The sequence below is a fragment of the Cellulomonas sp. PSBB021 genome, from assembly GCF_002240455.1.
Classification (GTDB): Bacteria; Actinomycetota; Actinomycetes; order Actinomycetales; family Cellulomonadaceae; genus Cellulomonas; species Cellulomonas uda.
In genome coordinates this window covers 3094320-3209662 of sequence record NZ_CP021430.1, presented here as the reverse complement: position 1 = coordinate 3209662, position 115343 = coordinate 3094320, and the positions used below count along the sequence as shown (strand labels likewise).

Here is a 115343-nt window from a genome sequence, read left to right as displayed (position 1 = left end):
TACTTCCTGCCGAAGGACATCGTCCAGCGGTTCGACCTGGTGGGCATCGACCCCCGCGGCACGAACTTCTCGGACAACGTCGCCTGCTTCCGCAACATCGGCGAGCAGACCGACACGCTGCTGCCCACGTGGGAGGCCGCCTACCCGCGGACGACCGCGCAGCGCACCGACTTCGTGAACTCCGCGAAGAAGTACGGCCAGGCCTGCTCCACGCTCGGCAAGCCGATGTCGGCGTCGATGTCCACCGCGAACGTCGCGCGTGACATGGACGTGATCCGCCGCACCCTCGGCGACTCGAAGCTCACCTACCTGGGCTTCTCCTACGGCAGCTACCTCGGCAACGTGTACGCGAACATCTTCCCGGACCGCGTCCGCGCCATCGTGATCGACGGCGTCCTCGACCCCGAGGGCTGGGCCGGTACCGCGGCGAACCAGAGCACCCCGCAGACGCAGCGCATCGCGTCGGGCGACGGTGCGTGGAAGGCCCTGCGGTCGATCCTCACGCGGTGCGGGCAGAAGGGCCCCGACTACTGCTACCTCGCCAAGCGCAGCTCGAACCCGGCGAGGAAGTTCGACAAGTTCGCGAAGGCGATCAAGGCGAATCCGATCGTCATCGACGAGTCGTTCGAGGTGGACTACGGCCTCGTGATGTCGTTCCTGATGTCGGACCTGTACCAGCTCGAGGCGGCCGCGTGGGTCGACATGGACCTCGACATGTTCATGGAGCTGCAGGAGACGCCGACGAGCGCCGCCGAGCGCAAGCAGTGGAACGCGGCGGCGAAGAAGCTCACGTCCCGCATGAAGGAGTACAAGCAGCTCTCCGCAGCGCAGGACGCGGCGAAGCAGGAGCTGGCCGCCAAGGTCCCCGGCTTCGCGTTCCCGTACGACAACGGGCCGGAGGCGTACCAGTCGGTCATGTGCACCGACAGCCTGAACCCGGGCAACGCGGCGAGCTGGGTCGCGGCGGGCACCACGGCCGCCAAGACCGGTAACGCGTTCGGCCAGATGTGGACCTGGGCCTCGGCGCCGTGCGCGTCGCGGACCTGGACCGCCAAGGACGAGGACGCCTACCGCGGCACGTTCGACCACGTGACGTCCGCGCCGGTGCTCGTCGTCGGCAACTGGTGGGACCCGGCGACCAACTACAACGGTGCCAAGGCCGCGGCGGCGCTCCTGCCGAACTCGTCGTTCATCTCGAGCAACAGCTGGGGTCACACCGCGTTCGGCTCGTCGACGTGCGTCGACAACGCGATCACGAACTACCTGCTGACGGGCAAGGCCGTCAAGGGTGCGACGCGCAGATGTGTCGGGGCGCAGCCCTTCGCCCAGAAGCTCGAGTCGTACGAGTCGCTGTCGCTGACGCCGAAGAAGGGCCGCGCGCCCGTCTCGATCCCGGTCCCGGGCACGGCCCCCACGCTGTGACCTGACCGCACGGCACCCCACGGGTGCCCGCACGACCCGACGGGGGTCGCGACCGAGCGTCGCGGCCCCCGTCGCCGCGTCCCGGCGTCGTGTGGTGAGGTGGGGCCATGGGATCGGTGGACGGTGAGCGGCGCGCGACCGCCGCGCTCGAGGCGTCGGGGCTCGACTTCGTCGTGACGCGGCACGGCCGCGTCGGCTCGCTCGAGGAGGCGGCCGCGGCGCGCGGCGTCACACCGGCGGACGTCGTGAAGTCGCTCGTCGTGCGGCGCGGCGACGACGACTACCTGTTCGTGCTCGTCACGGGCGACCGCGCGATCTCGTGGCCGAAGCTGCGCGCCCTGCTCGGCGTGTCCCGGCTGTCGCTGCCGGACGCCGGCACCGCGTTGGACGTGACCGGGTACGAGCGGGGGACGATCACGCCGTTCGGCTCGCTCACGGCGTGGCCCGTGGTCGCCGACGAGCGCGTGCTCGGGCGGCGGGTGTCGATCGGGGCGGGCGCGCACGGGGTCGCCGCGACCGTCGACGGCGACGCCCTGGTCACCGCGCTCGACGCGACGGTCGCGGACGTCACGCAGGACGCGTCCGGACGCTGAGGCCCCGACCTGCGTCCGGAATGAGCGCGCCACCCCGCGGGCGGACCTGGGAGGATGGGACGCCGTGACCACCGACCAGCGCGACGAGCGCCGCCAGCGCCGCCGTCGCCCTGAGCCGAACGGCGAGGCCCGGCGCGCTCGAGCGGCCGCGGCGCGCGAGGAGGCGGTGCTGCCGCCGATCACCTACCCCCCGGAGCTGCCGGTCAGCGCGCGGCGGGCGGACATCGCGGCCGCCATCCGGGACCACCAGGTCGTCGTCGTCGCCGGTGAGACCGGGTCGGGCAAGACGACGCAGCTGCCCAAGATCGCGCTCGAGCTCGGCCGGGGCCGGGCGGGGCAGATCGGCCACACGCAGCCTCGGCGCATCGCGGCACGGTCGGTCGCGGAGCGCATCGCGCAGGAGATCGGCACGCCGCTCGGCGAGCTCGTCGGGTACCAGGTGCGGTTCACTGACACCTCCAGCGAGCACACGCTCGTGAAGGTCATGACGGACGGGATCCTGCTCGCGGCGATCCAGCGCGACCCGCTGCTGCGGCAGTACGACACGCTCATCATCGACGAGGCGCACGAGCGGTCCCTCAACATCGACTTCCTGCTCGGCTACCTCACGCGCCTGCTGCCGCGCCGCCCGGACCTCAAGCTCGTCATCACGTCCGCGACGATCGACTCCCACCGCTTCGCCCGGCACTTCGCGAGCGCCCCCACCCCCGAGCACCCCGACGGTGTCCCCGCGCCGGTGGTCGAGGTCACCGGCCGCACCTACCCCGTCGAGATCCGGTACCGGCCGTTGTCGCCCGACGCGCTGGGCGTGCAGGACGACGAGCTCGACGACGACGCGCCGCCGCGCCGCACACCGCCCCCGGCCCGCCCGCCCGTGCGGGAGCGCGACCTCATGACCGGCATCACGGAGGCGGTCGACGAGCTGTGCGCCGAGGGACCCGGCGACGTGCTCGTGTTCCTGTCCGGGGAGCGTGAGATCCGCGACGCGACGGACGCGCTGCGCGCGTCGTTCGGCACGCGCGTGACCGACCCGCGCCACCCGCAGGCGGTCGAGCTGCTGCCGCTGTACTCGCGCCTGTCGGCCGCCGAGCAGCACCGCGTGTTCTCGTCGCACCCCGGGCGGCGCATCGTGCTCGCGACGAACGTCGCGGAGACGTCGCTGACCGTGCCGGGCATCCGGTACGTCGTCGACCCGGGTACGGCGCGCATCAGCCGGTGGTCGAAGGCGACGAAGGTGCAGCGGCTGCCGATCGAGCCGATCAGCCAGGCGTCCGCCAACCAGCGCTCGGGGCGGTGCGGCCGCGTGGCCGACGGCATCGCGATCCGCCTGTACTCGCAGGACGACTTCGAGCGACGCGACCGGTTCACCGAGCCGGAGATCCTGCGCACGTCGCTCGCGTCGGTGATCCTGCAGATGATCGCCGTGGGCGTCGCGGCCTCGCCGCAGGACGTGGTCGACTTCCCGTTCGTCGACCCGCCCGACGTGCGCGCGGTGCGCGACGGCGTGCAGCTGCTCACCGAGCTCGGCGCGATCGAGACCGGGCCGGACGGGACCCGGCTCACCGAGACGGGGCGTGCGCTCGCGCAGCTCCCGGTCGACCCGCGGCTCGCCCGCATGGTGGTCGAGGCCTCGCGCCACGGGGTGCTGCGCGAGGTCGTCGTCGTCGCGGCCGCGCTGTCCATCCAGGACCCGCGCGAGCGTCCCGCCGAGGAGCGCGAGAAGGCCGACGCGCTGCACGCGCGGTTCGCCGACCCCACCTCCGACCTGCTGTCCTACCTGAACCTGTGGGCCTACCTGCGCGAGCAGCGGCGCGAGCTGTCCGGCAACGCGTTCCGCCGCGCGTGCCGCGCCGAGCACCTGAACTACCTGCGGGTCCGCGAGTGGCAGGACGTCGTCACCCAGCTGCGGGACCTCGCCAAGGGTCTGCCCGCGGGGCGCCGTCGCGGTCCCGACGAGGCGTCCGGCGGCGGTGCGGAGGGCGGGTGGCCCGCGCTCGCGGACGGTCCCGACGAGGGTGCGGGTGCCGGCGGCCCGCGGCGCGGCGAGCTGCGCCGCGACTGGGACGCCGACGCGATCCACCGCTGCGTGCTGTCCGGGCTGCTGTCGCACGTGGGGATGCAGGAGGCCACCGAGGTCGCCGCGCCCGCTCGTCGGGGGGACAAGCGCCCGGCGCGGCCCGACCGGCGCGGGCGCAACGAGTACCTCGGCGCGCGCGGCGCGCGGTTCGCGATCTTCCCCGGCTCGGGGCTCGCCCGGAAGCCGCCCGCGTGGGTCATGGCCGCCGAGCTCGTCGAGACGTCCCGACTGTGGGCGCGCGACACCGCGCGCATCGACCCCGCGTGGGCCGAGGAGCTGGGCGCGCACCTCGTCAAGCGCACGTACTCCGACCCCGCCTGGTCCACGAAGCAGGGCGCGGCCATGTGCACCGAACGCGTCCTGCTCTACGGGCTGCCGGTCGTCGCGGGGCGGCGCGTGCTGTACGCGAAGGTCGACCCCGAGGCCGCGCGCGAGCTGTTCGTCCGGCACGCGCTCGTGCAGGGTGAGTGGACCACGCACCACCAGTTCTTCCACGAGAACCGCCGTCTGCTCGCGGAGGCTTCCGAGCTCGCGGCGCGCGCCCGCCGCGCGGACCTGCTGGCCGACGAGGACGCCCTGTTCGACTTCTACGACGAGCGGGTCCCCGCGGACGTCGTCTCCGCCCGGCACTTCGACCAGTGGTGGAAGACCGCGCGGCGCCGCGACCCCGACCTGCTGACGTACTCGCGCGAGCTGCTCGTCTCGTCCGACGCGGACGCGATCGACGAGTCCTCGTTCCCGTCGCGCTGGCCGCAGGGCGATCTGTCCCTCCCGCTGACCTACCAGTTCGAGCCCGGCACCGAGGCCGACGGCGTCACCGTGCACATCCCGCTCCCCCAGCTGCCGCGCCTGACGCCCGACGGCTTCGGCTGGATGGTGCCGGGGCTGCTCGACGAGCTCGTCGTCGCGACGATCCGCGCGCTGCCCAAGCCAGTGCGCGTGCAGCTCGTCCCCGCACCCGACGTCGGCCGCGCGGTGGCCGCCTGGCTGCGCGAGAACACCGCGACCTGGGCCGACACCGTGCGCGCGGGCGACGCCGCGCCGTCGTTCCACGACGCGTTCCGCTCCGCCGTCCGGGCCGTGCGCGACGTGGACGTCCCCGCCGACGCGTTCGACGACGACCGCCTGCCCGCGCACCTGCGCATGACGTTCCGCGTGGTCGGGGACCGTGGCGGAGTGGTCGACGAGGGCAAGGACCTCGCGGCGCTGCAGCACCGGCTCGCGGACCGCGCGCAGGACGCGGTCGACACCGCCGTGAAGGCCGCGCTGCGGCAGGCCATGCGGGAGGCGGGGCTGGCGGCCGACGAGCCCGCGCGGCCTGGTCCGCGCGCGCGCCCGGACCGCGGCGATGCCCGCTCGTCGGACGCGGGTGCCTCCGAGTCGCGGCACGCGAGGGACGGCTCGTCGGGGCCGGTCGCCGAGTCCGTGTCGCGCGCGGGCCTGACGACGTGGCCCGCCGACCTCACGCTCCCCGAGGTCGTCGAGGTGCGCTCGGGCGCGACCGTCGTGCGCGCCTACCCGACCCTGGTCGACGAGCGCACGAGCGTCTCGGTGCGCACGCTCGCCGACGCGTCCGCGCGCCCCGCAGCCGCGCGCGCAGGCCTGCGCCGGCTGCTGCTGCTCGACGTCGGGCTCGCCCCGGCCCGCGTGACGTCCCGCTGGACGGGTGCCCAGGCGCTCGCGCTGGCCGCCAACCCGTACCCGAGCCGCGAGGCGCTCGTCGAGGACGTGCAGCTCGCCGCGGTCGACGCGCTCGTCGACGAGCACCTGCGCACACGCCCCGCCGAGGCGGGCCGCACCCCCGCGGACATCCGGACGCCCGAGGACTACGCCGCGCTACGCGCGTTCCTGCGCGACCGGCTCGAGGACCGGGTGCACGCGCTCGTCGGCGTGCTCGTCCAGGTGCTCACCGCGTGGCGCGAGCTCGAGGTCGAGCTCAAGGGGACCTCGAGCCTCGCGCTGCTGGCCACCGCGTCCGACGTGCGCGAGCAGGCCGCGCGGCTGGTCCACGCGGGGTTCGTCGTCGAGACCGGCACGGACCGCCTGATGCACCTGGTGCGCTACCTGCGTGCTGCGCGGTACCGGCTGGGCAAGGCGGCCGAGAACCCCGCGCGCGACGCCGACCTGGCGTGGCAGGTGCACGACCTGGAGAACGCGCTCGCGGCTGCGTCCGGGGCGGACCGCGCGCAGGTCGCGATGGTCCGCTGGCAGCTCGAGGAGCTGCGCGTGAGCCTGTTCGCGCAGCAGCTCGGCACCCCGACCCCGATCTCGGCCCAGCGCGTCCGCAAACAGCTCACCACCCTGACCTGACCCCAGCGGATCACGAGAGCCTGCCGATCGGAGCTGGACGCGGTGATCGCGGACAGGGCGTGCATCGGCCGGCGCCTACCGCCGGTCGATGCACGCGCAGGGCATCAAGGTCGTCGTCCCCTAGAAGTCCTGGAACGCCACTTCGCCCCGGACCAAGCAGCAGCGCCGGCTGGTCACCCGTGACGACAAGCCCGCGATCCCCTACCGCACCGCCGTCGTCCCGGCCGCATGCATCACATGGTGACGTAACAACGGAGACAGGGCCTAGCCGTACAAGCGCTTCAGGCCGGTGACGTCGCCCTTACCGAGAGTTCGACGGTCGAACGTGCAGGCCGGGCGCTTGGTGCTCATGACGAGTGCGGAGTCGCCGTTTCCGACATGGGCCAGCCCCATGGTGTGCCCCAGCTCGTGGTTCACCACACCGCGGAGGTCGATCTTGCCCTTGCACCCGCTGCTCGTCGTGGTCCAGCGTCCTGATTGCTTGTTGATCCGGACGTCCGACTCTTGAGCGATGTCGAGCCCCACCCGCCAACTGTCTCTGGTGCATGAGATGCCATTCAGTCCGGACGGGAGCACTCCGAAGTCGACGACGTTCTTTCCATCGCCTGACTTTGCGCACTTGCCCTCGGGTCCATTGACATTGCTGTTCCTTGTGGTTATCCCTTGGTTCTCGGTGTCGTTGACCCAGTAGTTGAAGTCCTTGAACCACTTGTGGCCGAACAGCGCGTTGCGGTTGTCTGTGCACCGGTTCTGCAGGGCCGACGTGCCCTCGTCGCCGAGCTCCACGTCGGGTTCGGCGAGCAGGCCGAGGGACTTCTGCGGCGCCACGGACGAGATCGTGGCGTCACCGTTCGGGTCCACCGCGACAGTGACCGCGTAGTCACCGTCGTCAGTGCTTGCCGCCGCGGTAATCGTGTTTCCTGGCTAGGGGATCTCGACAGCGACTAGCCCGGCACGGACCTCGGCTCCGACAAGACCGCACCGCGCGACGTCGGCAATCGCGATCTCCTGGGTCGAGGCAAGTAGCAGGGGGCCGGACAAGCCCGCGCACGGGGCGGCAGCAGACGAATCAGCAGACATCGCTGGCGCGCCCGTTGCCCCCACGGCGACAACCGTGACGAGGCGGTGTGCCGCAAGCGTCTTCGCCCGGCTCACTCCGCCACGCTCACGGAGACTTCCGCCGTCGTGGCACCGTCGAGGGACACGGAGACCGTGGCGTCGCCTGCAGCGGCGTCGGCGGGCACCACGATCGTCGACGTGAGCTCGCCGTCCTCGTCGATCGACGCTTCGGCAACGGTCGCGCCCGGGGCGGCTTCCTGTGCCCACAGCACGGGTGCGGTTGTCGGGCTGGGCTCGGGTGCGTCCTCGCCGGCGTCGTTGCAGCCGACGGTGAAGTACGACCCCGTCAGCGTGATCTCGTCGCCCGGAGAGACCGTGCTCTGCGACACGGCGAGCACCGGAGCCACGCAATCGCCGTCAGAACTCGAGCCGGAACAGCCCCCTACTATCACAGTGAGCAGACAGACTCCTAGGACGGCTAGTTGTCGATGCATTGCGAGACTCTTTCCCCTGCTTATGCGCCTCGCCCCGGCGAGGCACTCGAATCGCACCATAGCGGAGCTCCATCGCATGCCGTGGCAAAACGTACGTCTGATGTTCAGGTCAAGGCACCTTTCCCTGCGAGACTCTGACGTCAGCCTCCACCGTGAAAGGCCGAGGTGGCCGGTCGCCGCCCCCGCGGATGCTCCGGGAACGGCGCGTCTGAGCCGTAGCAACCACGACGTCGGGGTCTGGGAGCGGGGCCGGGCCGACGGCGGGAACGGGGGGTTCGGCTGACGACCTGTCGTCCACAGGGGGCGCGCGGGGTCTGCCGCGCGTGGGCGGGAGACGGCAGACTCGACCGCATGGACGACACCGTGACGGTCGACACCCCGCTGGCGGCCGCGACCGCTCCGGCGCCCGTGACCGGGCGGTGCTTCGGGGACGGGGACCCGCTGTACGAGCGCTACCACGACGAGGAGTGGGGCGTGCCGGTGCACGGCGAGGAGGCGTTGTTCGAGCGGATCGCGCTCGAGGGGTTCCAGTCGGGGCTGTCGTGGATCACGGTGCTGCGCAAGCGTGAGTCGTTCCGGGCCGCGTTCGCGGGGTTCGACCCGCAGGTCGTCGCCGGGTACGACAAGCACGACGTCGAACGGCTGCTGGCGGACACGGGCATCGTGCGCAACAGGCAGAAGATCGAGGCGACCGTGGCGAACGCGCGCGCACTGCTCGCGCTGCACGCGGCGGGCCGCACGCTCGACGCGCTCTTCTGGTCGTTCGCGCCGGACCGGACGCAGCACGTGCGCCCCGCGTCGTGGGCGGACGTGCCCGCGGTGACGCCCGAGTCCCGCGCGCTCGCGCGCGAGCTCAAGTCGCTCGGCTTCCGGTTCGTCGGACCGACGACGGCGTACGCGGCGATGCAGGCGTGCGGGCTCGTCGACGACCACCTGGCGGCCTGCCCGTCGGTGCGTGGGTGAAGTCCCCCGGCGGGCGCGGAGGCCGTTGCGGTAGGCCGTGGCGTTCGGGTGACCCGTCGCGAGAGCAGATCCGCAGGTCAGCGCACGTCGGCCGGGACGGGTCATGCGATTGCCCGCGGCGTCCGGCCGTCCGGGTGCCGCCCGCTCGGAGGACCCCGGGACGTGCTCCCCTCGGGTGATCCGGCCGTGGGGACTTCGCCTGATCGTGCGCGGCGGTTACAGTCCTGCGCATGACCGACATGCCCGACCACGACGGCGGCCTGGACGCCGTCCGCGGTGCGCGGGAGGCGCTGGGCGGGTCGGTCCCGCCGGACGCGCAGGTCCTGCAGGCGGTCGAGGCCGGTCTGCTGTCGACGGTGACGGGCACCCAGCCGTGGGGCGAGATCCCGCACCAGCGCCCGCGTCCGCTGGCCTGACCCGCGGAGCCTCCTCCCCGCCTGATCTGCGTGTCTCCGGCGACGCGTCCGCTGGGCGGCCCGCCCGTCTCGCAACGTGAGAAGTCGTGGTCAGCATGTGGGCTTCCGGCCTACGATCACGGCAACCATCCAGAGCGGCCGAGAGACCTGGCTCGTCGACGCCGCAGCAACCCCCCTCCGCGACGAGGGTGTGGGTGCTTCCGCCAGGACCGATGGAGTGGACATGTCGCAGACCCAGTGTCTGAACGGCCCGCCGGCGTGAGCGCGGCGACCGTGAACCCGCCCGCGGCGCAGCCGCGGCTCGACGACGCGCGCGCCGACGGTGCGAGCAGCGCGGCGCGCCCCGGCGTCCCGACCGGCGCGCACGTGGCCGCCGACCCGCGACCGCTCGGCACGCTCGACCGCCCGACGCTCTCGTTCGAGTTCTTCCCGCCGCGCAACCCGCAGGCCGCGCCGCGCCTGTGGGAGACCGTGCGCCAGCTCGAGGCCGTGCACCCGGACTTCGTCTCGGTCACGTACGGCGCCTCGGGCAGGACGCGCGAGACGTCGCGCGCGTTCGTCTCGCGGCTGCTGCGCGAGACGTCGCTGTCCCCGATCGCGCACCTCACGTGCGTGGGCACGAGCCGCGACGAGATCACGACGATCGTCGAGGAGTTCCTCGACGAGGGCGTGCGCTCGTTCCTGGCGCTGCGCGGCGACCCCCCCGCGGGCCAGGCCGACTGGCAGGCCCACCCGGACGGCCTGGAGACCGCGAGCGCGCTCGTCGGTCTGCTGCGGGACATCGAGTCCCGCCGCTGCGGTGCGAGCCCGGCGCAGGCCGTGCGTGCGCGGGTGCGGCCGCTGTCGGTCGCGGTCGCCGCGTTCCCGCGCGGCAACGCGGCGACGGGCGGCACGCGCGCGCAGGACGTCGCGTCGCTGCTCGCCAAGCAGGAGGCGGGTGCGGACTTCGCGATCACGCAGGTGTTCTACGACGCCGAGTCGTACCTGGGCCTGGTGGCCGAGGCGCGCGCAGCGGGCGTGGTCATCCCGATCATCCCCGGGATCATCCCGTTGACCGACCCGGCCCGGCTGCTGCGCACGCAGGAGCTCACGGGTGTCCCGGTGCCGCGCGACCTGCTCGATGCGCTCGGCTCCGCGGACGACGCGTCGGCGGCGCACCGCATCGGCACCCGCGCGGGTGTCGACCTCGTCAAGGGCGTCCTCGACGGCGGCGCACCCGGCGTGCACCTCTACACGTACAACAAGCACGAGGCCGCGCTCGACCTGCTCGAGGGCGCGCAGCTGGACGGCTCGACCCGCTGAGGTCGGCGCCCACGTCCCCCGAACCCCGCACCACCACGACACGAAGGCTGGACCCCATGAGCGAGACCCCGCAGTTCCCGACCGGCTCCGTGCTCGGCTACCCGCGCATCGGGCCGCGCCGCGAGCTCAAGAAGGCCGTGGAGGCCTTCTGGGCCGGGAGGTCCACGGCCGACGAGGTCGAGGCGACCGCCGCGGCGCTGCGCCGCCGGACGCGCGAGCGCCTCGTCGAGCTCGGCCTGCCGAAGGACACGGCCGCGATCCCGAGCGCGTTCTCCTTCTACGACCAGGTGCTCGACGCGACCGCGGTCGTCGGCGCGATCCCCGCGCGCTTCGCGGACCTCGTCGGTGAGGACGGCACGCTCGACCTCGCGGCGTACTCGACGGTCGCGCGCGGCCGTGGCGACGACCTGCCGCTCGAGATGACCAAGTGGTTCGACACCAACTACCACTACCTCGTCCCGGAGATCGGCCCGGAGACGACGTTCTCGTACGTCGGCACGCGCCCGGTCGCGGAGTTCGTCGAGGCGCTCGCCGACGGCGTCCTGACCCGCCCGGTGATCGTCGGCCCGGTCACGTACCTGGCGCTCGCGAAGGCGACCGAGGGTGCGCCCGCGGACTTCGCGCCGATCGACCGGCTGCACGACCTGCTGCCGGTGTACGCGGACCTGCTGCGCGACCTCGCGGCGGCGGGGGCCACGTGGGTGCAGCTCGACGAGCCCGCGCTCGTCTCGGAGAGCATCGACGTGCCGGTCGAGCGTCTGCTCGCGGCGACCGCGGACGCGTACCGCGTGCTCGCGACCGAGCTCGCGCGCCCGCAGCGTCCCGCGCTGTTCGTCGCCGCCCCGTACGGGGACCTGGGCGCCGCGCTGCCGGTCCTCGCGGGCACCGACGTCGAGGCGATCGGGCTGGACCTGGTCAAGGGCACGGCGCCCACCGAGGCGGTGCCGGGCCTGGAGTCGAAGACGCTCGTCGCGGGCGTCGTCGACGGTCACAACATCTGGCGCGCGGACCTCGACGCCAAGCTGCAGGTGCTCGAGCAGCTCGAGGTCATCGGTGCGGGCGCGGTCGCGGTCGGCACGTCGACGTCGCTGTTCCACGTGCCGCACGACACGGCGGACGAGCCGAACCTGGACCCGACGCTGCGCTCGTGGCTCGCGTTCGCGGACCAGAAGGTCGCGGAGGTCGTCACCCTCGCGGAGGGCCTGTCCGAGGGCCGCGAGGCGATCCACGAGCAGCTGCTCGAGGCGTCCGACGCGGTCGCGTCGCGCCGCAGCGCGCCGGGGGTGGTGCGTCCCGAGGTGCGCGAGCGCACGGGCGGCCTGTCCGACGACGCGTTCGCGCGCGGCTCGTTCGACGAGCGCAAGGAGGCCCAGGCGCAGCGACTGAACCTCCCGCCGCTGCCGACGACCACCATCGGCTCGTTCCCGCAGACGCCCGAGATCCGCAAGGCCCGCGCGGCGCACGGCAAGGGCGAGCTGACCGACGAGCAGTACGTCGAGGAGATGAAGGCGGAGATCCGCCGCGTCGTGGAGCTGCAGGAGCGCATCGGTCTGGACGTGCTGGTGCACGGCGAGCCGGAGCGCAACGACATGGTGCAGTACTTCGCGGAGAACCTCGACGGCTTCGCGGTCACGGAGAACGGCTGGGTGCAGTCGTACGGCTCGCGCTGCACGCGCCCGTCGATCCTGTGGGGCGACGTGTCGCGGCCGAAGCCGATCACGGTCGACTGGACGACGTACACGCAGTCGCTCACGAGCAAGCCGGTCAAGGGCATGCTCACGGGCCCGGTGACGATCCTCGCGTGGAGCTTCGTGCGCGACGACCAGCCGCTGCGCGAGACCGCGAACCAGGTGGCCCTCGCGCTGCGCGACGAGATCACGGACCTCGAGGCCGCGGGCATCGCGGTGATCCAGGTCGACGAGCCGGCGCTGCGCGAGTTGCTGCCGCTGCGCGCGGCGGACCACGCGGACTACCTCGACTGGTCGGTGCGCTCGTTCCGGCTCGCGACGTCGGGCGTGCGTCCGGACACCCAGATCCACACGCACCTGTGCTACTCGGAGTTCGGCCAGATCATGGGTGCGATCGACGGTCTGGACGCGGACGTCACGTCCATCGAGGCGGCGCGTTCGAAGATGGAGATCGTCGAGGACATCGCGGCGGCGGGCTACCCGCGCGCGGTGGGCCCGGGCGTGTACGACATCCACTCGCCGCGCGTGCCGTCGGTCGAGGAGATCACCGAGCTGCTGACGGGTGCGGTCAAGGCCATCGCGCTCGACCAGCTGTGGGTCAACCCGGACTGCGGGCTCAAGACGCGCCGGTACGAGGAGACCACGCCGAGCCTGGAGCACATGCTCGTGGCGACCCAGGCGGTCCGCGCCACGCTCTGAGACACCCCGCGAACGGGTCGGCCCAGCCCCGGGCCGACCCGTTCGTCGTCCCGACCCGAGCCCGCGCGTGCTGGACGCGGGCCGCGACCAGGGCGATCGCGACCACGTCGGACGGTGGGTAACGTCCGGGGGGTGAGCCTGTTCGACGTGTCGCTCGAGGAGCTGCGGACCCGCACCAGCCAGAAGTGGCGCCGCTACCCGCCCGACGTGCTGCCGCTGTTCGTCGCGGAGATGGACGTGCGCGTGTGCGAGCCGGTGGTGGCGGCGGTGACCCACGCGCTGCGGCGCGGCGACACGGGCTACCCGGCCGGGCGGCCGTACCAGGAGGCGTTCGCGGGCTTCGCGGAGCGCCGCTGGGGCTGGGCGCCGGACCCGGCGACGACGGCCCTGGTGCCGGACGTCATGCAGGGCGTCTCGGAGCTGGTGCGGCTGCTCACGGACGACGACGGCGTGGTCGTCATCAACCCGCCGGTGTACCCGCCGTTCCGGGCGTTCGTGCGGCGCACGGGCCGCGCGGTGGAGCGTGCGGACCTGGGCGCGGACGGTCGCCTCGACCTCGCGGCGCTCGACGAGGCGTTCGGCCGGGCGCGGGCGGGCGGCCGGTCGGCGGCGTACCTGCTGTGCCACCCGCAGAACCCGACGGGCACGGTGCACGCCCCGACGAGCTGCGCGCGGTCGGCGAGCTCGCGGCGCGGCACGGCGTGCGGGTGGTGTCCGACGAGGTGCACGCCCCGCTGGTGCTCGACGCGGACGTGCGGTTCGTGTCGGCGACGACGGTGATCCCCGGCGCGGTCGCGGTGCACTCGGCGTCCAAGGCGTTCCACCTCGCGGGCCTGAAGGCGGCGCTGGCCGTGCCGGGCCCGGACGCCGTGGCGGATCTGGCCCGCCTGCCCGAGCTGGTCTCGTCCGAGGTCGGGCACGTACCGGTCCTGGCGCACACCACGGCGCTCACGCACGGCGACGGCTGGCTGGACGCGCTCCTGGAGTCGTTGCGGGACTCGCGTGCGCACCTGGGCGCGCAGCTCGACTCGCGGCTGCCGCGCACGCGGTGGACCCCGGGCGCGGCGACGTACTTCGCGTGGCTGGACCTGCGCGAGCAGCTCCCGGGCGAGGAGGACCCGGCGGCACGCCTGCTGGCGGACGCGCGCGTCGCGCTGAACGCGGGCCCGACGTTCGGACGCCCGGGCGCGGGCTTCGCGCGGCTCAACTTCGCGACGTCGCGCGCGGTCCTCACCGAGGCGGTCGAGCGCGTGGCGCGGAGCCTGCCCGTCTGAGGTCGCACGCGCGCGACCGGCCCGCGCGGTCGTGCGCGGGCCGGTCACAGGACGGTCGTGGAGGGTGGCCGGTCAGGCCGACGCGGAGGTGATCTCCGGCGTCGGGGCGGTGGTGCCGTGCTGCACCTCGATGCGCCGCGGCTTGGCCTCCTGGGCGACCGGGATGGTCAGCGTGAGGACGCCGTCGGTGTAGGTCGCGCTGATCGCGTCGAGCGCGAGCCCGCGGCCGAGCGTCAGCTGGCGCGCGTAGGTGCCGGACGGGCGCTCCTTGGCGAGCCACTGCACGTCCTCGTCGGTGCGCGGCGAGCGCTGCGCGCGGATGGTCAGCGTGCGGTCCTCGACGTTGACGTCGATGGTGCCCGGGTCGGCGCCCGGCAGGTCGACGTGCAGGACGTAGTGGTCGCCCGAGCGGTACAGGTCGACGGGCATCGCCTGCGAGAGCGCGGCGGTCCGGTCGGCGTTCAGGACGGACGTCAGGAGTCGGTCCATCTCCCGGAACGGGTCGGTACGAGTAGCCATACCCTCACCTCCTTCGCAGCGAGGTGCCGGACCACCCGGCGCCTCGGGTACGTACCGGGCGCGCGGCCCGGTGGGCTACGACACTGTTCTAGCACTCTCGCCGACCGAGTGCTAAGCGAGGTTCGCTCAGGGCAGACGCGCGCCGACGAGGTGCTCGACGATCCGCACGTCGGCGTCGAGCCACGGCACGTCGAGCCAGTGCGCACGCGGCAGCCACCGCAGCTCGTCGTGCTCGACGAGCGGCTCGGGCGTCCCGGCGCTCACCTCCGCGAACCACAGGCGCATCGCGTACGTCTCGGACAGCCGCCACGCACCCTCGTCGGGGCCGACGACCTCGTCGCCGAGCGTGACGCGCACGCCCAGCTCCTCGCGCAGCTCACGGTGCAGCGCCTGCACCGGGCTCTCGCCGACGTCGACCTTGCCGCCGGGGAACTCCCAGCGGCCGGCGAGGCTCGCGGGGGTCGCGCGGCGCGCCGCGAGCAGCGCGTACGGGTTGTCGAGGTCGTCGACGATCGCGGCGGCGACGACGAGCACGGGAGCCATGCGGCGAGTCTGCCAGGAGCGCCCCGGGCGGTCCCGCACACGACGACGGCCCGCCCTCGTCAGGGCGAGCCGGTCGGGTGCCCGCTCAGCGGCGGGGACTGCCGTTCGTCCTCGAGCGGCGCGGTACGGGTGCGGGTCTCAGCGGATGCCGTGCGCCACCGCCCACGAGACCGCCTCGGACCGCGTCGAGACGCCGATCTTGCGGTAGACGCTGCGGACCTGCGACTTGACGGTGTTGCGGGTCACGAAGAGGCGGGTCGCGATCTCCTCGAGAGTGACGTCCTCGGCGAGCTCCGCGAGCACGACGCGCTCACGCCGGGTGAGAGTCTCCGCACCCGTGAGGGGGGCGGTGGTCTCGAGCATGCTCATTCTGTCCTCCGATCGGTGCACGGCCCCGGTCCTGGACCGGGTGCCGCGGGGCGTTCGGAGGATGAGAGCGTGCAGACGCACGACTATGACGCCGTTTCGTCCGACTTCTTCTCACCGTGTTCCGCACCCCACGGTCGTCCTGCTGTGCCCACAATGAACGCGGAACCGTCGGCCTGATACACCCGGTCCCCGTGGGCCGCTCGGCTTTCACCCGTTCGGCCCTCGCGCCGCCGGGGCGCAACCGCTTCGACGGCTGCGCGCCCCGGACGCCCTGTGAACACCCGCCGGAGGGTCCTCCCGACCGGCGGCCCGATCAGCCCGCCGCGTGCGCGGCGTACTCCTCCGCGGTGAGCAGCGGACCGGCCTCGGCGACGTCGACCTTGATCAGCCAGCCCGCGCCGAACGGGTCGGAGTTGACGACGGACGGGTCGTCGACGGCGGCGGTGTTCACCTCGACGACCGTGCCGGTCACGGGCGAGAACAGCTCGGACACGGACTTCGTCGACTCGATCTCGCCGATCACGGTGCCTGCGGCGATCGACTCGCCGACCGCCGGGAGCTCGAGGTAGACGATGTCGCCGAGCGCCTCGGCCGCCACGGACGTGATGCCGACGGTCGCGGGTGCGCCGTCGGTGAGCCACTCGTGCTCGAGGGTGTACTTGAGGTCGCCGGGCAGGTCGGTCATGAGGGTGCTCCGCTCTGGTGTCGCTAGGTGAGGTCTACCGGGGACGACGGTAGAAGGGAAGAGGCACGACGCGCACCGGCTCGTGCCGGCCGCGGACGTCGACCGCGAGCTCCGTGCCCTCGGCGGACACCTCGGGCGTCACGTACGCCATCGCGACGGGGTGGCCGAGCGTGGGCGACGGGGCGCCCGACGTCACGGTCCCGACGACCGCGCCGGTCGCCGTGACCACCGGGTAGCCGTGCCGGGCCGCGCGGCGCGACAGTCCCTGCAGCCCGACGAGCGTGCGGGCCGGGACGGCGTGCGCGCGGGACTCGAGCGCCTCGCGCCCGACGAAGGGCAGCGGCTCGCCCGCGGCGTCGACCTTGTCGAGCTTGACCACGCGGCCCAGGCCCGCGTCGTGCGGCGTGGTCGTGGTGTCGAGCTCGTTGCCGTACAGGGGCATGCCGGCCTCGAGGCGCAGCGAGTCGCGTGCGGACAGGCCCGCGGGCACCAGGCCCAGCGGCGAGCCCGCGTCGAGCAGCGCACGCCACAGCGTCGGCGCGTCGCCGGCGGGGACGAACAGCTCGAAGCCGTCCTCGCCCGTGTACCCGGTCCGTGCGACGAGCGCGTCGAGCCCCGCGACGCGCGCGGGCACCGACGCGTAGTACCGCAGCGCGGCCACCGCGTCCGCCTCGGCGGGGTCCGCGACGAGGCCGACGACGATCTCCTGCGCCCGGGGCCCCTGCACCGCGACGAGCGCGGTCTGCTCGGACCGGTCCGTGAGCGTCACGTCGTCGCGCCCCGCGAACCGCTCGGCGAGCGCGTCGCGCACGACGTCCACGTTCGTCGCGTTCGCGACGACGAGGTAGCGGCGGCCACGCTCGTCGTTCGGGTGCCGGTACACGACGAGGTCGTCGAGGACGCCCCCGTCGGCCTGGCAGATCATCGTGTAGCGCGCGCGGCCCGGCTCGAGCGCCGTGAGGTTGCCGACGAGCGCGCGGTCGAGCGCATCGCCCGCACCCGGACCCTCGACCTCCAGCTCGCCCATGTGCGACAGGTCGAACAGGCCCGCGGCGGTGCGCACCGCGGTGTGCTCGGCGACGTCCGAGCCGTACCGCAGCGGCATCTGCCACCCGGCGAAGTCGGTGAGCGCCGCGCCCAGCGCGACGTGCTCGTCGTGCAGCGGGGACGGCCGCGCCTGGTCGCTCATGCTCGGTCCTCTCGTCGTGCGGGTGAGGTGGTCGGGTGGCTCACTCGGCGAACGCCTCGACGGGCGGGCACGAGCAGACCAGGTTGCGGTCCCCGCGCGCGCCGTCGATGCGGCGCACGGGCGGCCAGTACTTGCCGCGGCGCAGGCTCGCCAGCGGGAACGCGGCGCGCTCGCGGGAGTACGCGTGCGTCCACCCGTCGGCGCTCACGGACTGCGCGGTGTGCGGCGCGTGCCGCAGCGGCGAGTCCTCGAGCGGCCACGTGCCGGCGGCGACCTCGTCGATCTCGGCGCGGATCGCGACCATCGCGTCGACGAACCGGTCGAGCTCGGCCAGGTCCTCGCTCTCGGTCGGCTCGACCATGAGCGTGCCCGGCACGGGGAACGCGAGCGTCGGCGCGTGGAACCCGTAGTCCATGAGCCGCTTCGCGACGTCCTCCGCGGTCACGCCCGTGCGCCTGGTGATCTCGCGCAGGTCGAGGATGCACTCGTGCGCGACCAGCCCGTTCGGGCCCGTGTAGAGCACCGGGAAGTGCTCACGCAGGCGCGTCGCGAGGTAGTTCGCGGCGAGCACCGCGACCTCGGTCGCGCGGCGCAGCCCGTCGGGACCCATGAGCGCGACGTACGCCCACGAGATGGGCAGGATGCCCGCCGAGCCCCACGGCGCCGCGGAGACGGCCGGCACGTGCGACGCGTGCGCCGCCGCGTCGGGCGTGCGCGGGCTCGTCGTCGGGTCGCCCGGCAGGTACGGCGCGAGGTGCGCCGCGACCGCGACGGGACCCACGCCCGGGCCGCCGCCGCCGTGCGGGATGCAGAACGTCTTGTGCAGGTTGAGGTGGCTCACGTCGCCACCCATCTCGCCCGGGCGGGCCAGGCCGACGAGCGCGTTGAGGTTGGCGCCGTCGATGTAGACCTGGCCGCCCGCGTCGTGCACGAGGTCGCACACCTGGCGCACGTGCTCCTCGTACACGCCGTGCGTGGACGGGTACGTGATCATGATCGCGGCGACCCGCGGGCCGTGCTCCTCGAGCTTCGCGCGCAGGTCGTCGAGCAGGATCTCGCCGTCCTCGGCCGTCGCGACGACGACCACGCGCAGGCCCGCGAGCGCCGCCGACGCCGCGTTCGTGCCGTGCGCGGACGCCGGGATGAGGCAGACGTCGCGCTGCGCCTCACCGCGGTCACGGTGGTACGCCTTGATCGCGAGCAGCCCGGCGAACTCGCCCTGCGACCCGCCGTTCGGCTGCACCGACACCGCCGCGTACCCGGTGATCTCCGCGAGCCAGTCCTGCAGCTGCGTCACGAGCTCGGCGTAGCCCTGCGTCTGGTCCGCCGGCGCGTAGGGGTGCACGTCCGCGAACTGCGGCCAGGAGATGGGCTCCATCTCGGCGGTCGCGTTGAGCTTCATGGTGCACGAGCCCAGCGGGATCATCGTGCGGTCCAGCGCGAGGTCCTGGTCCGAGAGGCGACGCAGGTAGCGCAGCATCGCCGTCTCGGAGCGGTACAGGTGGAACACCGGGTGCGTGAGGTACTCGTCGGTGCGCACGGCCCAGTCCGGGAGGGCCGTCGGGGCGGCCATCGGGCCGTACGCGAACGCCTCGCCGCGGACCGTGAACGACCCGCTGGGCGACGTCCACTGCTCGTCGTGACCGCCGGACGGCGCGTCCGTCACCCCGGCCGCGACGAACGCCAGGACCACGGCCAGCACGTCGTCGTCGCCGGTGGTCTCGTCGACGCTCGCCTGCACGTGGTCCCCGTCCGGCGCCCACAGGTTGACGCCCTGGCGCACGCCGGCGGCGACGACGTCCGCCGCACGGCCCGGGACGACCGTGCGCACCGTGTCGAAGACGACCTCGTGCTCGACCTCGACGCCCAGGTCGCGCAGGCGCGCGGCGAGCGTCGCCGCGTGGCCGTGCACGCGGGACGCGATGGCGCGCAGGCCGTCGGGGCCGTGGTGGACCGCGTACATCGACGCGACGATCGCGAGCAGCGCCTGCGCGGTGCAGATGTTGCTCGTCGCCTTCTCACGGCGGATGTGCTGCTCACGCGTCTGCAGCGCGAGGCGGTACGCGGGCGCGCCGTCCGCGTCGACCGACACCCCGACGAGCCGGCCGGGCAGCATCCGCTCGAGGCCCGAGCGCACCGCCATGAACGCGGCGTGCGGGCCGCCGCCGAACAGCGGGACGCCGAACCGCTGCGCCGAGCCGACCGCGACGTCCGCGCCGAGCGTCCCCGGCGAGGTGAGCAGCGTGAGCGCGAGCAGGTCCGCCGCGACCGTCACCAGGCCGCCGCGCTCCTTCGTCGCCGCGATCACGTCCCGCAGGTCCCGGACCTCGCCGGACGCCGCGACCTGCTGCACGACGAGCCCGATGAGGTCACCCTCGACCTGCGGCAGCCCCTGCGACAGGTCGGCCACCACCACGGGCAGGCCGATCGCCTCCGCGCGGCCGACCGTCACCGCGAGCGACTGCCCGAACAGCTGGTCGTCGAGCACGACCGTGCCCGCCTTGCCGCGCTGCGCGCGCCACATCAGCGCGACTGCCTCCGCGACCGCGGTGGCCTCGTCGAGCAGGCTGGCGTTCGCCACGGGCAGCCCGGTGAGGTCCTCGACCATCGTCTGGAAGTTCAGCAGCGCCTCCAGGCGGCCCTGGCTGATCTCGGGCTGGTACGGCGTGTACGCGGTGTACCAGGCCGGCGACTCGAGCACGTTGCGGCGGATCACCGGCGGCGTCGTCGTGCCGTAGTAGCCCTGGCCGATCATCGGGCGCAGCACCTGGTTCCTGCCCGCGATCTCGCGCAGTGCCGCCTGCACCTCGGCCTCGCCCTGCGCCTCGGGCAGCGCGAGCGGACGACCCGTGCGGATCGACGCGGGCACCGCCGCGTCGATCAGGTCCTCGATCCGCTCGTAGCCGACGACCGCGAGCATCGCGTCCGTCTCCGCGCCGCGGCGGGGACCGACGTGACGGTCGGAGAAGTCGAGCGCGGCGGGGGCCGGGCCGGTGGGGGCCGAGTGGGGCGTGGTCTTCGACACGGGCTGCTCCGGGGGTCGCCCGGCGTCGGCCGGGACGGGCGGTGGGCTCCCCGCTCTGTCATCCGCCGCGTACGACGACCTGAGAGTTTTGCCGGTCCGCCATGGCTGGTCCCAGCCCGGGGCGCGCCGGCTTGCACCGTCGGTGGGCCGTCCCGTGGTGGGACGGCCGCTTTCCAGAGTTGCCTCGCCGTGGCGGTACAGGGGCCTGAGAGATTCCCGGGGAGGGTTGCTCCTTCGGCGCCCGCTGCGCGGGACTCTCCCGCCTCGGTTCGAGCAGCATGTTCAGTTGACCTACCGCCCCAGGCTACCGGCTCCCCCACCGTCTCCCCCACCGTCTCCCCCAACGTCTCCCCCACCGTCGGCGGCACCGGGATCACAGGCGGGGGGTTTCCACGGCGAGACGGTGGGCAATTGCGGAGGAGTCGTGGTTAGCCTGGCGCGGTGAGCCAGCACCCGCAGGGGCCGAGCACGACGAGCGCCGATGCGTCCGCCCCCGCTGCGACGGCTCCCGTGCGGGCCGCGGTGGTCGTGGTCTCGGACCGGAGCGCGGCGGGCGCGCGCGAGGACCGGTCGGGCCCCGCGGCCGTCGCCGCGCTGCGCGACGCGGGGTTCGCGGTACCGGACGCGGTCGTCGTGCCGGACGGTGCGGCGTCGGTGCGCGGCGCGGTCGAGGACGCGATGGCGCGCGGCGCACGCCTCGTCGTGACGTCGGGCGGCACGGGCGTCGGGCCGCGTGACGAGACGCCCGAGGGCACGCGCCCGCTCCTCGCCAAGGAGCTGCCCGGCATCCCGGAGCTGCTGCGGCGCTCGTCGGACGTCCCCACCGCGGTGCTCGGCCGGGGGCTCGCGGGCGTGACGGACGCGGGCGTCGTCGTGGTCAACCTGCCCGGCTCCCCGGGCGGTGTGCGCGAGGGGCTCGCGGTGCTCGCACCGCTCCTGCCGCACCTGCTGAGCCAGGTGGGCGGAGGTGATCACGCATGATCACGCGGATCTGCGACGAGCCTCTTGACCTGCTGTTTCACGTGGAACATGTGCAGAGCCCGCGCGTGGGGGCGGTCGCGACGTTCGTCGGGCTGGTCCGCGACCACGACCCGTCGGTGACCGGCGAGGTCGTCGGGCTCGAGTACAGCGCGCACCCGGACGCCGAGGCCGTGCTGCGACGGATCGCCGACGACGTCGCGGCGGACGACGACGTGCTCGGCGTCGCGGTCAGCCACCGGGTCGGGCACCTGCGCGTGGGCGAGGCGGCGATCGTCGTCGCCGTCGCCGCGGCGCACCGGGCCGAGGCGTTCGACGCGTGCCGCCGGCTCGTCGAGACCGTCAAGGCCGAGCTGCCGGTGTGGAAGCGCGAGCTGCTCGCGAACGGCACGCACCATTGGGTCGGGCTGTGACCGGCGGGTCCGGCGCGAGCGGCGCGACGACGACGCGCGGGCAGCTCGTCGACCGGTTCGGCCGCGCGCACCACGACCTGCGCATCTCGCTGACCGACCGCTGCTCGCTGCGCTGCACGTACTGCATGCCCGCCGAGGGCGTCCCGTGGCTCGCACGCTCGACGATGCTCTCGACCGACGAGATCGTGCGCGTCGCGCGCGTGGGCGTCGCACTCGGGATCCGCGAGATCCGGCTGACCGGCGGAGAGCCGCTGCTGCGGGTCGACGTGGTCGACGTCGTGCGCCGGCTCGCCGCGATGACCACGCCCGACGGCGCGCCCGTCGAGGTCTCGCTCACCACCAACGGGCTGCGCCTGCCCGCGCTGGCCGCTCCCCTGCGCGACGCGGGCCTGCGCCGCGTCAACGTCAGCCTCGACACGCTCGACCGCGCGCGGTTCCTCGAGCTCACGCGCCGCGACAAGCTCGTCGAGACGCTCGCGGGCATCGCGGCGGCCGACGCCGCCGGGCTGCACCCCGTCAAGATCAACGCGGTCGCGATGCGCGGCGTCAACGACGACGAGGTGGTCGCGCTCACCCGGTTCGCCGTGGAGCGCGGCTACCAGATGCGGTTCATCGAGCAGATGCCGCTCGACGGCGGGCACACGTGGGACCGGCACGTCATGGTCACGCAGGCCGAGATCCTCGAGCGGCTGCGCGGCGCGTTCCGGCTCGACGAGGTGCCCGGCCGCGGGGCCGCGCCCGCCGAGCTGTGGACCGTCGACGGCGGGCCGGCCACGGTCGGCGTCATCGCGTCCGTCACCGCGCCGTTCTGCGGCGCGTGCGACCGGCTGCGCCTCACCGCGGACGGCCAGCTGCGCGCGTGCCTGTTCTCGCAGGCCGAGGTCGACACGCGCGAGGTGCTGCGGTCCGACGAGCCCGCGGAGGCGGTCGACGAAGGACTCGCCGCCGCGTTCCACGCATGCCTGGCCGGCAAGAAGGCCGGTCACGACATCGACGACCCGACGTTCCTGCAGCCGCGCCGGCCCATGAGCGCGATCGGCGGCTGACCCAGCCGCCCCGCCTATGCCCTCAGCGCGTCCGCGATCGCCGCATCGATCGCGCCAAGGAACCGTCGGAAGGATGGACTGCGCTCGGCAGCCGCATCAATGTCAAGGAGGGCATTGAAAGCTGGCTGATGGCGAACCGATCCGTACGGCTCCACCATCAAGGCTGCCAATTTGTCCTTGGGGCTCCTCGGCAGCTCGGGATCGCCTGCGTAGGCAGCATCGTCCAGCACCGATCGGTGCGACCGAAGCGACTGCACGCCAGCAAGGAACCAGGCTTCGTATTCCTTGACTGCGACCGCGACTGCGACCCGCGCACCGACGGCCGCACCGTCAACCGTCTGCTTGAGGTCGTCGGCCAACTGCGCAGGTTCGTCATCGTCACTGTCCGCGAGCACGAGAAGGACCCCACCGTCGGGCAGCCTGGCCGCCTGCAGTCGAACCGCGGCCTGGAGTTCGGTCGGCCGGTGTGTCATCTTGCCTCTCGGAACTCGATGCGGCTTGCTGACGAGTGCGTTGCAGTCGTGCCGCTCGGCGGCGATCCTCCGCAGGAGTACCGGCAGGCCCTGCACCTCTCCGTGGCCCTCGACCACCGAGGCGATGACCACGCCGCTCACGCGAACAGCCCCGGCTGTGAGAACGCCTCGCCGGGCTGGAGCTGATCGACCCGCAACAACTCACCAGCCGTGAACTCTCGGCTCTCTATCGACCTGGCTGTCACGTCGTCCACACGTCCGATCGTTGTGACACCAGCGTCCGCTCGTACCGCGAGAATGTTGTCGGGACGCAGGTCGGTGGAGTCTAGAAGTTCGGGACTATGACTGGTCGCGATCACCTGCCGATCCGCACTCGCCATTTGCAGTGCCTCGAGTAGCAAGCCCGCCGCCGCGGGATGAAGCGCCGTCTCGGGCTCCTCAATACCAATCGGACTGTATCCGTGGTTGCCTCGGGAGAAGAGCGCCACTAGAACCCCGAGCGCCCTCAAGGTTCCGTCACTCATCGACGTCGCCGGAAAGGTCCAGGCGTCCTTCCGTCCTGCGACCTTTTGCCGGAAGGCGATGCTCTCGTACGCGCCGTAGCTCACGCGGCTGGCGCTAGCCGTGCCTGGCACGACCAGCTGGAGGTACTCCTCGATCTTGAGCTTCGTCGCAGGGTCATTTCTCTGCAGGTGCTCTAGAACTGACGCAATGTTCGCACCGTCCCGCCGTAGCAAGTCGCCCGCATCGGGACGCTGCGGCGCACGCATCACGCCCGGATTCAGGTTGTAGACATTGACGTCGCTCAGCCCGTCGAAAACACCTCTGAAATGTGGGAGTGCCGATGCGTTGACCAGGTACAAGCGGTCGTCTGAGGCAGGCGGCATGACAGCCTCGTACGAGGATTCGACCACCTTGCCGTCACGGACTTCGTACCAGTGGTCGCCATCCGCCATCGCCGAAGCCGGACGGACCCGGCAGATCTCGCGCGATACCCGATACTCTCCACCTTGACTCGCCCCGATCTGGAACATGTAGTTCCCGGAGTACTCCGCAGACCTGAATGTCAGATCGATCATGAAGTGAGTCGGATGGCCGTTTGAGCGCCGGCGAACCTCGGCAGCCCCACCCCTTTCGCGCAAGGCATTATCCAAGTTCTCATCGAGCGCCTGACTGACCAACCGCAGACTGTCTACAAAGTTCGACTTTCCGGAGCCATTCGGTCCAACGAGAATTGTGAGAGGCTCGAGCTTTACGTCACACTCCCCAATGCTTCTATAGTGCTTGAGCTTGACACGCGTGATGTCGAACCTCTGGGTCGAAGGCATGCGCCAAGGCTAAGGGCGGAGCCGCGCGAGCGGAACTCCGGGTTTGCGGCTCCTCGCGCCTGCAAGTCGTCGAGGCACGAAGATCCAGCAGGCGGCCCCTGCGCCGTGCCCTTACCTCAGCCGCCCGCGAACGGGGGCAGGACGTCGAGCGTGGCTCCCCCGGCCACCTCGTCGGACGCCTCCAGGCGGCGACCGTCGGCGAGCAGCGCGCACCGGTCGAGGACCGGCGCGAGCGCCGGGTGGCGGGTCAGCAGGTCTGCGCGCACCGCCGCGCCCGAGCCGGCCGGGACCTGCTCCGAGTCGACACCCGCGGCCTCGGCGGCGGCCGCGAAGTAGCGGACCGTGATCACGGCGCACCCCACGCCGCGGCGGCCGAGTCGACGTCGGCGAGCAGGGCCGCGATCTCGTCGGGCGAACGGCCCGCGGCGGCGAGGCCCGCGACGAACATCGACACCGGGACGGCCGGACGCGCCACCGAGTGCGCGACCCCGCTCGACAGCTCGAGCAGACGGTCCACGTCGACGAGCGCGGGATCCACCCCCAGGCGGGACGTGAGGTGCTCGACCCACTGCGGCAGGTCGGCCCCGGGGGCGCGGCGAGGATCGGTCATGACGGGCTCCGTCCCTGGTCGGCTGGATGATCGCGGGGGTCGTCGGCCGGGTGGTCGGCGACGTGCTCCGCCCCGATCGTCCCACCCCCGGGGCGTGCGGGGGCGTCCCGAGGTGGCTGCGTGCGCGGGGCCCGCGTGAGCGCGGCGGACAGGGCGCGGACGGACGGCCACGTGTCCGCGTCCGCCCCGACACCGCCGGGGTCCGGCACGTCGACGAGCGTGAGACCGCCGACGAGCCGCCGCACGGACGCCCCGCGCACCCCCGCCCCCAGCGCGACGACCGCTGCGTCGAGCGCCGCCCGCCGGTACGCCGCGACGAGGTGCTGGGGGGCTCCCTCGTCGTCCACCAGCCGGGCGCCGTCGACACCGGCCCGTGCGGCGGCCGCGACGAGCGCGGCCACCACCTCGCCGGCGCGCGGGACGTCGCACGCGAGCACGACGACGACCTCGGCCGGGTCCCCGCCCAGCGTCGCGAGCAGCGTCAGCCCCGCGGCCAGACCCGCGACGGGACCACCCAGCGGCGGGTCCTCGAGGGTCGTCGGGACACCCGGGCGCGCGAGCTGCAGGGGCGCGACCAGCACCCGCCGCCGCGCGTCCGCGACCGCCGCGAGCGCGTGGTCCACCAGGGCCAGCCCTCCGACGACGAGCCCCGGCTTCACGTCCCCGGGCCGCTGGCCGCCCAACCGCCGCGCGGCGCCGCCGGCGAGCACGAGGGCGTCGAACGGCAGCCCGCGCTCCTCGGGCGCGCCGGGGACCGCGGCGTCAGACACGCGCGGGCCGGTCACGTGCGGGCTCGTCACGTGCGGTGCCAGTCACCCGACTTGCCGCCCGTCTTCGCCTCGAGCCGCACGTGCTCGATGTGCACGGACTTGTCGAGCCCCTTGACCATGTCGACCACCGCGAGCGCCGCCACGGACACGGCGGTGAGCGCCTCCATCTCGACACCCGTGCGGTCCGCGGTGCGCACGCTCGCCGTGATCCGCACGCCGTCGTCGTCGACCACGAGGTCCACCACGGCCCCGTGCACCCCGATGACGTGCGCGAGCGGCAGCAGCTCGGGTGTGCGCTTGGCCGCGGCGATGCCGGCGATCCGCGCGACCGCGAGCACGTCGCCCTTGGGCACCGAGTCGTCCCGCAGCGCCGCGACCACGGCCGGCGGGCACGCGACCAGGCCCGTCGCGGTGGCGGAGCGGACCGTGGGCTGCTTCGCGGTCACGTCGACCATGCGGGCCTGCCCGCGCGCGTCGAGGTGCGTGAGCGGCTGGGCGGGATGCTGGCTGGGACCGGTCATGTCCAGAAGACCTCCAGGGTGTCGCCGGCGCGGACCTCGTCCACGTCGGCGGGGATGACGGCGAGCCCCTCGGCGACGGCGAGCCGCGCGACGAGGTGCGAGCCGGACCCGCGCGCGGTGGCGCGCCGCACGCGGACAGCAGGGCCGGGCTCCGTGCTGGGCTCGGAGCCGGACGCGGAGCCGGAGCCGGCAGCAGGCACGCGGCGCACGGGCATGAGCTGGGCGCGGCCCGGCGGGGTGCGCCAGCCCTCGTCGGCCACGGCGGCGACGCGCGGCCGCTCGGGGTGCGCGCCGAGCATCCGGCGCACCGCGGGCCGCACGAACATCTCGAACGACGCGAACGCACTCACCGGGTTGCCCGGCAGCGTCCACACGGGCGTCCCGGACGGCAGCCGGCCGAGCCCCTGCGGCTTGCCCGGCTGCACGGCCACGGGCACGAGCTCGACCCCGGGCTCGTCGGCCAGTGCGGCCTTGACCACGTCGAACGCGCCCGCGCTCACCCCGCCCGAGGTCACGATGCCGTCGACCGTGCCGTGGTCGCCCGCGTCGACCTCGTGCAGCAGGCGGCGCAGCGCGGCCGGGTCGTCCCCCACCGGGCCGAGGCGCAGCGCGTCGGCGCCCGCGGCCTGCACCGCGGCGGCGAGCAGCCACGAGTTCGAGTCCGGGATCTGCCCGCGCCGCAGCGCCGTCCCGGGCGCGACGAGCTCGTCGCCGGTGGACACCACCGCGATCCGGGGGCGGCGGTGCACTGCGAGGGTCGCGCGGCCGACCGACGCCGCGGCCGCGACGTGCGCCGGGCCGACGAGGTCGCCCGCCCGCAGCACGACCTCTCCCGCGGCGGCGTCCTCGCCGGTGCCGCGCACGTGCTGCCCCGCGGTCACGGCCGCGCGCACCTCGACGTCGCCGCCGCTCGTCGCCCACGCGTGGTCTCCGGCGTCCTGGCCCCCGGTGCCGGGAGAGGTGAGCTCGACGGGCACGACGGCGTCCGCGCCGGGCGGGACCGGCGCGCCCGTCATGATCCGCACCGCGGTGCCCGGGGCGACCACGGGCGCGTCGTCGGACCCGGCCGCGACGTCACCCACCACCCGCAGCACCACCGGGCCGTCGGGGGTGGCCGCCGCGACGTCCGCCGCGCGCACCGCGTACCCGTCCATCGCGGAGTTGTCCCAGCGCGGCAGGGGGCCGTCGGTCGTCACGTCCTGCGCGAGCACCTGCCCCACGGCCTCCAGCAGCGGGACCAGCACGGGCGGCAGCGGTGCCGCGAGCGCGAGCGCCGCCGCCCGGTGCTCGTCGAGACCTCGCACGCTGCCCCTCCCCTCGTCGTCGCCCGATCCTGCCACCGCGCAGGTCAGGACGGTGTGCGTGCCCGCCAGGCGACGACGCCACCGGTGAGGTTCGCGGCCTGCACGCCCGCCGCGCGCAGCACCTGCGCCGCGGCGTGCGAGCGCGCGCCGGCGTGGCACACGACGACGACGTCGCGGCCGTGCTCCCACGCGCGCAGCGCGGACCCGTCGAGCACGCGTGCGAGCGGCACGTGCACCGCGCCCGGGAACGGCGTGGCCTCGACCTCGTACGCCTCGCGCACGTCGACGACGACGACCGGGTCGGCCGGGTCGTCGAGCCGCTCCGCCAGGGCGTCGACGCTGACCGCCGGCACGTCGTCGGTCGGCACGTCGTCGGTCGGCACGTCGTCGGCCGGTCCGGCGACGAGGGCCTCGGGGGGCGGCGCGGATGCGGCCGCGCGCGGGACGACCGGGACCTGCGACCAGCGCGCGCGCAGCGCGTCGACCACGAGCACGCGCCCCAGCAGCGGCTCCCCCACGCCGCACACGAGCTTGACGACCTCGGTCGCCATGAGCGACCCCACCTGCCCGCACAGCGCACCGAGCACGCCCGCCTCGGCGCACGAGGGCACCTCGTCGGGCCGCGGCTCGCGCGGGAACAGGTCACGCAGCGTGACGCCCGCACCGCTCGGCGGCGCGGACCAGAACACGCTCACCTGCGCGTCGAACCGCAGCACCGAGCCCCACACCACGGGCACACCGAGGGCGGCGGCGGTGTCGGACACCAGGTAGCGGGTCGGGAAGTTGTCGGTGCCGTCGACCAGCACGTCATAGCCCGCGAGCACGTCGGCGGCGTTCTCGCGGGTGAGCCGCACGTCGTGCCGGACGACGACGACGCCCGGGTCGATCGCCGCGACCGCGTCGGCCGCCGAGTCGACCTTGCGCCGCCCGACGTCCGACGAGCCGTGGACCACCTGCCGCTGCAGGTTGCTGAGGTCGACCTCGTCGTCGTCGACGACGCCGATCGTGCCCACGCCCGCGGCCGCGAGGTACTGCAGCACCGGGGCGCCCAGCCCGCCCGCGCCCAGCACGCACACGCGCGCGGACCGCAGCCGGCGCTGGCCGGTCAGGCCGATGCCCGGCAGCAGCAGGTGCCGGGCGCTGCGCACCCGCTGCTCGTCGTCGAGCTCGACGACAGGCTCCACGACCGCGGGAATGCGCACGCGCCCAACCTACGTCGCGGCACCCGCCCGACGCCCAGCCGATCGGGTGGGGAAAATCGCGCGCGGCGCGACGTCCCGCACCCGACGGGCCCGGTCAGTCGAAGTCGAGCAGGTCACCCAGCCAGGAGTCGCGCTTCTTCTTGCGCCGGTAGCGGGGGTCGCCGTAGCGCGGGTCGTACGACGAGCCGTAGCGGGACCGGTCGTCGCGGGACTCGTCGTACCTGGGCTCGTCGTACCTGGGCTCGTCGTACCTGGGCGCCTCGTACCTGGGCGCGCGGGCGTCCTGCGGCGGCGTGCCGTACACCGGTGCGCCGGGCGGGGTGGCCGGTGCCGCCGCGCCCGGCGCGGACAGCGCCGCCGCGCGGTCGAGGATCTTGTCGAGCTCGCCGCGGTCCAGCCAGATCCCGCGGCACGTCGGGCAGTAGTCGATCTCGACGCCCTGCCGCTCGGACATCACGAGCTCGGCCTGGTCGACGGGGCACTTCATGGCACGCTCCTGCGGGTTCGGGGACCTGACCTCACCCCAACGAGCGGACGGCCCCGCTGGTGCCCGGATCGTCCGGACCCGTCGTCGGCCGGGCTCAGAGCGTGCGCTGCCAGGCCACGATGCGGTCGACCGCCTCGCGCACCGCGTCGGGCGACGACGCGAACGACAGCCGCACGTACCGCGAGCCGTCGACGGGGTCGAAGTCCGTGCCGGGCGTGAGCGCGACGCCGGCCTCGTCGAGCAGCTGCGCGCACCACGTCACGGAGTCGAGGCCCGCGGCGGACACGTCGCCGTACAGGTAGAACGCGCCGTCCGCGGGCGCCACGTGCGTCCAGCCGAGCTCGGGCAGCCGCTCGAGCAGGAGCGCGCGCGAGCCCGCGTACCGCTCGACGTTCTCGCGTGCGGCGGCCATGCCCTCGGGCGAGAACGCGGCGACGCCCGCGTGCTGCGCGAGCGCGGGCGGGCACAGCGCGACGTTCCCGGCGAGCGCGTCCACGGGCGAGACCAGGTCGTCGGGCAGGACGAGCCAGCCGAGCCGCCAGCCCGTCATCGCCCAGTACTTGGAGAACGAGTTCACGACGACCGCGCCCGCGTCCAGGTAGCGCGCGGCGGTCGCGACCTCCGCGTCGGTGTACGTGATGCCGTGGTAGATCTCGTCGCTCACGAGCCGCACGCCGTGCGCGCCGCACCATCCGGCCAGGGCCTCGAGCTCGGCGGCGTCGATCATCGTCCCCGTCGGGTTGGCGGGTGACGCGACGACGAGCCCGTCGAGCGGACGCTGCGCGTGCGCCTCCTCGAGCATCGCGACCGTCGGCTGGAACCGGGTGGCCGGGCCGGCGGCGAGCTCGACGACCTCGCACCCGAGCGCCGCGAGGATGTTGGTGTACGCGGGGTAGCCGGGACGCGCGAGCGCGACGCGGTCGCCCACGTCGAACGCGGCGAGGAACGTGAGCATGAACCCGCCCGACGAGCCCGTGGTCACGGCGATCCGGGCGGGGTCGAGGTCCACGCCGTACCAGCGGGCGTAGTGCGCGGCGATCGCGGCGCGCAGCCCGGGGGCACCGAGCGCCTCGGTGTAGCCCAGGTCGCCGGTGGTCAGCAGCTCCACGGCACGCCGCCGCACCACGTCGGACGCGCCGGTGGCCGGTTCGCCCGCGCACAGGTTGAGCACGTGCTCGCCCGCGGCGCGCCGCGCGTTGGCCGCCGCGATGATCTCCATGACCGCGAACGGGGGGACGTGGGCCCGGGCTGCAACCTTCACGCCCTCATCCTGCCCGCCCGCAGGCTCGGCGCGCGGCCCGGGTCAGGGGGCGGAGGTGGAGAGCGCGGCGCGGACGTGCGCGACGACGCCGTCGGCGGCGGCCTCGATCTGGGCGAGGCAGTCCTCGAAGTCCTGCATGCCGCCGTACCAGGGGTCGTCGATGTCGAGCACGTGCTCGGGCTCGCCGGGTCCGACGACGGGCGCGGCGGGGTCGAACCGGCGGAGCATGACGATGCGGTCGGCCACCTCGGCGGGTGCGAGCCGGCGCAGCGCGCGGGCGTGCTGCGCGGTGGCGGGCAGGAGCAGGTCGCGGGACGTCAGCTCGGTCGCGGTGACGCGGTGCGCGCGGTGGCCGTCGCCGGTCGGGTAGCCGTGCGCGGCGAGCACGGAGCGGGCGCGGCGGTCGACGGGGTTGCCGTGCTCCTCGTCGGACACCCCGGAGGAGTCGACGACGACGAGGTCCCCCAGCCCGGCGGCCTCGAACCGGTCCCGCAGGACGATCTCGGCCATCGGAGAGCGGCAGATGTTGCCCGTGCACACGGTCATCACGCGGTAGGTCACGCCTCATCCTCCCCCAGCGGGGTGGCCCGCTGGCCTGCGTGTTCACCTCCGCTTGACTTTGGGTTCACCCACCCGCACCCTGGACATAGCACCGGTGACACGAGTCAACGGACATACCGAAGCCTCGGGCTCCTCGACGTGGAGCCGCCACCCGCCGGTGCCGTACCACGGTGACCCACCCTCACCGCCGCTTCCTTGTGCGGGCAGCTCCCGGGCGACGGCGCCCTGGCTCTGCCCGGTCCGGCGCCCCGTCACGGACGCCGGTGACCCGCGCTGCCCGACGCCCCCCGGCGTGGCAGCCGAGAACGGAGATGACCGGATGCCTCCCCTCGCCCACCCGTCACGGACCGGGGTACCGCGCCCCGCGCCCGACCCGCGACCCCTGCCGGCCCGCCGCACGGTCGTCGCGCTCGTCGCAGCCGCCGCGCTCGTCGTGTCGCTGCTCCAGGCCGTCGCCCTCAGCCCCGACCGCGCGCAGGCCGCGACCGTCGGCTCGGGCAGCTACGCCGACTCCGCCCCCGCCGGTGCCGCCGTGCCCACCGAGTGCAACGACCGCCCGATCACCAACCCGCGCGCGCACGTCACGTCGAGCTTCCCGTCGGGTGCGATCCCGACGAACGACTGGTGGACCTCGCTGCTGTGGCGCAAGTTCGACTGCTCCGCGGTCTCCGCGGCGCTCGCGGCCCACCCGGCCGTCTTCCAGGCGTACACCGACGGCCTGGGCGTGAGCTACCCGACGACCCCGTCCATCTCCGGCACCGCCACGGGCGTCTCCGAGTACCACTACTCCTACGCGGAGGACGTGCGGATCGGCCTCGCGGGCCTGACCGCCGACGGCAAGGTCGACGGCTACTCCGACTGGACCGTGAGCGAGCTGTGGAGCAACGGCTCGAGCAGCCTGCGCACGACGTTCGGGCACGGCCTGCCGTTCGTCTACGCCACCAAGACCGGCGCGGGCGACGCGACCCTGACGACGCAGGGCACGCCCACGGTGTGGAGCAACAGCGGCGGAGCGATCGGGTTCACGGTCAACGGCCACGACTACGCCGCGTACGCCCCCACCGGCGCCACGTGGACGGTCTCGGGCACCACGATCCGCTCGTCCCTCTACAACCGTGACTTCTTCTCCGTGGCGGTGCTGCCGGCCACGGGCAGCGCGTCCGGCCGGGCCGCCGCCCTCGCCGCGTACGCGCCGTACGCGCACAACCACGTCACGGGCACCAAGGTCTCCTGGTCGTACGACGAGGCGTCGGCGAAGATGACCGCGACGTACGCGTTCACCACGCAGGCCAAGCAGGGCTCCGGCACCGGCACCGTCTTCGCGCTCTACCCGCACCAGCGCGACCACCTCACGGGCGTCACGCCGAGCAGCTACTCCTACGTCTCGCCGCGCGGCCCGATGCGCGTCGTGATCGGGGCGTCGCAGTTCCGCACGGTCACCACGTTCAACGGCGTGCTCCCGCAGCTCGCCAACACGGGCTTCTCGTCGGGCGCGGACGCCTCCCAGCTGGCCGGGTACGTCGACGACGTCGCCGCGACCGACCCGTTCGCGGGCTTCGGTGAGGACACGTACTGGACGGGCAAGGCCATCGGCCGCGCCACGCAGGTCATCCAGATCGCCAACCTCACCGGCAACACCGCGGCGCGGGACACGCTGCTGAGCAAGGTCAAGGCGCGCCTCACCGACTGGATGACCGCGTCGCCCGGCGAGACGCAGCGCCTGTTCGCGTACAACCAGGCGTGGGGCACGCTGATCGGCTACCCCGCCTCCTACGGCTCGGACACCGACCTCAACGACCACCACTTCCACTACGGCTACTACGTGGTGGGCGCGGCGACCGTCGCGCAGTTCGACCCCGCGTGGGCCGCGAGCTCGGCGTACGGGTCGATGGTCAACACCGTCATCAAGGACGCGGCGAACTGGGACCGCACCGACACGCGCTTCCCGTTCCTGCGCGACTTCGACATCTACGCCGGGCACGACTGGGCGTCCGGGCACGGCGCGTTCGGCGCCGGCAACAACCAGGAGTCGTCGTCGGAGGGCATGAACTTCGCGTCCGGGCTCATCCAGTGGGGCCAGGCCACGGGCAACACCACCGTGCGTGACCTGGGCATCTACCTCTACACGACCCAGGCGTCCGCGATCCAGAACTACTGGTTCGACGACGACGACGAGGCGTTCCCCGCCGCGTTCGGCCACTCGACGGTCGGCATGGTCTGGGGCGACGGCGGCGCCTACGCCACGTGGTTCTCCGCCGAGCCCGAGATGATCCAGGGCATCAACCTGCTGCCCTCCACCGCGGGCCACCTGTACCTGGGCTACAACCCGGCCTACATCACGCGGAACATCGCCGAGCTCGAACGCAACAACGGCGGACCCGCGACGGTCTGGCAGGACATCATCTGGGAGTTCCAGGCGCTCGCCGACGCCCCGAAGGCCCTGGCCCAGTTCCGGTCGCAGGCCTCGTCGTACGCCGTCGAGGAGGGCGAGTCCCGGGCGCACACGTTCTACTGGCTGAAGAACCTCGCGGGCGTCGGCACGGTCGACCGGTCCGTCACGGCGAGCACGCCGCTGCACGCGGTGTTCCTCAAGAACGGGGTGCGCACCTACCAGGCCGCGAACATGAGCGGCTCGGCGACCACCGTCCGGTTCTCCGACGGCACGACGCTCACCGTCCCGGCCCGCTCGGTGGCCGCGACGACGAGCGACGGGGCGACGACGAACCCCACCCCCACGCCCACACCCACACCGACGCCGACGCCGACGCCGACGGTCACGCCGACACCCACGCCCACGTCGAGCCCCACGCCGACGACGAGCCCGACGCCGACCCCGAGCCCCACGCCGACCACCGGCACGGGCGTCCCGGCCACGTCGCGCATCCAGGCCGAGGCGTACAGCGCGGCCTCGGGCGTGGACACGCAGGCCACGTCCGACGTGGACGGCGGGCAGAACGTCGGCTGGATCGCCGACGGCGACTGGCTGCGGTTCGACGGCGTGGACTTCGGCAGCACGCCGCGCACGCAGTTCGTCGCGCGCGTCGCGTCCGGCGCGGACGGCGGGGTCAGCGGCCTCGTCCAGGTGCGGCTCGGCTCGCCGACCGCACCGCCGATCGGGAGCTTCGCGATCGGCAGCACCGGCGGGTGGCAGGAGTGGCGCACGGTCCCGGGCAACATCGTCGGGACCACCGGCACGCACACCGTCTACATCACGTTCGACTCCGGCCAGCCGGCGAACTTCGTGAACGTCAACTGGTTCACCTTCCAGTGAGCGTCCCACCGAGCGGCCCACCGCCGGGGCTGACCGGCGGCGGGTGACACAGCGGGGCCCGGCCGATCGCACCCGGCCGGGCCCCGCGGCGTCGTCGTCCGGACGCGCGTGCCGTCAGGTCGACGCGCGCGTCACCACGTGGAACACGTCGTCCGGCCGGGTCGGCCGCGGCCGCGCCGGGTCGAGCGCCGCGAGCACCGCCTGGGCCAGGTACTCGGCCTGCGCGTCGATGGCCTGCCACACGGTCGTCAGCGGCGGGGTCGCCAGACGGGCGACCGGGATGTCGTCCACCCCGATCACCGCGAGGTCCTGCGGCACGAGCAACCCCTGGTCGTGCGCCGCCGCCAGGACCGCGAGCGCCACCTCGTCGTTGTACGCGGCGACCCCCGTCGCAGGCTCGTCGGCCCGCCACGCCGCGAGCGCCGCGGACGCCGAGCCGACCGTCAGCTCGACCTCCGTCACCCGCGGCTCCGGGAGGCCGAGGCGCGCGCACGCGGCACGGACACCCGAGATGCGGCGCTCCGCGAACGCGGACAGCCGCGCGTCGGCCGGCGCCGCGTACGCGAGCACCCGGTGCCCGCGCTGCGCGAGGTGCTCGATCTGGAGCTGGCCGATCGCGGCCTGCGGCACGGAGAACGTCTGGGGGTGCGGGTCCTCGTCGAGCGCCGCGTCGACGACGACGATGCCCGCACGCGTCATGGCACGCGCGTCCTGCTCGGCGAACGGCAGCAGCCCCATCACCGCGCACGGCGTCACCGCGCGCCACAGGTCGGTCAGCGGCCGCGACCCGCGGCTGATGTGCACCAGCACCGACAGGCCGTGCTCGTGCAGCGACGTGGTGACGTGGTCGATCAGCGAGTCCAGCAGCGGCCCGACCGTCCAGTCCGGCAGGACGCACAGCACCAGGTCGCTGCGCCCCGAGCGCAGCGCCCGCGCCGCGGCCGACGGCGTGTAGCCGAGCCGCGCGGCCGTGTCGAGGACACGCTTACGCGTCGCGTCGGTGATGACGACTCCCTGCTTCGCGTTGAGCACGTAGCTCACGGTGGTGCGCGAGACCCCGCTCTCGCGGGCGACGTCAGCACTGGTGACCCGCACGGCTGACCTCCTCGTCCCATCCTCGCGACACCGGCACGGCTGCTCGATCGTAGACCTGATCAGGCACGACGCGGCCGCGCACGCACGTCCCGGCGCACCGGGGCGCCGGGACGTGCGTGGTGCGAGGTCAGCGCACGGTGAGGGTGCGGCTCGCGCTCGCGGGGAGGTGGTCGGCGGATCCGGCGTACCGGACCGTCACCGTGGCGGTGCGCGAGACGCGCGGCAGCGCGAGCACCAGACGGCCGTCCCGCAGCGCGCGCGTCGCGACGGTCCGGCCACCCACGGCCACGCTCACCTTGCCGGTGGGCGTCCGGCCGGCGCCCGTCACGTCGACCACGATCGTCGGGCGCGAGCCGCGCGCGGCGTGCCAGGACGCGGCCCCGAGACGCACGCGCGCCTCGGCACGCGTGACGCGCAGCGACGCGGAGGTCTGCGAGGCGGCGACGTCCGCCGTCCCCGCGTACGCGACCGTGAGCCGGTGCGTGCCCGCGCGCAGCGTCGCGGGCAGGGTGAGCCGCGCACGGCCCGACGCGTCGAGCGTCGCGGACGCGAGCACCCTCGAGCCCTCACGTACCTGGACCGTGCCGGTCGGCGGGGTGGCGCCGCCGGTCACGGTGACCGCCACGCGCGCCGCCGTGCCGTACGTCGAGGTCGCGGCGAGCTGCGCGGTCGTCGTCGACGCCGTGCGGCCGAACACCGACGTGCGCGAGCCGAGGTCGAGCAGCACCGTCTCGCCGGTGGCGTCGGCCAGCCCGTCGTTGTCCGTCACCGCCCACACCGTGCCGTCGCCCGCGATCGTCAGGCCCTCGAGCTTCTCCTGCGTCCAGCCGGCCGTCGCCCGCAGGTCGGGCAGCACGTCGTGCGCGAGCGTCTTGGTCAGCGGCGCGACCGCGCCGGGTGCCGGGTCCGCCGGGACGTCGACGGTGTACACGCGCTTGACCGCGGCGCTCGGACCGTTGAGCTTGTCCCGCTCGACGACGGCGAGCGTGTCGGCGTCGACCGCGACGACCTCGGAGAGACCGACCCAGTCCCCCGCGACGTCGGTCGACGACAGCGGGTAGCCGAACCACGACCACGAGCCGTCGGCCACGTCGTACCGCCCGAGGCGCGCGGTGCCGCCCAGCCCGCCCGGGTCGCTCGTCAGGCCGCGCTGCAACGCGACCCACACGTGCTCGCCCGACGCGTCGTCGACCGTCGTGACGCCCTCGACCCCCCACTTGGTAAGGCCCGCGGCCACGTCCGCCGGCAGCGTGACGCGCTCGACGACCGCGCCGTACGCGTTGGTCCGCACGAGCTGGTTGCCGGCACCGGTCGCCCCCTCGACCCCGAGCCAGAACCCGCCGGCGCGCCGCGTCGCGACGCCCTCGACGTCGAGCGAGACGCCCTCGCCGTGCTCGGTCACGCGCAGCTGCCGGTCGATCACCGCAGGCGTGCCCGAGACGTCGAGCGAGAGCAGTCGCGTGTCGGCGTACGCCGCGTCGGTCGCGGTCCACAGCCGCTGCGCGTCGCGCCGGTCCGCCGCGAGCGCACCCAGCGCACCCCACCCGATCGGGGCGCCCGACGCGTCCGCGGACACGACGGACGGGAACGCGGGCGTCCCCGCCGCGGGCGCGTGCTGCGCGCCGCGGCCGAGCACCGTGACCGCGGAGCGCACGCCCGCGGCGGGGGTGTCGGTCTCGGACGAGACGATCAGCAGGTCCCGCGACGGCACCGGCAGGATGCCCTCGGGTCCGTTGGTCGTCGCGAGCACCTGCGAGAAGACCGGTCGCGTCGGGTCGGACACGTCGTACACCGCGACGAAGTTCGAGCGCTCGGAGCCGACGAACGCGTACGGCGTGCCGCCGAACGTCGCGACCGCGAGCCCTTCGATCTCGACGCCCTTCTTCCCGGCCCGGTCCTCGGTGTGCAGACCGACCCGCACCGCGAGCCGCTCGAGCGACGCACCCGCGTCCCACACGACCTCACCTGTGGTCACGTCGAAGACGGACCAGCCGCGCGTGCCGCCCTTCCAGTCGCCCTCGTTCGCGGTCGCGACGTGCGTCGCGTCGAGCCACGCGACGGCGTCGGGCTCGCGCGGCCGCGCGGGCAGCGTGCCGCTCTGGTCGACCACGCCGTCCTTCGCGGTGTCGACGCCCGTGAGCGCCTGCGTCCCCGCGGAGAACACGCGCGTGACCTCGCCGCTCGCGACGTCCACCAGCACGACGCCGTTGTTCTCCTGGAGCGTCACCGCGACGGTCGCACCCGACGGGTCGACCGCGACGTACTCCGGCTCGGGGTCCTGCGGCGTGTCCAGCCCGGCCGCGACGAACGCGGGCAGCGGCTGCGTGCCGTCCGTGAACGGCACGGCCCGCAGCGCCCACGTCGCCGGGTCGTCCCGGTCCGGCAGGTCGAGCAGCTGCAGGAAGCCGCCGGGCACCTGCGGCAGGTCGCCCTTGGCGCCGCCCGCGGGGCGCGCGTCCTCGTCACGCTGGTTCTCGATCGCGATCGCGGCGTGCGCGCGGTCGGGGGTCAGCGCGATCGAGTCCGGCTGCCCACCGAGCTCGAGCGTGCGCACGACGTCGTGCGTCGCGAGGTCCACGACCACGAGCGCACCCGACGGCGCGGTGAACGACGGCGACGTGTCGACGACGACCAGCACGTACCCGCCGACCACCGCGACGCTCGTCGGCTCCGCGTGCGCGCCCACCCCCAGGTCCGCCGCGAGGTCGAGCGTGCCCGCGCCCACCGGCCGGGCGGGGTCGGTGACGTCGACGAACCCGATGCGCCGCGCCAGCGCGTCGGTGTGCACGAACGTGCGGCCGTCGTCGGACACCGCCGAGATCTCCGCGACGGTCACGTCGCTCGCGGGCGCACCCGCGGGGCGGTTCAGGTACACGGGGTACGTCGCCAGGCGGTGGAACGTCGCGTCGGGCGAGGGCGGCGTCCACCCGTCGTCCGACCAGCCGGGCGCGGGCGCGAGCGCGGTCGCGAGCGGGGTCGCGGGTGCGGTCGTCGCCGTCGCGGGTGCGACGACGAGGGCCGTCGCGGCGAGCGTGCCGACGAGCACGCACGCGACGGTCGTGCGCACCGGGCGCGCACGGTGGGGGTGGGCAGGCAGCATGGAGGTCCTCCTCAGGACGGGGGGCGCACGCACTGTCGCGGCGGCCCGTGTCCCGCTGCGGAACCGCAGGTGAACGCTCTGCGGCGAGGGCGCGACGGTTCGTCGCGCAGGTGCCGTGAATCGCTCCCTGTGCACGTCACGCGCCGTCGTGTAGGCTTCCAGGGCGTTCATGTCGCGGGCATCCGTCCGCTGCGCTCTTCGGTTCAGCATCGAAGCAGGACCGCGAGCCAGGACGGCACCCTCCGTCACCGATTCACGAGATTCACCCATCCCGCCCCGGCGGGGTGCGAGAGTAGTCAGCATCTTCACCAGTCTTCATCCCCTGTCCCCGACAGGTCCCCGGCCCGCCGCGCCACGCTGGCGCCAGGCCGACGAGGACCTCTGGGTCGCCACGATCGCCGACGAGTACGCGGGCCTCGCCCAGCGGACTCCCGCCGGTCTGCGCGTCAGCGACCGCTTCACGCGGCCCCTCGGCGTCGTCGCGACCTGGGCCGCAGCCGACGTGCTGCTCGTGCCCGCCCGTGCGACCCGCCCCCACCCGCGTGCTCGCCGAGCACGCGCCCACACACGTCCGTGCCCGTCGGGGCGCGGCGAGCGAGGTCGCGCCCGCGGCCGCGCCCCTCGAACGAGAAGAGACATCATGGCCACCGGAACGGTGAAGTGGTTCAACGCGGAGAAGGGCTACGGCTTCATCGCCCCGTCCGACGGTTCCGCTGACGTGTTCGCGCACTACAGCGCGATCGCGACGCAGGGCTTCCGTACCCTCGAGGAGAACCAGCAGGTCGAGTTCGACGTCACGCAGGGCCCCAAGGGCCCGCAGGCGGAGAACATCCGCCCGCTCTGACTCGAGCACGCGAAGGGGGCCGCACCCGGCTGGGCACGGCCCCCTTCGTCGTGCCCGGGGTTCGTCAGACGCGACGGAAGCGTGCGACCACGTGGCACTCGAACGGGTCGCGTGCCGCGAGGCCCACCTCGTTGAGGTAGCGCACGACGATCGCGTACGACCGGAACAGCGACGTCTCGGTGTACGGCACGTCGAGCGCGCGGCACTGCTCGCGCACCAGCAGGCGCGCCTTCGCCAGGTGCGGGCGCGGCATCGACGGGAACAGGTGGTGCTCCACCTGGTAGTTCAGGCCGCCCATGAGCGACGTCGCCCACCAGCCGCCGCGCACGTTGCGGGACGTGCGGACCTGCTTGGAGAAGAAGTCGAGCTTCGAGTCCCGCGCGATGACCGGCATGCCCTTGTGGTTGGGCGCGAACGACGCACCCATGTACACGCCGAACACCGCGACCTGCACGCCGACGAACGCGAACGCCATGCCGATCGGCAGGAACCAGAACACCGGCACCCAGAACGCGGCGAACCGCAGCACGATCAGGCCCAGCTCGGTCCACCGCTGCTCGACCTTCTCGCGCCCCAGCAGGTGCTGGAAGCCCAGGCGGTGCAGGTTCAGGCCCTCGAGCGTGAGCAGCGGGAAGAACAGCCAGCCCTGGCGGCGCGTGATGAGCGCCTGCAGGCCGCGCGCCTTGACCGCGTCCTCCTCGAGGAAGGAGATCGTGTCGACGTCGATGTCCGGGTCCTTGCCGACCTTGTTCGGGTTGGCGTGGTGGCGGTTGTGCTTGGTGTTCCACCAGGACAGGCTCACGCCGACGACGCCGCACGCGAGGACGCGCGCGAGCCGGTCGTTGGCCTTGCCGCCCGCGAGCACCTGCTTGTGCGCGGCCTCGTGCGTGAGGAACGCGGTCTGCGTGAGCAGGACGCCCAGGCCGCCGGCGATCAGGAGCTGGAACCACGAGTGGCCGAGCAGGAAGAACCCGGCGAGCGCGCCGGCGAACCCGGCGGCGAGGACGGCACCGACGCCGCCGTAGAACCCGTACGCACGGCGCAGCAGCCCGCGGTCGCGCACCTTTGCGGCGACCTCGGTGTACGCGTGCGTGAGATGGGGGAAAGAGGTGTCCCGCCGGACCGTCGCGCGGAAGCCGGCGGGCAGCTCGGTCGCAGTGGTCGGGGACGCGGTCACAGGGGGAGAAGCGATGAAGCACCTGCTCGTTCCGGGGCCCGCAGCGGCGGGCGACGTTGCCAAAGGCGGATGCCTGTCGCCAGCCCACCGTACCCCGGCGGCCTGTGACGGGCAGGGGAATCGTGGGCGGGCCGTGTGTGGGTCCCGGGCCGTAGCGTGCGCGTCATGCACGCCGCCGAGGTCGTCCGCCGCCGCCTGCAGGCCCAGCACCTGCGCGGTCGTCGGCTCGAGCACCCTGCCGAGGTGGTCTCCGCACTGCTCGCCGTGCAGGGTCAGGAGCTGCCCGTCGCGCGGTGGTCGCTCGGTCGTCGTCTGGCGGACGCGACCGACGCGGACGTGCGCCGCGCGCTCGACGACGGTGAGGTCCTGCGCACGCACGCGCTGCGGCCCACCTGGCACCTGCTCGCGCGGGAGGACCTGCGCTGGGTGCTCGCGCTGACCTCGCCGCGCGTGCTGCGGGCGTGCGCGCCGGCGTTCCGGCGCACCGGCCTGGACGACGAGACGCTGGCCCGCACCGACGTGCTCGTCGCGCGCGTCGTCGAGCGTCTGTCCGCGAAGGCGCACCCCACGCGCACGGAGGTCGGTGCGGCGCTCGCCGCGGAGGGGTTCGAGGCCGGGCCGGAGACCGTGGGCTTTGCGATGATGCACGCCGAGCTCGGGGGCCTCGTCGTCAGCGGGCGGGCCCGCGGCGCGCTGCACACCTACGCGCCGGCCGACGAACGCGCACCCGCGGGCCTCGACCTCGCGGGCGACGAGGCGCTCGTCGAGCTCGTGCGCCGCTTCCTCGCAGGGCACGGGCCCGCCGCGGTCCGGGACGTCGCGTGGTGGGCGACGCTCACGCTCACGCAGGTGCGCCGCGCGCTGGCCGCGCTGGGCGACGCGGTCGAGCGGGTGGAGGTCGACGGGCACGAGCTGTGGTGGGTGCCGTCCGAAGACGAGCTCGCCGCACCCGCGTCGGACGGGCCGCGCGTCGACGTCCTGCAGGTCTACGACGAGGTGTTCGGCTCGTTCCCGACGACGAGGTCCCTGGCCGACCCCGCAGGCCTGGGCGCCGCGCGGCCCACCGACTACGCGTCGCTGCACGTGGTGCTCGTCGACGAGCAGCTCACGGCCTGGTGGCAGCGGCGGGTGGAGCGCGGCGTGGTCGAGGCGCGTGTCCACCCGCTGCGCGCGCTCTCGTCTGCCGAGCGCGCCGCGGTGCTCGCGGAGTTCGAGGCCTACGGCCGCTTCGCGGACCAGGAGGTCGCGGTCACGCTGGCCTGACGCTTCCCTGACGCCCGCTCCTGGGCGACAGTCCGTCATCCGGTTCCGGGCAGGGAACAGCCCGTGGGCCGGGCCCCTGTCGGGGCCCTGCCGCGAGGGACGAGGTCGCGGCTCCCACGGGCTGCGGTGACTGCCGTGGATTCGCTCGCCGCCCTGCCGTGGTCCTGGACCCCGGCCGAGCTCTGCGAACGGATCGAGCAATCCGTCCGAGTACTCGGGCGACTAGCGGACAGTCACCTCACGCGTCCGAAGAAACTTCATGTCTCCGACCACCTCCTTCCCGTGTGCGTCCGACGCTAACCCCGCCCCCCGCACCCCCGCACCCCTAATTCCCACCCCACCACCCCCGCGCCCCCGGCCTCGCCCCCCCTCCCGCCCACCCCGCGCTTGCTCCGGGTTCCGGGTCGCATACCGCGAGCAACCACGGTCTCGGCGAGTCCACTCCCGCCCACCCCGCGCTTGCTCCGGGTCCGGGCGCGCAAACCGCGAGCAACCACGGTCTCGGCGAGTCCACTCCCGCCCACCCCGCGCTTGCTCCGGGTCCGGGGTCGGACACCGCGAGCAACCACGGTCTCGACCCACCTCCCGCCCACCCCGCGCTTGCTCCGGGTCCGCGCGCGCAGAGCGCGAGCAACCACGGTCTCGACGCACCCGCTCCCGCCCAGCCTGCGGTTACTCCGGGTTCGGGGTCGGATACCGCGAGGAAGGGCGGGGTCGTGGCGGGGTGGCGCGGTGGTGGAGGGGCGGTGGCGTGGGGGTGGGAGGTGGGAAGGTGGGGGCGTGATGCTGAAGACCGCCGCCGAGCTGACCGCCATGCGACCCGCCGGGAGGTTCGTCGCCGGGGTGCTGTCCTCGCTGCGCGACGTCGCGAGGGTCGGCACGACGCTCCAGGAGCTCGACGACCACGCGCACCGGATGATCGACGCCGCGGGCGCGCACTCCGTGTACCTGGGGTATCACCCGAGCTTCGGCGCGATCCCCTACCCGGGCGTGCTGTGCACGTCGGTCAACGACGCCGCGCTGCACGGCCTGCCCTCGCCGTACGTGCTCGCCGACGGCGACGTGCTGTCGATCGACTTCGCCGCGCAGGTGCAGGGCTGGGTCGCGGACTCCGCGATCACGTTCCAGGTCGGGACGACGACGCCCGAGGCGACAGCGCTCATCGAGACGACCGAGCGCGCGCTCGAGGCGGGCATCGCGGCGGCGAAGGTCGGCAGGCGGATGGGCGACATCTCCGCGGCGATCGGCGACGTCGGGCACCGCGCGGGCTACGGGATCAACACCGACTTCGGCGGCCACGGCGTGGGCCGCACCATGCACGAGGACCCGCGCGTCCCGAACGACGGCCGCCGTCGCAGCGGCATGAAGCTCCAGGCCGGCCTCGTCATCGCGATCGAGCCGTGGTTCATGGCCGGAAGCGACGGGTACGTGATCGACGACGACGGCTGGACGATCCGTTCCGCCGACGGCTCGCTCGCGGCACACTTCGAGCACACGGTGGCGCTCACCAAGGACGGCCCGCTCGTCCTGACGTCACGCGACTGAGGAGGAGCCGTGTCGGGGAGCGACGGTGTCGACCGCTACGTCGACGGGTACGCGCGCCGGTACGACGAGCCCGCGACCTCGCCGTACGGCAGCCCGGTCGCGGGCGGCTCCGCCACGCCCCCGCGTACGGCACGCCGCCGACCGCACAGCTCCCCACCGTCTCGTCGTACCCGGTCTCGTCGTACCCGGTCTCGTCGTACCCGGTCTCGTCGTACCCGGTCTCGTCGTACCCGGGTTCGTCGTTCTACGCAGTTCCGTACGACGCCGTGCCCTACGACGCCGTGCCGGCCACCCCGCTGCCCGGAGCCGCACCCTACGCGCCCGGCACGTGGCCGGCGACCGCGCGCACCGACCAGGTCACGCCGTCGACCGCGGGGATCGTCGTGGCGTGGTTGCTCACCGTGCTCACCGGGTTCTACCTGCTGCCGTTCGCGATCGCGATGACGCGCGGCAAGGCCGCCCGGTGGGGGATCTTCTGGGTCACCCTGCTGCTGGGATGGACGTTCGCGGGATGGGTCGCGGCGCTGGTGTGGTCCTGCCTGCCGCACCGGGTGCTGACATTCGCGCCGGGCCCGGCCGCGTATGCGGTGCCGCCCGGCTGGTACCCGACGCCGGACGGTCGTCGTGCGTACTGGGACGGCGCGCGCTGGACGGGGCACGTCGCCTGACGACGCCCCCGCTGGTCAGCGCAGGTCGCGGAGGGCCTCCTCGAAGGTCCGACGGCCCGTCCCGTGATCGGGTGTGAGCTGCGCTCCCGCGCGGAACGCGGCGAACGAGCGTCCCGGCAGGCGCACGCTGACGCTCCGGGGCCGACGACCCCGCGCCTGCGCGACCAGCCGGTAGGCGGTGCGCGCGTCGACGACCCCCGGCCCGCCCAGGTCCGCGACCCGCCCCGACGGCCCCGCCTCGACCAGCTCGACGAGCCGCTCGGCGACCTCGTCGACGTCGACCGGCTGCAGGCTCGTCCCCGCGGGCAGCACGGTCACACCAGCGACCGTGAACCGGTCGAGCAGCCGCGGCACGAACTGGTGGAACTGCGTCGCGCGCAGGATCGACCACGGCACGCCGCCGACCTCGACCAGGTGCTCGACCTCAAGCTTGGCGCGGTAGTAGGAGTACGGGATCGCGTCGAGGCCGACGATCGAGACGAACACCAGGTGCGGCGTCCCGGCCCGGCGAGCGGCGAGCAGCAGGTGCGCGGCGGCGGCGACGTCGTGCTGCGGCCGGCGTGGCTCACTCGCGCAGTGCACGACGGCGGACACTCCCGCGAGCGCCTCGTCGACCCCCGCACCCGTCGTGAGGTCGCCGACGACGCGCTCCACCCCGGCCGGGCTCTCGCCCGGTCGGCGGCTCAGCACCCGCACCCCGCGGCCTCGTCGGACAAGCTCGGCGACCACCGCCCGCCCGAGCATCCCCGTCCCGCCGGTGACCAGAACCGGACCGTCGACGTGCGCGCGCTCCCCTGCCATGGCGGCCATCCTGGCAGTGCCGGGGTCCGCCGACCATGGTCCTGGACGCCCCGCGGATCGTGCTAGCCTTCTGCAGCGCGCGCGAGTGGCGGAACGGCAGACGCGCTGGCTTCAGGTGCCAGTGTCCGAAAGGGCGTGGGGGTTCAAATCCCCCCTCGCGCACCCTGGGGTCTCGGGACAACCGAGGCCTGGTAGTCCGGACAACTCCCGGCAGGACGTGGTCCTGCCGGGAGTTTCTGGTTTTCGGAGTGGAGTGCGCGCTTGCCTAGCACGCTGGCGTGCTATTGCCGTAGCTTTACCTGGCCGGCGCCCGTGATGGCTCTGCCGGGCGCACGCCGATCAGCCCGGTCACCGTGGTGGTGCCGGGCTGGGTCGTGCCGTGTTTGGAGTTCGGTGGCGCCGCGCGTCTCAGGCTGCGGCGGGAGGTCTCTGTCTCGCGGCGTAGTAGGCCTCGTGGAAGGCCCGTGACGAGGACCCCGTTGGCTCGTTGACACTTCCCTGAGCCGTCGGGCTTGGGGAGGATGGTCGCTCGATCGCCCGAGGAGGGCTGATGAGCGAGAAGCGCAAGTACCGGCAGTTCACGCCGGAGCAGAAGACCGAAGTCGTCCTGGCCGGGCTGCGCGGGGACCGTTCCGTGCGGGACGTGTGCCGCGAGTACGAGATCTCCGAGACGCCCTACTACTCCTGGCGGGACAAGCTGCTCGAGGGCGGCAAGGCCGCCCTCGCGTCATCGAACGCCCGGACGCCGGAGCACGTCGAGGTCGTCGAGCTCAAGAAGAAGGTCGCCGCCCTGGAACGCAGTCTGGGGCGCAAGACCTACGAGCTGGAGATCGCGGGGGAACTCTCGCGGGACTGGACGTGAGCACCCGGGTGTCCAGGGCCCGCGCCGTGATCGCCACCGGGCGCCAACCCGCCGTCGTCGCACGCGTCGCTCGCGTGAGCCGCCAGGCGCTCTACCGACCGATCTTGCGCCGCCCACCAGGCGCCGGCCCGGGCCGCGGTCGACCAGGCGACGACGCGATCGTCGAGGTCGCCCGCGCGAACCCGGTCGACGGCACCCGGATGGTCGCCGCCCTGGCCTCACGAGCGCTGGGCGAGCCGGTCAACCGCAAGCGGGTCCAGCGCGTCATGCGCGCCCACGGGCTGCTGCAACGCTCGCGGAACACCGACCGACGCCGCCGACCCGGCTACTTCCGGGTCCGGCGCCCCGACGAGCTGTGGCACCTGGACATGACCAAGGTCTCGACCGCGGCGCACGGATGGGTCTACCTGCACGTCGCCGTGGACTGCTGCACCCGGGAAGTCGCCGGCTGGACCCTGGACGTGCGCACCCGCACCGACGAAGCCATCGCCTGCGTCGAGGGCGCTGTCCTCGCGCGATCGGTCACGCCGGGGCGTCTGACGCTCGGGACCGACAACGGGTCGCAGTTCACCTCGCGGGGCTTCCGCAAGCACCTGTCCGCACGCGGGATCACGTCCTGGAACGGGTGCGTTCAAGAAGCGCTGCGCCTGGCGCCCCGAGTGGGAGACCATCGACCAGGCACGTCACGAGATCGCCTCGTACATCGACACCTACCACCACCGGCCCCACTCCGGGCTGGCCTACCGCACCCCCACCGAGGTCGCCCGCACCTGGGCCGACCCCGAATCCCTACACACCACAGCGACCTGACCCGTCAACAACGACGGGGTCCACGTCAGTGGGCGGTTCTGGACCGTCCGCGACCTGCCCGGCGACGCCATCGCGAACCAGCGCGTCCTCGCGGGGCTGGTCAAGCGCGGATAGCTGCTCCGCGTCCGGCGGGGCCTGTACTGGCGCGGTCGTGCCACGCCGCTCGGCATGGCACCGCCGACGACCTGCGAGGTCATCCACGCAGTTCTCGCTGGCGGGACCGCCCGCAGAACGCTCGTGGGCGTCGGGCCGTGGCCTGTCGGCGGCTCTCGAGCTGAGGATCTCCACCCAGGTGCCCAGGCGAGCCCGCGTGGCTGTCCCGGGACGAGCCCCTGCCTCGACGGCAACGATCCAGTTCTTCTCACGCGCCGCCCGCACGGGCCGCATCATGGAGGAGCTGACGACCACCGAAGTCGCGCTACTCCAGGTCCTCTCCGGCTGGGAAGACGTCGTGGAACTTTCCGAAGGGGGGCCTGGAGTCAGCTGAGACGACTCGTCACGGAACACCGCGCGCGTCCCGATCGACTGATGGCGGCCGCACGGACCGAGCCAGCTCGCATACAAACCGCGCTCGACCGGCTGCTGCACCAGACAGCCAGCAGGGACGCCGGCGCCAGGCAGGTCGCCGCTGAGGCTGTTCGGGGGCAGGGGCGCCGGCTCGAGCCTTGAGTAGTGCGGCGGCCGCGCCTCCTGGGCCGCGCCACACCTCTGCTCCAGACTTGCTCCGGCCGCAGACGCCGTCGGGCGAGCCGCTGGCATCATGAACATCGCCGCAGATGGAAAGGAGCAGCGTGGACGCCAAGACCTACCCGTTGCAGGAGATCCTGAAGCCTGAGCGCCGATACATCATCCCGACGTTCCAGCGCGACTATGAGTGGACGCTCGATGGTCAATGGAGGCTCCTGTTCGAGGACCTGGAAAGCACGGCGGACAGACTGGTCGATGCGCGTGCGAGTCAGAACGAGGCTTCCGTCGTCCTGAAGAACAAGGAGCAGAACGTCACCCCCCATTTCCTCGGGGCGATCGTCTGCGCCAGTCTCCCGTTCGCCACGGGCGGTGTCGCGCTGCGCTCGGTGATCGACGGTCAGCAAAGGCTCACGACCATCCAGCTCCTAGTGCGTGGGCTGCTGGACGTCCTGCAAGAAGCCGGATCGGACAGGCGCAAGTCCGTCCGTCGCATGCTCTTTAACCCCGACGACGTCGTGGACTCGCCCGAGGAGGTGCACAAGCTGTGGCCGCGGCGACGCGACCGCGAGGTGTGGCCCACGGCGATGGGGGATGCGATCCCGGCCTACGCCGGGAGCAGCGACCACCTGTACCTGCGAGCACGTCGCTTCTTCGCGGAGGCCGTGCGCGAGAGCGTGCGCAATGACGCGGGCGAGCCCGACCCCGACCGGCTCCAGGCACTTGCGGACGCCTTGTCGAGCCTGTTCAAGCTCGTTGTGATCGACCTCGAGGACAACGACGACGCTCAGGTGATCTTCGAGGTGCTCAACGGACGGCAAACCCCGCTCGCGCCGATCGACCTCGTGAAGAACCTGCTGTTCCTCCGGGGCGAGCTCGCCGACGAAGACGTCGACCGGCTCTACGACACCTACTGGGCCGGCTTCGACGACGACTGGTGGAAGGACGTCGTTGGCCGAGGCCACGCCGCTCGCGGGCGGCGCGACGTCCTGCTGTCGGTGTGGCTCACCGCCGTCACGGGCGAGGAGGCGAATGTCAGCCATCTGTACCGCGAGGCACGCGAGTACCTCAACAGACCCGATGCACCTGACACGGAGCACGTCCTGCGCGAACTGAGCGACTACGCGAAGGCGTACCGCGCCATATACGGCGCGGAGACCGTCGATCCGCGCTTGCGCCCGTCGTACGACAGGCTCAACGAGTTCGAGATCACGACGGCAGTGCCTCTCCTCGCCTGGCTGCGGATCGCGTCACCGGATGTGGTCAGCCTCGACGATGAGGTGCGCGCCGTCCGCGCCGTGGAGTCCTGGGCGATGCGCCGCTCGTACGTGGGTTGGCAGACGCGTGGATACGGCACCCACCTGGCTCGCGTCCTGCGCGCAGCGAAGAACGCGTCCGGCGAGGGCAGGAACGTCGCCGACGCGGTGGTCGACGCGCTTCAGGACGGCGCGCTCGCCTGGCCCTCAGACGACGTGATGCAGGAGGCTTTTCGAACTCGGCCGTTCTACAACGCCGTCGCGCAGTACCGCATCCGCGCGCTGTTCCGTGCGATCGACGACCAGCTCCGCAGCGAGGATCCGCACGAACCGCCCGCGGCTATCGGGTTCGACGGCCTCCAGATCGAACACGTGATGCCGCGTAGCTGGATGACGCACTGGCCGCTGCTCGGCGTCGACGGGACTCCGGTTGATCCTGATGCCACGGACGCCGCGTCCGTGCAACGGGTCTTGGAGCGCCGGCAGGCTCTCGACCGCTTGGGCAACCTGACGCTCGTCACGCAGGCGTTCAACCTCGACGTGTCGAACCTCGGGTGGCCAGCGAAGCGGCCGGAATTCGCTAAACAGGGCGCTCTCGTGATCAACAAGAGCATTGCCGCCGTCGAAGACTGGACGGAGGCGGAGATAGACGCGCGAGCTGCTTTCCTGGCAGCCGTGGCAACCCGCGTCTGGCCGGGCCCCCTTGCCCTCGGTGGGACGGTGCGCGCGAACTCCGCGCAGGCGCCTAGTCAGCCGATGGCAGTCCGGGCGGAGCCTGGCGCTCCCGAGTCTGACGCACCGGTCCCCGGACAGCCTGTCGGCTCCGTCGCGCCCTTGGTCACCGCGCTCGAGACGGTCGGGATGCGGGTGGCCGACGCCGACGCGCCATGGCCCGGTTGGGGGGTCGTCGTGAAGTGCGTCGGCGGCAGCGCCTATCTCAATCGCACCAACGTCGATGTGCGGAGCGACGAGCCTGGGCGGGTAGCGACATGGGCGGCAGCAGGGCTGGGGGAGGAACGGGGCAGCTACCTTCGGATAGCGCTCCGGTGAGAATCCGGATCCATCTCGCCGGCCGTGTTATCAGGCTCTCCGCCGTTTTGTGGATCAACCGGATCCGTCCGCCGGGGGTCAGGAGCAGCGAAGGCGGCAGTCGTCGTGGGTTTCGTTGCCGCGGCGAGGCGCCTGCGCAGCTCGGCTGGACCTTGCTCAACGGGCGACCTGCCCGACCTGTCGCATGCAGTTGCCGGCCTCCGGGCGCTGAGACAACTGCGACTCGTGAACCGTGTGGCGGTCCGCTCGGTCCTCTCGATGAGCGCCGGATCGGCCAGAGACCGACGCCCGGCGGGTCAGCACTTCCGCAGGAGCGCTCCGACCTCCACAATCGCGGCGTGACGACGTACACCGCACTCGACTCCGTGTTCCACTACACCGACATGGCTGGCCTCCTGGGCATCGTGTCTGCTGGTGAACTCCGCGCTACCGAGGCTTCGGGCATGAACGACCCCTTGGAGGTCGGCGGCGGATTGGCGCGAGTCCGGGATGGGCTTGAAGGGCACCGGAGTGACCCCACCGCGCAAGACATCCTCGATCATGTGCTTCCACCAGCCACAGACCGGTTTCCGGCGATGTCCTTCGTTCTGTCCGCATCGCTCGACCACGACGATGCCACGCAGTGGCGGCTATACGGCGACGGAGGGGACGGCGGTGTCAATCCGTGGAAGCAACGAGGAGTCGTTGGGTCTGCCCCGAGTTTGGTTGACACCTGACCTGTGAGGATCTGGTCCTCGCTGGAAGGATGTCCCCGTGGCGAAGCCGTATCCCAAGGAGTTCCGTGATGACGTCGTGGCCGTGGCCCGCAAGGGGCAGGTGCCGCTGACGCAGATCGCGAAGGACTTCGGTATCTCCGAAGGGTCGTTGTCGAACTGGATGAAGCAGGCCGATGTCGAGGACGGTCGCCGGTCCGGGCCGACGCAGGCCGAGCGCGCCGAGTTGCGTGAGGCGCGCAGGCGGATCCGGGTGTTGGAGCAGGAGAACGAGGTCCTGCGTCGCGCGGCCGCCTACCTGGCGCAGGCGGGTCTGCCGGGAAAATAGTCTTCCCGCTCGTCCGTGAGATGGCCGCGGCCGGCGCCCGAGTGCGGGTGCCGGTCGCGGTGGCGTGCCGGGTCCTGGGCCTGTCGACCCAGGGGTACTACAAGTGGCTCAAGGACCCCGTGTCTCGGCGGGATTGGGACGACGCGCACGTCCTGGACGCGATCTACGAGATCCATGGCGACGACGCGACGCTCGGCTACCGGTTCATCACCGACGAACTGGCCGACGAGCACGCGATCAGCGTCGGGGAGAACCGGGTGCACCGGCTGTGCCGGCTCGCCGGCATCACCGCGAGCCACCACAAGAGACGGTCCAAGGCCGGATCGAGCGGTCCCGCGCCGCACGACGACCTGCTCGCCGTGGTCGACGAGCATGGCGTGGTCCGTCACGAGTTCGTCGCGGACGCCCCGGACAAGGTGTGGCTGTGGGACATCTCGGAACACCCCACCGCCGAGGGCAAGCTCTACATCTGCGCGATCAAGGACGTCTACTCGAACAAGATCGTCGGGTACTCCATCGACTCGCGCATGAAGTCGTCCCTGGCGCGGGCGGCGATGCGCAACGCGATCGCGCTGCGCTCACCGGCCGGCACGGTGTGTCATTCGGACCGAGGCGGCCAGTTCCGTGCGAAGGCGACCCAGCGGCTGCTGGCGAACAACGGCCTGGTCGGGTCGATGGGCCGCTCCTACGGCGCGGGCGACAACGCGAGCATGGAGAGCTTCTTCTCCCTGCTGCAGAAGAACGTCCTGAACACCCGCCGCTGGCACACCCGCGACGACCTGCGCCTGGCGATCGTGACCTGGATCGAGACCAAGTACAACCGCCGACGACGCCAACGCGCCCTCGGCAAGCTCACGCCCGTCGAGTTTGAGATGATCTACACGGCCGCAGACGCGGCCTGACTACCGCAAACCCCGAGTGTCAACCAGACCGGGGGCAGACCCTACGGATCGCGATCATCATCTGGATCGAGCGCACCTACCACCGGCGCCGACGCAGCACCGCCTCGGACGATTGACACCCGTCGAGTTCGAGACCGTCATGACCACTCAGGTCGCACTCGCCGCCTGAGACCACCTGTCACCTACTCGTGCATCAGGCCCCGTCTCGGGCGGGTGAAGTCTTCTCTTGGATGGCGTCACCGCCACGCAGGGTGTGCTTCACGTTCGAAGCCGACTGCGTGCACGGTGTGCGAGACGACAGGAGCCTGACCCGCGGTCAAGCCCCTGGGAGTGGTGTAGCGCTTGGTGTGATCTTCGTGCTGGTCAGGCTGTATGGGCTAGCGGCTGGTCGGTCGCCTCCGTGGTGTCGGGGGCAAGGTTGAGGCGGGACTTGGCCCGGACGTCCAGGGGTTGGTCCACACTGATCGCGAGCACACCCGCCCGATGTCTGGGGGCGCGGCTACGTTTCGCGCATCGCCGTCAGCCGGAGGTCGAGAAGGATGCCGAAGCGCAACCGTCACCGCGAGTCCACGCGGGCCCTCCCGGCCGGCGCGCCCGCCGCACAGGGAACCATCACGGCGGAGGTTCCCGTGCCCGTGCGGCCGCCGTCGAGCGTGCAGCGGGTCCGCACACCGGCCGATGCGGAGCAGCTAGCAACGCGTTTGCTCTGCGGTGCGCCGTGGCCGATCGCCGTCGTCTCGATCCCCTCCGGCGCCCAGGAGCCGTTCATCGACGCCGACGAGCTCAAGCGTGAGGTCGGTGACTTGGGCGAGGTCGTGCTGATGCCGACCGATGAGACGTCGCGGGCGTTCTCCCGCGCGATGCCCGACATGACGCAGGTCTACGGCGGTGCCGGCCGCGTGTACCGCGTGGACCGGACCTGGATGTCGGACCCGTACCGCAGTCCGCTGCGGTTCGCCTACTCGCGCGGTGACTCGACCCGCGTCGTCGACGCCCTCGCTCGCGATCTCGCGGCCTTTGCCCTCGAGGCGGGCCTGACCAACGCCTCGTCGCCGGTCGCGTCGCAGGCTGACGCGTCGGGCACCGTGAAGGTGACCGTCGCGGGCTCGCGGGCGATGCTGCTGATGGACGACGACTCGTACGCGACCATCTGGGCCGAGCTCACCGTCCCCGATGTGCCGATCGAACACGTCGTCACACCAGGCCAACGCGTACAAGGCGTACTGGACGTCGAGACACGTCGGCTCGATGTCCGCGACTTGCTGCGACCCGCAGCCCAAGCCCTTGCTGAATACACACCGGGCATGACCGTCATGGCCCGAGTCGAGGCCGTCGCCAACAACACGGCGACCCTCGCCGTCTACCCCGGGGTCACGACAGTCCTCGAACACCGACGGATCACAGACAACCCGCTAGATGACATCCGCGACCTCCTGTCACCGGGCGAGGTCGTCATTGCGCGCATCGAATCGCTCGACCTCAGCCGAGCGCCGAGTTGCGGGCTCCGCCTCGACACGGTTGACGATGACGACGAGCCGGCGGCGGCACCCGCGCTGCTTGCCGGCGGCCCGCCGTGGCTGGTCCTGACGATGCCCGAGGCCGAGCCCGAGATGGCCTCGATCCCCGTCGTCCCTCGCGTCCTCGAACCCGTCGCTGCCCTCGAACCTGCCACGACAACACCCGTGGCTCGCGCAACGCCGCTGGACGCGGGGCGCCGGACACCGGCGGTAGCGAACCCAGCACACGTGGACGAGATCCGCGAGCTTCAACGCACGCACCAGTGGCTCGAGTCGGAGAACGCCCGACTTCGGCGGGACCGGGACAACCTACGAACGCGGCTGCGCACGTCCGGTAGCCAACGCCGCAAGGCCGAGCGTGCGGCGCGAAGCCCCGGTGACGACCTCGACCTTGCCGACCTGTTCAGCGACCCCATCGAGCAGTTCCGCTTCGAGGTCCACCTGGAATGGGCGCGCCGGATTCCTGCGGGACAGAAGGCAGAACTGCCGCTGCGCGACTACGACATCGGATCCTCGTTCCTGCCGTCTCTCGAGCAGGTGCAGGGCCTGGAGCGCGCCAAGGTCGTCTCGGTCGTCGTCGAAGTGGTGACTGGCCTTGCCGCCGGCCTCGACTCCCGCGAACTGCACCCCCTGCGTACCGACCGGTCCGGCGGTTCGCCGACGGTGCGTCGGCCAGGCGGCGCCACCTGCATGCGTGTTGCCCTCCAGCGCAACTCCCCGGCCGCCCGTCGCATGCACTTCTGGCAGCTCGGCGACCACATCGAACTGTCGAGAGTCACGCAGCACGACGACATGACCCCGTAGGCACCACTCACGACCCACCGGTCGCGAGCCGATATCAGACGGAGAGAAGTCACGGGCCAGCGCCGGCCCTGATGGGAGAAGCCAAGTGCCGTCCCTTCGAGATCTGCTCGACGCCGAGAGCTACGGCCAGCTCCGTGCGCGCGCAACGGCGGAACTCGCTCCGAAGCCGACCCCACCCAAGACGACGCGACGCACACGCTCCGAGCGTGCACGTCAGCGTCGCGGCGATCGACCAGCCGCGCCCGTGAGCGAGGCGCCACGCCAGCCCACGGTTCCTGTTCGAACCGCCCCCCGACCGCCAGCGCGACCGACCGACCCCGAATCCTGAAGGCGATCCGCAAGCTAGACGACCTGCAGTCCCGGATCAAGCGGGCCGAGCGTCAAGCCGCAGGCCCGCATCCTGTCGATGACGAGTACCTGCGGCGAATCAAGGTCGTCCTGCTCGGTGACATCGCCAAGGTCGGCGCATCGCTCAAGGGACTGGCGAACGCGGTCTCGACCGAATCGGCCGCCCGTCGTGAACTGGCCCGGATCGAGAAGTTCACCGCAGCTGTCCGAGCCCTGAAATGCACTGCTTCCAGAGGCGAGGCCCCGACACAGACGATCCCGCGGAGGTCTCAGGCGCCTACCGCACCAACGCCCCGCCCTGCTGGCGGACCCGCCGCGGGTGCGGCTTTCATGCCACCGCGCCCCCTTCGGAGAACCACCTTCGGCCCTGACCACTCCGACTACTACGACGATCCGACGATCAGCAAGTAGCGATTCAGCCGGTGCGCCGCCGTCGGGCGCCAGCGACGACCGAGACCACTCGCGAACGGAGTGACACTGATGACCACTTGCCCGGCCTGCCGAAGTCCGCGGACTGTCCCCGTGCAGGAATCGTCCAACCGGAACAGGCTCAGGGTCTACGGATGGGTGAAGAGCCGACGTAGGTCATGATCTCGGCCGCCTCCTCCTCGTCCACCTCAAGCACGCCCGATCCGAAGCAGCGCTCGCACTGCACCCACTCGGCGTCCCCGTAGTCTCGGTCGCCCACCTCGATTTGTCCGTCGCCGTCGCATTCGTGGCAGTCGAAGACGTACTCGCCGGGAACGAGTTCCATACCGTCGCTCCATTCCTCGTTTGAGTCACTTGACTTCATGCCACTTGCCCAAGCGTCCGACAGTCCGTTGGCGTACGCCTTCGCGTTGTGGAGGACGGCTGACTTGTGAGATGCCGCCAGGGTGATGACCACGATTCCTACTACGGTGGCCACGCCCCCGGCCACGATCAGCGCCACGGTCCTCCACCGAGGTCGCTGCTTCGTGTCACACGCGACGCCCGAGGCGCAGGCGGGTTCGTCGGGCGGCACCTGGCCTTCCTCCAGGCCGTGCTGAGTTGCGTCGAGTGTCATCTGACTGGCCTGCGCTTCTGGGTGAGGATCAGGACCGGCTGCCGCCGCACGTGACCGTCCCGGTGCCGTCGACAGCGGTGTCGACCGCGCAGCTGCGGCTTGCTCGGGTGAGTCGTCGAACCTGCTCACGGCTGTTCCGTCCTCTCACGTGGTGCATCCGGGCTAGGTCGCTCGACCTCATCGGTTGCGAGCGACCGCCGGTGGTCCCAGTGGACGAGTGCGTCCCAGTCGAACATCTCGCGGGCGACGCGCTCGGCCAGGTTGAGGGTCGCGGCCGTCGAAATGGGGCGGAGGGTCGTGCCGGGGAATGCCGCGAGGACCTCACTGACTGCATTCGCGTCGACCCTGAGCCGGCCGAACGTCCGCTCATGCGCCGGCGGCCGAGGTTGCCACGATGCAGTGCGCGTCCATGTCGCGAACGACGTCGCGTACGCGACAACGGCCGGCCACAACCTCTCGTCCACACCACTGACGCCAGCGCGCTCGGCGACGCCCTGCAAGGTGATGCCTCGCTCGTCCACGTTTCCCAGGAGCGCGCCCAGGCACGCGCCCGTGTCCAAGTCCGGCAGGACGTCGGGCCGGTTGGCAACCGGCGGCAACCAGATCCACAGGTCGCCAGGGGTGCGCCAGAACTCTGCGGACGCATCGTCCAGCAGCTCCGGGAACAGCTTGTTCATCGTCGTGCCGGTGCTGGCGGCGGCGACGTTCAGGAACGCGATCAGCCCGGCCCATGTGCCGTCGATGCTGAGGTCGGCTCGCATCCGCCGGTCGAGCTCGACAGCCACGTTGGCGACGTCTCGACCAGGGCGCTCACCGGTTCCGCTCAGCCAGCACGACGGGCATACCGCTGGTCCCGCCTCCTGGATTGGCAGCAGGTTCTTGGGCCGATACAGGTCACCGCAGCCGGGGCAGCGGTGGTCGGCGGCGGCCCGTTCGCTGTGCCGGCGGTCCATCGCGTTGCGGATGATGTCCCACGCGCGAGGCAACTCTGGTCGTGGGTCGTCCGGTGTGAACAGCGCCCCCGGGAAGGGCCGGAAGTCGTCGTCGTCGTTGAGCGGCTCGAGCATGACCGACCCCTGGGGATCCACCCCTTCGGCGAACACCCACACGGTCCCTGCGACAGTAAACATGAACGACTGTTCGCTGATCTGGGTGATATTCGCCGGTGCACTGGTCAGGTTGGCCTCGTACGCGGCCCGGGCGATGTCCCGAGCCCGCAGATACGCGGGGGTGGTGGTGAGGCGAGCGGCGTCGGTGTACTTACGTCCGGTGGCGGCCTGGGTCATGCGGACGGCGTTCTTGCGTGCCCGGTTTTGGGTCACGGATGGTCCTGTTCCTCGGCGGCGGTCCCATGCCCTCCGCCGGTACTAGGGCACCAGTGGTCAGGGGTGTTGCCGTACGCGAGTCGTGGACCCTTGTCCTCGACGCCGGGTGCTCATGGGAACGGTCCAGCTCGGGTCGGGCAGTCGTACCTGCCACTGGCAGGCAGCGTACCCCGTGGAGGGACCGCGCGGAAGTGTCAGGTTGTACGCGTGTCTGGTCCCTGCCTTGCCCGGTTGCACGGCCCCTACATCGTCTGGGAGACACGCCGCCGCACCGGCGCCGCGAAGAAGGGCTCCTGTAGCCGTCACGCCGGGACCGTGCGCATCGCGGTGACGACTCGGACGTCTTACCGCCCGGCTCCAGGTTCGGTTAGGCCGCGTCGTCCCATCTGAGATCGGGCAGCAGCAGACGGGACTCTTCGAGCGCGACGATGACCTCGCCAAGAACGGCCGGCTCCCGATGAGAGAGAGCCGGCCGTTCGACTCGCCGACTACTTCGCGAAGGCGGCGCGGAAGATCGCGACGAGCGCCTCCGGCATGCGCATGCCGATCGTCCGCTGAAATCCCGGCACCGCGGGGTCGTAGAGCGTGATCCACGGCTGCGTGGGCTCGTCCTCGATCACGCCGTCCTCGATGAGGTTGTGAATGTGCTTCGTGATAGGGCCAGTGATGCCCTTCAGTGAGCCACTCTCGTTGGCCAGCTCCTCGCGGAGCGTGTCGTCATCAACGACGCCACCATCCATCGCCAGGCAACGAAGCAGCGCACGCTGCCGGGGAGCCAGTCGCTCGACGAGCGCTCGAGCCGCCTCCACGTTCCAGCCGCCCTCGTCGTACGGCTCAACCGTCACCCCGATGCCATCCGGGTATCGCTCCTGAAGCTCGGCCGCGATCTGCGCCAGGACGTCCAGCTCACCCTCGATCTGCAAGAACCCGATCATCTCAACTCCCCATGTCTACGAACCGTGTAGACCCAGAGTACAACATGGTAGACATCGGCGGAAGACCCCATATGAAACTGCGCAGCTGAAGATCGAGCGCTCGCGGATGACCGACGACGGAGGCACTGACCTGCGGCGACAGGTTTCTGGAGGCGCCAGCCCCCCGGCACGTTCTAGATCCGAGCGACTGCTCGTCTACCTGCGCCTCGCGTCGACTCGCGAGCAGGTGCGGGCGCACCGCGCCGTGCGAGCTGCGCAGCGACGACCCGGCGGTGGGCAGCGCGTCGCTCGGCGACTACGTGCGCGCGGGCCTCGGCAGCGGGGTCCAGGTCAGCCAGCAGGTGCTGTTCGGCGGCATGAACGAGGTCGGGATCGACCGCAGCAACCCCGCGCAGCCGCTGGTGCCGTTCGAGATGCGCAGCATGTTCAAGCACCGCGTGACGTGGGACCAGCTCGAGACCGACGCGATCAAGGTGCTGCGGTGGTCGCGCGACCCGGAGCACGTCGTCCTCCCGAAGAACTGACCGGCTCAGCACCGCCGCACCGCTGACAGGTGCGCTCGACCGGTGGGGGTCGGGTCAGTAGCGCCAGTGGCGCATGTCCTGCTGGTAGGTGCGGTAGACCACCGGCGCGAGCAGGGTCGACGCGGGCATCTCGACCGGGCTCAGGTCGCCGGGCAGGCGCGCGGTCCCGGCGAGCGAGCGGTGGTCGTGGAAGCGCAGGCCGTCGGGCAGCGGGGTCGCGGTCAGGAAGGTGTCACCCGCGCCGGGCAGGGACAGCGCGAAGCCCCACTCGCCGAACGACGGCACGTTCACGCTCAGCGGCACGACGGTGCGCCCCGGCCCGCCCGCGCGCAGCGTCGCGACCACCTGCCAGTACGCGTGCGGCGTGAAGTACGACGACGTCGCCTGCGTCGCGAGCACGCCGCCGGGCCGCAGGTGCGCGACGACCGAGGAGTAGAACTCCGTCGAGTACAGCTTGGCGACCCGCTCGTCGGACGGGTCGACCAGGTCGACGAGCACCGCGTCGAACGTCGCGCCCGTGTCCCGCACCCACCCGAACGCGTCGGCGTTCACGACGCGCACGCGCTCGTCGTCGAGCGAGCCCTCGTTCAGGTCCCGCAGGAGCCGGTTGCTGCGCGCCAGGTCGGTGACGGCGGGGTCGAGGTCGACGACGACGACCTCGCGGACCGTCGGGTAGCGCAGCACCTCGCGCGCGAGCAGGCCGTCACCCCCGCCGAGGATCGCGACCGACGCGGGAGCCCGCACCGATGTCAACGCGGAGTGCGCGAGCGTCTCGTGGTAGCGCGCCTCGTCGACGGACGAGAACTGCAGCTGGTCGTTGAGGTAGAGCCGCACGTCACCCTGGTAGTCCGTGACGACGAGCTTCTGGTAGCGCGACGTCGCGGCCGCGACCACCGGGTCCTGGTAGAGCCGCGTCGACAGTGCGGCCTCGAGGCCCGACGACGCGGCGAACACCGCGAGGAGGGCAGCGAGCGCGCCGCCCGTGGTCCAGGTCCAGCGCGGCTGGTGGCCCATGCGCGCGAGCATGAACAGCGCGACCGCGACGTTGAGGATCGCCACCGCGAGCGCGGTGCGCACCAGTCCCAGCACCGGCAGCAGCAGGAACGGGAACAGCAGCGACGCGAGCAGCGCGCCCAGGTAGTCGAGCGCGAGGACCTTCGAGAGCAGGCCCACGGACTCGTCGCGGCCGTGCTCCTTGAGCAGCGCGACCAGCAGCGGGATCTCGATGCCGATCCCGATGCCGATGCCGACCGCGAGCAGCACGAACACCGGCCAGTACAGCTCGGTCTGCCCGTACGCCCAGAACAGCACGAGCACCGACGAGCCGCCGAGCAGGCCGAGCACCAGCTCGTTGCGCACGAACGCGATGCCGGACGGCCCGGGCAGGCGCGGTGCGAGCAGCGAGCCGATCCCCATCCCGAACAGCGACAGGCCGGTCGCCACGGAGAACGAGACGACCGAGTCGCCGACGAGGTAGGACGCGGCCGTCCCGAGGATGAGCTCGTAGACGATGCCGCCGACGGCGACGAGCAGCGCGGCCGCGAAGACCGTCGGGCGGTCCATGCGGCGCGCGCGCGACCGGCCCGTCGCGGCGGGGTGCTCGACCTCGGTGGCGGTCATGCGGCGCTCAGGAGCTGATGGTGCCCGCGATGATCAGGCCGATCGCGACCGCCATGCCCGCGATGAGGATGCCGAACGCGACGTTGTGCTCCTCGACGAGCTCGTGGCGCAGGTTGAGCCGGAACAGCCGGTCGGCGACGACGACCGCCAGCAGCAGCATGACGATGCCGACGACCGAGTACAGCAGGGTCGACAGGAACTCGATGATCACGGGTGCTTCTCCTTGGTCGGGACGTTCACTTGCCGAGCCCTCCGCCGCCGCCGAACACGGAGCGTCGGACGCACACCTGCTCGGTGGTGGTGGTGACACCGCCCGGCTCGGCCAGCACGGTGCGGGGGGTGCACTGCTCGACGGTCTGCGAGCACGCGACGCCGAGCCCGCCGATGCCGAGCGCGATCACCAGGCCCAGGACGAGCCCGCGCAGGTTGCGCGGTGCGACGCGCCTGCCGAAGTGCGCCTTCTGGCCCGCGGTGTCGAGCTCGACGCCGTGGTAGACGTCGAGCACGCGCTCGTCGAACTTCTCGACGGACAGCACGAACCCGTGGCCGCGCAGCTCGGCGTATGCGACGTCCTGGCCGAGCTGCAGGTCGTACGTGAAGCCGCCCTCGAGGTACGCGATGCGGCCCACGCCCACCTCGTCCACGCGCACCTGGTGGGTCTGCCCGCGCCACGTGACGCCGAGCCACTGACCTTCCTGCAGGTGCGTGGGGTCGAGTCGCTCGACGACCTCGAGCGGCCGGTAGAGCGTGACCTTGCGCGTGTAGTGGTCGTACTCCACCCAGAAATCGAGGTTCTCGTAGCCGAGGACCTCCCACTCCTCCCACGTGTACGTGGTGCGGTCGGCCGGGTCGTACTCCTCGTACACGACGACGCCGTGCGGGATCGAGCGCCACGGCGGGGCGCCGACGAGGTGCTTGCCCAGCGCCATGCGGGCGCGGGGCCGCCGTCCGACGCTCATGCGGGCGGCACCTCGCGCACGACGACGGTGCCCGCGAGCGCGGTGGCGAGCGCGGCGCGCGTCCGCTCGACGAACCCGTCGTCGGGGCGGCGGCAGCTCGTGAGCGTCACGTACGCGGCGCCGTGCTCGGGCCACGTGTGGACCGCGACGTGCGACTCGGCGAGCAGGATCGCCAGGCTCAGGCCCTGCGGTGCGAACCGGTGCACGGCCTCCGCGCCCACGGCGTGCAGCCCGGCGTCGGCGACCAGCCCGGTGAGCGCGCCGCGCACCACGTCGAGGTCGTCGAGCCGCGCGGCGTCCGCGCGCAGCACGTCGAACACGTACACGTGGTTGCGGTGCACGTCGCGCGGCCTCCCGTCGTCCTGCGCCGGACGGCGCGGTGGTCGCTGGGCACCGTAGCGAACCGGGCAGCCCCGCGTGGGCGGTATCCACACGAGAGGGCGCTTTCGGGTGACGCCCGGGTCGCCCCGGGCGTCACCCGGCGGCGCTCAGGGCAGGAGGGCGGGCGTGCGGGTGGCGGCGGCGACGCGGTCGAGGATCTTGTCGAGGACGACGCCGCGCTCGAACTGCAGCGCGTGCTCGCGCGCTCGCGCGGACCACGCCGCGCGCTCGTCGTCGTCCATCGCGAGGACCTCGTCGATCGCGGCGGCGATCGCGCCGGGGTCGGACGCCGGCACGACGAGCGCGGTGCTGCCGACGGCCTCCCCGATGCCTCCGGTGTCGGTCGTGATCACCGGGCCGCCGCCGGACAGCATGTTCTCGACGAGCGCGATGCCGAACGTCTCGACGAACTCGGGCCGCGGCTTGGACGGCAGCACGAACGCGGTGCAGCCCGCCATGAGGTGCGGCTTCTCGTCGTCGGGCACGTCGTGCAGGAACGTGACCAGGTCGCCGAGACCGGTCGCGGCGGCACGGTCGTGCAGCTCGGCGGCCTGCGGGCCGTTGCCGGCGACCACGAGGCGCTGCCCGGCCGCGGGTGCCCCCGAGGCGACGTACCCGTCGATGAGGTCGTCGACGCCCTTGGCGTGCGCGAGCCGCGACAGGTAGAGCACGTACCCGCCGCGGGTCAGGCCGCGCGCGGCGAGCACGCGGCCCGTCTCGTCGTCGTCGCGCCGCACGTACGCCGCCACGTCGACCGCCGGGTAGGAGATCGCGACGCGTGCGCGCAGCTCGGCCGCGAACCGGGTGCCGTGCGCCGCGTCGAGCGCGGCCGCCTCGGTCACGACGAGGTCGCGCGTGTACTGCGAGACCGCGAGGCACACGTCGTGCTCGAGGTACCCGGACAGCACGTGCGCGGCCGCGCCGAACCGGCCCTCCTCCACGCACGCGCGCACCACGTTGGTGACGTCGGAACCCACGGCCTCCGCGACGGTCACGACGTCCACGGGCAGGCCCGTGCGCCGCGCGACGTGCACGGCGTCGGCGATCGCGGTCGCGTGCGGCGACAGGTACAGCGACATCGCGACGGTCGGGACGCCGTCGGTGAACAGCTCCACGAGCCGCCCGGTGAGCCCCGCGAGCCAGCGACCGTCGGGCACCTTGTAGTCACCCACGGGTGCGGGCCGCTCCACGACGATCCCCGGCGAGTACGGGAGCACGCCGTCGAGCGGCTTGAGGGGCAGCCCCGCAGCCTGCAGCCGGTCGACGGGCCAGGTGACGATGCGCACCTCGTCGAACCCGCGATCCAGGGCGGCCTCCGCGAGGTTGCGGGCCTCGCCGGAGTGGCCGCAGATGACCGGGTCGGCGCGCACGACGATCACGAGGCGGCGGTTCGGGCGGGCGACGTGCTGGGTCATGGCGTCGTCCTCTCGGGGTTCTGGGGATGCTGCGGTGCGGGCGCGGACGGCGGCCGGTGCCGCGTCGCCCACCCCGAGGGTTCGGGGCCGAGCCCGACGAGCAGGCGCCCGCCGCGGTGCAGCTCACCGCCCGTGAGGTACGGCCGGTCCAGCGGCACGCCGTCCAGGTGCACGGACTGCACGTGCTGCGCGGGGCCGCCCGGCTCGGGTTCGACGAAGCCCGTGGTCTCGATCGCGAGCGTCCCGCCCGCCACGTCGACGCGCGCCTCACGCCACGCGGGCGCGTTGAGCAGGAACAGGTTCTGCCCCGCCACGGGGAACACCCCCAGCGACGCCCACACGTACCAGGAGGACAGCCCGCCGGAGTCGTCGTTGCCCGGCAGGCCGCCGCGGCCGGTGCCGAACTGCTGCTGCACCACGTCGTGCACCACCTGCGCGGTGCGGTCCGGGCGCCCGGCGTACATGTACGCCCACGGCGCCTCCATGTCCGGCTCGTTGTTCAGGCCCTCGAACCGGTCGAGCGCGTAGCCCGCCGCGAGCTCCTGCACGTCCGGCCGCACGCCCGGCTGCTTCACGGGGTCCGCACCGAAGCCGAAGAACCGGTCGAGCATCCCGACGAACGCCTCGTCGCCGCCCGCGAGCGCGATTCGGGACGCCATGTCGTGCAGCAGACGGAACGAGTAGTTCCACCGGCCGCCCTCGTACCACGTGGAGTCGACGAGCAGCCCGTCCGGGCCGAACGCGCGGGTCCACCCGCCCGCGAGCGTGCCGAACTGGTCGACGAGCGTCAGGTCACCGACGCGCGCCGCGACGATCGCCGTGCACCAGTAGCCGAACGCCAGGTCGAGGGTGTGGCTGACGGGGTGCGTGATGCCGCGCTGCAGGTACTCCTCGCCGTACGTGCGGCGCAGGTCGTCGTGCATGTGCACGAGCGCCCAGTCCCAGTCGACGCCGGGCAGGCCGAGCGAGCACAGGTCCGCGAGGAACGTGTGCGCGAGCGCCGAGCCCTGCCGCGAGAACCGGTCCGCGCCGCGCGCCATGCGGTACCCGATCGGGAGGTTGCCCTCCTCCTCCGCGATCTGCAGCAACGCGTTCGCGAGCTCGACGGACCGCTCCGGGACCAGCGCCGTCATCAGCGGCAGGTGCGTGCGGTAGATGTCCCACATCGTCGACAGGTCGAACGCGAACGGGCCGGGCGTCGGCCAGAACGGCGACTCGTCGGGCGCGAGGCACGGCTTGACGAGCGAGTGGTACAGCGCGGTCGCCAGCACGGTCTGCTTGTCCGACGAGGGCGTGTCCACCGCGACCTTGCCCAGGTGCTCGCGCCACACCGTGCGCGTCGCGCCGCGGCGCTCGTCGAACGCCGGCCCGCCGCCGCCCAGCTCGGCCTCCAACGTCTCGCGCGCCTGGTCGACGCCACGCAGCGAGAACCCGAACCGCAGCTCGACCACCTGCCCGGCCTCGGCGGGGCCCGCCCACATCAGGCCGAACGGCCGCAGCGTCGTCGGCCGGATGCGGTCGAAGTCCAGGCGCGTGCCGCCCGGCATGAGCCGGCGGTCGTACCAGAGCATCTGCCGCCAGCCGGGGGCGTCGCACTCGACACGCACCGCGAGCGGTGCCCCCTCGACGACGATCTCCCCCTCCGCCTGCCCGGGCCCGACCATGCCGAGGTGCGCGCGCAGCGGGATCGTCCGACCGAACGGGATGTCGAGCCCGCCGAGCGAGAAGTCGATGACCACACGCGCGTCGTGGTGCGCGGGGAACGTGTACCGGTGCACCGCGGACTTGGGCCCCACGGTGATCTCCGCGCGCACACCCGACTCGAGCGTCGCCGCGTAGTACCCCGGCTCGGCCTGCTCCTCGACGATCCGCCACGCGGTGCCCAGGTCGTCGAGCGGGCGCAGCATCGGCGTCACCCGGAAGTAGTTGTAGTACTTGCGGATCGCGCCCGTGCCGGACTGCTGGAAGTGCGTGAACCCGCTCGCGACGAGCTCGTCGTGCAGCACCGGCGGCAGACCCTCGGTCGACAGGTCGTAGCGGCCGTAGCCCGTGGGGTACGCGCCCGAGTACGCGCACGCCGAGACCATGCCGAACGGGTACGTCGCCCCCGGGTGCGTGTTGCCGACCTGCGGCTTCGGCCACCACCACGTCGAGGCGAGGCCCGTCGGCACGGGCAGGTCGGTCGCGTCCGTGCCGATGAACGGGTCCACGTGGTCGAACATCCGCGCGCCCTCCCCTGCTCACCTGCGTGGGGACGGCGGACGCGGCCGTGCTGACCGCGCTGTCGTCGCCCCGTTCGTGCGCGACGGTACGAGTGGAGTGTGACAGCAGTGTTGCGCGCACGTCACGACGAACGCGGGCGCCCCTCGTCCCCGACCCGGCACCCGGCCTCCCGGCGCGCTCCTATGCTTGCGCGGTGACCTCCACCGGCGACCGACCGACCGCCCGCATCGCGATCCTCGCCTCCGGGACGGGGACGACGGCCGCCGCGATCATGGACGCCGCGGGACGCACCATCGCCGCCGAGGTCGCCGTCGTGATCAGCAACAACAGCGGCTCCGGTGCGCTGGCCCACGCGCGTGAGCGCGGTGTGCCTACCCGCCACCTGTCCGGCCTCACGCACCCCGACCCCGCGGTCCTCGACGCCGCAATGCTCACCGCGCTCGTCGAGTCCGGCGCGCAGCTCGTCGTGCTCGCGGGCTACATGAAGAAGCTCGGCCCGCGCACGCTCGCCGCGTTCCCGGGCCTCGTCGTCAACACCCACCCCGCGCTCCTGCCCGCGTACGGCGGGCAGGGCATGTACGGCGACCGGGTGCACGCCGCGGTGCTCGCCGACGGCGTGCGGCAGACCGGCGCGTCCGTGCACGTCGTCACGCCCGAGTACGACGAGGGTCCCGTCCTGGCCCAGGCGACCGTGCCGGTCGAGCCCGACGACGACGTCGCCTCGCTGCGCGCCCGCGTGCAGGCGGCGGAGAAGACGCTCCTGCTCGACTGGCTCGCCGCCCACTTCGCCTGACCCCGGCGCGTCACTGCTGGTTGCGGCCGAAGAACCAGACCGCCAGGACCACCAGCAGGATCCCGACGAGGACCGCGGCGACGATCTTCGGCACGGACCACGGGCGCTCGCCGACGACCTGCCCCGTGTTCGCGTTGACCATCACCTGCCACTGCTTGCCCGCGTACATGAACGTCGCGAGCCACACGGGCAGCAGGACGAGCTTGAACATCACGTCCGCGTAGGTCGTGCTGATCGAGTGCACGCGCTGCTCGTCGCCGCCGATGTCGTGCTCGACGTCCTGGCGGATCCGCGCGTCCATGCGCTGCTTCGCCTGCGCGTGGGCGTCCTGCGGGTCCACGTCGTACCGCGGCGCGGAGTGCCCGACGAGGTACTCGTGCCGGTACGGCTGCGCGGCGCCGAGCGTCCACGGCCCGAGCTGGTCGAGCCGGTTGCGCGGCAGCGCGCGGGAGGCGGGGACGAGCAGGTCGTCGAAGTCGCGGCGCACCCGGCCGGCGGCGTGGCGCCAGCGCGTGCGACGGACCTCCTGGTCGCCCTGCTTCTCCGTGTAGTGGTCGCCGCGCTGGCCCACGTAGTCGCTCGTCGTGCGGGCGTCGAACGTCCAGTGCGGCACGTACGTCCCGCGGATGGACTCGGTGTCACCGACCTTCTTGAGCGCGGACGGCGCGAACCACCGCGAGCGGACCCACTTCGTGACGTTCTCGCGCGCGGCGCGCGAGTCGACGCCGAACGGCAGGACCGCCTCGGGGACGATCACGCCCTCGGGGAGCGTGGTCGCCACGAGGTTGCCGCCGCAGAACCGGCACGCGCCCGCGATGTCCGTGGTCTGCGTGGTCGCGCCGCAGCCCTCGCACGCGAGCGGCTGCCCCGGGACGGAGGCCACGGCGTACTGCGGGTGGCGTGCGCGCCAGCGCTCGTAGTCGTGCTCGTCGACGCGCTCGTCGGCGCCGTGCGTGACGTCGAGCGTCGCGCGGCAGGACCCGCAGCGCAGCGCGCCGACCGCGGCGTCGAACGCGAGCGACCCGCCGCACGCGGGGCACCGCCCGCGCTCGACGGCGGCGCTCGCGTCCGACCACCCGACGGGGGTGGCGGTCGGCTCCTGCGGCAGGGGCGGCGGCACGGTCGTCCCCGTCACGTCAGGCCCCCGGCGCCGGGGCGGCCGCGGTCGGCGGCAGCGGCGGCGGGGCGGTGAACAGCCCGGCGAGCTGCGGCACCTGGCCCGCCGCGGTCCAGGCGGCCATGCCCTGCTTCCAGACGAGCGTGTCGCGGCCCACCTGCCCGGCGGCGACCTGCTGCGCGAGCGCCTCGGGCGTCACCGGGCCGGCCTGCGCGCTGCCCGCGGCGTAGTACCAGAGCTCGTCGGTGACGGGCAGCGGCGGCGGGCCACCGGCGGCGGCCTGAGGCGCTGCCTGGTGCGTCGCCTGGTTCGCCGCCTGGATGGACTGCGCCATCTGCGTGCCCATCGCCATGCCCATGCCGAGGCCCATGCCCTCGCCCGCACCGCCCGGGTTCTTCGCGGCGTCGCCGATCGCCGTGGCGGTCTGGAACTTGGTGAACTGGTCGAGGTCGCCCAGGACCCCCATCTGCGTGCGCTTGTCGAGCGCGGCCTCGACCTCGGGCGGCAGCGAGATGTTCTCGATGACGAACCTCGGGATCGTCACGCCGTACTCGGCGAGCTCGGCGGACAGCGCGGGCGCGAGCTTCGCGGACAGGCCCTGCTGGTTGGCGGCCAGGTCGAGCATCGGGACACCCGACTGCGCGATCGCGGGTGCGAGGTGGCTGATGACGTTCTGGCGGAAGAACTCGCCGATCTCGTCGGTGCGGAAGTTCGAGTCCGTTCCGACGAGCTGGCGCAGCAGCGCCGACGGGTCGCTCACCTGCAGCGCGTAGGTGCCGAAGGCCCGCAGGCGGACCATCCCGAACTCGGAGTCCCGCAGCGTGATCGGGTGCTGCGTGCCCCACGCGAAGTCGGTGAACTGCCGCGTCGCGACGAAGTACACCTCGGCCTTGAACGGGGAGTTGAAGCCGTACTTCCAACCCTTGAGCGTCGAGAGGATCGGCAGGTTCTGGGTCTCCAGCGTGTAGCGGCCGGGGCCGAACACGTCGGCGATCTGGCCCTCGCTCTCGAAGACCGCGACCTGCCCCTCACGGACGATCAGCTGGGCCTGGTTCTTGATCTCGTTGCCCTGGCGGGGGAAGCGCCAGACGATCGTGTCCCGCGAGTCGTCGAGGAACTCGACGATGTCGATGAACTGGCCGCGCAGCTTGTCCGCGAATCCCATGCGGTGCTCCTTCGTCTCAGCCGGGCCGTGCCCACCCCGGTCGTGGTGCCCGCCGCGCCCGGGCGGGGTGGCCGGGGTGCGGTGAACGGAGCAGCATCGCAGGTCAGGCCGCGCCCGTCCACCACGTCTTGACCGCCACATGAACTGCTGCATACCCGCAGGTGGGCGCGGGGACAAACTTCACCCGGACGGCGCACACCCGGAGACCGGGCTCGGTCCTCGGTGCCGTGACCGAGGCGCGTCGCCGCGCGGGCCGGACTGTAGAGTCGCGGCCATGCCGGCGGGGGGCAGCACGCGCAGCGGACAGGACGCCGCGACCCCAGGCGAGCCCGGCCTCGGCCCGCTGACCGCGTACACCTGGCTCAGCCTGCTCGCGGTCGGCCTGATCTCCGTCTCGTTCCCCCTCGGCGAGCTCGTCACCGTGGCGTTGCCGCCCGGCTGGACGGTGTTCGCGATCGCGACGACCCTGCTCGCGGGCTACCTCCAGGTCGACCTCCTGCGCCGCGCTCCCGGACTGCGCGCGACACCTCTCCCGGACCACCCGCACCGTCTGCTGTGCGCGCTCGCGGTGGTGCTCGGGCTCGTCGCCTCGCTCGTGCTGTGGGCGGTCGCGGGCACCGGGCACCGTGTCGGTTGGCTCTACGCGATGCCGTTCGGCGCGCTCGTCGCCGCCGTGCTCGTGCACCGCACCCCGTCGCTGCTCGAACCCGACGCGTCGCACCGGCCGGCCGCGCTCGTCGCCGGCGCGTCCGTCGTCGGGACCGCGGCTGCGGCGCTCGTCGGCTACCGCGCCGACGTCCCGCACGCGGACGTGACCGTGCGCGCCCTGTACGGGGCGGCGGTCGTCGTCGCGGCCGCGACCCTCCAGCTCGGGCAGGTGTGGGTCTGGCAGGTCATGCAGGCCCTGCACGTCGCTCGCGTGCGCGCCGCGGATCTCGCGCTCACGAACGAACGCATGCGCTTCGCAGCCGAGCTGCACGACGTGCAGGGCCACCACCTGCAGGTCATCGTCGTGACCGCCGAGCTCGCCGAGCAGCTGGTGCCCCGGGACCCGCAGGCTGCCGTGCGGCACCTGCAGCGGATCCGGTCGCTCGCGGTGACCGCGCTCGAGGACACGCGCGCCGTCGCCTACGCGTACCGCCGCACATCCTTCACGGCCGAGCTCGACAACGGCGTCGCCGTGCTGCGGGCCGCAGGGGTCGACGTGCACGTGCACGGCGAGCCGGACCTGCTCCCGCCCGAGCACGGCTCCGCCATGGGTCACCTGGTGCGCGAGGCGACGACGAACCACCTGCGGCACTCGGACGCCCGTGAGTGCACCATCGAGATCGGGCACGTCGGCACCGACGTCGTCGTCACGGTGCGCGACCCGGGGCCTGCGCGCGCGTCCTCCGTCGTGCGCGACACGCGCCGCGGCCAAGGGCTCGCGGGGCTCGCGGACCGGTTCGCCGCGGCAGGTGGCACGATCGAGGCGCGTGACACCGAGCACGGCTTCGTCCTGACGGGACGGCTCCCGCGCGACGCGACGGCGAGGAGGGGGACATGACGGCCACACCCGCAGCCGGGCGGCACACCCGCGTGGTGCTCGCCGACGACGAGGACCTGCTGCGCACCGCGCTCGGCGAGCTCCTGTCGCTGCAGGAAGGGATCACCGTCGTCGACCAGGTCGCGGACGGACCAGCGGCCGTCGCGTCGGTGCTGGAGCACCAGCCCGACGTGGTGCTGCTCGACCTCGAGATGCCTCACCTCGACGGGATCAGCACCGCCGAGCAGATCCTCGCGCAGTCGACCACCAAGGTCGTGCTCGTCACGCGGCACGCGCGGCCCGGCGTGCTGCGCCGTGCGCTCGCGGTGGGTGTGAGCGCGTTCGCGTCGAAGTCGACCTCCGCGAGCCTGCTCGCGGCGATCGTGCACGACGTCGCGGCCGGCGGCCGGTACATCGACTCCACGGTCGCCGCTGCCGCGCTCTCCGCCGACGCGTGCCCGCTGACGAGCCGCGAGCTCGACGTGCTGCGCGAGGTGCGGCGTGGGCTGCGGGCCCGCGAGATCGGCGAGGCGCTGCACCTGTCGAGCGGCACGGTGCGCAACTACCTGTCGTCCGCGATGGCGAAGATCGGCGCGGCCGACCGCCGGGAAGCGGCCGACCGCGCCTGGTCCGAGGGCTGGATCTGACTCAGCGCGTCAGGTCCCGCCGCTGGGTCAGCACCAGGGCACCCGCGACCAGCACCGCGAGCGTGACGCCGACGACGGTGGCGGACTGCGCGTACGGCGCGGTACCGGTCAGGTTGCGCAGCTCGGCGAGCGCCGTGTGCGGCAGGAACGGCACGACAGCCTCCGGGAGGAAGCTGCGCACGACACCCTCGAGCACGACGATCCACACGAGCGCGCCCGTGATCGCGCCCGCGACGTTGCGCGTCGCGAGACCCAGGGCGGCCCCCGCCACCGCGAGCGCGGTCGGCGAGATCACCGAGCCCGCGACCGCCTGCCACAGCACGCCCTGCGACCACTGGACCGGACCGGCACCCGCCGGCTGCAGCGCCGCGAGCGTGCCCAGCTTGACGAGCTCGGCGACGACGCCCACCACAGCACCGAGCAGCGCAGCGACGACGACCTTCGCGGCCGCCCACCGCCACCGCTCAGGGGTGGCCAGGTACGTCCACACCACCGCTCCCGTGCGGAAGTCACCGGCCGCGAGCACGACCCCCAGAGCCAGGACGACAAGGCCCGACAGCGGGTCGATCAGCACCTCCGCCTGACCCGCGGCAGTCGACACGTCGACGGCCTGCTGCTCGGACCCGTACGTGGACAGCAGCCCGCCCGTCACCACCGCCGCGAACAACCAGGCGGTCACGACCGACCAGCGCACCGCGCGGGAGCGGGTCAGCAGCACGAGCTCGGCCCGGATCGACGCCTTCATCGCACTCCTCCGTTCGTCATGGGTGTGGCCGGACGCGGCGTGCCGTCGACGCCTCGGCCGGGCGGCGCGGCGCCGCGCTCGACGAGCGCGAAGAACACCGACTCGAGCGAAGCGGCACCCATCGGCCCGCTCTCGACGAGCGTCGGCAGGGGTGCCTGCGCGAGCACCTGGCCACCGTGCAGGATCACGACGTCGTCGACCGTGAGCTGCGCCTCGGTGAGCAGGTGCGTGGACAGCAGCACCGAGCCTCCGGCTTCGGCGTGGCGTCGCACCAGCCCACGCAGCCACTGGATGCCCATCGGGTCGAGGCCGTTGAGCGGCTCGTCGAGCACGAGGTGGTGCGGCTGCGCGAGGAGCGCCGCCGCGACGCGCAGTCGCTGCACCATGCCGAGCGAGAACTGCCCGATGCGGCGCCGTCCGACGTCGGCCAGCTCGACCTCACCGAGCACCTCCTCCACGCGCTCGGCGGGGACGCGCGAGCGCACCGCGAGCGAGCGCAGCACCGTCGTCGCGGTGTGCTGCGGCGGGAAGCCCGCGACGTCGAGGCATGCGCCGACCGCCCGGGTGGGGGAGGTCAGCTGCGAGTACGGGGTGCCGTCGATCGTCGCGGTCCCCTCGTCGTGCCCCGCGAGCCCCAGCACGACCTTCAGGCACGTGGTCTTGCCGCTGCCGTTGGGACCGAGCAGGCCCGTCACGCGGCCCGGTGCCGCCGTGAACGACACCCCGCGCACACCCCCTCCGCCCGCGTACGTCTTCGTCAGGCCGTGGCAGCGGATGCCACCGTCGGACCGGCTCATGGTCAACTCCTCTCTCGAGACCCGGCGCTCACGCCGTCTCAGTGGTCAGCGCGCCCACCGGCACGCGCGCCGGCGTCGGCTCCGGCCGCGCCGTCCCCGGGTCGCGAGCGGCGCTGCGGCGCAGGTGCGCGACCTGCACGCGGACCCGCTCCCGCAGCCCCAGCAGCTCGCGGTCGGTGAACACCAGCAGGTCGGACGCGATCATGAAGGCCGAGAACACCGGCAGGCCCATGAGGAACCCGATGCTCACGTGCATCCCGACGAGCACGACGAACGCGACATGCCGACCGACCGGGCGCAGCAGGAGGAACGGGAACGCGATCTGCACGACGACCGCGGCATACGTCGCGAGCGTCACGAGCAGCGGGACCGTGTACACCGCCTGGCTCAGCTCGGGCCACGGGCTGTAGTCGGCGACCCGCAGGATGTAGTAGACAGCCGTGCCCTCCTGCCACACCTCGCCCTGGGCCTTGAACAACCCCGACGCGCCGTAGAGGACGCACAGCTGCGCGACGCACGCGACGAGCGCCGCGTTGTGCAGGATCGTCGCGAGCTGGCGGCGAGTGGCACGGTGCGCGGCGAGCGCGTCGTACCGGTCCGTGCGGGCCTCGCGGCGAGCTCGACGCGCGTCGAGCGACAGGTACGCGGACACGTGCGCGACGCACATGTACAGCAGCAGGATCCGCATGATGTTGTCGCCGCCGTTCGTGACGAACGGGTTGCGCTCGTGCCACGACCACAGCAGGACGAACAGCACGGGCGTCACGACGCGCGTGCGCCACCCGAGCGCGAACAGCGCGGCCGCGACCGCGAGCGCGAGGTAGATCAGGTCGGTCTGCCACGCGGTCCGGGCGAACAGGTACAGCGAGAGGATCGACCCGTCACCTCCGTCGGCCCGCAGCCGCTCGAGGCTGTACGCCGCGTCGGGACCCCAGATGCGGTGCCGCACGGGCAGGTTCACGACCAGGTCGACGAGGAGGATCACGCCGTAGGCGATCCGGACCAGGGAGAACGCGACGAGCCCGTGCCGCCGGTCCGCGACCAGCGCGACCGCACGGTCGGCCAGGTCGCGCAGCCGTGTGCGCACGTCGACGAGCGTGAGCGGTGCGGGAGCGGTGCTGGTGGGGGTCATCGCCGGTCTCCTGTCGGGTCGGTGACGCCGTGCGCGGCCGCCGACGACGTCGTCGGGGTCGGCAGGTCGCGCCACGGGAGGGTCACGTGGCTGATCTCGCCGAGGCCGTCGTCGTGTCGCTGCGACCAGCGGGGGAACTCGTGCGTGACGAGGCGGACCTGGATCCGCGTCACGTCCCCCAGGTGCGGCGCGCGGCGTCGGCCGCGGCGTCGTGCAGGTTGCGCAGCGTGTCCTCGTAGGCCTCCCGCGTGTGCGCGGGGACGTCGGCGAGCTCGTCGTCGGGCAGGAGGATCGGCAGATCCGCGGGTGGGTCGGCCGGGTACGCGGCCTCGACCGCGGCGTCGCGTGACATGAGGAACGCGTGCATGACGCCGCTCACGGTGTAGTAGGAGCGGTCGGGCAGCGGGTTGTGGTGCCGCGCCTCGAGGTACGGCGCGTTGATCGTCAGGAAGTCGGTGTCCTCGCCGTCGCGCGTCGTGGCACGGACCAGGACACCCGAGTCGGTCCGGACGGGGTCGGGGGCGAACAGCTGCCAGTTCTGCTCGAAGAACGGCTGGATCCACGCGTTCACGGGGCGCTGCAATGCGTACTTGAGCGGGTTGGGTGGCGCGACGTACAACGCGGTCACCGCGAGGTGCGTCCCGAGCACGGCCGCCACGAGGCCGAGCGCGAGGAGCACCGTCCGGGGCCGGCGGGTGCGGGTGGACATGGGAGCCTCCGGGACGAGGGACGGGTGAGGTGGTGCGGGTGGGTGACGCGCAGCCACCCACCCGCACCGGTGCGTCAGTCGAAGACGGCCTCGGACGGCACGAGCTGGTTGGTGTCCCAGATGCCGATGACCTTCTTCGCGGCCCAGCCGGCGACGACCTTGCCGGCGCCCGCGGCGGCACCCGCGACGAACGCCGTCGCGACGACCGCCGGGACCGCGGCCGGCGACGCGTCGGCCGACTGGACGTCCTGACGCGCCGCGGCGTCGAACGCGGCGACGGCGTTGATCGACGACGTCGGCCCGGCGGCCGGGGTCGCGGCGTGCGCGGCGACCGGGGCTGCGCCGACGGACAGCGCGGCGATCGACGCGATCGCGGCGAGACGGGTCTTCATGGACATACCTGGTGCTCCTTGTCTGTCGTGACTGCTGTCGGGACGGTTCCTGCGAGTCGTCAGCCGCGGGCCGGCAGGGAGCACGCGGAGCCGCTCAGCCGGTGGCGGTTGCGCGCGACCCACGCGTAGACGAGGGACGCGACCCACGCGCTCGGCTGCTCGAGGACCAGACGGCCCAGGAGCCGGTCGTCACGCGACGGCGCACGCAGGAGCGCGTGCCCGAACGCCTCGTGACCCACCCGCCTGGTCCCGTCCTCCTCGACGAGCACCGCCGCGGCCTCCAGCTGCTCCGGCGTGAGCCCGTACGCGTGCAGGTCCACGCCCTGCCACGCCTGCGCGCGCACCGTGCTGCCCGTCCGCTCGAGCAACCACCTGGTCGCCCGCTCGCACAGACCGCAGTCGCCGTCGTAGAGGAAGGTCGCCGTGGTGCCCATGTCTCTGCCCTCCGTGCTGGTCCTGCTGACATCGACCATGCTGGTCAGCGGGCTGCGTGGCGGGCAGTGCCGGGACGTCACAAGCTCGTGGGACACAACGCGGCCCCGCGGCATGACACCTGTCACGGGTCGACGGTGACCCGTGCGCACGACGGCGGGCTGCACCCGACCGCTCCTCGGTGCCGTGGCCGTCAGGAGCACGCGCATCCACGAGAATGCGCGCATGACACGCGCTGATCATCTGACTGCGATCATCGACCTCGACCTTCCCGGCCCCCGCATCTCGCGTCACGTGTACGGGCACTTCGCCGAGCACCTGGGCCGGTGCATCTACGGCGGGTTCTGGGTCGGTGAGGACTCGGACGTGCCGAACGTGCGGGGTATCCGCTCCGACGTGGTGGACGCGCTGCGTGCGCTGCAGATCCCGAACCTGCGCTGGCCGGGCGGGTGCTTCGCCGACGACTACCACTGGCGTGACGGGATCGGCCCGCGCGACCAGCGGCCCCGCATGGTCAACTCGCACTGGGGCGACGTGGTCGAGGACAACTCCTTCGGCACGCACGAGTTCATGGACCTGTGCGAGCTGCTCGGTGCCGAGCCGTACGTCTCGGGGAACGTCGGGTCCGGCACGGTCCGCGAGATGAGCGAGTGGGTCGAGTACCTCACGCGCGCCGACGACTCCCCCATGGCCGCACTGCGCCGCGGGAACGGGCGCGACGAGCCGTGGCGTGTCCCGTTCTGGGGCATCGGCAACGAGGCGTGGGGCTGCGGCGGCAACCTGCGGGCCGAGCAGTTCGCGTCGCTCGCGCGCCAGTACGCGACGTACGTGCGCGACCACGGCGACAACACGGTCTACCGGATCGCCGCCGGCGCGGACTCGGACGACCTGCACTGGACCGAGGCGCTCATGCGCTCGTTCGACCAGGCCGGGCTCGGGCAGTCGCCCGCCGCACCGTTCCAGGCGCTGTCGCTGCACTACTACACGATGACCGGCTCGTGGTCCGCGAAGGGCTCCGCGACGCAGTTCACCACCGACGAGTGGTACCTCGCGCTCGCCCGCGCCGCGCACATGGAGACGCTCCTGCAGCGCCACAGCACCGTCATGGACCGCTACGACCCCCAGCGGAACGTCGGGCTCGTCGTCGACGAGTGGGGCACGTGGTGGGACGTCGAGCCCGGCACCAACCCCGGGTTCCTGTACCAGCAGAACACGCTGCGCGACGCGCTCGTCGCCTCGACCCACCTCGACGCGTTCCACCGGCACGCCGACCGCGTGGTCATGACGAACATCGCCCAGACCGTCAACGTGCTGCAGGCCATGCTCCTGACCGACCCGGACTCCGGGGCGCTGGTCCTCACCCCGACCTACCACGTGTACGAGATGAGCACGGGGCACCACGACGCCGACGCGCTCGCGGTGCACCTCAAGGACGTGCCCGCCGTCGAGACCGCCAGCAAGGAGCTGCCGCTGGTGTCCGCGTCCGCGTCCACGCGCGGCGACACCGCGCTCGTGTCGATCTCGCACCTCGACGCGGCCGAGTCCCGCACGCTCGTCGTCGACCTGCGCGGACGCGAGGTCACGGCGCACACCGCGCGCGTCCTGACCGCCGACCGCGTCGACGCGCACAACACGCCCGACGCGCTCGACCGGGTCGCCCCGCGCCCGCACGACGACGCGGTGCGACCCCACCCGCGCGGCCTCGAGGTCACCCTCCCCCCGGCGAGCTTCGTGACGCTGTCCCTCACGCTCGCCTGACCCGCACCCGACCCCGCCGTTGCTCCGGGTATCCGCCACCGGAGCCGGAGCAACCGCGGGGTCGCGGGGTGGTCGCGGGGTCGACGGTGTCCGGACCTGACGTCGGGCCGCTCAGGCGTCGCCGCGCTGGTCCTCGTCGAGGCTCGTGACGGTCGTCAGCAGGAACACGCTGTCCTCCAGCGCGAGCACCGCGTGCCGCTGGTGCGTCAGCACGACGAGCTCGCCGCGCGCGAGGTCGCTCTGCTCGACCCCGGTGACGCGCACCCGCCCCTCGAGCACCTGCAGGCTCGCGGCGGGCGGTGAGTTGTGCTCCGCGAGCTCGACGCCCGCGACGAGCGCGATCACGGTCTGCCGCAGCACGCCGTCGTGCACGACGAGCTGCGCGTCGCGTCCGTGCGCCGAGGCGCGCGCGGCGTCCAGGTGGGTGCGTGCGGCGGTCACGAGGTCCGTCATGTGCTGCCCTCTCTCGTCGGCTGTGCCCAGCCTGCCCTACGAGCCGCGGGCGCGCTGCGGCTCACGGGTCCAGGATGGGCGGGTGACGGAGCACGAGCCGGCCGACGAGCTGAGCCCCGACCCTGACCCGCGCACCGGCCGCCGGCACGGTGCGCACGCCGACTGGAACCCGCGCGGCCCGCGCGTGCGCCGCGACCCAGTCGCCGCGTACGACGCGCTGCGCGCGCAGTGCCCGGTCGCGCGCGGGCCGGACGGCGCGTGGACGGTGTTCACGCACGCGGACGTGATGCGCGTGGCGCTCGACCACGAGACCTTCTCCAACGCGGTCTCGCGCCACCTGCAGGTGCCCAACGGGGTCGACGGACCCGCGCACACCGCGTACCGCGCGGCCGTGGAGCAGTTCTTCACGCCCGAGCGGATGCGGGAGCTGGAGCCGGTGGTCGGGCGGGTCGCCCAGGCGCTCGTCGGCGGCCTCGTCGTCCCCGGTGCCGTCGACGCCGTGGCGCTCGGCGCGCGGTTCGCGGTGCGAGCCCAGAGCGCCTGGCTCGGGTGGCCCGCCGACCTCGAGGAGGAGCTGCTCGCGTGGGTGCGCGACAACCGCGACGCGACCCGGTCCCGGGACCCGGAGCGCACGGCACGCGTCGCCGCGCGGTTCGACGCGATCATCCGCTCGCTCACCGACGTCCGGCGGGCCGCGGACGCGCCGCAGGACGTGACGACCGAGCTGCTGCGCACCCGCGTCGACGGCCGGGCGCTGAGCGACGACGAGGTCGTCTCGATCCTGCGGAACTGGACGGGCGGCGACCTCGGGTCGATGGCGCTGTGCACCGGCGTCGTGGTCACCTACCTCGCCGACCACCCCGAGCTGCAGGACCACCTGCGCGGCGGTGTGAGCGACCGCGAGCTCGACGCGGTGCTCGACGAGATCCTGCGCATCGACGACCCGTTCGTCAGCAACCGGCGGGTCACCACGCGCCCGGTGGAGCTCGGCGGGCGACGCGTCGGCGCGGGTGAGCGGGTCGTCCTGAGCTGGACGTCCGCGAACCGCGACGAGCGCGTGTTCGGGGACCCGGACGCGTTCGACCCGGTCGGCAACGCGCCGTACAACCTCGTCTACGGGATCGGGAAGCACGTGTGCCCGGGCCGGCCCCTCGCGACGCTGGAGCTGCGCGTGCTGGTCCGCGCGCTGCTGGCGGCCACGGGCGCGGTCCGTCCCGACCCCGACGCGGCCCGGGTCCGTGAGCAGCCGCCGGCCGGTGGCCTCGCGTCCGCGCCGGTGCTCCTGGTCCCGCGCCCCGCCTGACGACACGCGCACCACCCGTCCGGGTGAGCGGACCGCGGGTCCCCGGGCAGATACCGGGCCCGATGACGACCGGTGTGCCGCCGTCCGTGGTCGACGGCGGGGAGGGGGCGGTCGGAGCGCCGACGACGGCGTGGCCCCGTGTGCCCGAGTGCGCGGTCGTGCGCGCACGACTGCTCGACCGCCTCGACCGGATCGACCCGGTGGGCGTGATCCGTGCGGCACCGGGGCTCGGCCGTACGCTCCTGGCCGCGCAGTGGGCCGGGCGCCAGCACGAGCGTGGGCGACCGGTCGTCTGGGTCGCCGGCGCGGGCCGCCGCGGCCGGCCGCCCCTCACGTGGGCCGCGGTGCGCGCCGCGCTCGTCGCCGCGTTGCGCGCGGCCGGCACCGCCGTCCCCGACGACGTCACCGCCGTCACCCGGCTCGTCACGGCAGCCCACGGCCTGCGCACCCTCCTCGTCACAGGCACGCGCCACCCGCACAGCCCACCCGCCGCGCGGCACCCCGTCGTCACCGCGCTCGACGACCGGCTCGACGTCACGACGTTCACCACGCGCGACCTCATGCTCACCGCCGACGAGCTCCGCGCGGCCGCCGCGTCGTGGGGGGCACCCGGTGGACGACCGCATGCTCGCGTGCGTCGTGGAGCTCGTCGGCGGCTGGCCCGCCCTCGCCCGGACGGTCCTGGACGACACCGGGCCCGACGACGAGGAGCCCGCGACCGCCGCGGTCCGGGCGTTCGTCCGCGACGTCGTGCTCCCCGGCATCACCGACACCCCCCTGCTCGACGCCGCGATGGTCGTCGCGCTGCCCGTGGACCTCACCGAGCGGACCGCGCGCGTGGTGCTCGACCTCGCCCGCCGGCACGGCCTGGACCCGGTGCCGGACCCGCTCCTGCTGCTCGAGGCCGCGGGCGTCGTCGCGCGGCTGCCCGCCGTCGGCGGCACGCCGCAACGCTGGGTCATGCCCGCGGTGCTGCGCGACGAGCTGCGCGCGCACCTCGCCGAGCACGACCGCGCGTTCGTCGTCGAGGCGCACCGCACGCTCGCGCAGGACTGGACCCTCCTCGAGCTCGTGAGCCTCGAGTTCGGGACGTACCTCGCGGTCATCGGCGGTGCGACCGTCGACGACTGCTACGCCCGGGTCCCCGACCAGGTCGCCGCGACGTCTTGGTGAGCCCGACGACCACACGACCCCGTCGTCCCTCCGGGTAAGCCGGCCCGAAGCCGGAGCAACCACGGGGTCGGCGGGTTCGGGCAGGGGTCGGCGGTGTGCGGGGCGGGGCGGGTGGTTCCGTCAGGTGAGGGGGCGTTGCATGAGGACGACGAGGAAGCCCGGGCGGTCGGTCTGCGCGACCTGCTCGAACCCCCACGAGCGGTAGACGTCGTCGAGGTGCGGGTTCGACGCGCGGTGGTCGAGCCGCAGCCACCGCGCCCCCGCCGCGCGCGCCCGGGAGTCCGCCCACTCCACGAGCGCCCGCCCCAGCCCGGTGCCGGACGCGCGGCGGGCCACCATCAACCCGTGCACGTACAGCGCGGGCGTGTCGTCGTCACCCCAGTAGTCGACGTCCGGGCTGACGAGCCGCAGGCAGCCGCGCAGCCCCTCGTCGTCGTCCTGCACCCACCACTGCCCCTGCTCGACCTGCGCCGCGACGCGCTCGGCGGGCAGCGACCCGACGGGCCACTGGTCCAGCCCGCGTGCGGCCATCCAGTCCTCGAGCGAGCGCCGCAGCGCGTGGATCGCGGCGACGTCCTCGGGGCGGGCCGGGCGCGGGTCGACGGCGGGCAGGGGCGGGGTCGACGGTCCGGTCACGCCTCCCGACGATAGGCGCGGGCCGGCCGGGGCGCGACGGGGCCCCGACGACCCCCGCGCGGTCAGCACCGCGTCAGGCGGACCCCGGGGCGGCGGCGGCCCGGCGGCGCGCACCCGCGCGGACCACCCACCAGATCACGCCCCCGATCGTCAGGCCCAGCCCCACGACGCCGAGCGCGATCGCGACGAACACACCGCCGACGGTCCCGAAGATCCCCGACACGAACTGCGTGAGGTCCGGCCCCCGCACGAGCACGACCTGCGCGTCCTGCGTCGTCGCCTCGGGGACCGAGAGCGTGTACTCCCCCGGCTCGACGACGCGGAAGCCCGCGACGAGGACCGCCCGGCTGCCACCCGTCGACGCGGTGCCGTCGAGGGGCGACGGCTCGGCCGGGAGCGTCTCGCCGTCGGGACCCGTGAGCTCGACCGTCCCCGGGAGGCCGGCGTCGTGCTCGTCGGACGGGACGACCAGGTACAGGTGGTGGTAGCCGGGCTCGAGCACGGCGGTCGTCGTCCCCGGCGCGGAGGTCGAGGCGACCGCGGCCGAGCCCGGCCCGCCGCTCGCGTCGAGCACGCCGAGCGGCACGATCGACAGGAACGTCCGCACGACGAGCACGGCGACGACCGCCGTCGCGACCAGCAGGAGGGCGCCCACCGAGGTGAGGACCACCGGCCCGACGAGCGAGGTCCGCGGGGCGGGGCGCGGCGCGGGCGGGTAGGGGCCGTACGGGCCCGGACGCTGCGACTGACCCGGGTACGGCTGACCCGGGTACGGCGGTGGTTCCTGCGGCGCGGCCATGACCCGCGACCCTACGGCCCCCGCACCGTGCCGCACAGCCCTCGGACGGGATCCGCGCACCCGGGCGACGGGCGACACCCGATCGGTCGAACCTGCGGCGGACGTCCCGGCAAAGCGGACATCCTGCCCTGTAGGTTGTCGGCGCCGGGCAGATGTCGGGCAGACGCCGGGCAGACGACGAGCAGGGACGACAGGGGGCTTCGTGGGACCGACTCCGAGCGGGGCGCGCGACGCGACGGCGTCCGCGCCGACCGGCCCGGCGCGCATCGTCGCGGAGCCCGGCGAGGTGGTCCGCGGGCAGGACCCGGACGGGCTGGTCACGGTCGGCCGTGACCTGGCCGGCGCGGTCGTCGAGATCCGGCTCACCGACGGCTGGCGCACCCGGGCGACGGCCGCGACGCTCGGCGCGCACGTCCTGCGGGCGCACGAGGCGTCGGCGCTGGAGTACCTGCGGCGGCGGCTCGCGGCGTCACGGGGTGAGGGCCCGTCGGTCCCCGTCCCCCGCGAGGACGCACCCCCGGTCGAGCCCGCCGAGTTCTCGTCCGAGGAGCTGCTGGAGGCGCTGGCCGCGCAGGAGGCCGAGCAGCCCGGGCTCCGGGCGGCCCGCGCGCAGCGGCCCGCCGAGCGCACGGTGCGTGACGTCGAGGGCTGGGTCACCGCGACCGCGGTCGGCGAGAGCGTCCGGTCGCTCGAGCTCGACGCCGCGCGGCTGCGCGTGGTGCCGGACGCGAGCGTCGAGCAGGCACTGCTGCGCGTGCTCGCGCAGGTCACGGCGAGCGCCGCCGAGGTGCAGCGGGCGTTCGAGCGGGACTTTCCGGCGACCGCGCGGCTCGCCGCGATGAGCGCCGCCATCCGTCAGGCGAGGTCAGGAGGTCGGTCATGACCGACGGCACGGGGTTCCGCGTCGACACCGCGCTGCTGCGCACCGAGGCGGCCAGGTGGGACGAGATCGCCGCGACGTTCTCGGCGGGCGTCCGGACGCTGAGCGACGAGTGCGGGGTCGTCCTGTGGTACCTCGACAGCATCACGGCGGAGACGGCCTGGCAGCACGAGTGGGTGACGACCACCACCCAGATCGTGAACTTCGCCTACCGGGGCCGTGACCGCATCGCGGGCGCCCCGGGCCTGGGCATCCCCGGCGTGGCGGCCGTCCTGCGGGCGATGGCGGACGCGTACGACGCGGTCGACGACGACGCGCGTGTCACGTTCCAGCAGGGCTTCGACGCCGCGCTCGACGCCCGCTGAGCCGACACCCGCTGAGCCGACACCCGCTGAGCCGACACCCGCCGACCGACGAGACGAACGGACGACGACCATGACCGCACCCGCACCCCTGCCGCCCCGGGCCACGTACGACGCGCAGGTCGCCGCGCACGAGAGCGACCTGGTGACGCTGGGCGAGCAGCCGACCGAGGCCACCGCGGGGGCGAACGCGAGCCTGCAGGAGCTCAGCTGGTGGGACCGGCTGTGGGAGTGGGTCACGGACGTGGTGGACGAGGTCCAGCGCAAGCTCGAGGAGCTCGTCGCGAAGGTGGACGAGTTCTTCGGGACGGTCACGGGTCTCGACCAGGGCGACCCGTACGCGCTGTACGCCGCGGGCGAGGGGTACCTCGCCGCGCAGCGGACGTTCAGCGGGCTCGCCACGTCCTTCTCCCCCTGGAACCTCCCGGCGCTGGACGGGTGGGAGGGTCAGGCGGGCTCCGCGTACGCGGCCGCGGTCCCGGTGCAGGCCGCGGCGGTGGACCGGCTCGCGTCCTGGTGCGGCTCGGCGGGCGGGATCCTCATGGACCACTCGCGCAACGTGGTGAACGAGTACCTCGCGATGCGCGCGACGGTCCGCTCCAAGGTCGTGGCGATCACCCAGGCGGTGGCGTCCCTCGCGTTCGTGGACCCGGTGAAGCTCACGGACACGATCGAGAAGGTCATCGGGCTGACGGCGGAGATCATCCAGGCGGTCGACGACCTGCGGACCGCGTTCCAGCAGTGGGCCAACGAGTCGCTGCGCTCGACCGACGCGCTCAAGGTCGCGATGGCCGACCAGACCGGGACGCAGGGCGGAGGGTGGCCCGAGCTTGTCCGCGCGTAGGTCCGGCACGCGCGCCACGCCGGACCGGCAGCGGCGTCGCCGACGCCCGCTCGTCACCGTGGCGGCGCTCGCGACGCTCGCGGTGCTGGCCACGGGCGTCGGCCTGGCCGTCGCGCACGCACGGCGCGACGACGCACCGGACCTGGTGGCGCTCGACGAGGTGTTCTCCGACGAGGGTCTGCGCGGCTGCGTGGCGCGCGCGCTCGACGCGGACGGCACCGCCCGGGTCCCGCGCGACCGGCTCGAGCGACTGGACCGGGTGAGCTGCGCGAACCCGGAGCCCGACGTCGCCTCGCTCGAGGACCTGCGGCACCTGCCCGGCCTGACGTCCCTCGACCTCGTCGGGACCGGTGTGCGGACGCTCCCCGCGGGCGCGCTGCCCCACCTGACGGACCTGTCCCTCACCGCGACCGGCGTGACGGACCTGAGCGCGCTCGCGGCGCTGCCGTCGCTCACGTCGCTGCACCTGGGCGGCCGGTGCTGGGCCCCGCAGGCCCCTGCGGACCTGGGCGCCCTCGCGCGGGTCCGCGGGCTCACGCGGCTCACGCTGGACTGCGTCGACGCGGACCTCACGCAGGTCGGCCGGCTCACGGGGCTGACGGACCTGTACCTGAGCGTGCCCGCCACCGACCTGGGCCCGCTGCGCCCGCTCGCGTCGCTGCGCGCGCTCGCGGTCGTCGAGATGGACGTCGACCTCACGCCCGTGGCGGACCTGCGGGGGCTGCGGTCCGTGGACCTGGCGCGCAGCCGGGTGCCGGACCTGAGCCCGCTCGCCGCGCTGCCCGAGCTGGCCCGGCTCGACCTGACGGGCGCGACGGTCGGGTCCCTCGCGCCGCTGGCGGACGTGCCCGCGCTCGAGGACCTGGTGCTGCGGGGCACGGTCGCGCCCGACGCCGCCTCGCTCGCGCTGGACGGCGTCGAGATCCGCCGGTAGGGCGTCAGCAGCAGCTCTCGTGCGCGGTGTGCTCGCGCGCGTCGTCGCGGGCGCGCCACCACTGCGCACGGGTGAGCGGCTGGTGGTCCGCACCGGCGTGCGCGGCGACGTACCGGTCGTACGCCGCCTCGCCCGTGAGCTCGCGGACGTACCAGCGCACGCCCGCGAGCGCCCGGCGCACGCGCGCGCCCATCAGTGGTGCCCGCCGCGCAGCAGGGCCGGGTCGCCGACCACCGCGTGCTCCGTCTCGACCTTGCGCTCGAGCGGGGTGGGGACCAGGAGCCCGGACGGTGCGTAGAAGTGCGAGGGCTGCGGCGGGTCCTCGCTGCTGCCGACGTCGTACCCGCGGCCGGCACCGGCGCGCACCGCCTGCACCACGGTCACCAGGGCGGCGGCCATGAGCGCGGCGACGAGCACGACGAACGCGATGGACAGCGTCCCCTGGATCGCGGTGTTGCGGACCGTGGCCTGCGCGTCCGCGAGCGCCTGCCCGCTGAGGGTCCCGGAGTCGATCGCGTCCTGCGCCTTGCGGTGCAGCGCCCAGTACCCGAGCGCGACGTCGTCGGAGAAGATCTTCTGGAACGACGCGGTGAACGTGGTGGCGGTGTCGATCGCGAGCGGGACGAGCGGGATCCACGCCCATCTGACGTAGCCCTTCTTGACGACCATGACGGTGACGATGGTCAGCGCGCACGCGGCGATGAGCTGGTTCGCGATGCCGAACAGCGGGAACAGGGTGCGGATGCCGCCGTTGGGGTCGGTGACGCCCATGAGCAGGAGCGACCCCCAGGCGGCGACGACGACGCCCGTGGTCAGCCACGAGCCGACCCGCCAGCCGGGGTCGCGGAACTTCGGCACGAGGTTGCCGATCGCGTCGCCGAGCTGGAACCGCGCCACGCGGGTGACCGCGTCCACGGCGGACAGGATGAACAGCGCCTCGAACATGATCGCGAAGTGGTACCAGAACGCCATCATGGCCTTGCCGCCGACGACGTTGTGCATGATGTTCGCCATCCCGACCGCGAGCGTCGGCGCGCCGCCGGTGCGCGACACGACGGACGGCTCGCCCACGTCGTCGGCCACGGCCTCGAGTGCGGGGGCTCCGGTGAGCGTGACCTCGTCGCCGTCGACCACCGTCTCCCAGATGATCTCGGGCTGGTTGCCGGCGGGGTCGGAGACGCCGAGGTTGGCGATCGCCGCGGCGGCGTTCTCCTCGGGGGTCGCCTGCGCGGAGTACGACGAGCCCGCGGTCGCCTGGATGGACGCCGCCGACATGTTCATCGAGAAGTAGATGCCCTGGTTGAGGGACACGGCCGCGGCGAGCGCCATGATCGCCACGAACGACTCCATGAGCATGCCGCCGTACCCGATCATCCGGGCCTGCGACTCCTTCTGGATCATCTTGGGGGTCGTGCCCGACGAGACCATCGCGTGCATCCCGGACAGCGCGCCGCACGCGATCGTGATGAAGAGGAACGGGAACAGCGCTCCCGCGAACACGGGCCCCTCGGTGTTGAACGCGAACTCCGTGAAGTCGGGCATCTGCGCGACGGGCCGCACCACGACGATCCCGATCGCGAGCACGACGATCGTGCCGACCTTCATGAACGTCGACAGGTAGTCGCGCGGCGTGAGCAGCAGCCACACGGGCAGCACGGCGGCGAGGAAGCCGTAGACCACCATGCACACGACGAGCGTGGTGGGTGTCAGGTGGAAGAAGTCGCCCCACGACGACTCGGCGACGTACCGGCCGCCGATGATCGCGGCGAGCAGCAGCAGGAACCCGATGACCGAGACCTCGCTGACCCGTCCGGGCCGCAGGAACCGCAGGTACAGGCCCATGAGCAGCGCGATGGGGATGGTGCAGCCGACCGAGAACACCCCCCACGGGCTGTCCGCGAGCGCGTTGACGCACACGAGCGCGAGGACGGCCAGGACGATCATCAGCATGACGAACACGACGACGATCGCGACCGTCCCGCCGAACCGCCCGATCTCGTCGCGCGCCATCTGACCGAGCGACCGCCCGCCGCGGCGCATCGAGTAGAACAGCACGAGCATGTCCTGCACGCCGCCCGCGACGATGACGCCGAAGATGATCCACAGCGTCCCGGGCAGGTAGCCCATCTGCGCCGCGAGGACGGGCCCGACGAGCGGACCCGCGCCGGCGATGGCCGCGAAGTGGTGGCCGTACAGGACGCGCCGGTCCGTCGGGTCGAAGTCGCGGCCGTTGTTGATGCGCTCCGCGGGGGTCGCGCGCGTGTCGTCGGGCCGCATCACCTTGCGCTGCACGTACAGCGCGTAGAACCGGTAGGCGATCGCGTAGGACGCGACGGCGGTCACGACGAACCAGATCGTGTTGACCTCTTCGCCCCGGACCACCGCGAGCATGGTCCAGCCCAGGGCGCCGACGAGCGCCACCGCGACCCACACCGCGATGCGCGCGGGCGTCCACCGCGGCCGCTCGACGATCCCGACCGGGACCCCCGAGCCGTCGCGCAGGACGTGCTCCGCCTCCTCGTCCGTGTACTGCGGCAGCGCGTTCGTCGTGCTCGTCATGGCGGCAGCTCCATCGGTGCGGGGTTCGACGACGAGCCCATCGTGTCCCTGCCCTCCGCGGGCGGCGACTGGACCGGCGTCCGACTCCCGGGCGCGGTGCACACCCGGGGCCGGGTGCGACGATCCCGGCGGAACGGGCAAACGGTGCCGGGGGTGCGGTGTACGGTGACGGCAGCGCTGGTCCGACGAGCGACGTCGTGGGGGCGGACGTCGGGCAGGCAGACCACGGGCGCGGCACGGCCGGGTCGCGATGAGGCGCACGGCCGTGGGAGGGGCGCGGGCCGCCCCACGCCGGCAGGCACCTGCCGCACCGGATCCCCCTGACGATCGGACGGCACATGCCACCGACCTCCGCGCCCGGGCACCCAGCCCCCGCCCGCTGCCCCTCGGCCACCCCTCGGCACCGCTCGAGCTCCTGGGCGTGATCTCGGCGACCGTGCCGCTCGAGCACCGGTCCGGGTCCCGGTCGGCGCGCTACACGGTGGCCGCCCGGTTCTCCCGCAGCGCGTCCGCGTGGGAGCGCTCGTTGATCGAGCACCCGCACGTGCACACGATCCTCGCCGAGCAGGGCTACGGGTCGGTGCGCCTCAAGGTGCTCGACCGCCGCCTGCTCATCGAGAACACGAACATGCAGATGCTCGAGCGGGGGCTGGCCGCCGCGATCGCCGCGATCCTGTCCGCCGTGGACCGGGAGGTCGCGGCCGGGCGCGCGCGCAGCCTGCGCGAGGCGCAGCAGCGCCGCGCGGCCCAGGCGCAGCGCTCCGTCGTCGGCGAGTGAGTCCGGCCGAGCCGGTGGCGGACCTCGCGGTGCTCGCCGCACGGGTGCGCGCGCTGCGGGACGCGCGCGGTGGCGAGCGCGTGATCGTCGGGATCACCGGGAGCCCGGGCGCGGGCAAGACGACGCTCGCGTCCCGGCTCGTCGCCGAGCTCGGGCCGGGTGCGGTGCACCTGCCGATGGACGGCTTCCACCTCGCCAACGCGACGCTCGACGCGCTGGGCCGTCACGACCGCAAGGGCGCGCTGGACACGTTCGACGGGTGGGGCTTCCTCGCGCTGCTGCGCCGCGTGCGCGCCGAGCGGGACCACGCGGTGTACGCACCGTCGTTCCGGCGCGAGGTCGACGAGCCCGTGGCCGGCGAGGTCGCGGTCGAGCCGCACCATACGGTCGTCGTGGTCGAGGGCAACTACCTGCTGGTCGACGCGGGCCCGTGGGCGCACGTGCGCAATGTGCTCGACGAGGCCTGGTTCACCGTGACACCGGCCGACGAGCGGACGCGGCGGCTGGTCGCCCGCCACACGCGTCACGGTCGCACCCCCGAGGCGGCCGCCGCATGGGCGGAGCAGGTCGACGGGCGCAACGCCGCGCTCGTCGAGGCGACCGCGGTGCGCGCGGACCTGCTCGTCGCGGGCGGGTGTCGGACCGCGGTGGGAGCCTCGGACGATGGAGATCCAGCGACTGCGACCTGACGGGCTCGTGCGCAGCCCGGCCTTCAGCCACGTCGCCGTCGTCCCCCCGGGCGCGACGCTCGCGGACGTCGTGCAGTGGACCGTGCTCGTCCACACCGACGCGGACCTGGGCGCGGCGTACGGGGCGATCGGGCCGATGCTCGCCACCGGCGGCGCTCCCCCGCTCGTCACCGCGGCCCGCGTCGCGGGGCTCGGGGTCCCGGGTGCGCTGCTCGAGGTCAGCGCGGTCGCGGCGGTCGTGCGCGACTGACGGCCGCCGCGACTCGCGGTGTGGGTCGCGACCGTGGGCCTCCGGCTCGCCCGCACAGGGCGTCCCTCGGGTCGTGGCGGACGGCTCTCGCTGCCCGGCACGGTCGTGACTGATGCGTGCCTGAACAGTAAGGTCCCCGCCCCCGGAGCGCATCCGGAACGCAAAGCGCAGGGCAGGAGTCGGCGTGCGCGAGGCGCGCTCGGCAACGCGTGGGGCACGTCCACGCCCCGGTCCGGGCATGGAAGCACCCCGGTGGGCGCGGTTTCCGGGCGCGCGCCCACCGGGGTGCGTCTGTGGCTCGACTCAGCCGACGCGGTGCGTCAGGAGGCCGAGCAGCTGATCGACGGCCACGTCCAGTTGCCGCCGTGGTTCACGGTGAAGCCGAAGGTGGTGGACTGACCGTTGGCGAGGCTGCCGCCCTGCACCACCATGGTGCGCTGCGCGGGCCAGCTGGCCTGACCGCCCCAGACCGCGGAGATGAGCTGCGGGTACTGGAGCTGCACCGTCGTCGTCCACGAGCTGATGTTGCCGTTGGCGCGGACGGTGACGTTGCCGTTGAACCGGTCGCTCCACTTCTGGCCCTCGGAGTACGTGACCGAGCAGCTGCCGCCACCCGTGGGGGCGGGGTCGTCGGGTTCGTCGTCGGGTTCTGGGTGGGGTTCTGGGTGGGGTTCTGCGTCGGGTTCTGGGTCGGGTTGGTCGTGCCGCCACCCTCGACCGGGGTGCCGCCCGCGTTCAGCTGGTTCAGGACGCTCGTGTACGCCTGCTTCTTGTTGCCCGAGCCGTCGAAGAGCAGCGGGGTGCCCGAGGAGCGCCACGAGTCGGAGTCCTTGACGCCCCAGACCGTGATGCCGGTGCAGCGCGCGACCGAGAGGCACGCCTGGACGACGCCCTTGAACTGGTCGGCCTGCGAGGAGCCGGAGCCCTCGATGTCGAGCTCGGTGATCTGCACGTCCACGCCGAGCGCGGCGAAGTTGCCGAGCGTGGTGTGGTAGTTCGACGGCACCGGGTTGCCCGAGTTGAAGTGCGCCTGGAAGCCGACGCAGTCGATCGGGACGCCGCGCGACTTGAAGTCCTTGACCATGTTGTACACGGCCTGCGTCTTCGCGTGCGACCAGTTGTCGGTGTTGTAGTCGTTGTAGCAGAGCTTGGCGCCCGGGTCGGCGGAGCGGGCGGCCCGGAACGCCGCCTCGATCCAGTCGTTGCCGGTGCGCTGCAGGTTGGAGTCGCGGCGCGCGCCGGACGACCCGTCCGCGAACGCCTCGTTCACGACGTCCCAGGCGTAGATCTTGCCCTTGTAGTGCTGGGCGACCTTGGTGACGTGGTTGAGCATCGAGTTGCGCAGCGTGGTGCCGGACTGGTTCTGCATCCAGCCGGGCTGCTGGGAGTGCCAGGCGAGCGCGTGGCCACGCACGCGCTTGCCGTTCTGGAGCGCCCAGTTCACGATCTGGTCGCCGCTCGAGTAGTTGAAGTTGTTCTGCGACGGCTCCGTCGCGTCCATCTTCATCTCGTTCTCGGCCGTGATCATGTTGAACTCACGGTTGGTGATGTTCAGGGTGCCCGAGTTGTTGAAGTAGTGGCCGGCCATGGCCGTGCCGAAGTACCGGCCGGTCTCGGCGGCAGCGGCCTGGAGCGTGCTGCCTGCGGCCTGCGCCGGGACGGCGAGCGAGACCGCGATGGCGGCGGCTGCGAGGCCGCCGACTGCGGCGACCAGCCGGCGGCTCGCCTGCCGGTTGCGGTGACGTGGGGTCGTCATCGATCCCTCCTGGGGTTCGGGGTAGCGGGGGCTCTACATCGGTGAAGATTGCCCGCCACGCCACTTTTCGCCCGGGACGCCCGACCCGTCAAGGGCTTCGGGCCCGATTGATAGTTTCGGAACCGGGACCGAAGCGATTTGCCACCCCTACGGGCGACTTACGCCCGTGTAGGGTGCACTCGAACGGTAGATTCCGGGTGACGTGGACATTCACCCGGGCGGCGCATCCGGAGGCGCTCCGCAACTATCGGACGACCGGCCTCGACGTCAGGCCGAGACCCCCACACGGTGGACCTCGATATGCACCCGCCGCTCCTCGAGCCGCGGCACCAGGAGCCCCACGTGCACGCCCGTCCGCAGCGACTCCGGCCCGCCCTCCGGGACCTCGAACACCGGGGTCGTGAGGATCGGTACCTGCGGCCGCGGCGGGTGCAGCGCGGTGTTCGTCACCGACACCACCACGCCGTCGGCGAGCCGCACCTCGTAGCGCGCCCACAGCTCCACCGAGCCGTCCGGGCGCTCGAGGTTCCAGTCCGCACCGCCCGGCAGCACCACGCCCTCGAGCCCGCCGCCCCCCGGACCGCCGCTCCCCGGACCGCCGGTCACCGTCCCGCCGACCACCGGGATGACCCGGCGGAACCCGGTGGGCACGTGCCCCACCTCAACGACCTCCCCCAGCAGCGCGTCGATCGTCAGCACGTGCACGCTCGTCAGCGCGGCACCGCTCACCTCGGCTCCTGCGTCAGCACCCGCTGCGCGAACCGCGCGATGCGCGCCCAGCCCGCCCGGGCCTGCTCGTCGGGACCGAAGTGCGTGAACGCGTGCCCGCAGCCCGGCTGCACCACGTGCTCGACCGGCACGCCGGCGGCCGCCAGGCGCGCCGCGAGCGCGTCGCCCTCGGCACGCAGCAGGTCGAGCTCCGCCGTGAGCACGAGGGTCGGCGGCAGGCCGCTCAGGTCGTCGGCCAGGAGCGGGGACGCGAGCTCGTCGGACGGGTCCGCACCGCCCAGGTACCAGGCGTTGAACCGCGCCCCGGCCTCCGCGAGGCCGACCGCCCCCGGGTCGGCGTCCGCGGTGAGCTTCGCGGCGGGCGGCGTCGCCAGGTCGAGCGGCGCGTAGTCGACGACGACCCCGCGCAGTGCCGGGCCGCCGGTGCGCCGGGCCAGCAGCGCACCCGCGATCGCGAGGTTGCCCCCCGCGCTGTGCCCGCCGACAGCCAGCCGGCCGCCGTCGAGCCCGTGCTCGTGCCCGTGCTCCGCGAGCCACCCCAGCAGACCGTGCACCTGGTGCACCGCCGCCGGGAACGGGTGCTCGGGGGCCAGCACGTAGTCGACGTTGACCACCGCGCAGCCCGTCGTGTCGGCGAGCAGCCGGCAGTACGGGTCGTCGTCGCGCCCGTCCCCCAGCACGAACCCGCCCCCGTGCAGGTTCACCAGCACGGGCAGCCCGCGATCGACCGCGCCCTCGACCGCGCTCTCGACCGCCGTCGCGTCGGCCCGCGCGGGCCGGTAGACCATCAGCTCGCGCACCGGTCCGTCCGTGGCGAGCACCTCGTACGTCCCCTCGGGGAGCTCCGGCAGGGCACGCGGGAGGGTGGCGGCGTGCCGTGCGGCCTCCGCCCGGAACGCCGTCACGTCGTCGAGTGTCACGTCGAGCTCCTCATCCCTTCACCGGTCAGCCCGCCGACGATACGCCGCTCGAACAGGCTGAAGAACAGCAACGCGGGCAGCATCGCCAGCGAGGTGAACGCGAGCACCTTGACGCCGCACCCTACGAGGCCCGCGCCGGCGTGCTCTCGCGCTCGACCAGGCGCAGGTCCGCGACGTGCAGCACCGGGGGTCGGCGCGTCGCCCCCGGCACCTCGTCGAGCCGTGCGCGCAGCAGGTCGACCGCCGCGTCGGCGATCTCCCGACGGCCCGGGTCGACGGTCGTGAGCGCCGGCACGGAGTACCGCGCGTCCTCGATGTCGTCGAACCCGACGACCGCCACGTCGCCCGGGATCGACCGCCCCCGCACCTGCAGCTCGAACATCGCACCCAGCGCGAGCGCGTCGTTGAACGCCACCACCCCGTCGACCTCGACGCCCGAGTCGAGGACCGCCGCCATCGCCCGCGCGCCGTTCGCGCGGTGCCAGCCGTCGTCGGCCCAGCCGAGCAGCCGCTCGTCGACCGCGATGCCACGCGCCCCCAGGGCCTCCCGGTAGCCCAGGTACCGCAGGGCCGCCGAGCCCGCCGTGGTCGCGTGCAGCATCCCGATCGCCGCGATGCTGCGGCGCCCGACGTCGAGCAGCAGGTCCGTGGCGGCCCGCGCGCCCTCGACGTTGTGCATCGTCACGTGGTCCACGTGCCGCGAGAACATCTGCTCGCCCAGCAGCACCAGCGGGTAGTCGAGGTCCTCGAGCAGGTGCGCGTCGGACTGGTCGAGCGCGGCCGGGCTGAACACCAGGCCGTCGACGAGCCGGCGCCGCGGCTCACGCAGCGCGCCGAGCTCCCCCTCGCGTGTGAACCCCGTCGGCTGGATCAGGACGTGCAGGCCGTGCCGGCGCGCGGCCGCGAGGATCTCGTCGGCCAGCTCGCCGAAGTACGGCTGCCCGAGCTCCGGGACCGCGAGGCCGATCAACCCGCTGCGACCCGAGCGCAGGATCCGCGCCGTCACGTTGATCTCGTAGCCCAGGTCGTCCACCGCGGCCAGCACGCGCGCCCGCGTGGACTCGCGGATGTACGGGTAGCCGCTCAGGACGTTGGAGACCGTCTTCGCCGAGACGCCGGCGCGCCGCGCGACGTCCGCCATCGTCGCCACAGCCCACTCCTTCGCGTCGCCGCCGGGGTCCCGCGCGCGGGCGCGCAGGCAGCGGCAATCTACCCGAGCACGCCCGGGCACGGCGGTGCGACCGCCCTGCTCCCGCGGGACCTCATCGGTACAGTTCTCGCGTGCCCGACAAGCTCCTCTCCGCCGGACAGGTCCGACTCGCCCGCACGGCGGCCGCGCTCGTCATGGGGCTGCTGGTGCTGGGCGTGACGGTCGCCCTGCTCACCTACCCCAGCTGGCAGCTCGCGCTGGCCCTCGCGCTCGTCGTGGCCGCGGCGGTCGGGGCCGTGCTGCTGCCGGGACGCATGCTCGCGCCGCTGCAGCAGGGCGTGCCCGCGTCCGCCTACCTGCCCTCGGCAGGGCTCGCGCTGCTCGTCGTCGCGCTCGTCGTCGTCGCCGGCGTGCTGTTCTCGCAGGCGCCGATCTCCTGACCGGCGGACGGGAGGTCAGGTCCGGTCGGTCCGGTCAGGTCCCGTCGCCGTACCGCTCCCGGTAGACCTCCTCGCGCGCGCGGGCGACCTGCTCACGCCCCTGCGCGACGAGCGTCTCGCGCTCCTGCGGCGTGAGGGCCGCCCACTGCTCGGTCGCGACGCGTGCCGCGGGGGCCACCACCTCGTCGAACTCCGGCGTGCGCGCCACGTCCCGCAACGTCCGGCGGCCCGCGAGCACGTCGTCGAGCATGTCCCCGAGCGGGGTGCCCACGGCCTGGTCCCGCAGCGCGGCGACCTGCCGGCGCAGCACGCGGTCCGCTCCCGCGTCACCCGCCGTGACGCTCAGGAGAGGCGGCCGCTCGTCCTGCTCGCTCATCACACCCCCGGGTTGTCGTAGGCGCCCGCGGGCAGCGGGTGCGTGCTGAAGCCGTGGATCGATCCCAGGTAGCCCGCGGTCACGCCGACCACCCCGTCGACCGCCGTGATCGCGTACCCGTGCACCTCGATCACCTTGAGCCACGTGCGCACGGCCTGCGTGATCGAGAACGCGGTCGCCCCACCACCGAGGATCCCGCCGACCACGGTCCACGACGACGCCGCGGCCGCCGCCGCGCTGATCGCCGCCGCGATCGCGTAGTCCAGCAGCGCCTGCAGCAGTCCGACGAGCATCGTCTGCGTCGACTTCATGCCCTGCGCGACCACGTCCACCTCGTGCGCGATCGACGTCAGCGGCGTCCCCTGCTCCCGCACGGCCGACTCGAGCTCCGTGAAGTAGCGCGACGCCGCCGCGGCCGCGTTGCCGTCCCAGCCCTCGCGGAACGTCGCGCGCGCCTCCGCCAGCTCGCTCGCGTACTGCTGGTGGAACGTCGCGAGGTGCTCGAGCGCGGACGCCGCGCGGGACATCGCCTCCCAGTCGCCCGAGAAGTGCTCGGTCACCCACTCCAGGGGGTTCGTGCCGCTCACCTGCTCGATCACCCACATCAGCCAGTAGCTGGGGCTGATGAGGTCCGGGAAGTGCAGCGCCAGGTCGACGAAGTCGGGGATGGGCGCCGACGCGACGGGCGTGACGAGGGCGTCCGCGGCCGAGGTCATCGCACCCCGCCCGGCGTCTGGGCCTGCAGCGCGTCCATGCGTGCGTCCGTCGCGTCGTCGGTCCGGCGGTAGGACTCGGCCGTGAGCCGCAGCTCGCGCGCGGACGCCTCCGTGAGCTCCTTCAGGCGCGAGATCTCGGCCTCGACGGCGGCGCGCACGTCGTCGAGCACGCCGATCGCGGTCACGAACATCCCGGAGTCCCCGAGCCCGCCGGAGAGCTCGACGTGCGAGCGCACGTACGTGCGCGCGGTGCTCGTGTCCCCGGCGAGGCTCGTCAGCGCCTGCGCCGCTGCGTCGAGCTTCGCCTCGTCGACCCGGAACGTCATCGCCCCACCCTCTCGTCGCTCGTCGTAGGCCCCCGGCGCCACGTGGACGCACCCTAACAACCCGGACATCGGCGCGCGCACCGGCCGTCCGGCGGGCGGGCACGGCCGCCGGTCAGCCGGCCGGGACGGGGGCCCGGCGCGCCCGGTCGATCACCGTGAGCACGCCGACGACGACGAGCGCGAACCCGGCGAGCTCGAGCGCGGGCGGCATGCGGCCCTCCCACACGAACACGTACGTCAGCCCCGCGCACACCTGGACGACCGCGAGCTGACCGGCCACCGAGATCGGCGTCAGCGCGGACGACCGGCTCCACAGCACCGTCCCGAGCCACGACACGACGACGCCCAGCACGAGGCTCGCCGCGACGACGGGCCCGACCTCACCGGGACCGTCCAGGCGCAGGCCGCCCGTGACCGCCACGACCGGCAGCGCCACGAGCGACAGCACGAACGTGCCCACACCCATGAGCGTCGACCACGTGGTCGAGGCGATCTGCGGGTTCGCGCGCACGAACTGCGCGTTGCGCACCGCGTACGACGTCCACAGCACCAGCGCACCGAGCGACGCCGCGATGCCGAGCGCCCACTCACCGCGCGACCGCCCCGCCACCGCACTCTGCCAGTCCAGCTCCACCGCGTACACGAGCGCGAGCCCGCACACGATGAGCGCGAGCGGCGCGACCAGCCGGGAGAACGGGTACTCGCGGCGCAGCCAGTTGCCCGTGACCGCCACCGACACCGGCAGCAGCCCGATGATCACGGTCGCGATCGGCGCACCCGCCCACCGGATCCCCTGGACCAGCAGCGCGTAGTAGCCCAGGTGCCCGGTGACCGCGAACACCATCGCGGTGCGCCACGCCTGCGGGCCCACGCCCACGAGCGCCCGACGCCACGTCGCCGCGAGCAGGACCGCCGAGAGCGCGCCGAACGCCAGGTACCGGCCGAGCGCGAGCGCGGTCGTCGGCGCGTCGGGCAGCACGACGGGCACCAGGAACGCCAGGCCCCAGACGAGGTTCGCGCCGACGCCGCACGCGACGCCGACCCTGACGCCCGCCGCGCTCGTCGTCGCCCTACCCGGCACGACCCCGGACGGCCGTCGCCACCGACGCGCGCAGGATGTCGAGCCCCTCGGTGAGCTCGTCGTCCGTCGTCGTCAGCGCGGGCAGGAGCTTGACCACCTCGTCGCGCGACCCGGCGGTCTCCACCAGCAGCCCGCGGGCGAACGCCTCGTCGGCGGTGCGGCGCGCGAGGCGCGGGTCGCGGAACGCCAGACCCCACACCAGGCCGCGCCCGCGCGCCTGCGTCACGTGCTCCTCGTGCTCGTGCGCGAGCTCGCCGAGGTGCTCGCGCAGCAGCAGCTCGCGGACCATCGTCTGCTTCTCCAGCGAGTCGTCGGACCAGAACTCGCGCAGCGCGGCCGTCGCGGTCACGAACGCGGGGTTGTTCCCGCGGAACGTGCCGTTGTGCTCGCCCGGGCTCCACACGTCGAGCTCCGAGCGGAACAGCGTGAGGGCCATCGGCAGACCGTAGCCGCTGATCGACTTCGACAGGCAGACGATGTCCGGCACGATCCCCGCGGCCTCGAAGCTGAAGAACGGTCCGGTCCGGCCGCAGCCCATCTGGATGTCGTCGAGGACGAGCAGGATGCCGCGCCGCGCGCACACGTCGGCGAGGTCCGCGAGCCACGTCAGCCGCGCCGGGTTGACGCCGCCCTCGCCCTGCACGGTCTCGACGATCACGGCCGCCGGCAGGTCCATGCCGCTGCTGCTGTCGTCGAGCATCGACTCCAGCAGCGTCAGCCCGCAGACCTTGCCGCCGCCGAACCCGTCGTACGGCAGGCGCCACGTCAGCCCGAGCGGCACACCCGCGCCCGCACGCTTGCTCGCGTTCCCGGTCACCGCGAGCGAGCCGAGCGACATCCCATGGAACGCCCCGGTGAACGCGACCACCGTCTGGCGGCCCGTGACCTTGCGCGCGAGCTTGAGCGCGGCCTCGACGCTGTTGGTGCCGGTCGGTCCCGGGAACTGGACCTTGTAGTCCAGGCCGCGGGGCTGCAGCACGCGCGCGTCGAGCTCGTGGAGGAACGCGGTGCGCGCGCCCGTGAACATGTCGAGGCTGTGGGTCACGCCGTCGCGCTCGACGTAGCGCAGCAGCTCCTGCTTGAGCGCCGGGTGGTTGTGCCCGTAGTTGAGCGCGCTCGCTCCGGCGAAGAAGTCCAGGTAGGCGCGGTCGTCCTCGTCGTACAGCCGGCTGCCGCGTCCGTGCGTGAAGACGACGGGCCAGCTCCGGCTGTAGCTGCGGACCTCGGACTCGATGGTGGTGGGTACGGCCACGACGGTCTCCCTCGTGTGTGGGTCAGGCGGTCGGGTCAGGGCGGTCTCGGGATCGGGTGCTCTCGGGATCGGTGGGTCTCGGGTGGGTCTCGGGTCGGTCAGGGGTGGGGTCAGGGGTGCGGGCGCGGGCGCGCGTGCCGGACGGCCGCGACCGCGGCGAGCGCGTACGTGACGACGACCGCGGCCGCGGGTCCCAGCAGCAGGAGCGGCACCGCGCCGGGGCGGTCGACCGCGACGACGAGCGCGCACGCGAGCGCCGCGACGGCGACGACGAGCCCGCGCGGGGCGGGCCGGGCATGCGGGTCGGCGGGTCCGTCGCGCGATGCGGCGGGTCCGTCGTGCGGGCCGCGCAGCCGGGCGGCGATCCCGGCCGCGGCACGCAGGTTCGTCACCACGTACGAGGCGAGCACGACGCCCACCGCGACGCCGAGGGCCCGGCGTACGAGCGGCGCGTCCGCTGCGGCAGCGGACGCCGGTGCCCACCGCGTCAGGACCGCGAGGCCGAGGTACACGGCCGCGACCACGGCCGCCGCGCGCAGCACCGCGCTCGTCGCGCGGCGCCCGGCCGCGTCGTCGGGGCGGGCCTCGGTCACGGACTCCCAGCCGACGCCCGCGAACAGCGTCGCGGCGAACGCGAGCCACACCGCCGCGGTCGTCGTGATCCCCGCGGGCACGAACGCCGCCGCGTCGCCCGGCCATCCGCACACGCCGCACGCGACCGCGAGCCCGCCGGCGACGAGGCGCCGCGCCCGCAGGACCGCGTCGGGCACGCGCAGCGCGGAGACCGCGACGGCACCGGCCACGACGAGCACGCCGACCGCGAGCCATCGACCGTCGGGACCGGCGCCAGGGCCGGCAGCGCCCGGCAGGGCCGTCACGACGAACCACGCGATCGCTGCCTGGCCGCCGGCGAACGCCACCGCGAAGCACCCGTCGACCACGAGCCGGGCCCGTCGGCCGAGCGCGGCACCCAGCACGAGCGACACCGGTGCGGGCGCCCACCGGCCGCGGGCGACGAGGCGGGCGAGCAGCAGGCAGGCCGTCGCGCCGAGCACCAGGTGCGCCGCCCAGACGAGCAGGCCGGCACCGGTTGCGAGCGCCAGGACCACGGGTGGCACGACGAGCATGCCCGCCCCGAGCACGCCGCGCACGACCGTCGTCGTGACGTCGTGCCCCGCGCCCGGCGCACGCCCCGCACCCGCGACCCGCCCCGTGTCGCCGCCCGGCCCGGGGCGCGGCTCCTGCGCCCGCCGCCCCGGCACGGGGGCGGGCGCGGCGGACGGGAGGTCGGCGGCGGTCCGGGTCACTACGCGAGCCGCTTCCAGAGGCTCTCGGCGATCACCTTCGCGCGCAGCGACAACAGGCTGAACGAGCCGGCGTCACCGATCCCGTGCGTCGACTCGCACAGCCCGTTGAGGAACAGCGCGGGCGTACGCGCGTCGAGCGGGCGGACCTCGTAGTGCGGCTCGACCTCGAGGTACCCGTGGTCGTCGAAGCGGAAGTCGTCCGCGACGGACCGGATGAGCGCGGGGACGCGCTCCTGGTGCGGCCCGGGGCCCAGGTCGCGGAAGCCCGTGGCGAGGACGACCGCGTCGGTCTCGAGCCCCTCCACCTCGCCCGTGTTGAGCTCCTCGACCGTCAGGCGCACCCCGCGCTCGTCGGCGTCCACGGTCCGCACCTGACGGCTGCCGCGCACGAACACCCGCTGGTCACCGTCGATGCGCTGCTCGTAGACCAGGCGGTACAGCTCGCGCAGCACGTCGCCGTCGGCCGACGAGTAGTTGGTGAGCCGCATGAACGAGTCGATCGCGTCCTTCCGGTCGCGCGGCGCCCGGTAGTAGTACTCCGTGAACTCCGGGAAGTAGCCCTCCTCGCTGAACGGGCTCGTGTCCTTCTGCCGCAGCGTGAGCGAGCGCACGAGAGTGTGCACCTGCGCGCGCGGGTAGCGCCGCGCGAGGTCCAGCGTGAGCTCGACCGCGCTCTGGCTGCCGCCGACGACGGTCACCGAGCGCGGGCCGCCGTCGTCGGCCGCGAGCGCGTCGAGCCGCTCGAGCGCGGGCAGGTAGTCGGTGAGGTGGAAGACGCGCGGCGAGTCGACCGTGTCGAACGGCTCCGGGACGAACGGGCTGCGCCCGGTCCCGACGACGAGCGCGCGGCCCAGGAGGGTCTCGCCGTCCGACGTCGTGACCCGGTAGCAGGGCTCCCCCGCGTCGTCGGTGGTGCGCTCGACACCCACGACCCTGACGCCGTAGTCGACGTGCGCGGGCACGAGGCCCGCGACCCAGCTCACGTACTGCGCGTACTCCTTGCGCAGCGGGAACTCCATCGGCACGTTGAGGTGGTCGAGGAGCCGCCCGTTCTCGAACAGGAAGTTGATGAAGCTGTACCGGCTGCGCGGGTTGCGCAGCGAGACGAGGTCCCGCACCGGGTGGTTCTGGATGTCCGAGCCGTCGAGCATCATCGCGGCCTGCCACGACGGCTCGGGGCGGGACTCGACGAACTGCACGTCGAGGTCGTAGCCCTCCTCCTCGAGCGCGACGGCGAGGGCGATGTTGGCCGGGCCGAATCCGATGCCGATCACGTCATGTCGGTGAGCCACGGGTCTCCCTTTCGGTGGGTGGTGGGGACAGGTGCGGCGGCCGGCGCGCGGTGGCGCTCGGCGACGGCCGCGACGACGGTCTCCGCGATGCGGCGGCCCGCCTCGGGTGCGACCTTCACGCCGCCGCCGTCCCAGCCGCGGACGGTCCGCACGTGCGGCACGGCGGTCGGGGCGAGCAGCGACGCCCCGGCCGGGCCGTCCGCGTCGGGCAGCGCGTACGCGTCCGCCGAGCGGACCGTGCGGCGGACCGACACGTCGGGCAGCCACGGCAGGTGGCCGGCGAGCGCGGCGAGCGTCGCGTGCACGTGCTGCTCGTCGGGCTCGGCGTCGAGGTCGACGTCCCACACGAGGTGCGGCATCCCGACGAGGCTCGCGCCGGTGCCGTACGGGCGCGCGTACACGCCGGTGCGCAGGTCGACCACGGTGGCGTGGTCCGTGCCCGGCGGGCGGCCCTCGACGATGCTGACCTGGATCGAGCGGGTGCGGACCCGCGGCGGCGGGCCGAGCCCGTCGAGCGCGTGCGCACCCCACGGTCCGACGGCCACGACGACCTCGTCGGCGAGCACCGGTCCGGCGTCCGTGAGCACGCGCGCGTGCCCGTCGGCGTCCTCGACCCCCGTGACGCGCACGCCGTAGCGCACCTCGGCGCCCGCCTCGGCGGCGCGGCGCAGCCAGGTGCGGGTCACCGCGACCGGGTCCACGAAGCCCGCCTCGGGCTCGACGAGCGCGACACCGCCCGAGAGCTCGACGCCCACGGCGGTCCGACGCTGCGTCACCACGTGCGCGGACGTGCCGAGCACGTCGTTGATCCGGGCGGCCGCGGCGCGCAGCGCGTCCTCCTGCGCGGGGTCCGCGATGGTCAGCGCACCCACGGCGTGCAGCGGCGCGCCCTGCGGCCACCGTGCGTCGTCGCGGTACGTCGCGAGGCTGCGCAGCGCGAGGTCGGCGACGACCGGGTCGGGGTCGTACGCCCGGACCATGCCGCCCGAGTCGCCCGTGGCGCCCGTCGCGGGCTCGTCGGACCGCTCGAGCACGACGACGTCCAGCCCCCGCCCGGCGAGGGCGTCCGCCACCGCGGCCCCGATGATGCCCGCGCCGACGACCACGACGTCCGCGCGGGACGGCGGCCTCGGCGCTCCGGTCGTGGTCGGCGCTTCGGTGCGGCCCGGCGCTCCGGTCGGGCTGGTCACGCGCGCCCGCTCGCGACGAGCTCGCGCTCCTCGTCGGGTGCGGTCTCGCCGCCGGCGGCGTCCACAGGAGCCTCGTCGGACGCAGCCTCGTCGGACGCGGCCTCGTCGACCCGCGGCGCCGGGCCGTCGCACCGCGTGCCGCCGGGCAGGAACGTCCACCCGGACTCGCGCACCGGCTCGCCCTCGAGGCCGATCCACCGCCACACCGCCAGCGCGGTGCGCGGCGCGAGCGGCCACACGAGCGCGGCGAACACCTTGGCCGCGAGGAACTCCAGCGCGAGGCTCGTGCGCGCCTCCTCCGCGAGCGAGCCCACGGTACGAGCCACCGTCTCCGTCGCCCGGAACTCCGCGCACCGCTCGACGAACGCGTCGAGCAGCCGCACGTACCCGCGCGCGCTGAACGACTCGGGCAGCAGCAGCCCGTCGAGCTGCTGCGTGACCAGGCCGAGGTAGCGGTAGAACTCGCGGTGGGCGTCCGTCCACGCGCCCGTCCCGGGCACCACGCCGTCCGCGCCGATGCCCGCGAACCCGGCCAGCCACGCGCGCGCGGCGCGGTGCAGCGGGTCCTGCGTGAGGCTGACCGCGCGCTCCTCGTCGAGGTGGGTGACCCGGCCCTCGGGCGCGTCGCGCAGCAGCGCGACGCGCAGGGCGTCGGGACCGGAGGCGCGCAGGGCGTCGTCCGCCCACACGGCGTGCCCGCGGCTCGTCGAGAACTTCTCAGCGCCCAGGTGCAGGAACTGGTTGGTGACGAACGTGGCGGGCAGGTGCTCGGTCAGCCCGGCCGCGATCGCGAGGACGGGGAGCAGCACCGCGTAGTAGTAGCTGTTGTCGTACCCGAGGAACAGCACGGTCCGGGCGGGGCCGTGCTCGTCGGCCTCGGCCTGCACCGCCGCGAGGAACGTGAGCGCGAGGTCCACCCACGCGTCGATCGCCTGACCGTCGTCGAGCGTGATCCCCCAGTCGCTCGTGCGCGTCAGGCGGTACGGCGCGAGGCCCTCGTCGAGCAGACGCTCGACCAGCACCATGAGGTCCGGCGACGCGTGGACCGAGCGCAGGTAGGCCCGCAGCTCGTCGGCGTGCGCGGCGAGGTCGAGCCACAGCGCGCGCTCCGTGCGCAGCTCCGCCGGCCCGTCGCACGCACGGCAGCGCAGGTCGACGAGCTCGCGCGCCTCGTTCGGCCGGCCGCACGCCTCGCAGATCTCCCCGTCGCTCGCCGCGTCGCAGTGCGCGCACGTCCCGCGCGCGAACGCCTGGTGCAGCGACAGGTCGCACGCCGGGCAGTACGGCGTCTCGCGCTCGCGCTCCTCGACGGTCGGCGCCGCCGCGACCCGCGCGAACAGCTCACGGATCCGCTCCGCGTGTCCCGCGTCCCGCAGCGGCCGCGTCACGCGGTCCACCCGGACGTCCGCCGCCGCCAGCGTCGCGACGATCCCGTCGCCCGCCGCGAGCGCGACGTCCGTGCTCGTCGCGCCGGTGACCCGCGCGTGCGCGGCCACGTACGACTGCTGGTCGTCGGTCCCCGTCAGGTGCCGCGCCTCGCGGCCCTGGCTGCGCAGCGCGCGCACCAGCATGTCGGCGCGCACGTACGGCCCCGACAGATGCCCCAGGTGCAGGCCGCCGTTCGGCGTGACGGGCGGGCACGCGACGAGCGTGCGGTCCGCGACCTTGTCCGCGGCCGGCTGCCGGCCCAGCACCTCGACCGCGCTCGGGATGTGCTCCCAGTAGATCGAGACGATGTCGAACGGCTCGTCGCGCCCGTTGCGGATCTCGTGCGCGCTGAACGGCGGGATGAACACCGTCTCGCCCGCGCCGAGCTCGCGCTGCTCGTCGCCGACCACGACGACGGCCCGCCCCGCGAGCACGACGAAGACCTCGCCGTCCTGGTGCGCGTGGCGCTTGGACACGGTGTGCCCGGGCACGCTGCCGAACACCGAGCCGAAAGGCAGGCCCTCGATGTCGGTGGCCGAGAGCATGGGCTGCAGGTGCATCTCGTAGGACCAGGTCATGGCCGATCGGTCGAAGGCGCGGGTGAACATCCGGCTCACTCCTCAGGACGTCGGGACGGGGTCGGGCGGGGTCGAGCGGGGTCGAGCGGCGGCGGTGCGGGGTGCGCCGCGCTCAGGCGTCGGCGGGCTGCGCGGCGACGAGACCGCGCACCCGGACGGGCGAGCCGTCGGCGTCGAACGCCTGGCGCAGCGTGAAGGCGTACGGGCTCGGCCCGGTGTCGTGCAGGTGCTCGAGGCGGCGGCACGCGTCCGCCCACGTCGGGATCACGTCGTCGTCGACCCACCACACCGCGTACGTGGGCCACTCCGGCTTGAGGAACCAGTCGTGCCGCTGCGCGAGCGCGGTGCGGTGGATGCCCGAGTAGACGAAGGAGAACACCGACTCCAGGTCCGTCCACAGCGACAGGGTCGACGCGCGGCTGTCCGTCTCGTCGGTCCGGCCGCCCGTGTAGAACCGCGGGACCTCGAACCGTCCCCAGGCGCCCCAGTCGCGGTTGAAGTTCGTGATGTGCGACTGGTCGGGGCTCTCCTTGGCCCGCGCGACGAAGCCCGGGCTGTTCTCGGCCTGCGCGAACGTCGGCGGCGTGAGGTCGTCGAACCCCTGCACCACCGGGTCCCCGTACGGCCGCTTGAGGATCGCGAAGGTCGTGAAGGCGACGCGTGACATCGAGCTCTCTTTCGTCCGGAGGGTGACGGGCGGGCTACGCGGACGCGAGCGAGGCCGCGCGTGAGCGGCCCGCCATGAGATGCGTCAGGAGCGCCCGCTGGAACCGGGCGGGCTGCGCGAGCCGCCCCGTGACGTCGAGGTACAGGCGCGCGAGGTCGTCGTCCGCGCAGACCGCCTCGAACATGCGGCGCTCGGACTCCTGGTTGCGACCGACGAGCGAGTCCGCGCAGATCCCGTCCACGTGCGGTCGGATCTCCGCCGCGTGGCCGGCCGCGTAGTCTGCGAGCGCGGCCGCCACGTCGTCGGGCCCGAGCGACCGGCCCTCGAACGCGCGGCGCAGCAGGTCCGCGGACAGCAGCGCGAACCCGCACCCCGTCCCGCTCATCGGGTCGAGCGACAGCGCCGCGTCTCCCACGAACGGCACGCCACCGGCCACGGTGCTGCGCACCTGGTTCGGGTAGTCCGTGAACCCGAGGACCGGCGAGTCCAGGACCGCACCGGACATGTCCGGGACCGCGTCGAGCCGCGCGAAGTACCGCACGAGCTCGCGCGCCCGTTCCTCGCCCCGCCAGTCCTGCACGCGCTCGTGCTCCGCGAACAGGACGAGCGCGGTGCGTCCGTCGACCAGCGGGTACAGGCACGCGAGGTCGCCCTCGGTCCGGACGAACACCGAACGGTCGCCCGCCGGCGCGTCGATCCCGCGGAAGTAGGCGAACACCGCGGCGCGCTGGTTCGGCCGCACCTCGGCCTCGTTGCCCAGCAGCCCTGCGACGCGCGAGCGCCGGCCGTCCGCCGCGACCACGAGCCGCGCCCGGACCTGCCGGCGGGCGCCGCCCTGGCGCAGCGTCACGTCCCACCCGTCGCCGCCCTGCCGGACCTCGTCGACGCCCGTCTCGTCCAGGAGCTCGGCACCCACCTCACGCGCGCGGGCACGGACCTGCGGGTCCACCACGCGCCGCTCGAGGTTGAGCGCGTACGAGTCCGGGCGATCCGGGTCGTAGCCCGTGCCCGGCGGGTCGATCACGCCGCCCGACGTCACGAACACCGCCTTCGTCGCGATGCCGTGCTCGCGGCCCCGCAGGTGATCCAGGCCGAGCGCGTCGAGCAGCGGGACCGCGTGCGGCTGCACGAAATGCGAGCAGAGCTGCTTGTAGTGGTCGTCGGTGAGCGACCGCTTGTCCACCACCGTGACCCGGTGCCCGAGGCCCCGCAGGTGGATCGCGGTGGCGCAGCCCGCGAGGCTCGCACCGACGACGAGGACGTCGGTCTCGAGCGCGGGCTGCACCACGCGGTCGTCGTGCGACGTCATCCGGCGCAGCCGCAGGCCGAGTGCGCACCGTCCACCGCGCACGCCTGCTCCGCGGCGCCCTCCACGGGGTGCCCGTCGCGCTTCCACCAGTCGAGCCCGCCGATGAGCTCCTTGACGCGGAACCCCTCGCGGCCGAGCTTCAGGGCCGTCTTCGTCGAGGCGTTGCAGCCGATCCCGTCGCAGTACGCCACGTACAGCGGCTCGCGCGAGAGCTCCGCGACCGACTCCGGCGTGATCGTGCGGTGCGGGATGCTCACCGCGCCGGGGATGTGCCCGGACGCGTACGCGTCCGCGCTGCGCCCGTCGACGACGACGATGTCCTCGCCCTCGGCCAGCGCGACCGACAGGTCCCAGGAGTCGATCTCGTACGCGAGCTTCGCCTCGTAGAAAGCCAGCTGCTCGGTCTGCTCGTCGATCGGTGTCGTCTGGACCACGGTGTCATCTCCTCCTAGGAATCGTGCTGCCATGTCGTGCAGGTCGGCGATGGTGCTGGGGGTCTCGAGCGCGTCGGGGTTGTCGACGAGGTCGACGCCCGCGTCGTCGAGAAGCGCGACGATCACGCTGATGGTCAGGAGCGAGTCCAGACCCAGGTCGCTGAGCGCGGTGTCGTCGGGGACCGAGTCGTCGACCGGTCGACCGAGCGCGCCCTCGAGGTACTGCGCGACCTTCGCCCGCACGGCCTGGCTCACTGCGGTCCGGCTGACCGCGGTGCTGCTGACTGCGGTGCTGCTGACTGCGGTGCCGCTCGCTGTCGTCGTCATGTCGTCCTTCCGTGGGTGGTCCCGCCCGCTCCCGCGGGTGTGCGCAGCGCTCCGGTGATGTCCCGGGCGAACGTCTCGACGGCGTGCCGCGCGGAGCGCAGGCTCGGCGCGTACAGGCAGAAGTCGTGCGGCAGGTCGTCGAGCACGAGATGGCGGACGTCCGCGCCGCGCGCGCTCACCTGCTCGACCCACGCGAACGCCTCGTCGCGCAGCACGTCGCACCCCGCGGTCACGACGAGCGTCGGTGCGAGCCGCGCCACGTCGGCGTCGGGCAGGTGCATCGGGTCCAGGCCGAGCGCGTCGAACGCCGGCCGCAGCAGCGCCGTGAACTGCCGCATGGCGTCCCGGTCGAGGAACAGCCCGGCGCCGAACTGCTCGTACGAGGGGCGCTCGGTGTGCAGGTCGAGCACCGGGTACAGCAGCACGACCTGCGAGAACATGTCCGGAAGCGTGCGCAGCGCGAGCAGCAGCGAGAGCAGACCGCCGACGCTGTCGCCGACGAGCACCAGGCGACGCCCCTCGACCGCGCGGGCGCGCGCCGTCACCCGCAGCGCGAGGTCCCCGACCGAGCCGAGCACCGGGTTCTCCGGCGCCTTGTCGTAGTCGAACGCCTCGACGGGGGCGCGCAGCTCGTCGGACAGCACCCGCAGGAACGGCGCGAAGACGTCGGTCGAGTAGTAGACCAGCCCGCCGCCGTGCACGTAGAGCACCCACAGCTCGCCCTCGTCGTGCACCGGACGCACGACGAGCGAGCGGCTGCCGGTGCGCTCGGAGGCCGGACGCCCCTCGTCCTGCGCGGCGGACCCCGCGCCGAACCGGGCGACCCAGCGCTCGGCGTCACGGCGGTCGTCGGCGAGCGAGCGGGTCGTGCCCGTGCGCGGCGAGACCAGCGCGCGTGCCGTCGCGAGCCGCGCGAACTCCCGGTCGACGCCCTCAGCCACGCCCCGCCCCGATCGTCGGGGCGGCACCGTCGGGCAGCAGCGCGAAACGCGTGTCCCGCGTGCCCTTCGCGGCGTCCGCGAGACGGCGCAGCAGGTCACGCTCGTCGGTCTTGCCCGTCGACGCCACCGCGAGCGACGGCGACCAGCCGACGAGCGTGGGGAGCATGTACCCCGGCAGCAGGGCCGCGAGGCGCGCCTCGACGTCCGCGAGCACCGCCTGGTCGGGCGCGACGACGATCATCGCGATGACCTGCTGCGCGTCGCGCGGCAGCAGCGCGACCGCCGCACGCTCGACGCCCGGGCAGCTCAGCGCGGTCTCGCGGATCTCGCCCAGGTGGATCCGCCGGCCGGCGAGCTTCACCTCGTCGTCGTCCCGGCCCCGGAACACGAGCCGGCCCGCGTCGTCGTAGCTGCACAGGTCGCCCGTGCGGTAGTACCGGACGCCGTCGACGACGACCACGCGCCGCGCGGTCTCCTCCGGCTGGTCGAAGTACCCGCGCATGACCTGGTCCCCGCCGACCCACAGCTCGCCCACCGCACCCGGCGCCGTGACCTCGCCCGTCTCGTCGACGAGCCGCACCCGCACCCCGGTCAGCGGTGTGCCGATCGGGTAGGAGCCGACGCGGTCCCGGTCGACCTCACGGATCTCGTACGCGAGGCACACGATCGTCGCCTCCGTCGGGCCGTACACGTTGAGCACCCGGACGGCCGGCAGCGCGTCCTTCCACGTGTTGATGACCGTCGGGTCGCACACCTCCGCGCCCGTCATGACCATCTCGAGCCGCGGGAACGTCTCGCGGTCCACCTGCCGGCCGTCCTGCGTGATGATCGTCAGCAGCGTCGAGACCGCGATGAGGTGCGTGATCTGCTCCCGCTTGAGCGCACCCCGCATGACCGGGCCCGCGTGGATGCCGCGGAACTGGAACACGTACGCGCCCAGCGACAGCGGCAGCAGCGTGTCCTCGATCGACACGTCGAAGTGGAACGGCGACAGGCTGAACACGCGCGAGGCCGGCGTGAACCGCAGCACCTCGTTGTGCGCCGCGAAGTACGCCACGAGGTTCGCGACCGTGATCTCGACGCCCTTCGGCTCACCCGTCGAGCCCGACGTGAAGATGATGTACGCGGTGTCCTGCGGCGCGTGCACCACCGTCTCCCACGGCTCGGACGGCCCCGCGAGCACCGCGTCGAGCTCGCCGCGGCCGACCCAGCGCACGTCGTCCACCACGGGTTCGCGGTCGTCGAGCGCGAGCACGACGCGCGCCTGCAGGCGTCCGACGAGCGCGCTCAGCCGAGCCGGCGGCGCCGCGCCGTCCAGCGGCACGTACACCGCACCGCACTTCCACAGCGCGACCGCGAGCAGCGGCACCAACGCGCTCTTCTCGGCCATCACCGCGACCCGGTCACCCGGCCGCACGCCGAGCCCCGCGAGGTGCGCCGCGAGCGTCTGCGCACCGCGCTCGAGCTCGGCGAACGTCAGCGCGACCTTGCCGTCGCTCACCGCGGGCCGGTCCGGCCAGCGCAGCGCCGGCACGCGCACCAGGTCACCCAGCGCGGGCGCGACCGCGTCGCGGTCGGACTCGTCCACCGACCACGGCGCCAGCGCCGGCTCCGTCACCTCGCTCGTCAGCACTCCGCCTCACGCCCCTCGACCTCGTAGGAGAACCGCGCCTTGACCTTCGACGTGGCACCCATGCGCTCGTAGAACCCGATGCCCAGCTCGTTGTCCACCGGGGTCTGCCACTCCACCCACCCGCACCCCTGGGTGCGGGCGAACTCCTCCAGCCGCTCGAAGAACCGGCGGCCGATGCCCTTGCCGCGGTACGGCTCCCGCAGGAAGAGGCAGTCCATGTACGCGAACCGCCGCGCGCTCCACGTCGCGAAGTCCGTCGTGACCGTCATGAAGCCCGCGGGCTCGTCGCCGTCGGTCGCGAGCCACGCGTGCAACGCCGGCCGCGGGCCGAACAGCGCGTCGCGCCAGCGCTCGACCTGCCCGTCCTCGACGAACACCGCGCGCTCGTACGCCGCGTGCTCGCGGCACAGCTCGACGAGCACGTCCAGGTCGTCCGCCGTGATCGGCACGACCCGCACCCCCGCGCTCACACCCACCCCGAGAACGTCGTGCCGACGTACGCCGCCGCGGTCTCGTCGTCCAGCCGTCCCGCGGCCAGGACGTTGGTGACCCACGCGTCCCGCTCGAACGCGACGACCTCGAGCTCCCACACGCACGCGACGAGGTCCTGCTCGTCCAGCGGCGCGAGCGTCGTGCGCCCCTCGTCGTCGACGTGCACGCCCCGCACCCGGTGCTTGAGCATGTCCGCGTCGAACCACTGGCTCACGAGCAGGTAGTCGCGCTGCAGGCCCGCGTGCCAGATGAGGAACCCCCACGGGTGGTCGCCCTCCCCCGGCGGGTCCCCGAACGCCGCCGAGGCCTGCTCCCGCAGCCACTGCGCGCTCGGCGTGCGGTCGCGGTCCTGCTCGCGCGCGACCATCGCGTAGGCCTTGAGCGTGCGCCCCTGGGCCTGCACGGGCGGCAGCGCCCGGACGTGGCGCGGCGCGTAGGTGATGGGGTTGCTCATCCGGCCACCGCCTCGACCACGACCGACTCCATCTCGCGCAGCAGCTCCTCCACGCGGTGCCGCGGCACGAGCTCGGTGTCCGCCATGAGGTACAGGCCGCACGTGCCGTCCGCGTCGTCCACGCTCACGAACCACGTCGCGTCCTGGCGGTCCCACGAGCCGACGAACGAGGTGGTCGTCTGCGCCGTGAGCGCGCGGACCGCGTCGAGGGAGCCGTACGCGTCGACGTCGACCGCCCAGTCGCGGCCGATCCGCATGTCGTTGAAGAAAGACCCGAGGCCCGTGCCGCCGCCGTGGCGCTCGCGGGCCTGCGCGACCAGCCGGTCTCGCGCCTGCGGGTCGTACTGCGCGTGGCGGTACGCGCTGAGCCCGGCGGCGAACGTCCGGCGCGCGGCGGTGCGGAAGTCGTCCGCTCCCGCCAGGTCGACGACGAACAGCGCGTTCTCGGCCAGCGGCGCGACCAGTCCCCGGCTGCGCTCGTCGAGCCGGTTGCTCGCGATGAGCTCGAGGGCCACGCGGTCCTGCCCGATGAGGCGCCCGAGGACGACCACGGACGCCGTGAGCAGGACCGTGCCCGTGCTCACGCCGCACCGGCCCGCCACGACGGTCGCCGCGACCGCGAGCGCGCGCGACGAGATCCCGAGCTTCACGAACCGGTCGGGCTTGCCGTCGGCCTCGGCCGGAGGGAACGGCGCGTGCGGGATCGCCTCCAGGGTCCGGGACCAGTACGCGAGCGCGGCGTCGCCCCGGGCCGCACCCGGGCCCGCGAGCTCGTGGCGTGCCTGGTCGACGGGCTGCCACTGCGGCGGCGCCTCGGCCGAGCCGTCGAGGAGCCGCTCGACGTCGCGCTTCAGCAGGTCGGCCGCCCAGCCGTCCGCCGCGAGGTGCGACACCGCGACGACGACGTGCGTGACCTGCGTGCCCGCGTGCTCGTCGTCCCCCTGACCGGACCGCGGCCCGGCGACGACGAGGCCGAACCGGACGGGCAGCTCGTCGTCGTGCCGGAACGTGTGCTGCGCCAGCCGCGCGGCCAGCGCGTGCGCCACCTCGGGCGCGTCGGACGGGTCGGCCGACGTGACGTGGACGGTGGTCGCCCCTTCGGCTCGGACGCGTTGGACCCAGTCGTCGTCGGTCTCGTGGAACGACGAGCGCAGACCCTCGTGCCGGGCGAGGAGTGCCGCGAGCGCGGCGCACGCCTGGTCCTCGCGCGTCCCGGGCGGCGCCTCGACGACGCGCGTCAGGTTGAAGTACCAGGCGTCGTCGCCGAGCCAGCGGATGGACGCGTAGATCGACCTCTGGCCCCACGTCATGGGCGCCGTGCGTGCGGCGCGTCCCGTGAACGTGATCGTCACGGGCTTCGGGTCGAGGTCCATCGATCTCCTGCCGTCGTCCGGGCGGTGGGAATGACACGTCGACCGGTTCGAGGGTGCGCGAGACCCACCCCCGACGACCGGTCCGAGAAATACGCCGCGCAGGGGCGCGACGACATATCCCTCTGGTCACGAAAACTGCGGCGCGAACGCAGTCCCTGCCCGGACCGTGCGCCGCTCCTCCCCTGATCACCGCCGTCCCCTCCGCGGCCGAGGAATGACCTCGGGGCGGGAGGGCCGGCGGTGCACTGTCGTACGAAAAATCGTTGTGTCCTGCATCTTCGCGATGCGTCGGCATGAAACGTATCGGTTCCGCAGGCCACGACGCGGACCATTCTGGACCATAAATCGATTAGGACGCAGCGTGATCGCTAATGTTCGCCCGCCACATTCTCGAACACGCGGAGGGGCGCATTTACCATCGCCCGCGCCGGGCCGTCAACGACCTGCCGGAGAATCTCATTCGGCATATCCTCGCGGAAACGTCCGAGAAACATTCACGCCCTGCTTGGACCGGATGATGAGATGGCTGGACCGGCGTCTCCCGGGGACACCGGACGGCGCCCGGGCCGGCCCAGGGCCGGGTCAGCGCGCGTACGCGCGCGCCTGCAGCTCCCAGAGCTGCGCGTACCGGCCACCCGAGGCGAGCAGCTCCGCGTGCGACCCGTGCTCGACCACCCGACCCTCGTCGAGGACCACGATGCGGTCGGCGAGCTGGACCGTCGACAGGCGGTGGGTGACGAACACCGTGACACCGCCGACCGTGGCCGCGACCTCCTTCGCCGTCTCCTGGTAGGCGTCCACCAGGCGCTGCTCGGCGAGCGCGTCGAGCGCCGAGCCCGGCTCGTCGAGCACCAGCAGGAGCGGGTCGGGCCGCATGAGCGTGCGCGCGAGACCGATCGTCTGCCACTGGCCGCCGGACAGGTCCCGCCCGTCGGCGTACCCGTTCCCGAGGACGCCGTCGAGCCCGATCTGCGACGCCAGGCCACCGGCACGCGCGCGCTCCAGCGCCGAGCCGACGGCACCGTCGTCGAAGCCCGTCGGCAGGTGACCGAGCCCGACGCTCTCCCGCAGCGCGAGCTCGACCCGCGCGAAGTCCTGGTAGAGCGCCGCGGTCCGCTCGCGCCACGCGGTCGGCGCGACCGTCGCGAGGTCCGTGCCACCGACGACGACCCGGCCGTGAGTCGGGGCATAGAGGCCGGTCAGCACCTTGAGCAGCGTGCTCTTGCCGGCGCCGTTCTCCCCGACGACCGCGACGGACGTGCCGCCCGGCAGGTCGAGGTCGATCCCGTGCAGCGTGTCGGCCGCGGCGCCCGGGTAGCGGAACGTCAGTCCCTCGAGGCGCAGGCCGCCGCCCGCCGAGCCGGCCGAGCCCGCCGACGACAGGCCACCCACCGGGACGAGGTCCGCGAGCTGCTCGGCCGCGAACGCCGAGAACCGTCGCAGGCCCGCCGCGGCGCGGTGCACGGTGCCGAGCAGCTCGACGCCCGTGGCCATCTGCGTCGCGAGCTGGGTGGCGAGCACGACCGTGAGGACCACGTCACCCGCGCTCGCCCGGCCCTGCCGCACGAGCTCGAACGCCCAGAGGACGGCGCCGACGTACGCGAGGCCGAACGTGAACTGACCGACGCCGCGCTGGAGCGCGTACCTGCGGTCCGCGCGCGCCATCGCCGACTGGTAGACCCCGAGCAGGTCCTGCTGACGCCCGAGCAGGTAGTCGCCGCCGCCCGAGAGCCGGATCTCCTTCTGCGACGCGGGGCTCGTCGCGAGCCGCCGCAGGTGGCGGACCGCGCGCGTGGTCGTCGACTGCGCCTCGCGCGTCACCTGGAACGTCGCCTCGGCTCGCTTGCCCGCGACCACGGGCACCACCGCCGCGACGATGAGGAGCAGGAACCAGGGCGAGAGCGTGACGAGCACGGCCGCGGTGAGGACCACGCCCACGGCCGTCGCCCCGAGCTGGAGGCCGGACTGGATGGTCTCGCGCATCTGCAGCACGTCCTGCCGCAGCAGGTCGACGCGGTCGGCGTGCGCCGGGTCGTCGCTGCGGTCCAGGTACGTCGAGCCGTTCACGAGCCGCACGAGGTCGCGGTTGAGCTGCTCCTCGGTGAGCTCCGCGAGCTCGAAGTAGTAGAGGTGCGCGAAGTGCGCGAGCATCAGCTCGCCCGCGAGCGCGACCGCGAGCGCCACGCCCCACACGGCCGCCGTGCTCGGGTCGCCGTCGTTGACGCCGTCCACCACGCGCCCCGCGCCGAGACCCACGACCGGGGTCGCGATCGCGCCGAGGAGCAGGAGCGTCGCGCCGATGACGAACCGGCGTCGGTCGATCGTCCACGCGATCGCGAACAGGCGGCGCAGGCAGAACAGGACGTCCCTCACAGTGCAGCCCCCTTGAGCTCCGCGGCCGGCGCCTGCGCGTCCGCGGCGTCCTTGTGGTCGAAGCGGCGCGCCTGGACGTCGAACATCTGCGCGTACACGCCACCGGCGGCGACGAGCTCGTCGTGCGTGCCGACCTCGGTGATCCGCCCACCGTCGAGCACCACGATGCGGTCGGCGTTGCGGACCGTGGAGAACCGGTGCGAGATCACCAGGCTCGTCACGCCGCGCGTGAGCTCCAGGAACGTGTCGTAGAACTCCGCCTCGCCCCGCGCGTCGAGCTGCGAGGTCGGCTCGTCGAGCACCAGGACCGACGCCCCGTGCCGGACCGCGAACAGCGCCCGGGCCAGCGCGATGCGCTGCCACTGCCCGCCCGAGAGCTCGCGACCACCCTCGACCGACCGCGTCAGCGGCGACTCCAGTCCCAGCGGCAGGCCGGCGAGCAGGTCGCCGAGGCCGACGCGCGTGAGCGCCGAGACGATGCCGTCGTCGTCGTCGCGGTGCGCGATCGCCCCCATGGCGACGTTGTCGCGCAGCGTGAGCTCGTAGCGCAGGAAGTCCTGGAACGTCACCGCGAAGTTCCGCTGCCACGCCGTCTGGTCGTAGGTGCGCAGGTCGACGCCGTCGACCGTCACGACGCCCGAGTCCGGCGGGTAGATGCCCGCGAGCACCTTGACCAGCGTCGACTTGCCCGCGCCGTTCACGCCGATCAGGGCGGTCGAGGTCCCGACGGGCAGCTCGAGGTCGAGCCCGTCGAGGACCGGCAGGTCCGGGCGGTACCCGAAGCCCACGCCGGAGAACGTGATGGTGCGCGTGGGGGCCGGGGCGTCCGTGCGGGCGGCGACCGGGCCGGCCTGCTCCCGGATCGAGGCCTCGAGCTGCTGCATCGCGGTGTACGCGGCGCGCCCGTAGACGAGCTTGATGTCCGACTCGGGGAACATGACGCCGAACCGGGCGCACAGCACGACCGCCTGGACCGCCACGCTGACCGCGACGAGCCGCGCACCGTCGTCGCCCGCGACGTCGGACACGAGCAGGAGCGCGACCGCCGAGCCGACGAGGGCCGCGACCGCGTGCCCCACGAACGGGCGCCCGTAGACCCGGCGCCGCCAGGTCCACAGCGGCCCGAGCCAGCCTCGGGTCTCGGCCGAGAAGCGGTCCTCCAGCCAGCCGAGCAGGCCGAGCGTGCGGATCTCCTTGGCGGCCCGCGTGCTCGTCGCGAGCTCGCGCACGTACTGCACCCGGCGGCGGGCCGGCTGGAACGAGCCCCACAGCTCGCCCCACCGGTGGAACGCCTCGGCCTGACCCTGCCGTGCGACGACCGCCGCGACCGCCCCCGCGAGCGCGGCCCACGGGCCGGCCGCCCACCCGAGCAGCACGACCGCGCCGGTGAGCTGCACGTAGCGCGCCGTCAGCGCGAGCCCGCCCTCGAGCGCCGAGCCGGGCGTCCACACCCACTGCTCGAACGCCTCGTCGACCTGCGTGAGCCGGTCCGCGACGTCGGGCCGCTCGAGCCCGGCGAGCGTCGCCTCGTCGAGCGTGAAGCGCGTGAGCCGGGCGATGCACGCCGCGTCGACGCGGCGCGCGATCTCCCGGGACAGGACGAGCTGGACGGGGGCGAGCAGCTGCTGCAGCAGGAACGCCCCGATGGCGACCCACAGCGCGGGCGGCAGGCCGCCCGAGACGACGTCGGGCAGCGCGAGGGCCGTCGACACCAGGAAGACGACCGGCGCGACGCCCGCGAGGACGTGGACGCCGATCGTGAGCGCGAGGAGCGGCGCTCCGGCGTACGGCGCGAGCTCGCGCATCTGCCGCGCGGCCGCCTGCCGCCGGTGGACGCGCTCCCACACCGGATGCGCCGATTGCACCTCTTTGCCCCCTGTCACGCCGCGCATCCTGGCACCCGGGACCTTGGTCCCGTCAAGCGCGACCGGCGCGTCGTCTCGCCTGACGGGCACGGGCGTGTGCGTCCACGCAGGCCAGACCGCCACAGCGGACCGCCCAGCGGCTCGCGCAGCGGCTTGTCCAGGGGCTCGCGCAGCGGACCGGACGGCGACCCGCTCGTAGACTCGCCGCGTGCCACCCCGCTCCCCGCTCCCGGCACGCCACGGCCTCGACGCCGCCCGCCTGCGCACGCCCGACCGGGTCGGCACCACGCCCGCGCCGTGGCCGACCATGGGCGCGTGGCTGCGTCACCGGCTGCCCGAGCACGTGGACGTCGCGGGGATGCTGACCGAGGGCCGGTTCGTCGACGAGACCGGCCGCGCGCTGCACGACGACGACGCCTTCGTCCCCGCGCGGTACGTGTGGTTCCACCGCGACCTGCGCGACGAGCCGCCCGTGCCGGGCGTGGTGCACGTCGTGCACCGGGACGACCGGCTCGTCGTCGTCGACAAGCCGCCGTTCCTGTCCACGATCCCGCGCGGCCGGCACGTGACGCAGAGCGTCGTCGTGCGGATGCGCGCGGCCCTGGGCCTGCCCGAGCTGTCCCCGCTGCACCGGCTCGACCGCGTGACCTCGGGCCTGCTCCTGCTGGCGACCGAGCAGCGCTGGCGCGGGCCGTACCAGAGCGCGTTCGAGCGCCGCCGGGTGGACAAGACGTACCTCGCGCTCGCGCCGCTGCGCCCGGACCTCGAGCTCCCGCTCGTCGTGCGCGACCACATCCGCAAGGAGCGCGGGACCACGCAGGCGCAGGTGGTGCCCGGTGCGCCCGTCAACGCCGAGACGCGGATCGAGCTGGACCACGAGGTCGACGGGCCCGACGGCACGAGGCTGGGCGTGTACCGGCTGACGCCGCGGACGGGCCGCACGCACCAGCTGCGGCTGCACCTGTCCGGGCTCGGCATCCCGATCGTCGGCGACCCGCTGTACCCGGTCGAGCGTG

106 protein-coding genes, 1 tRNA gene, 3 pseudogenes and 2 riboswitches (2 of these 112 cut by a window edge) are annotated in these 115343 nt (G+C 73.4%); of the genes and pseudogenes, 41 read left to right on the top strand and 69 right to left on the bottom strand.

What is annotated here, in order from left to right; translation table 11 throughout:
* From CBP52_RS14735 to hrpA, 3 genes are all read left to right on the top strand, one after another.
* A protein-coding gene (locus CBP52_RS14735; RefSeq protein WP_232514516.1) for an alpha/beta hydrolase crosses the window boundary here: on the top strand, positions 1-1422 show its 3' portion. Its footprint begins 372 nt before the window's first position; 1422 of the gene's 1794 nt are visible here — the last part of the coding sequence; its start codon lies beyond the left edge, outside the window; its stop codon occupies positions 1420-1422.
* 107 nt (positions 1423-1529) lie between these two features.
* Positions 1530-2015 (top strand): aminoacyl-tRNA deacylase, encoded by a 486-nt coding sequence (locus tag CBP52_RS14730; RefSeq protein ID WP_094181587.1) that lies wholly within the window; start codon positions 1530-1532, stop codon positions 2013-2015.
* 64 nt (positions 2016-2079) lie between these two features.
* Positions 2080-6402: an ATP-dependent RNA helicase HrpA gene (hrpA, locus tag CBP52_RS14725; RefSeq protein WP_369826233.1), complete on the top strand. Its 4323-nt coding sequence runs from the start codon at positions 2080-2082 to the stop codon at positions 6400-6402.
* A gap of 264 nt (positions 6403-6666) precedes the next feature.
* Here the strand turns inward: hrpA and CBP52_RS14720 are convergent, their stop codons facing one another.
* Positions 6667-7230, bottom strand: coding sequence for a matrixin family metalloprotease (locus tag CBP52_RS14720; RefSeq protein WP_157732658.1), 564 nt, complete (start codon positions 7228-7230; stop codon positions 6667-6669).
* 323 nt (positions 7231-7553) lie between these two features.
* Positions 7554-8015: a hypothetical protein gene (locus tag CBP52_RS14710; protein WP_157732657.1), complete on the bottom strand. Its 462-nt coding sequence runs from the start codon at positions 8013-8015 to the stop codon at positions 7554-7556.
* A gap of 291 nt (positions 8016-8306) precedes the next feature.
* On the opposite strand from CBP52_RS14710, the gene CBP52_RS14705 reads away from it, so the two are divergent.
* The 5 genes and pseudogenes from CBP52_RS14705 (at position 8307) to CBP52_RS14685 (ending at position 14297) form a co-directional block, all read left to right on the top strand.
* Positions 8307-8918, top strand: a complete 612-nt coding sequence (locus tag CBP52_RS14705) for a DNA-3-methyladenine glycosylase I (protein WP_232514515.1) — start codon at positions 8307-8309, stop codon at positions 8916-8918.
* Between the two features lie 230 nt (positions 8919-9148).
* Positions 9149-9334 carry a hypothetical protein gene (locus CBP52_RS14700; protein WP_094181582.1) on the top strand — a complete coding sequence of 62 codons (186 nt, stop codon included), beginning with the start codon at positions 9149-9151 and terminating at the stop codon, positions 9332-9334.
* Positions 9335-9456: 122 nt separating this feature from the next.
* A riboswitch (SAM riboswitch) is annotated at positions 9457-9553 on the top strand.
* Positions 9554-9592: 39 nt separating this feature from the next.
* Positions 9593-10636 carry a methylenetetrahydrofolate reductase gene (locus tag CBP52_RS14695; RefSeq protein ID WP_369826232.1) on the top strand — a complete coding sequence of 348 codons (1044 nt, stop codon included), beginning with the start codon at positions 9593-9595 and terminating at the stop codon, positions 10634-10636.
* Between the two features lie 56 nt (positions 10637-10692).
* Entirely contained in the window at positions 10693-13023 is a 2331-nt protein-coding gene (gene metE / locus CBP52_RS14690) for a 5-methyltetrahydropteroyltriglutamate--homocysteine S-methyltransferase (RefSeq protein WP_094181581.1), read from the top strand.
* A gap of 231 nt (positions 13024-13254) precedes the next feature.
* A pseudogene (locus CBP52_RS14685) lies at positions 13255-14297 on the top strand (MalY/PatB family protein).
* 72 nt (positions 14298-14369) lie between these two features.
* Here the strand turns inward: CBP52_RS14685 and CBP52_RS14680 are convergent.
* From CBP52_RS14680 to gcvP, 6 genes are all read right to left on the bottom strand, one after another.
* Positions 14370-14816, bottom strand: coding sequence for an Hsp20/alpha crystallin family protein (locus tag CBP52_RS14680; RefSeq protein WP_094181580.1), 447 nt, complete (start codon positions 14814-14816; stop codon positions 14370-14372).
* A 126-nt stretch (positions 14817-14942) separates the two neighbouring features.
* Positions 14943-15359 carry a (deoxy)nucleoside triphosphate pyrophosphohydrolase gene (locus CBP52_RS14675; RefSeq protein WP_094181579.1) on the bottom strand — a complete coding sequence of 139 codons (417 nt, stop codon included), beginning with the start codon at positions 15357-15359 and terminating at the stop codon, positions 14943-14945.
* A 138-nt stretch (positions 15360-15497) separates the two neighbouring features.
* Complete coding sequence (locus tag CBP52_RS14670) at positions 15498-15728, bottom strand: helix-turn-helix transcriptional regulator (RefSeq protein ID WP_094181578.1); 231 nt, start codon at positions 15726-15728, stop codon at positions 15498-15500.
* 313 nt (positions 15729-16041) lie between these two features.
* Positions 16042-16413, bottom strand: coding sequence for a glycine cleavage system protein GcvH (gene gcvH / locus CBP52_RS14665; protein WP_094181577.1), 372 nt, complete (start codon positions 16411-16413; stop codon positions 16042-16044).
* Between the two features lie 34 nt (positions 16414-16447).
* A complete protein-coding gene (gene gcvT / locus CBP52_RS14660) occupies positions 16448-17602 on the bottom strand; it encodes a glycine cleavage system aminomethyltransferase GcvT (protein WP_094181576.1) in 1155 nt (384 codons plus the stop codon).
* Between the two features lie 40 nt (positions 17603-17642).
* Positions 17643-20627 (bottom strand): aminomethyl-transferring glycine dehydrogenase, encoded by a 2985-nt coding sequence (gene gcvP, locus CBP52_RS14655; protein WP_094181575.1) that lies wholly within the window; start codon positions 20625-20627, stop codon positions 17643-17645.
* Between the two features lie 183 nt (positions 20628-20810).
* Positions 20811-20899, bottom strand: a riboswitch (glycine riboswitch).
* 238 nt (positions 20900-21137) lie between these two features.
* Between gcvP and CBP52_RS14650 the strand changes: the two genes are divergently transcribed.
* From CBP52_RS14650 to moaA, 3 genes are read left to right on the top strand one after another with little or no spacing between them, the layout of a single operon-like run.
* A complete protein-coding gene (locus CBP52_RS14650) occupies positions 21138-21608 on the top strand; it encodes a molybdenum cofactor biosynthesis protein B (RefSeq protein ID WP_094181574.1) in 471 nt (156 codons plus the stop codon).
* Positions 21605-22018, top strand: a complete 414-nt coding sequence (locus CBP52_RS14645) for a molybdenum cofactor biosynthesis protein MoaE (RefSeq protein ID WP_094181573.1) — start codon at positions 21605-21607, stop codon at positions 22016-22018. Before CBP52_RS14650 ends, CBP52_RS14645 begins: the two co-directional genes overlap by 4 nt.
* Complete coding sequence (moaA, locus tag CBP52_RS14640) at positions 22015-23064, top strand: GTP 3',8-cyclase MoaA (RefSeq protein WP_094181572.1); 1050 nt, start codon at positions 22015-22017, stop codon at positions 23062-23064. The genes CBP52_RS14645 and moaA overlap by 4 nt, the downstream gene beginning before the upstream one ends.
* A gap of 14 nt (positions 23065-23078) precedes the next feature.
* Here moaA and CBP52_RS14635 read toward each other — a convergent pair whose 3' ends face one another.
* From CBP52_RS14635 to CBP52_RS14585, 11 genes are all read right to left on the bottom strand, one after another.
* Positions 23079-23678 (bottom strand): DUF4276 family protein, encoded by a 600-nt coding sequence (locus CBP52_RS14635; RefSeq protein WP_094181571.1) that lies wholly within the window; start codon positions 23676-23678, stop codon positions 23079-23081.
* Positions 23675-24865 (bottom strand): AAA family ATPase, encoded by a 1191-nt coding sequence (locus CBP52_RS14630; protein WP_094181570.1) that lies wholly within the window; start codon positions 24863-24865, stop codon positions 23675-23677. Before CBP52_RS14630 ends, CBP52_RS14635 begins: the two co-directional genes overlap by 4 nt.
* A 116-nt stretch (positions 24866-24981) precedes the next feature.
* The gene (locus CBP52_RS14625; protein ID WP_094182417.1) at positions 24982-25215 is read right to left on the bottom strand and encodes a MoaD/ThiS family protein; all 234 of its coding nucleotides are present in this window, start codon (positions 25213-25215) and stop codon (positions 24982-24984) included.
* Complete coding sequence (locus tag CBP52_RS14620) at positions 25212-25475, bottom strand: DUF6457 domain-containing protein (RefSeq protein WP_094181569.1); 264 nt, start codon at positions 25473-25475, stop codon at positions 25212-25214. Before CBP52_RS14620 ends, CBP52_RS14625 begins: the two co-directional genes overlap by 4 nt.
* Entirely contained in the window at positions 25472-26260 is a 789-nt protein-coding gene (locus CBP52_RS14615) for a molybdenum cofactor guanylyltransferase (protein ID WP_232514514.1), read from the bottom strand. Before CBP52_RS14615 ends, CBP52_RS14620 begins: the two co-directional genes overlap by 4 nt.
* 11 nt (positions 26261-26271) lie before the next feature.
* On the bottom strand, positions 26272-26766 hold the full coding sequence (moaC, locus tag CBP52_RS14610; RefSeq protein ID WP_094181568.1) for a cyclic pyranopterin monophosphate synthase MoaC: 495 nt from the start codon (positions 26764-26766) through the stop codon (positions 26272-26274).
* Positions 26763-28070, bottom strand: coding sequence for a gephyrin-like molybdotransferase Glp (gene glp / locus CBP52_RS14605; protein ID WP_094181567.1), 1308 nt, complete (start codon positions 28068-28070; stop codon positions 26763-26765). The genes moaC and glp overlap by 4 nt, the downstream gene beginning before the upstream one ends.
* A 44-nt stretch (positions 28071-28114) precedes the next feature.
* The gene (locus CBP52_RS14600; protein WP_094181566.1) at positions 28115-29272 is read right to left on the bottom strand and encodes a ThiF family adenylyltransferase; all 1158 of its coding nucleotides are present in this window, start codon (positions 29270-29272) and stop codon (positions 28115-28117) included.
* A gap of 94 nt (positions 29273-29366) precedes the next feature.
* Positions 29367-29759, bottom strand: coding sequence for a zf-TFIIB domain-containing protein (locus CBP52_RS14595; protein ID WP_094181565.1), 393 nt, complete (start codon positions 29757-29759; stop codon positions 29367-29369).
* A 94-nt stretch (positions 29760-29853) separates the two neighbouring features.
* Positions 29854-31020 carry a pyridoxal phosphate-dependent aminotransferase gene (locus CBP52_RS14590; protein WP_094181564.1) on the bottom strand — a complete coding sequence of 389 codons (1167 nt, stop codon included), beginning with the start codon at positions 31018-31020 and terminating at the stop codon, positions 29854-29856.
* Between the two features lie 42 nt (positions 31021-31062).
* Positions 31063-31581 carry a low molecular weight protein-tyrosine-phosphatase gene (locus CBP52_RS14585; protein WP_304441723.1) on the bottom strand — a complete coding sequence of 173 codons (519 nt, stop codon included), beginning with the start codon at positions 31579-31581 and terminating at the stop codon, positions 31063-31065.
* 319 nt (positions 31582-31900) lie between these two features.
* Between CBP52_RS14585 and CBP52_RS14580 the strand changes: the two genes are divergently transcribed.
* Positions 31901-34852: a glycosyl hydrolase gene (locus CBP52_RS14580; RefSeq protein WP_094181563.1), complete on the top strand. Its 2952-nt coding sequence runs from the start codon at positions 31901-31903 to the stop codon at positions 34850-34852.
* A gap of 114 nt (positions 34853-34966) precedes the next feature.
* On the opposite strand, the gene CBP52_RS14575 is transcribed toward CBP52_RS14580, so the two are convergent.
* Together CBP52_RS14575 and CBP52_RS14570 are read right to left on the bottom strand one after the other, a co-directional pair.
* Entirely contained in the window at positions 34967-35947 is a 981-nt protein-coding gene (locus tag CBP52_RS14575; protein WP_094181562.1) for a LacI family DNA-binding transcriptional regulator, read from the bottom strand.
* Between the two features lie 127 nt (positions 35948-36074).
* Entirely contained in the window at positions 36075-39047 is a 2973-nt protein-coding gene (locus CBP52_RS14570) for an esterase-like activity of phytase family protein (RefSeq protein ID WP_094181561.1), read from the bottom strand.
* A 640-nt stretch (positions 39048-39687) separates the two neighbouring features.
* Here CBP52_RS14570 and CBP52_RS14565 point away from each other — a divergent pair.
* The gene (locus CBP52_RS14565; protein ID WP_094181560.1) at positions 39688-39891 is read left to right on the top strand and encodes a cold-shock protein; all 204 of its coding nucleotides are present in this window, start codon (positions 39688-39690) and stop codon (positions 39889-39891) included.
* Positions 39892-39955: 64 nt separating this feature from the next.
* Here CBP52_RS14565 and CBP52_RS14560 read toward each other — a convergent pair whose 3' ends face one another.
* Positions 39956-41068, bottom strand: coding sequence for an acyl-CoA desaturase (locus CBP52_RS14560; protein ID WP_198303479.1), 1113 nt, complete (start codon positions 41066-41068; stop codon positions 39956-39958).
* A 165-nt stretch (positions 41069-41233) separates the two neighbouring features.
* On the opposite strand from CBP52_RS14560, the gene CBP52_RS14555 reads away from it, so the two are divergent.
* From CBP52_RS14555 to CBP52_RS14545, 3 genes are all read left to right on the top strand, one after another.
* On the top strand, positions 41234-42331 hold the full coding sequence (locus CBP52_RS14555) for a winged helix DNA-binding domain-containing protein (protein ID WP_157732656.1): 1098 nt from the start codon (positions 41234-41236) through the stop codon (positions 42329-42331).
* 783 nt (positions 42332-43114) lie between these two features.
* Positions 43115-43876, top strand: a complete 762-nt coding sequence (map, locus tag CBP52_RS14550; RefSeq protein WP_094182414.1) for a type I methionyl aminopeptidase — start codon at positions 43115-43117, stop codon at positions 43874-43876.
* Positions 43877-44142: 266 nt separating this feature from the next.
* Positions 44143-44544, top strand: coding sequence for a superinfection immunity protein (locus CBP52_RS14545; RefSeq protein ID WP_198303478.1), 402 nt, complete (start codon positions 44143-44145; stop codon positions 44542-44544).
* 15 nt (positions 44545-44559) lie between these two features.
* Here CBP52_RS14545 and CBP52_RS14540 read toward each other — a convergent pair whose 3' ends face one another.
* Positions 44560-45345 (bottom strand): SDR family oxidoreductase, encoded by a 786-nt coding sequence (locus CBP52_RS14540; protein ID WP_094181557.1) that lies wholly within the window; start codon positions 45343-45345, stop codon positions 44560-44562.
* A gap of 79 nt (positions 45346-45424) precedes the next feature.
* Here CBP52_RS14540 and CBP52_RS14535 point away from each other — a divergent pair.
* The 8 genes and pseudogenes from CBP52_RS14535 (at position 45425) to CBP52_RS14505 (ending at position 54271) form a co-directional block, all read left to right on the top strand.
* Positions 45425-45507: transfer RNA gene (locus CBP52_RS14535), tRNA-Leu, on the top strand.
* A 388-nt stretch (positions 45508-45895) separates the two neighbouring features.
* Entirely contained in the window at positions 45896-46207 is a 312-nt protein-coding gene (locus tag CBP52_RS14530; protein ID WP_094181556.1) for a transposase, read from the top strand.
* Positions 46204-46809: pseudogene (locus CBP52_RS18780) on the top strand (transposase); the annotation flags it as partial. The gene CBP52_RS14530 and the pseudogene CBP52_RS18780, both read left to right, overlap by 4 nt.
* A 34-nt stretch (positions 46810-46843) precedes the next feature.
* Positions 46844-47017: pseudogene (locus CBP52_RS18775) on the top strand (integrase core domain-containing protein); the annotation flags it as partial.
* Between the two features lie 791 nt (positions 47018-47808).
* Complete coding sequence (locus CBP52_RS14520; RefSeq protein ID WP_094181554.1) at positions 47809-50007, top strand: DUF262 domain-containing protein; 2199 nt, start codon at positions 47809-47811, stop codon at positions 50005-50007.
* A gap of 338 nt (positions 50008-50345) precedes the next feature.
* The gene (locus CBP52_RS14515; RefSeq protein ID WP_094181553.1) at positions 50346-50723 is read left to right on the top strand and encodes a hypothetical protein; all 378 of its coding nucleotides are present in this window, start codon (positions 50346-50348) and stop codon (positions 50721-50723) included.
* A gap of 37 nt (positions 50724-50760) precedes the next feature.
* Positions 50761-51950, top strand: a protein-coding gene (locus tag CBP52_RS14510; RefSeq protein ID WP_094180236.1) for an IS3 family transposase whose coding sequence is annotated in 2 segments (ribosomal slippage) — positions 50761-51039 and positions 51042-51950 — 1188 coding nt in all. Because the reading frame shifts where the segments join, the coding sequence is not laid out codon by codon here.
* A gap of 539 nt (positions 51951-52489) precedes the next feature.
* Complete coding sequence (locus tag CBP52_RS14505; RefSeq protein ID WP_094181552.1) at positions 52490-54271, top strand: hypothetical protein; 1782 nt, start codon at positions 52490-52492, stop codon at positions 54269-54271.
* A gap of 898 nt (positions 54272-55169) precedes the next feature.
* Here the strand turns inward: CBP52_RS14505 and CBP52_RS14500 are convergent.
* The 3 genes from CBP52_RS14500 to CBP52_RS14490 all read right to left on the bottom strand — a co-directional run bounded on the left by CBP52_RS14500 (position 55170) and on the right by CBP52_RS14490 (position 57924).
* A complete protein-coding gene (locus CBP52_RS14500; protein ID WP_094181551.1) occupies positions 55170-55550 on the bottom strand; it encodes a hypothetical protein in 381 nt (126 codons plus the stop codon).
* Positions 55551-55789: 239 nt separating this feature from the next.
* Positions 55790-56986: a hypothetical protein gene (locus tag CBP52_RS14495; RefSeq protein WP_157732654.1), complete on the bottom strand. Its 1197-nt coding sequence runs from the start codon at positions 56984-56986 to the stop codon at positions 55790-55792.
* A 491-nt stretch (positions 56987-57477) separates the two neighbouring features.
* The gene (locus CBP52_RS14490; protein WP_094181549.1) at positions 57478-57924 is read right to left on the bottom strand and encodes a hypothetical protein; all 447 of its coding nucleotides are present in this window, start codon (positions 57922-57924) and stop codon (positions 57478-57480) included.
* 272 nt (positions 57925-58196) lie between these two features.
* Between CBP52_RS14490 and CBP52_RS14485 the strand changes: the two genes are divergently transcribed.
* The gene (locus CBP52_RS14485) at positions 58197-58448 is read left to right on the top strand and encodes a hypothetical protein (protein WP_094181548.1); all 252 of its coding nucleotides are present in this window, start codon (positions 58197-58199) and stop codon (positions 58446-58448) included.
* Between the two features lie 54 nt (positions 58449-58502).
* Here CBP52_RS14485 and CBP52_RS14480 read toward each other — a convergent pair whose 3' ends face one another.
* The 6 genes from CBP52_RS14480 to CBP52_RS14455 form a co-directional block, all read right to left on the bottom strand.
* Positions 58503-60068 carry a polyamine aminopropyltransferase gene (locus CBP52_RS14480; RefSeq protein ID WP_094181547.1) on the bottom strand — a complete coding sequence of 522 codons (1566 nt, stop codon included), beginning with the start codon at positions 60066-60068 and terminating at the stop codon, positions 58503-58505.
* A gap of 7 nt (positions 60069-60075) precedes the next feature.
* A complete protein-coding gene (locus CBP52_RS14475) occupies positions 60076-60279 on the bottom strand; it encodes a DUF350 domain-containing protein (RefSeq protein WP_094181546.1) in 204 nt (67 codons plus the stop codon).
* 25 nt (positions 60280-60304) lie between these two features.
* Positions 60305-61027 carry a DUF4178 domain-containing protein gene (locus CBP52_RS14470; RefSeq protein ID WP_157732653.1) on the bottom strand — a complete coding sequence of 241 codons (723 nt, stop codon included), beginning with the start codon at positions 61025-61027 and terminating at the stop codon, positions 60305-60307.
* A complete protein-coding gene (gene speD / locus CBP52_RS14465; RefSeq protein ID WP_198303477.1) occupies positions 61024-61368 on the bottom strand; it encodes an S-adenosylmethionine decarboxylase in 345 nt (114 codons plus the stop codon). The genes CBP52_RS14470 and speD overlap by 4 nt, the downstream gene beginning before the upstream one ends.
* Positions 61369-61515: 147 nt before the next feature.
* The gene (locus CBP52_RS14460) at positions 61516-62823 is read right to left on the bottom strand and encodes a glycosyltransferase (RefSeq protein ID WP_094181544.1); all 1308 of its coding nucleotides are present in this window, start codon (positions 62821-62823) and stop codon (positions 61516-61518) included.
* Positions 62820-65045, bottom strand: a complete 2226-nt coding sequence (locus CBP52_RS14455; protein WP_094181543.1) for a glycoside hydrolase domain-containing protein — start codon at positions 65043-65045, stop codon at positions 62820-62822. The genes CBP52_RS14460 and CBP52_RS14455 overlap by 4 nt, the downstream gene beginning before the upstream one ends.
* Before the next feature lie 194 nt (positions 65046-65239).
* On the opposite strand from CBP52_RS14455, the gene CBP52_RS14450 reads away from it, so the two are divergent.
* Positions 65240-65839 (top strand): phosphoribosylglycinamide formyltransferase, encoded by a 600-nt coding sequence (locus CBP52_RS14450; protein WP_094181542.1) that lies wholly within the window; start codon positions 65240-65242, stop codon positions 65837-65839.
* A 10-nt stretch (positions 65840-65849) separates the two neighbouring features.
* On the opposite strand, the gene CBP52_RS14445 is transcribed toward CBP52_RS14450, so the two are convergent.
* Both CBP52_RS14445 and CBP52_RS14440 read right to left on the bottom strand, forming a co-directional pair.
* A complete protein-coding gene (locus tag CBP52_RS14445) occupies positions 65850-66974 on the bottom strand; it encodes a hypothetical protein (protein ID WP_094181541.1) in 1125 nt (374 codons plus the stop codon).
* Between the two features lies 1 nt (position 66975).
* A complete protein-coding gene (locus CBP52_RS14440; protein WP_094181540.1) occupies positions 66976-68121 on the bottom strand; it encodes an SPFH domain-containing protein in 1146 nt (381 codons plus the stop codon).
* A gap of 274 nt (positions 68122-68395) precedes the next feature.
* On the opposite strand from CBP52_RS14440, the gene CBP52_RS14435 reads away from it, so the two are divergent.
* Positions 68396-69667, top strand: coding sequence for a sensor histidine kinase (locus CBP52_RS14435; RefSeq protein WP_094181539.1), 1272 nt, complete (start codon positions 68396-68398; stop codon positions 69665-69667).
* Positions 69664-70293, top strand: coding sequence for a DNA-binding response regulator (locus CBP52_RS14430; protein ID WP_094181538.1), 630 nt, complete (start codon positions 69664-69666; stop codon positions 70291-70293). Before CBP52_RS14435 ends, CBP52_RS14430 begins: the two co-directional genes overlap by 4 nt.
* A 1-nt stretch (position 70294) precedes the next feature.
* On the opposite strand, the gene CBP52_RS14425 is transcribed toward CBP52_RS14430, so the two are convergent.
* From CBP52_RS14425 to CBP52_RS17675, 7 genes are all read right to left on the bottom strand, one after another.
* Complete coding sequence (locus tag CBP52_RS14425; RefSeq protein WP_094181537.1) at positions 70295-71038, bottom strand: hypothetical protein; 744 nt, start codon at positions 71036-71038, stop codon at positions 70295-70297.
* Positions 71035-71835, bottom strand: coding sequence for an ATP-binding cassette domain-containing protein (locus tag CBP52_RS14420; RefSeq protein ID WP_094181536.1), 801 nt, complete (start codon positions 71833-71835; stop codon positions 71035-71037). The genes CBP52_RS14425 and CBP52_RS14420 overlap by 4 nt, the downstream gene beginning before the upstream one ends.
* A 28-nt stretch (positions 71836-71863) precedes the next feature.
* On the bottom strand, positions 71864-72967 hold the full coding sequence (locus CBP52_RS14415) for an HTTM domain-containing protein (protein ID WP_094181535.1): 1104 nt from the start codon (positions 72965-72967) through the stop codon (positions 71864-71866).
* Entirely contained in the window at positions 72964-73140 is a 177-nt protein-coding gene (locus CBP52_RS17680; protein ID WP_157732652.1) for a hypothetical protein, read from the bottom strand. Before CBP52_RS17680 ends, CBP52_RS14415 begins: the two co-directional genes overlap by 4 nt.
* Entirely contained in the window at positions 73137-73676 is a 540-nt protein-coding gene (locus CBP52_RS14410) for a DUF5819 family protein (RefSeq protein ID WP_094181534.1), read from the bottom strand. Before CBP52_RS14410 ends, CBP52_RS17680 begins: the two co-directional genes overlap by 4 nt.
* 74 nt (positions 73677-73750) lie before the next feature.
* Positions 73751-74074 (bottom strand): hypothetical protein, encoded by a 324-nt coding sequence (locus CBP52_RS14405; RefSeq protein ID WP_094181533.1) that lies wholly within the window; start codon positions 74072-74074, stop codon positions 73751-73753.
* Positions 74075-74127: 53 nt separating this feature from the next.
* On the bottom strand, positions 74128-74502 hold the full coding sequence (locus CBP52_RS17675) for a thiol-disulfide oxidoreductase DCC family protein (protein WP_157732651.1): 375 nt from the start codon (positions 74500-74502) through the stop codon (positions 74128-74130).
* A 223-nt stretch (positions 74503-74725) separates the two neighbouring features.
* On the opposite strand from CBP52_RS17675, the gene CBP52_RS14395 reads away from it, so the two are divergent.
* Positions 74726-76258 (top strand): alpha-N-arabinofuranosidase, encoded by a 1533-nt coding sequence (locus CBP52_RS14395; RefSeq protein ID WP_094181531.1) that lies wholly within the window; start codon positions 74726-74728, stop codon positions 76256-76258.
* Positions 76259-76369: 111 nt separating this feature from the next.
* Here the strand turns inward: CBP52_RS14395 and CBP52_RS14390 are convergent, their stop codons facing one another.
* Positions 76370-76711: a cupin gene (locus CBP52_RS14390; protein ID WP_094181530.1), complete on the bottom strand. Its 342-nt coding sequence runs from the start codon at positions 76709-76711 to the stop codon at positions 76370-76372.
* Between the two features lie 82 nt (positions 76712-76793).
* On the opposite strand from CBP52_RS14390, the gene CBP52_RS14385 reads away from it, so the two are divergent.
* Both CBP52_RS14385 and CBP52_RS17670 read left to right on the top strand, forming a co-directional pair.
* Complete coding sequence (locus CBP52_RS14385; RefSeq protein ID WP_094181529.1) at positions 76794-78014, top strand: cytochrome P450; 1221 nt, start codon at positions 76794-76796, stop codon at positions 78012-78014.
* 612 nt (positions 78015-78626) lie between these two features.
* Entirely contained in the window at positions 78627-79187 is a 561-nt protein-coding gene (locus tag CBP52_RS17670) for a hypothetical protein (protein ID WP_157732650.1), read from the top strand.
* Positions 79188-79307: 120 nt separating this feature from the next.
* On the opposite strand, the gene CBP52_RS14375 is transcribed toward CBP52_RS17670, so the two are convergent.
* On the bottom strand, positions 79308-79823 hold the full coding sequence (locus CBP52_RS14375; RefSeq protein WP_232514513.1) for a GNAT family N-acetyltransferase: 516 nt from the start codon (positions 79821-79823) through the stop codon (positions 79308-79310).
* A 73-nt stretch (positions 79824-79896) separates the two neighbouring features.
* On the bottom strand, positions 79897-80622 hold the full coding sequence (locus tag CBP52_RS14370; RefSeq protein ID WP_094181528.1) for a hypothetical protein: 726 nt from the start codon (positions 80620-80622) through the stop codon (positions 79897-79899).
* A 202-nt stretch (positions 80623-80824) separates the two neighbouring features.
* Here CBP52_RS14370 and CBP52_RS14365 point away from each other — a divergent pair, with 202 nt between their 5' ends.
* The 4 genes from CBP52_RS14365 (at position 80825) to CBP52_RS14350 (ending at position 83642) form a co-directional block, all read left to right on the top strand.
* Positions 80825-81505: a hypothetical protein gene (locus CBP52_RS14365; RefSeq protein WP_094181527.1), complete on the top strand. Its 681-nt coding sequence runs from the start codon at positions 80825-80827 to the stop codon at positions 81503-81505.
* Positions 81502-81867: a hypothetical protein gene (locus tag CBP52_RS14360; RefSeq protein WP_094181526.1), complete on the top strand. Its 366-nt coding sequence runs from the start codon at positions 81502-81504 to the stop codon at positions 81865-81867. Before CBP52_RS14365 ends, CBP52_RS14360 begins: the two co-directional genes overlap by 4 nt.
* A 70-nt stretch (positions 81868-81937) precedes the next feature.
* Positions 81938-82708 carry a hypothetical protein gene (locus tag CBP52_RS14355; protein ID WP_094181525.1) on the top strand — a complete coding sequence of 257 codons (771 nt, stop codon included), beginning with the start codon at positions 81938-81940 and terminating at the stop codon, positions 82706-82708.
* Positions 82695-83642, top strand: coding sequence for a leucine-rich repeat domain-containing protein (locus tag CBP52_RS14350; RefSeq protein WP_157732649.1), 948 nt, complete (start codon positions 82695-82697; stop codon positions 83640-83642). Before CBP52_RS14355 ends, CBP52_RS14350 begins: the two co-directional genes overlap by 14 nt.
* Positions 83643-83646: 4 nt before the next feature.
* Here CBP52_RS14350 and CBP52_RS14345 read toward each other — a convergent pair whose 3' ends face one another.
* Both CBP52_RS14345 and CBP52_RS14340 read right to left on the bottom strand, forming a co-directional pair.
* Positions 83647-83835, bottom strand: a complete 189-nt coding sequence (locus CBP52_RS14345; protein WP_094181523.1) for a YbdD/YjiX family protein — start codon at positions 83833-83835, stop codon at positions 83647-83649.
* A complete protein-coding gene (locus CBP52_RS14340) occupies positions 83835-86201 on the bottom strand; it encodes a carbon starvation CstA family protein (protein WP_094181522.1) in 2367 nt (788 codons plus the stop codon). Before CBP52_RS14340 ends, CBP52_RS14345 begins: the two co-directional genes overlap by 1 nt.
* Before the next feature lie 421 nt (positions 86202-86622).
* On the opposite strand from CBP52_RS14340, the gene CBP52_RS14335 reads away from it, so the two are divergent.
* The 4 genes from CBP52_RS14335 (at position 86623) to CBP52_RS18600 (ending at position 88317) form a co-directional block, all read left to right on the top strand.
* Positions 86623-86979 carry a hypothetical protein gene (locus tag CBP52_RS14335; protein WP_094181521.1) on the top strand — a complete coding sequence of 119 codons (357 nt, stop codon included), beginning with the start codon at positions 86623-86625 and terminating at the stop codon, positions 86977-86979.
* The gene (locus tag CBP52_RS14330) at positions 86976-87668 is read left to right on the top strand and encodes a nucleoside/nucleotide kinase family protein (RefSeq protein ID WP_094181520.1); all 693 of its coding nucleotides are present in this window, start codon (positions 86976-86978) and stop codon (positions 87666-87668) included. The genes CBP52_RS14335 and CBP52_RS14330 overlap by 4 nt, the downstream gene beginning before the upstream one ends.
* On the top strand, positions 87643-87918 hold the full coding sequence (locus tag CBP52_RS14325) for a hypothetical protein (RefSeq protein ID WP_094181519.1): 276 nt from the start codon (positions 87643-87645) through the stop codon (positions 87916-87918). The genes CBP52_RS14330 and CBP52_RS14325 overlap by 26 nt, the downstream gene beginning before the upstream one ends.
* 252 nt (positions 87919-88170) lie before the next feature.
* A complete protein-coding gene (locus CBP52_RS18600; RefSeq protein ID WP_304441722.1) occupies positions 88171-88317 on the top strand; it encodes a hypothetical protein in 147 nt (48 codons plus the stop codon).
* Here CBP52_RS18600 and CBP52_RS14320 read toward each other — a convergent pair.
* From CBP52_RS14320 to CBP52_RS14305, 4 genes are all read right to left on the bottom strand, one after another.
* Complete coding sequence (locus CBP52_RS14320) at positions 88289-89674, bottom strand: endo-1,4-beta-xylanase (protein WP_304441721.1); 1386 nt, start codon at positions 89672-89674, stop codon at positions 88289-88291. The genes CBP52_RS18600 and CBP52_RS14320 overlap by 29 nt on opposite strands.
* Positions 89675-89941: 267 nt before the next feature.
* A complete protein-coding gene (locus CBP52_RS14315; RefSeq protein ID WP_094181518.1) occupies positions 89942-90403 on the bottom strand; it encodes a DUF3237 family protein in 462 nt (153 codons plus the stop codon).
* A complete protein-coding gene (locus CBP52_RS14310) occupies positions 90400-91323 on the bottom strand; it encodes an alpha/beta hydrolase (protein ID WP_094181517.1) in 924 nt (307 codons plus the stop codon). Before CBP52_RS14310 ends, CBP52_RS14315 begins: the two co-directional genes overlap by 4 nt.
* 121 nt (positions 91324-91444) lie before the next feature.
* On the bottom strand, positions 91445-92464 hold the full coding sequence (locus CBP52_RS14305) for a LacI family DNA-binding transcriptional regulator (protein WP_094182410.1): 1020 nt from the start codon (positions 92462-92464) through the stop codon (positions 91445-91447).
* Between the two features lie 140 nt (positions 92465-92604).
* On the opposite strand from CBP52_RS14305, the gene CBP52_RS14300 reads away from it, so the two are divergent.
* On the top strand, positions 92605-92913 hold the full coding sequence (locus CBP52_RS14300; protein ID WP_094181516.1) for a hypothetical protein: 309 nt from the start codon (positions 92605-92607) through the stop codon (positions 92911-92913).
* 34 nt (positions 92914-92947) lie between these two features.
* On the opposite strand, the gene CBP52_RS14295 is transcribed toward CBP52_RS14300, so the two are convergent.
* The 19 genes from CBP52_RS14295 to CBP52_RS14205 form a co-directional block, all read right to left on the bottom strand.
* Positions 92948-93289, bottom strand: a complete 342-nt coding sequence (locus CBP52_RS14295; RefSeq protein WP_094181515.1) for a hypothetical protein — start codon at positions 93287-93289, stop codon at positions 92948-92950.
* A complete protein-coding gene (locus CBP52_RS14290; protein ID WP_094181514.1) occupies positions 93289-94005 on the bottom strand; it encodes a WXG100 family type VII secretion target in 717 nt (238 codons plus the stop codon). Before CBP52_RS14290 ends, CBP52_RS14295 begins: the two co-directional genes overlap by 1 nt.
* Positions 94002-94373 carry a hypothetical protein gene (locus CBP52_RS14285; protein ID WP_157732648.1) on the bottom strand — a complete coding sequence of 124 codons (372 nt, stop codon included), beginning with the start codon at positions 94371-94373 and terminating at the stop codon, positions 94002-94004. The genes CBP52_RS14290 and CBP52_RS14285 overlap by 4 nt, the downstream gene beginning before the upstream one ends.
* Before the next feature lie 70 nt (positions 94374-94443).
* The gene (locus CBP52_RS14280) at positions 94444-95412 is read right to left on the bottom strand and encodes a DMT family transporter (RefSeq protein WP_094181512.1); all 969 of its coding nucleotides are present in this window, start codon (positions 95410-95412) and stop codon (positions 94444-94446) included.
* Positions 95402-96664 (bottom strand): diaminobutyrate--2-oxoglutarate transaminase, encoded by a 1263-nt coding sequence (ectB, locus tag CBP52_RS18375; RefSeq protein WP_094181511.1) that lies wholly within the window; start codon positions 96662-96664, stop codon positions 95402-95404. The genes CBP52_RS14280 and ectB overlap by 11 nt, the downstream gene beginning before the upstream one ends.
* Positions 96665-96774: 110 nt before the next feature.
* On the bottom strand, positions 96775-97971 hold the full coding sequence (locus tag CBP52_RS18370; protein WP_094181510.1) for a hypothetical protein: 1197 nt from the start codon (positions 97969-97971) through the stop codon (positions 96775-96777).
* Positions 97971-99245 (bottom strand): lysine N(6)-hydroxylase/L-ornithine N(5)-oxygenase family protein, encoded by a 1275-nt coding sequence (locus tag CBP52_RS14265; protein WP_198303475.1) that lies wholly within the window; start codon positions 99243-99245, stop codon positions 97971-97973. The genes CBP52_RS18370 and CBP52_RS14265 overlap by 1 nt, the downstream gene beginning before the upstream one ends.
* Positions 99242-100453 (bottom strand): FAD-binding oxidoreductase, encoded by a 1212-nt coding sequence (locus tag CBP52_RS14260; protein WP_198303474.1) that lies wholly within the window; start codon positions 100451-100453, stop codon positions 99242-99244. Before CBP52_RS14260 ends, CBP52_RS14265 begins: the two co-directional genes overlap by 4 nt.
* On the bottom strand, positions 100450-102489 hold the full coding sequence (locus CBP52_RS14255) for a class I tRNA ligase family protein (protein WP_094181508.1): 2040 nt from the start codon (positions 102487-102489) through the stop codon (positions 100450-100452). The genes CBP52_RS14260 and CBP52_RS14255 overlap by 4 nt, the downstream gene beginning before the upstream one ends.
* Positions 102490-102571: 82 nt before the next feature.
* Complete coding sequence (locus CBP52_RS14250; RefSeq protein ID WP_094181507.1) at positions 102572-103126, bottom strand: DUF3291 domain-containing protein; 555 nt, start codon at positions 103124-103126, stop codon at positions 102572-102574.
* A gap of 34 nt (positions 103127-103160) precedes the next feature.
* On the bottom strand, positions 103161-104477 hold the full coding sequence (locus CBP52_RS14245) for an NAD(P)/FAD-dependent oxidoreductase (RefSeq protein WP_198303473.1): 1317 nt from the start codon (positions 104475-104477) through the stop codon (positions 103161-103163).
* The gene (locus tag CBP52_RS14240; protein ID WP_094181506.1) at positions 104432-105196 is read right to left on the bottom strand and encodes a rhodanese-like domain-containing protein; all 765 of its coding nucleotides are present in this window, start codon (positions 105194-105196) and stop codon (positions 104432-104434) included. The genes CBP52_RS14245 and CBP52_RS14240 overlap by 46 nt, the downstream gene beginning before the upstream one ends.
* Positions 105193-106137: an alpha/beta hydrolase fold domain-containing protein gene (locus CBP52_RS14235; RefSeq protein WP_094181505.1), complete on the bottom strand. Its 945-nt coding sequence runs from the start codon at positions 106135-106137 to the stop codon at positions 105193-105195. Before CBP52_RS14235 ends, CBP52_RS14240 begins: the two co-directional genes overlap by 4 nt.
* Positions 106130-107755, bottom strand: a complete 1626-nt coding sequence (locus CBP52_RS14230; RefSeq protein ID WP_198303472.1) for an amino acid adenylation domain-containing protein — start codon at positions 107753-107755, stop codon at positions 106130-106132. The genes CBP52_RS14235 and CBP52_RS14230 overlap by 8 nt, the downstream gene beginning before the upstream one ends.
* 8 nt (positions 107756-107763) lie before the next feature.
* Positions 107764-108246: a GNAT family N-acetyltransferase gene (locus CBP52_RS14225; RefSeq protein WP_198303471.1), complete on the bottom strand. Its 483-nt coding sequence runs from the start codon at positions 108244-108246 to the stop codon at positions 107764-107766.
* Positions 108237-108716 carry a hypothetical protein gene (locus CBP52_RS14220; protein ID WP_094181502.1) on the bottom strand — a complete coding sequence of 160 codons (480 nt, stop codon included), beginning with the start codon at positions 108714-108716 and terminating at the stop codon, positions 108237-108239. The genes CBP52_RS14225 and CBP52_RS14220 overlap by 10 nt, the downstream gene beginning before the upstream one ends.
* Positions 108713-110089: a condensation domain-containing protein gene (locus CBP52_RS14215; protein ID WP_094181501.1), complete on the bottom strand. Its 1377-nt coding sequence runs from the start codon at positions 110087-110089 to the stop codon at positions 108713-108715. Before CBP52_RS14215 ends, CBP52_RS14220 begins: the two co-directional genes overlap by 4 nt.
* Positions 110090-110671: 582 nt before the next feature.
* On the bottom strand, positions 110672-112462 hold the full coding sequence (locus CBP52_RS14210; protein ID WP_198303470.1) for an ABC transporter ATP-binding protein: 1791 nt from the start codon (positions 112460-112462) through the stop codon (positions 110672-110674).
* Positions 112459-114309, bottom strand: coding sequence for an ABC transporter ATP-binding protein (locus tag CBP52_RS14205; protein WP_094181499.1), 1851 nt, complete (start codon positions 114307-114309; stop codon positions 112459-112461). The genes CBP52_RS14210 and CBP52_RS14205 overlap by 4 nt, the downstream gene beginning before the upstream one ends.
* Positions 114310-114535: 226 nt before the next feature.
* Between CBP52_RS14205 and CBP52_RS14200 the strand changes: the two genes are divergently transcribed.
* Positions 114536-115343, top strand: the 5' portion of a protein-coding gene (locus CBP52_RS14200) for a pseudouridine synthase (RefSeq protein ID WP_094181498.1). It continues 182 nt past the right edge of the window; the window shows 808 of its 990 coding nt (coding positions 1-808); it begins with the start codon at positions 114536-114538; its stop codon lies beyond the right edge, outside the window.

Bases quoted from the DNA above. Each gene is read 5' to 3' on its own strand.
- CBP52_RS14730 (WP_094181587.1), top strand. From the start codon at position 1,530: ATGGGATCGGTGGACGGTGAGCGGCGCGCGACCGCCGCGCTCGAGGCG.
- CBP52_RS14710 (WP_157732657.1), bottom strand. From the start codon at position 8,015: ATGGTGCGATTCGAGTGCCTCGCCGGGGCGAGGCGCATAAGCAGGGGA.
- CBP52_RS14705 (WP_232514515.1), top strand. From the start codon at position 8,307: ATGGACGACACCGTGACGGTCGACACCCCGCTGGCGGCCGCGACCGCT.
- CBP52_RS14700 (WP_094181582.1), top strand. From the start codon at position 9,149: ATGACCGACATGCCCGACCACGACGGCGGCCTGGACGCCGTCCGCGGT.
- metE (WP_094181581.1), top strand. From the start codon at position 10,693: ATGAGCGAGACCCCGCAGTTCCCGACCGGCTCCGTGCTCGGCTACCCG.
- CBP52_RS14680 (WP_094181580.1), bottom strand. From the start codon at position 14,816: ATGGCTACTCGTACCGACCCGTTCCGGGAGATGGACCGACTCCTGACG.
- CBP52_RS14675 (WP_094181579.1), bottom strand. From the start codon at position 15,359: ATGGCTCCCGTGCTCGTCGTCGCCGCCGCGATCGTCGACGACCTCGAC.
- CBP52_RS14670 (WP_094181578.1), bottom strand. From the start codon at position 15,728: ATGAGCATGCTCGAGACCACCGCCCCCCTCACGGGTGCGGAGACTCTC.
- gcvH (WP_094181577.1), bottom strand. From the start codon at position 16,413: ATGACCGACCTGCCCGGCGACCTCAAGTACACCCTCGAGCACGAGTGG.
- gcvT (WP_094181576.1), bottom strand. From the start codon at position 17,602: ATGAGCGACCAGGCGCGGCCGTCCCCGCTGCACGACGAGCACGTCGCG.
- CBP52_RS14645 (WP_094181573.1), top strand. From the start codon at position 21,605: ATGATCACGCGGATCTGCGACGAGCCTCTTGACCTGCTGTTTCACGTG.
- CBP52_RS14630 (WP_094181570.1), bottom strand. From the start codon at position 24,865: ATGCCTTCGACCCAGAGGTTCGACATCACGCGTGTCAAGCTCAAGCAC.
- CBP52_RS14620 (WP_094181569.1), bottom strand. From the start codon at position 25,475: ATGACCGATCCTCGCCGCGCCCCCGGGGCCGACCTGCCGCAGTGGGTC.
- moaC (WP_094181568.1), bottom strand. From the start codon at position 26,766: ATGACCGGTCCCAGCCAGCATCCCGCCCAGCCGCTCACGCACCTCGAC.
- CBP52_RS14595 (WP_094181565.1), bottom strand. From the start codon at position 29,759: ATGAAGTGCCCCGTCGACCAGGCCGAGCTCGTGATGTCCGAGCGGCAG.
- CBP52_RS14580 (WP_094181563.1), top strand. From the start codon at position 31,901: ATGCCTCCCCTCGCCCACCCGTCACGGACCGGGGTACCGCGCCCCGCG.
- CBP52_RS14570 (WP_094181561.1), bottom strand. From the start codon at position 39,047: ATGCTGCCTGCCCACCCCCACCGTGCGCGCCCGGTGCGCACGACCGTC.
- CBP52_RS14565 (WP_094181560.1), top strand. From the start codon at position 39,688: ATGGCCACCGGAACGGTGAAGTGGTTCAACGCGGAGAAGGGCTACGGC.
- CBP52_RS14555 (WP_157732656.1), top strand. From the start codon at position 41,234: ATGCACGCCGCCGAGGTCGTCCGCCGCCGCCTGCAGGCCCAGCACCTG.
- map (WP_094182414.1), top strand. From the start codon at position 43,115: ATGCTGAAGACCGCCGCCGAGCTGACCGCCATGCGACCCGCCGGGAGG.
- CBP52_RS14540 (WP_094181557.1), bottom strand. From the start codon at position 45,345: ATGGCAGGGGAGCGCGCGCACGTCGACGGTCCGGTTCTGGTCACCGGC.
- CBP52_RS14530 (WP_094181556.1), top strand. From the start codon at position 45,896: ATGAGCGAGAAGCGCAAGTACCGGCAGTTCACGCCGGAGCAGAAGACC.
- CBP52_RS14505 (WP_094181552.1), top strand. From the start codon at position 52,490: ATGCCGAAGCGCAACCGTCACCGCGAGTCCACGCGGGCCCTCCCGGCC.
- CBP52_RS14490 (WP_094181549.1), bottom strand. From the start codon at position 57,924: ATGATCGGGTTCTTGCAGATCGAGGGTGAGCTGGACGTCCTGGCGCAG.
- CBP52_RS14480 (WP_094181547.1), bottom strand. From the start codon at position 60,068: ATGACCGCCACCGAGGTCGAGCACCCCGCCGCGACGGGCCGGTCGCGC.
- CBP52_RS14470 (WP_157732653.1), bottom strand. From the start codon at position 61,027: ATGAGCGTCGGACGGCGGCCCCGCGCCCGCATGGCGCTGGGCAAGCAC.
- CBP52_RS14460 (WP_094181544.1), bottom strand. From the start codon at position 62,823: ATGACCCAGCACGTCGCCCGCCCGAACCGCCGCCTCGTGATCGTCGTG.
- CBP52_RS14455 (WP_094181543.1), bottom strand. From the start codon at position 65,045: ATGTTCGACCACGTGGACCCGTTCATCGGCACGGACGCGACCGACCTG.
- CBP52_RS14440 (WP_094181540.1), bottom strand. From the start codon at position 68,121: ATGGGATTCGCGGACAAGCTGCGCGGCCAGTTCATCGACATCGTCGAG.
- CBP52_RS14435 (WP_094181539.1), top strand. From the start codon at position 68,396: ATGCCGGCGGGGGGCAGCACGCGCAGCGGACAGGACGCCGCGACCCCA.
- CBP52_RS14430 (WP_094181538.1), top strand. From the start codon at position 69,664: ATGACGGCCACACCCGCAGCCGGGCGGCACACCCGCGTGGTGCTCGCC.
- CBP52_RS14425 (WP_094181537.1), bottom strand. From the start codon at position 71,038: ATGAAGGCGTCGATCCGGGCCGAGCTCGTGCTGCTGACCCGCTCCCGC.
- CBP52_RS14420 (WP_094181536.1), bottom strand. From the start codon at position 71,835: ATGAGCCGGTCCGACGGTGGCATCCGCTGCCACGGCCTGACGAAGACG.
- CBP52_RS14415 (WP_094181535.1), bottom strand. From the start codon at position 72,967: ATGACCCCCACCAGCACCGCTCCCGCACCGCTCACGCTCGTCGACGTG.
- CBP52_RS14410 (WP_094181534.1), bottom strand. From the start codon at position 73,676: ATGTCCACCCGCACCCGCCGGCCCCGGACGGTGCTCCTCGCGCTCGGC.
- CBP52_RS14405 (WP_094181533.1), bottom strand. From the start codon at position 74,074: ATGTCCATGAAGACCCGTCTCGCCGCGATCGCGTCGATCGCCGCGCTG.
- CBP52_RS17675 (WP_157732651.1), bottom strand. From the start codon at position 74,502: ATGGGCACCACGGCGACCTTCCTCTACGACGGCGACTGCGGTCTGTGC.
- CBP52_RS14395 (WP_094181531.1), top strand. From the start codon at position 74,726: ATGACACGCGCTGATCATCTGACTGCGATCATCGACCTCGACCTTCCC.
- CBP52_RS14390 (WP_094181530.1), bottom strand. From the start codon at position 76,711: ATGACGGACCTCGTGACCGCCGCACGCACCCACCTGGACGCCGCGCGC.
- CBP52_RS14370 (WP_094181528.1), bottom strand. From the start codon at position 80,622: ATGGCCGCGCCGCAGGAACCACCGCCGTACCCGGGTCAGCCGTACCCG.
- CBP52_RS14360 (WP_094181526.1), top strand. From the start codon at position 81,502: ATGACCGACGGCACGGGGTTCCGCGTCGACACCGCGCTGCTGCGCACC.
- CBP52_RS14355 (WP_094181525.1), top strand. From the start codon at position 81,938: ATGACCGCACCCGCACCCCTGCCGCCCCGGGCCACGTACGACGCGCAG.
- CBP52_RS14345 (WP_094181523.1), bottom strand. From the start codon at position 83,835: ATGGGCGCGCGCGTGCGCCGGGCGCTCGCGGGCGTGCGCTGGTACGTC.
- CBP52_RS14340 (WP_094181522.1), bottom strand. From the start codon at position 86,201: ATGACGAGCACGACGAACGCGCTGCCGCAGTACACGGACGAGGAGGCG.
- CBP52_RS14325 (WP_094181519.1), top strand. From the start codon at position 87,643: ATGGAGATCCAGCGACTGCGACCTGACGGGCTCGTGCGCAGCCCGGCC.
- CBP52_RS14320 (WP_304441721.1), bottom strand. From the start codon at position 89,674: ATGACGACCCCACGTCACCGCAACCGGCAGGCGAGCCGCCGGCTGGTC.
- CBP52_RS14305 (WP_094182410.1), bottom strand. From the start codon at position 92,464: ATGGCGGACGTCGCGCGGCGCGCCGGCGTCTCGGCGAAGACGGTCTCC.
- CBP52_RS14295 (WP_094181515.1), bottom strand. From the start codon at position 93,289: ATGAGCGAGCAGGACGAGCGGCCGCCTCTCCTGAGCGTCACGGCGGGT.
- CBP52_RS14290 (WP_094181514.1), bottom strand. From the start codon at position 94,005: ATGACCTCGGCCGCGGACGCCCTCGTCACGCCCGTCGCGTCGGCGCCC.
- CBP52_RS14255 (WP_094181508.1), bottom strand. From the start codon at position 102,489: ATGTTCACCCGCGCCTTCGACCGATCGGCCATGACCTGGTCCTACGAG.
- CBP52_RS14250 (WP_094181507.1), bottom strand. From the start codon at position 103,126: ATGTCACGCGTCGCCTTCACGACCTTCGCGATCCTCAAGCGGCCGTAC.
- CBP52_RS14240 (WP_094181506.1), bottom strand. From the start codon at position 105,196: ATGACGACGACAGCGAGCGGCACCGCAGTCAGCAGCACCGCAGTCAGC.
- CBP52_RS14220 (WP_094181502.1), bottom strand. From the start codon at position 108,716: ATGAGCAACCCCATCACCTACGCGCCGCGCCACGTCCGGGCGCTGCCG.
- CBP52_RS14215 (WP_094181501.1), bottom strand. From the start codon at position 110,089: ATGGACCTCGACCCGAAGCCCGTGACGATCACGTTCACGGGACGCGCC.